This is a genomic window from Sphingomonas sanxanigenens DSM 19645 = NX02 (assembly GCF_000512205.2).
Lineage (GTDB): Bacteria > Pseudomonadota > Alphaproteobacteria > Sphingomonadales > Sphingomonadaceae > Sphingomonas_D > Sphingomonas_D sanxanigenens.
The window spans coordinates 3,223,137-3,335,346 of sequence record NZ_CP006644.1; the positions used below are offsets into that span (position 1 = coordinate 3,223,137).

General features: G+C 68.0%; 113 protein-coding genes (2 of these 113 only partly in view). 46 read left to right on the plus strand and 67 right to left on the minus strand.

The window, feature by feature from the left end:
* Both NX02_RS14810 and NX02_RS14815 read left to right on the plus strand, forming a co-directional pair.
* Positions 1–808 carry the 3' end of a TonB-dependent receptor gene (locus NX02_RS14810; RefSeq protein ID WP_025292982.1) on the plus strand. It extends 1,868 nt beyond the left edge of the window, so 808 of the gene's 2,676 nt are visible here — the last part of the coding sequence; the start codon falls outside the window, past its left edge; the stop codon is at positions 806–808.
* A 21-nt stretch (positions 809–829) separates the two neighbouring features.
* Entirely contained in the window at positions 830–1,174 is a 345-nt protein-coding gene (locus tag NX02_RS14815; RefSeq protein ID WP_025292983.1) for a hypothetical protein, read from the plus strand.
* A gap of 1 nt (position 1,175) precedes the next feature.
* Here the strand turns inward: NX02_RS14815 and qhpE are convergent, their stop codons facing one another.
* From qhpE to NX02_RS14915, 20 genes are all read right to left on the minus strand, one after another.
* Entirely contained in the window at positions 1,176–1,907 is a 732-nt protein-coding gene (gene qhpE, locus NX02_RS14820) for a subtilisin-like serine protease QhpE (protein ID WP_245648597.1), read from the minus strand.
* Positions 1,904–3,535 (minus strand): ABC transporter ATP-binding protein, encoded by a 1,632-nt coding sequence (locus NX02_RS14825; protein ID WP_281178209.1) that lies wholly within the window; start codon positions 3,533–3,535, stop codon positions 1,904–1,906. The genes qhpE and NX02_RS14825 overlap by 4 nt, the downstream gene beginning before the upstream one ends.
* A gap of 53 nt (positions 3,536–3,588) precedes the next feature.
* Positions 3,589–4,575 carry a hypothetical protein gene (locus tag NX02_RS14830; protein ID WP_025292986.1) on the minus strand — a complete coding sequence of 329 codons (987 nt, stop codon included), beginning with the start codon at positions 4,573–4,575 and terminating at the stop codon, positions 3,589–3,591.
* A 48-nt stretch (positions 4,576–4,623) separates the two neighbouring features.
* Positions 4,624–5,721 (minus strand): YncE family protein, encoded by a 1,098-nt coding sequence (locus NX02_RS14835; RefSeq protein ID WP_025292987.1) that lies wholly within the window; start codon positions 5,719–5,721, stop codon positions 4,624–4,626.
* A gap of 32 nt (positions 5,722–5,753) precedes the next feature.
* The gene (gene qhpC, locus NX02_RS14840; RefSeq protein ID WP_025292988.1) at positions 5,754–6,083 is read right to left on the minus strand and encodes a quinohemoprotein amine dehydrogenase subunit gamma; all 330 of its coding nucleotides are present in this window, start codon (positions 6,081–6,083) and stop codon (positions 5,754–5,756) included.
* Positions 6,080–7,531, minus strand: a complete 1,452-nt coding sequence (gene peaB / locus NX02_RS14845; protein ID WP_025292989.1) for a quinohemoprotein amine dehydrogenase maturation protein — start codon at positions 7,529–7,531, stop codon at positions 6,080–6,082. The genes qhpC and peaB overlap by 4 nt, the downstream gene beginning before the upstream one ends.
* The gene (gene peaA / locus NX02_RS14850; protein ID WP_039997591.1) at positions 7,528–9,279 is read right to left on the minus strand and encodes a quinohemoprotein amine dehydrogenase subunit alpha; all 1,752 of its coding nucleotides are present in this window, start codon (positions 9,277–9,279) and stop codon (positions 7,528–7,530) included. Before peaA ends, peaB begins: the two co-directional genes overlap by 4 nt.
* Positions 9,280–9,508: 229 nt before the next feature.
* Entirely contained in the window at positions 9,509–10,063 is a 555-nt protein-coding gene (locus NX02_RS14855) for a cytochrome C (protein WP_245648598.1), read from the minus strand.
* 4 nt (positions 10,064–10,067) lie between these two features.
* Positions 10,068–10,613: a methylamine dehydrogenase light chain gene (locus NX02_RS14860; protein ID WP_025292992.1), complete on the minus strand. Its 546-nt coding sequence runs from the start codon at positions 10,611–10,613 to the stop codon at positions 10,068–10,070.
* Between the two features lie 24 nt (positions 10,614–10,637).
* Complete coding sequence (locus tag NX02_RS14865; RefSeq protein WP_025292993.1) at positions 10,638–11,240, minus strand: thioredoxin domain-containing protein; 603 nt, start codon at positions 11,238–11,240, stop codon at positions 10,638–10,640.
* Complete coding sequence (locus NX02_RS14870; protein WP_025292994.1) at positions 11,237–11,806, minus strand: MauE/DoxX family redox-associated membrane protein; 570 nt, start codon at positions 11,804–11,806, stop codon at positions 11,237–11,239. Before NX02_RS14870 ends, NX02_RS14865 begins: the two co-directional genes overlap by 4 nt.
* 2 nt (positions 11,807–11,808) lie before the next feature.
* Complete coding sequence (locus NX02_RS14875) at positions 11,809–12,984, minus strand: amine dehydrogenase large subunit (protein WP_025292995.1); 1,176 nt, start codon at positions 12,982–12,984, stop codon at positions 11,809–11,811.
* A 172-nt stretch (positions 12,985–13,156) separates the two neighbouring features.
* Positions 13,157–13,807: a TetR/AcrR family transcriptional regulator gene (locus tag NX02_RS14880; protein ID WP_025292996.1), complete on the minus strand. Its 651-nt coding sequence runs from the start codon at positions 13,805–13,807 to the stop codon at positions 13,157–13,159.
* A gap of 585 nt (positions 13,808–14,392) precedes the next feature.
* Positions 14,393–14,668 (minus strand): hypothetical protein, encoded by a 276-nt coding sequence (locus NX02_RS14885; RefSeq protein ID WP_025292997.1) that lies wholly within the window; start codon positions 14,666–14,668, stop codon positions 14,393–14,395.
* Between the two features lie 223 nt (positions 14,669–14,891).
* Positions 14,892–15,785, minus strand: coding sequence for an IS3 family transposase (locus tag NX02_RS14890; RefSeq protein ID WP_025292998.1), 894 nt, complete (start codon positions 15,783–15,785; stop codon positions 14,892–14,894).
* Entirely contained in the window at positions 15,782–16,192 is a 411-nt protein-coding gene (locus NX02_RS14895) for a helix-turn-helix domain-containing protein (RefSeq protein WP_084717805.1), read from the minus strand. The genes NX02_RS14890 and NX02_RS14895 overlap by 4 nt, the downstream gene beginning before the upstream one ends.
* Positions 16,193–16,970: 778 nt before the next feature.
* A complete protein-coding gene (gene glnT, locus NX02_RS14900) occupies positions 16,971–18,266 on the minus strand; it encodes a type III glutamate--ammonia ligase (RefSeq protein WP_025293000.1) in 1,296 nt (431 codons plus the stop codon).
* A 62-nt stretch (positions 18,267–18,328) separates the two neighbouring features.
* Entirely contained in the window at positions 18,329–19,660 is a 1,332-nt protein-coding gene (locus tag NX02_RS14905) for an FMN-binding glutamate synthase family protein (protein ID WP_025293001.1), read from the minus strand.
* A gap of 12 nt (positions 19,661–19,672) precedes the next feature.
* Positions 19,673–20,362 (minus strand): GltB/FmdC/FwdC-like GXGXG domain-containing protein, encoded by a 690-nt coding sequence (locus NX02_RS14910; protein ID WP_025293002.1) that lies wholly within the window; start codon positions 20,360–20,362, stop codon positions 19,673–19,675.
* The gene (locus NX02_RS14915; protein ID WP_245648599.1) at positions 20,362–21,210 is read right to left on the minus strand and encodes a class II glutamine amidotransferase; all 849 of its coding nucleotides are present in this window, start codon (positions 21,208–21,210) and stop codon (positions 20,362–20,364) included. Before NX02_RS14915 ends, NX02_RS14910 begins: the two co-directional genes overlap by 1 nt.
* Before the next feature lie 285 nt (positions 21,211–21,495).
* Here NX02_RS14915 and NX02_RS14920 point away from each other — a divergent pair, with 285 nt between their 5' ends.
* From NX02_RS14920 to NX02_RS14930, 3 genes are all read left to right on the plus strand, one after another.
* Entirely contained in the window at positions 21,496–22,833 is a 1,338-nt protein-coding gene (locus NX02_RS14920) for an NAD(P)-binding domain-containing protein (RefSeq protein ID WP_245648600.1), read from the plus strand.
* Positions 22,830–25,085 carry a trimethylamine N-oxide demethylase gene (locus NX02_RS14925; RefSeq protein ID WP_245648601.1) on the plus strand — a complete coding sequence of 752 codons (2,256 nt, stop codon included), beginning with the start codon at positions 22,830–22,832 and terminating at the stop codon, positions 25,083–25,085. Before NX02_RS14920 ends, NX02_RS14925 begins: the two co-directional genes overlap by 4 nt.
* A 66-nt stretch (positions 25,086–25,151) precedes the next feature.
* On the plus strand, positions 25,152–26,492 hold the full coding sequence (locus NX02_RS14930; protein WP_047099797.1) for an ammonium transporter: 1,341 nt from the start codon (positions 25,152–25,154) through the stop codon (positions 26,490–26,492).
* A gap of 216 nt (positions 26,493–26,708) precedes the next feature.
* Here NX02_RS14930 and NX02_RS14935 read toward each other — a convergent pair whose 3' ends face one another.
* Positions 26,709–27,368: a helix-turn-helix domain-containing protein gene (locus tag NX02_RS14935; protein ID WP_039996609.1), complete on the minus strand. Its 660-nt coding sequence runs from the start codon at positions 27,366–27,368 to the stop codon at positions 26,709–26,711.
* Between the two features lie 81 nt (positions 27,369–27,449).
* Positions 27,450–28,466, minus strand: a complete 1,017-nt coding sequence (locus tag NX02_RS14940; protein WP_025293007.1) for a GlxA family transcriptional regulator — start codon at positions 28,464–28,466, stop codon at positions 27,450–27,452.
* 89 nt (positions 28,467–28,555) lie between these two features.
* On the opposite strand from NX02_RS14940, the gene NX02_RS14945 reads away from it, so the two are divergent.
* From NX02_RS14945 to NX02_RS14975, 7 genes are read left to right on the plus strand one after another with little or no spacing between them, the layout of a single operon-like run.
* Positions 28,556–29,809, plus strand: a complete 1,254-nt coding sequence (locus NX02_RS14945; protein WP_025293008.1) for a sarcosine oxidase subunit beta family protein — start codon at positions 28,556–28,558, stop codon at positions 29,807–29,809.
* Between the two features lie 11 nt (positions 29,810–29,820).
* Complete coding sequence (locus NX02_RS14950; RefSeq protein ID WP_025293009.1) at positions 29,821–30,072, plus strand: sarcosine oxidase subunit delta; 252 nt, start codon at positions 29,821–29,823, stop codon at positions 30,070–30,072.
* A gap of 2 nt (positions 30,073–30,074) precedes the next feature.
* Positions 30,075–33,047, plus strand: coding sequence for a sarcosine oxidase subunit alpha family protein (locus tag NX02_RS14955; RefSeq protein WP_025293010.1), 2,973 nt, complete (start codon positions 30,075–30,077; stop codon positions 33,045–33,047).
* On the plus strand, positions 33,040–33,543 hold the full coding sequence (locus NX02_RS14960) for a sarcosine oxidase subunit gamma (protein ID WP_025293011.1): 504 nt from the start codon (positions 33,040–33,042) through the stop codon (positions 33,541–33,543). Before NX02_RS14955 ends, NX02_RS14960 begins: the two co-directional genes overlap by 8 nt.
* Before the next feature lie 25 nt (positions 33,544–33,568).
* Complete coding sequence (purU, locus tag NX02_RS14965; protein WP_039997596.1) at positions 33,569–34,429, plus strand: formyltetrahydrofolate deformylase; 861 nt, start codon at positions 33,569–33,571, stop codon at positions 34,427–34,429.
* Between the two features lie 7 nt (positions 34,430–34,436).
* The gene (gene folD / locus NX02_RS14970; protein WP_039996610.1) at positions 34,437–35,297 is read left to right on the plus strand and encodes a bifunctional methylenetetrahydrofolate dehydrogenase/methenyltetrahydrofolate cyclohydrolase FolD; all 861 of its coding nucleotides are present in this window, start codon (positions 34,437–34,439) and stop codon (positions 35,295–35,297) included.
* Positions 35,298–35,302: 5 nt separating this feature from the next.
* The gene (locus tag NX02_RS14975; RefSeq protein WP_025293014.1) at positions 35,303–35,668 is read left to right on the plus strand and encodes a dihydroneopterin aldolase; all 366 of its coding nucleotides are present in this window, start codon (positions 35,303–35,305) and stop codon (positions 35,666–35,668) included.
* Between the two features lie 63 nt (positions 35,669–35,731).
* Here the strand turns inward: NX02_RS14975 and NX02_RS14980 are convergent, their stop codons facing one another.
* Positions 35,732–36,697, minus strand: coding sequence for an IS110 family RNA-guided transposase (locus tag NX02_RS14980; protein ID WP_025290252.1), 966 nt, complete (start codon positions 36,695–36,697; stop codon positions 35,732–35,734).
* 285 nt (positions 36,698–36,982) lie between these two features.
* Positions 36,983–38,116 (minus strand): aminomethyl transferase family protein, encoded by a 1,134-nt coding sequence (locus NX02_RS14985; RefSeq protein WP_025293015.1) that lies wholly within the window; start codon positions 38,114–38,116, stop codon positions 36,983–36,985.
* 183 nt (positions 38,117–38,299) lie between these two features.
* On the opposite strand from NX02_RS14985, the gene NX02_RS14990 reads away from it, so the two are divergent.
* Genes NX02_RS14990 through NX02_RS15000 form a run of 3 tightly spaced genes read left to right on the plus strand, consistent with a single transcriptional unit; the run spans position 38,300 to position 40,900 of the window.
* Entirely contained in the window at positions 38,300–38,881 is a 582-nt protein-coding gene (locus NX02_RS14990; protein ID WP_025293016.1) for a C1 domain-containing protein, read from the plus strand.
* The gene (locus NX02_RS14995; protein WP_084717807.1) at positions 38,878–39,825 is read left to right on the plus strand and encodes a PDR/VanB family oxidoreductase; all 948 of its coding nucleotides are present in this window, start codon (positions 38,878–38,880) and stop codon (positions 39,823–39,825) included. The genes NX02_RS14990 and NX02_RS14995 overlap by 4 nt, the downstream gene beginning before the upstream one ends.
* Positions 39,826–39,838: 13 nt before the next feature.
* Positions 39,839–40,900 carry a heme-dependent oxidative N-demethylase family protein gene (locus NX02_RS15000; protein ID WP_025293018.1) on the plus strand — a complete coding sequence of 354 codons (1,062 nt, stop codon included), beginning with the start codon at positions 39,839–39,841 and terminating at the stop codon, positions 40,898–40,900.
* Between the two features lie 216 nt (positions 40,901–41,116).
* Here NX02_RS15000 and NX02_RS15005 read toward each other — a convergent pair whose 3' ends face one another.
* From NX02_RS15005 to NX02_RS15040, 8 genes are all read right to left on the minus strand, one after another.
* Positions 41,117–41,491, minus strand: coding sequence for a cupin domain-containing protein (locus NX02_RS15005; RefSeq protein WP_025293019.1), 375 nt, complete (start codon positions 41,489–41,491; stop codon positions 41,117–41,119).
* 18 nt (positions 41,492–41,509) lie between these two features.
* Entirely contained in the window at positions 41,510–42,292 is a 783-nt protein-coding gene (locus tag NX02_RS15010; protein ID WP_039996611.1) for a phosphate/phosphite/phosphonate ABC transporter substrate-binding protein, read from the minus strand.
* A 1-nt stretch (position 42,293) separates the two neighbouring features.
* A complete protein-coding gene (locus NX02_RS15015; protein ID WP_025293021.1) occupies positions 42,294–43,295 on the minus strand; it encodes an ornithine cyclodeaminase family protein in 1,002 nt (333 codons plus the stop codon).
* 9 nt (positions 43,296–43,304) lie between these two features.
* Complete coding sequence (locus NX02_RS15020; RefSeq protein WP_025293022.1) at positions 43,305–45,203, minus strand: aromatic amino acid ammonia-lyase; 1,899 nt, start codon at positions 45,201–45,203, stop codon at positions 43,305–43,307.
* A 22-nt stretch (positions 45,204–45,225) separates the two neighbouring features.
* Positions 45,226–47,034, minus strand: a complete 1,809-nt coding sequence (locus NX02_RS15025; protein ID WP_025293023.1) for an aromatic amino acid ammonia-lyase — start codon at positions 47,032–47,034, stop codon at positions 45,226–45,228.
* A 75-nt stretch (positions 47,035–47,109) separates the two neighbouring features.
* Positions 47,110–49,485 (minus strand): TonB-dependent receptor, encoded by a 2,376-nt coding sequence (locus tag NX02_RS15030; RefSeq protein ID WP_039997605.1) that lies wholly within the window; start codon positions 49,483–49,485, stop codon positions 47,110–47,112.
* Positions 49,486–49,721: 236 nt separating this feature from the next.
* The gene (locus tag NX02_RS15035) at positions 49,722–51,587 is read right to left on the minus strand and encodes a LysR substrate-binding domain-containing protein (RefSeq protein WP_025293025.1); all 1,866 of its coding nucleotides are present in this window, start codon (positions 51,585–51,587) and stop codon (positions 49,722–49,724) included.
* 102 nt (positions 51,588–51,689) lie between these two features.
* Complete coding sequence (locus tag NX02_RS15040; RefSeq protein WP_084717809.1) at positions 51,690–52,550, minus strand: class I SAM-dependent methyltransferase; 861 nt, start codon at positions 52,548–52,550, stop codon at positions 51,690–51,692.
* 224 nt (positions 52,551–52,774) lie between these two features.
* Here NX02_RS15040 and NX02_RS15045 point away from each other — a divergent pair, with 224 nt between their 5' ends.
* Genes NX02_RS15045 through NX02_RS15065 form a run of 5 tightly spaced genes read left to right on the plus strand, consistent with a single transcriptional unit; the run spans position 52,775 to position 58,245 of the window.
* Positions 52,775–54,394, plus strand: coding sequence for an ABC transporter substrate-binding protein (locus NX02_RS15045; RefSeq protein ID WP_025293027.1), 1,620 nt, complete (start codon positions 52,775–52,777; stop codon positions 54,392–54,394).
* Positions 54,395–54,440: 46 nt separating this feature from the next.
* The gene (locus tag NX02_RS15050) at positions 54,441–55,382 is read left to right on the plus strand and encodes an ABC transporter permease (protein ID WP_025293028.1); all 942 of its coding nucleotides are present in this window, start codon (positions 54,441–54,443) and stop codon (positions 55,380–55,382) included.
* Positions 55,379–56,281 carry an ABC transporter permease gene (locus NX02_RS15055; RefSeq protein ID WP_025293029.1) on the plus strand — a complete coding sequence of 301 codons (903 nt, stop codon included), beginning with the start codon at positions 55,379–55,381 and terminating at the stop codon, positions 56,279–56,281. The genes NX02_RS15050 and NX02_RS15055 overlap by 4 nt, the downstream gene beginning before the upstream one ends.
* Positions 56,282–56,284: 3 nt before the next feature.
* Positions 56,285–57,265 (plus strand): ABC transporter ATP-binding protein, encoded by a 981-nt coding sequence (locus NX02_RS15060; RefSeq protein WP_025293030.1) that lies wholly within the window; start codon positions 56,285–56,287, stop codon positions 57,263–57,265.
* Positions 57,262–58,245, plus strand: coding sequence for an ABC transporter ATP-binding protein (locus tag NX02_RS15065; protein ID WP_025293031.1), 984 nt, complete (start codon positions 57,262–57,264; stop codon positions 58,243–58,245). The genes NX02_RS15060 and NX02_RS15065 overlap by 4 nt, the downstream gene beginning before the upstream one ends.
* 24 nt (positions 58,246–58,269) lie before the next feature.
* Here NX02_RS15065 and NX02_RS15070 read toward each other — a convergent pair whose 3' ends face one another.
* The 16 genes from NX02_RS15070 to NX02_RS15145 form a co-directional block, all read right to left on the minus strand.
* The gene (locus NX02_RS15070; RefSeq protein ID WP_025293032.1) at positions 58,270–58,698 is read right to left on the minus strand and encodes a hypothetical protein; all 429 of its coding nucleotides are present in this window, start codon (positions 58,696–58,698) and stop codon (positions 58,270–58,272) included.
* 8 nt (positions 58,699–58,706) lie between these two features.
* Entirely contained in the window at positions 58,707–59,015 is a 309-nt protein-coding gene (locus tag NX02_RS15075) for an immunity protein YezG family protein (RefSeq protein WP_025293033.1), read from the minus strand.
* The gene (locus NX02_RS30750; protein ID WP_025293034.1) at positions 59,016–59,789 is read right to left on the minus strand and encodes a DNA/RNA non-specific endonuclease; all 774 of its coding nucleotides are present in this window, start codon (positions 59,787–59,789) and stop codon (positions 59,016–59,018) included.
* A gap of 25 nt (positions 59,790–59,814) precedes the next feature.
* Positions 59,815–60,711: a DUF1521 domain-containing protein gene (locus NX02_RS30755; protein ID WP_025293035.1), complete on the minus strand. Its 897-nt coding sequence runs from the start codon at positions 60,709–60,711 to the stop codon at positions 59,815–59,817.
* Positions 60,712–60,755: 44 nt separating this feature from the next.
* On the minus strand, positions 60,756–61,199 hold the full coding sequence (locus tag NX02_RS15090; protein ID WP_025293036.1) for a hypothetical protein: 444 nt from the start codon (positions 61,197–61,199) through the stop codon (positions 60,756–60,758).
* A gap of 190 nt (positions 61,200–61,389) precedes the next feature.
* Positions 61,390–62,367 carry a DUF6683 family protein gene (locus NX02_RS15095; protein ID WP_025293037.1) on the minus strand — a complete coding sequence of 326 codons (978 nt, stop codon included), beginning with the start codon at positions 62,365–62,367 and terminating at the stop codon, positions 61,390–61,392.
* Between the two features lie 19 nt (positions 62,368–62,386).
* Positions 62,387–62,695 carry a hypothetical protein gene (locus NX02_RS15100; protein ID WP_025293038.1) on the minus strand — a complete coding sequence of 103 codons (309 nt, stop codon included), beginning with the start codon at positions 62,693–62,695 and terminating at the stop codon, positions 62,387–62,389.
* Between the two features lie 85 nt (positions 62,696–62,780).
* Positions 62,781–63,392, minus strand: a complete 612-nt coding sequence (locus NX02_RS15105) for a hypothetical protein (RefSeq protein ID WP_025293039.1) — start codon at positions 63,390–63,392, stop codon at positions 62,781–62,783.
* A 140-nt stretch (positions 63,393–63,532) separates the two neighbouring features.
* Positions 63,533–63,898: a helix-turn-helix domain-containing protein gene (locus NX02_RS15110; RefSeq protein WP_025293040.1), complete on the minus strand. Its 366-nt coding sequence runs from the start codon at positions 63,896–63,898 to the stop codon at positions 63,533–63,535.
* On the minus strand, positions 63,895–64,677 hold the full coding sequence (gene sctT / locus NX02_RS15115) for a type III secretion system export apparatus subunit SctT (RefSeq protein WP_245648602.1): 783 nt from the start codon (positions 64,675–64,677) through the stop codon (positions 63,895–63,897). The genes NX02_RS15110 and sctT overlap by 4 nt, the downstream gene beginning before the upstream one ends.
* A gap of 13 nt (positions 64,678–64,690) precedes the next feature.
* Positions 64,691–64,960: a type III secretion system export apparatus subunit SctS gene (gene sctS, locus NX02_RS15120; protein WP_025293042.1), complete on the minus strand. Its 270-nt coding sequence runs from the start codon at positions 64,958–64,960 to the stop codon at positions 64,691–64,693.
* Positions 64,961–65,002: 42 nt separating this feature from the next.
* A complete protein-coding gene (gene sctR / locus NX02_RS15125; RefSeq protein WP_025293043.1) occupies positions 65,003–65,653 on the minus strand; it encodes a type III secretion system export apparatus subunit SctR in 651 nt (216 codons plus the stop codon).
* 4 nt (positions 65,654–65,657) lie between these two features.
* Entirely contained in the window at positions 65,658–65,969 is a 312-nt protein-coding gene (locus tag NX02_RS15130) for a FliM/FliN family flagellar motor C-terminal domain-containing protein (RefSeq protein WP_025293044.1), read from the minus strand.
* Between the two features lie 13 nt (positions 65,970–65,982).
* On the minus strand, positions 65,983–66,735 hold the full coding sequence (locus NX02_RS15135; protein ID WP_025293045.1) for a hypothetical protein: 753 nt from the start codon (positions 66,733–66,735) through the stop codon (positions 65,983–65,985).
* Positions 66,732–67,040, minus strand: a complete 309-nt coding sequence (gene fliO / locus NX02_RS15140) for a flagellar biosynthetic protein FliO (RefSeq protein WP_025293046.1) — start codon at positions 67,038–67,040, stop codon at positions 66,732–66,734. Before fliO ends, NX02_RS15135 begins: the two co-directional genes overlap by 4 nt.
* A complete protein-coding gene (locus NX02_RS15145) occupies positions 67,037–68,164 on the minus strand; it encodes an EscU/YscU/HrcU family type III secretion system export apparatus switch protein (protein WP_025293047.1) in 1,128 nt (375 codons plus the stop codon). Before NX02_RS15145 ends, fliO begins: the two co-directional genes overlap by 4 nt.
* Positions 68,165–68,728: 564 nt before the next feature.
* On the opposite strand from NX02_RS15145, the gene NX02_RS15150 reads away from it, so the two are divergent.
* The 14 genes from NX02_RS15150 to NX02_RS32480 all read left to right on the plus strand — a co-directional run bounded on the left by NX02_RS15150 (position 68,729) and on the right by NX02_RS32480 (position 80,305).
* Positions 68,729–69,493, plus strand: a complete 765-nt coding sequence (locus tag NX02_RS15150) for a lytic transglycosylase domain-containing protein (RefSeq protein ID WP_025293048.1) — start codon at positions 68,729–68,731, stop codon at positions 69,491–69,493.
* Entirely contained in the window at positions 69,490–71,460 is a 1,971-nt protein-coding gene (locus tag NX02_RS15155; protein ID WP_025293049.1) for a flagellar biosynthesis protein FlhA, read from the plus strand. Before NX02_RS15150 ends, NX02_RS15155 begins: the two co-directional genes overlap by 4 nt.
* Positions 71,457–73,301, plus strand: a complete 1,845-nt coding sequence (sctC, locus tag NX02_RS15160) for a type III secretion system outer membrane ring subunit SctC (RefSeq protein WP_025293050.1) — start codon at positions 71,457–71,459, stop codon at positions 73,299–73,301. Before NX02_RS15155 ends, sctC begins: the two co-directional genes overlap by 4 nt.
* A complete protein-coding gene (locus NX02_RS15165) occupies positions 73,298–74,434 on the plus strand; it encodes a hypothetical protein (protein WP_025293051.1) in 1,137 nt (378 codons plus the stop codon). The genes sctC and NX02_RS15165 overlap by 4 nt, the downstream gene beginning before the upstream one ends.
* A 25-nt stretch (positions 74,435–74,459) precedes the next feature.
* Positions 74,460–74,777, plus strand: coding sequence for a hypothetical protein (locus NX02_RS15170; protein ID WP_245648603.1), 318 nt, complete (start codon positions 74,460–74,462; stop codon positions 74,775–74,777).
* A gap of 4 nt (positions 74,778–74,781) precedes the next feature.
* Positions 74,782–75,186, plus strand: coding sequence for a hypothetical protein (locus NX02_RS15175; protein WP_025293053.1), 405 nt, complete (start codon positions 74,782–74,784; stop codon positions 75,184–75,186).
* A gap of 19 nt (positions 75,187–75,205) precedes the next feature.
* The gene (sctJ, locus tag NX02_RS15180; protein ID WP_025293054.1) at positions 75,206–75,949 is read left to right on the plus strand and encodes a type III secretion system inner membrane ring lipoprotein SctJ; all 744 of its coding nucleotides are present in this window, start codon (positions 75,206–75,208) and stop codon (positions 75,947–75,949) included.
* Positions 75,946–76,440: a hypothetical protein gene (locus NX02_RS15185; protein ID WP_158014030.1), complete on the plus strand. Its 495-nt coding sequence runs from the start codon at positions 75,946–75,948 to the stop codon at positions 76,438–76,440. The genes sctJ and NX02_RS15185 overlap by 4 nt, the downstream gene beginning before the upstream one ends.
* On the plus strand, positions 76,437–77,039 hold the full coding sequence (locus NX02_RS15190) for a FliH/SctL family protein (RefSeq protein WP_025293056.1): 603 nt from the start codon (positions 76,437–76,439) through the stop codon (positions 77,037–77,039). The genes NX02_RS15185 and NX02_RS15190 overlap by 4 nt, the downstream gene beginning before the upstream one ends.
* A complete protein-coding gene (locus NX02_RS15195; RefSeq protein ID WP_025293057.1) occupies positions 77,029–78,342 on the plus strand; it encodes a FliI/YscN family ATPase in 1,314 nt (437 codons plus the stop codon). The genes NX02_RS15190 and NX02_RS15195 overlap by 11 nt, the downstream gene beginning before the upstream one ends.
* Entirely contained in the window at positions 78,339–78,806 is a 468-nt protein-coding gene (locus NX02_RS15200; protein ID WP_025293058.1) for a hypothetical protein, read from the plus strand. Before NX02_RS15195 ends, NX02_RS15200 begins: the two co-directional genes overlap by 4 nt.
* Positions 78,797–79,414 carry a hypothetical protein gene (locus NX02_RS15205; RefSeq protein ID WP_025293059.1) on the plus strand — a complete coding sequence of 206 codons (618 nt, stop codon included), beginning with the start codon at positions 78,797–78,799 and terminating at the stop codon, positions 79,412–79,414. Before NX02_RS15200 ends, NX02_RS15205 begins: the two co-directional genes overlap by 10 nt.
* 61 nt (positions 79,415–79,475) lie before the next feature.
* On the plus strand, positions 79,476–79,997 hold the full coding sequence (cobU, locus tag NX02_RS15210) for a bifunctional adenosylcobinamide kinase/adenosylcobinamide-phosphate guanylyltransferase (protein WP_025293060.1): 522 nt from the start codon (positions 79,476–79,478) through the stop codon (positions 79,995–79,997).
* Between the two features lie 155 nt (positions 79,998–80,152).
* Positions 80,153–80,305 carry a hypothetical protein gene (locus NX02_RS32480; RefSeq protein WP_158014031.1) on the plus strand — a complete coding sequence of 51 codons (153 nt, stop codon included), beginning with the start codon at positions 80,153–80,155 and terminating at the stop codon, positions 80,303–80,305.
* A 162-nt stretch (positions 80,306–80,467) separates the two neighbouring features.
* On the opposite strand, the gene NX02_RS15215 is transcribed toward NX02_RS32480, so the two are convergent.
* Both NX02_RS15215 and NX02_RS15220 read right to left on the minus strand, forming a co-directional pair.
* Positions 80,468–81,844: a sensor histidine kinase gene (locus NX02_RS15215; RefSeq protein ID WP_025293061.1), complete on the minus strand. Its 1,377-nt coding sequence runs from the start codon at positions 81,842–81,844 to the stop codon at positions 80,468–80,470.
* Between the two features lie 6 nt (positions 81,845–81,850).
* A complete protein-coding gene (locus tag NX02_RS15220; protein WP_025293062.1) occupies positions 81,851–82,543 on the minus strand; it encodes a winged helix-turn-helix domain-containing protein in 693 nt (230 codons plus the stop codon).
* A 492-nt stretch (positions 82,544–83,035) separates the two neighbouring features.
* On the opposite strand from NX02_RS15220, the gene NX02_RS15225 reads away from it, so the two are divergent.
* On the plus strand, positions 83,036–83,290 hold the full coding sequence (locus tag NX02_RS15225; protein WP_025293063.1) for a hypothetical protein: 255 nt from the start codon (positions 83,036–83,038) through the stop codon (positions 83,288–83,290).
* A gap of 176 nt (positions 83,291–83,466) precedes the next feature.
* Here NX02_RS15225 and NX02_RS32485 read toward each other — a convergent pair whose 3' ends face one another.
* Together NX02_RS32485 and NX02_RS15230 are read right to left on the minus strand one after the other, a co-directional pair.
* A complete protein-coding gene (locus NX02_RS32485) occupies positions 83,467–83,643 on the minus strand; it encodes a hypothetical protein (protein WP_211258217.1) in 177 nt (58 codons plus the stop codon).
* Positions 83,644–83,715: 72 nt separating this feature from the next.
* A complete protein-coding gene (locus tag NX02_RS15230) occupies positions 83,716–83,913 on the minus strand; it encodes a DUF6771 family protein (RefSeq protein WP_053000649.1) in 198 nt (65 codons plus the stop codon).
* Positions 83,914–83,953: 40 nt separating this feature from the next.
* Between NX02_RS15230 and NX02_RS15235 the strand changes: the two genes are divergently transcribed.
* Entirely contained in the window at positions 83,954–85,510 is a 1,557-nt protein-coding gene (locus NX02_RS15235) for a protein adenylyltransferase SelO (protein WP_211258218.1), read from the plus strand.
* A gap of 135 nt (positions 85,511–85,645) precedes the next feature.
* Here the strand turns inward: NX02_RS15235 and NX02_RS15240 are convergent, their stop codons facing one another.
* Complete coding sequence (locus NX02_RS15240; protein WP_025293065.1) at positions 85,646–85,903, minus strand: hypothetical protein; 258 nt, start codon at positions 85,901–85,903, stop codon at positions 85,646–85,648.
* A gap of 598 nt (positions 85,904–86,501) precedes the next feature.
* Here NX02_RS15240 and NX02_RS15245 point away from each other — a divergent pair.
* Both NX02_RS15245 and NX02_RS15250 read left to right on the plus strand, forming a co-directional pair.
* Positions 86,502–86,741, plus strand: a complete 240-nt coding sequence (locus NX02_RS15245; protein ID WP_025293066.1) for a DUF5818 domain-containing protein — start codon at positions 86,502–86,504, stop codon at positions 86,739–86,741.
* On the plus strand, positions 86,698–87,060 hold the full coding sequence (locus tag NX02_RS15250) for a gamma-glutamylcyclotransferase family protein (RefSeq protein WP_047099798.1): 363 nt from the start codon (positions 86,698–86,700) through the stop codon (positions 87,058–87,060). Before NX02_RS15245 ends, NX02_RS15250 begins: the two co-directional genes overlap by 44 nt.
* Positions 87,061–87,185: 125 nt before the next feature.
* On the opposite strand, the gene NX02_RS15255 is transcribed toward NX02_RS15250, so the two are convergent.
* The 7 genes from NX02_RS15255 to NX02_RS15285 form a co-directional block, all read right to left on the minus strand.
* The gene (locus NX02_RS15255; RefSeq protein WP_025293068.1) at positions 87,186–90,002 is read right to left on the minus strand and encodes a TonB-dependent receptor; all 2,817 of its coding nucleotides are present in this window, start codon (positions 90,000–90,002) and stop codon (positions 87,186–87,188) included.
* A gap of 185 nt (positions 90,003–90,187) precedes the next feature.
* Positions 90,188–91,597 carry a zinc-binding metallopeptidase family protein gene (locus NX02_RS15260; RefSeq protein WP_245648604.1) on the minus strand — a complete coding sequence of 470 codons (1,410 nt, stop codon included), beginning with the start codon at positions 91,595–91,597 and terminating at the stop codon, positions 90,188–90,190.
* A gap of 13 nt (positions 91,598–91,610) precedes the next feature.
* The gene (locus NX02_RS15265) at positions 91,611–92,831 is read right to left on the minus strand and encodes an MFS transporter (protein WP_025293070.1); all 1,221 of its coding nucleotides are present in this window, start codon (positions 92,829–92,831) and stop codon (positions 91,611–91,613) included.
* Positions 92,828–94,246 carry an amidohydrolase family protein gene (locus tag NX02_RS15270; RefSeq protein ID WP_025293071.1) on the minus strand — a complete coding sequence of 473 codons (1,419 nt, stop codon included), beginning with the start codon at positions 94,244–94,246 and terminating at the stop codon, positions 92,828–92,830. The genes NX02_RS15265 and NX02_RS15270 overlap by 4 nt, the downstream gene beginning before the upstream one ends.
* Positions 94,243–94,899, minus strand: a complete 657-nt coding sequence (locus NX02_RS15275) for a cysteine hydrolase family protein (RefSeq protein WP_025293072.1) — start codon at positions 94,897–94,899, stop codon at positions 94,243–94,245. The genes NX02_RS15270 and NX02_RS15275 overlap by 4 nt, the downstream gene beginning before the upstream one ends.
* Complete coding sequence (locus tag NX02_RS15280; RefSeq protein ID WP_025293073.1) at positions 94,892–96,016, minus strand: LLM class flavin-dependent oxidoreductase; 1,125 nt, start codon at positions 96,014–96,016, stop codon at positions 94,892–94,894. The genes NX02_RS15275 and NX02_RS15280 overlap by 8 nt, the downstream gene beginning before the upstream one ends.
* A 23-nt stretch (positions 96,017–96,039) precedes the next feature.
* On the minus strand, positions 96,040–96,981 hold the full coding sequence (locus NX02_RS15285) for a ribokinase (protein WP_162232682.1): 942 nt from the start codon (positions 96,979–96,981) through the stop codon (positions 96,040–96,042).
* Between the two features lie 191 nt (positions 96,982–97,172).
* On the opposite strand from NX02_RS15285, the gene NX02_RS15290 reads away from it, so the two are divergent.
* From NX02_RS15290 to NX02_RS15300, 3 genes are all read left to right on the plus strand, one after another.
* Complete coding sequence (locus tag NX02_RS15290) at positions 97,173–98,003, plus strand: oxidoreductase (RefSeq protein ID WP_025293075.1); 831 nt, start codon at positions 97,173–97,175, stop codon at positions 98,001–98,003.
* Entirely contained in the window at positions 98,003–98,668 is a 666-nt protein-coding gene (locus NX02_RS15295; protein WP_025293076.1) for a cysteine hydrolase family protein, read from the plus strand. Before NX02_RS15290 ends, NX02_RS15295 begins: the two co-directional genes overlap by 1 nt.
* Before the next feature lie 216 nt (positions 98,669–98,884).
* A complete protein-coding gene (locus tag NX02_RS15300; protein WP_025293077.1) occupies positions 98,885–99,142 on the plus strand; it encodes a hypothetical protein in 258 nt (85 codons plus the stop codon).
* A gap of 58 nt (positions 99,143–99,200) precedes the next feature.
* Here the strand turns inward: NX02_RS15300 and NX02_RS15305 are convergent, their stop codons facing one another.
* The gene (locus tag NX02_RS15305; protein ID WP_025293078.1) at positions 99,201–100,298 is read right to left on the minus strand and encodes a TauD/TfdA family dioxygenase; all 1,098 of its coding nucleotides are present in this window, start codon (positions 100,296–100,298) and stop codon (positions 99,201–99,203) included.
* 213 nt (positions 100,299–100,511) lie between these two features.
* On the opposite strand from NX02_RS15305, the gene NX02_RS15310 reads away from it, so the two are divergent.
* Positions 100,512–101,882, plus strand: coding sequence for a hypothetical protein (locus NX02_RS15310; RefSeq protein ID WP_025293079.1), 1,371 nt, complete (start codon positions 100,512–100,514; stop codon positions 101,880–101,882).
* Positions 101,883–102,132: 250 nt separating this feature from the next.
* On the opposite strand, the gene NX02_RS15315 is transcribed toward NX02_RS15310, so the two are convergent.
* Genes NX02_RS15315 through NX02_RS15325 form a run of 3 tightly spaced genes read right to left on the minus strand, consistent with a single transcriptional unit; the run spans position 102,133 to position 105,090 of the window.
* Entirely contained in the window at positions 102,133–102,867 is a 735-nt protein-coding gene (locus NX02_RS15315) for an SDR family NAD(P)-dependent oxidoreductase (RefSeq protein ID WP_025293080.1), read from the minus strand.
* Positions 102,857–104,113: an MFS transporter gene (locus NX02_RS15320; protein WP_025293081.1), complete on the minus strand. Its 1,257-nt coding sequence runs from the start codon at positions 104,111–104,113 to the stop codon at positions 102,857–102,859. The genes NX02_RS15315 and NX02_RS15320 overlap by 11 nt, the downstream gene beginning before the upstream one ends.
* The gene (locus NX02_RS15325) at positions 104,110–105,090 is read right to left on the minus strand and encodes a 2-dehydro-3-deoxygalactonokinase (RefSeq protein WP_053000650.1); all 981 of its coding nucleotides are present in this window, start codon (positions 105,088–105,090) and stop codon (positions 104,110–104,112) included. Before NX02_RS15325 ends, NX02_RS15320 begins: the two co-directional genes overlap by 4 nt.
* Before the next feature lie 194 nt (positions 105,091–105,284).
* Here NX02_RS15325 and NX02_RS15330 point away from each other — a divergent pair, with 194 nt between their 5' ends.
* From NX02_RS15330 to NX02_RS15340, 3 genes are all read left to right on the plus strand, one after another.
* Complete coding sequence (locus tag NX02_RS15330; RefSeq protein WP_025293083.1) at positions 105,285–106,007, plus strand: IclR family transcriptional regulator; 723 nt, start codon at positions 105,285–105,287, stop codon at positions 106,005–106,007.
* A gap of 116 nt (positions 106,008–106,123) precedes the next feature.
* Positions 106,124–107,050, plus strand: coding sequence for a dihydrodipicolinate synthase family protein (locus tag NX02_RS15335; protein WP_025293084.1), 927 nt, complete (start codon positions 106,124–106,126; stop codon positions 107,048–107,050).
* Between the two features lie 22 nt (positions 107,051–107,072).
* Positions 107,073–108,251 (plus strand): mandelate racemase/muconate lactonizing enzyme family protein, encoded by a 1,179-nt coding sequence (locus NX02_RS15340; protein WP_025293085.1) that lies wholly within the window; start codon positions 107,073–107,075, stop codon positions 108,249–108,251.
* A gap of 50 nt (positions 108,252–108,301) precedes the next feature.
* On the opposite strand, the gene NX02_RS15345 is transcribed toward NX02_RS15340, so the two are convergent.
* Entirely contained in the window at positions 108,302–109,327 is a 1,026-nt protein-coding gene (locus NX02_RS15345; RefSeq protein WP_039996615.1) for an oxidoreductase, read from the minus strand.
* A 141-nt stretch (positions 109,328–109,468) separates the two neighbouring features.
* Here NX02_RS15345 and NX02_RS15350 point away from each other — a divergent pair, with 141 nt between their 5' ends.
* Positions 109,469–110,584 (plus strand): glycoside hydrolase family protein, encoded by a 1,116-nt coding sequence (locus NX02_RS15350; RefSeq protein ID WP_158014033.1) that lies wholly within the window; start codon positions 109,469–109,471, stop codon positions 110,582–110,584.
* Positions 110,585–110,723: 139 nt separating this feature from the next.
* Here the strand turns inward: NX02_RS15350 and NX02_RS15355 are convergent, their stop codons facing one another.
* The gene (locus NX02_RS15355) at positions 110,724–111,749 is read right to left on the minus strand and encodes a LacI family DNA-binding transcriptional regulator (protein ID WP_039996616.1); all 1,026 of its coding nucleotides are present in this window, start codon (positions 111,747–111,749) and stop codon (positions 110,724–110,726) included.
* A gap of 99 nt (positions 111,750–111,848) precedes the next feature.
* Positions 111,849–112,210, minus strand: partial view of a hypothetical protein gene (locus tag NX02_RS15360; protein WP_158014034.1) — the 3' portion only. Its footprint extends 2,494 nt past the window's final position; the window shows 362 of its 2,856 coding nt (coding positions 2,495–2,856); the start codon falls outside the window, past its right edge — the gene reads right to left on this strand; the stop codon is at positions 111,849–111,851.

The window sequence follows — 112,210 nt, forward strand, 5'->3', positions numbered from 1 at the left end:
CCCCGGCGGCTTCAACCGGCCGCTGCGTATCCGCAGCCTCGGCCGCATCGTCACGGTGCAGCCGTTCAAGTCGGAAACGCTCGACAACTTCGAACTCGGCGTCAAGACGACCTGGAACAACATCTTCCGCTTCAACGCTGCGATCTATTACGAGAAGTGGGACAACATCCAGTATGGCGTGATCGTCTCTGGTGCGCAGGGCGCCGGCATGACCGGCAATGCCGGCAAGGCCGAGGTGAAGGGCATCGAATATGATGCCGACCTGAAGCTCGGCAAGGTCACGATCTCCACCGCCGGTGCCTATAACGACGCCAAGCTCAAAGGCAATTTCTGCAACTTCGCTGTCGATACCACGACATTGTCGATCTCGCAGTTGCCGAGCTGCGCGCTCGATCAGTTCGTACCGGGTACCGATCCGCCCACCCCGACCGTCGCCGCCGCCGACGGTACGCGCCTGCCGCGCCAGCCCAAGTTCAAGGGCACGACGTCCGTGCGCTACGATACGCTGATCGGCGGGTTCGAAGCCTATCTGCAAGGGGCCGCGCTCTACCAGACCGGCGCCACGCAGGATCTCAACGTCGCAAGCAACGCGTTGCTTGGCAACACCTCGGGCTTCGTCAGCTTCGACTTCTCCGGTGGTGTCAAGAAGGACAATTGGTCGCTCACCCTGTTCCTGCAGAACGCGTTCGACCGGCGCGGCCAACTCACCCGCAACACCTTCTGCTCGATCGATTTCTGCGCGGGATCGTCGCGCACCTTCACGATCCGGCCACGCTTCTTCGGGATAAGGTTCGGCCAGAAATTCTAGTTCGGTTTGGAGAGGGGAGGGATGGCCATGTTTCGCACGCTCGCCGCGCGGACCATGGCCATCCGCTTTTGGGGCCGCGCCGCTCTCGGGCTGACCGGTGCCATCGCCCTCCTGCTCGGCGCCGGCCTCGCCCAGCGCGCGCCGGCGCAGGAGGATCGTTCGGGACTGACGCCCGACGCCTTCCGGCGCAAATGCCTGATGTGCCATAGCCGCGCCGCGCCCGAGGGCGTGTCGCCCGGGATCCTTGCCGGCCTCCGCCCCGAACCCGGCCTGCGCCCCGCCGACGCGATGCCCGGCGTCCTCTGCTGGCGGCGCTGCACGACCTGTTGGGGCCCGGATCCCGCGCGCCCCAGCACGCCGAACTGACTCAGTCGGCCGCGCGAACGAGCGCTTCGCGAACATCCTGCGCGCCGGTCGCGTCGCCACGCGCGGAGCGCAAGGCCTCTAACGCCAGCGCGGCAAAGCCGCTCATCCGCGCGACGGCGAAGCTGACGCCGTAGAGGTTGAGCCGGGGTGGCACACCGTCGATCGATCGCGGAACCCCGGCCGCAGCGAAAACCGTCCTCCCCTCCCGCGCGATCGCGCGACAGGCGCCGATCGGGCATTCGGGATCGAGCGCGACGCCAAGCACCGAAGGCAATGCTCCTGGCCAGCAGGGCACGCCATCCACGGCATGGGCGGCGACCAGCACGATGCCGGCATCGTCGGCGCGCGCCGCCGCATGCGCAAAGGCATCGCGATGCGCGGCGTTGGTCGAGCCGAGGCTGAGGTTGATGATGTCCGCCTTCGCAGCGATCGCCCAGTCGATTGCCGCGATCAGCGCGACAGCGGAGGCGCGCAAGGCCTCGCGAAACACGCGAACCGTCAGAAGGTCTGCGCCGGGGGCGCCCTGCTGGATTGCGGCGCTGACGGCCGTGCCGTGGCCGAGCCGGTCGAGAATGGCCTCGAGGTCATCCTCCACCCTCCCCTCCCGCGTGATCGCGACCCCGCCGAGCAGCCGGGTGCCGTCGATATGCGGGTGCGCCGGATGGACGCCGCTATCGATCACCGCGATCCGCACCCCGCGCCCGGTGGTGCCGGGAAAGGACAGCGCCATCATGCCCTGCGATCCACAACCGTCGCCTGCCCGCCGTCGAGACGGACAACGATGTCGGCGCGGTCCGCCAGCGCCGGCTTGTGGGTGATGACGATCAGGGTGGCGTCGGGCAGCGCGCCACGCAGACGATCCGCGATCCGCGCTTCGGTCTCGGCGTCGAGCGCCGAGGTCGGTTCGTCGAGGATCAGCACGCTGGGGCGGCGGAGCAGCGCGCGGGCGAGCGCCAGCCGCTGCCGTTCGCCCGCCGACAATGCCAGCCCGCGCTCCCCGGTGCGCGTCTCCAGACCCTCAGGCAACCGCGCGACCAGCGCGTCGAGCCCGGCGGCGTGGACGGCGCGGACGATCGCACCATCCTCGACGGTGTCGAGCCCGAAGGCGATGTTGGCGCGGATGCTGTCGTTGAACAGATAGGGCGCCTGATCGACCAGCAGGATCTCGCGGCGAAGATCGTCGAGCCGCAGGCTGCGTACGTCCACCCCGTCGATCAGCACGCGGCCGGCATCGACATCCTGATAGCGGACGAGCAGGTCGGCGAGCGTCGATTTGCCCGCCCCGCTTTCCCCCAGGATCGCGCAGAAGCTGCCGGCCGGAACGGCGAAATCGATATCGACCAGCACCGCATCGCGATCATAGCGCTTGGCAACATGCTCGAAGCGCAACCCTTCGCCGATGCGCGCCAACGGCACGGCATCCGCCTGTTCGACCACCTCGGCAGGCGTGTCGAACAGCTCGAGGATGCGCCCCAGCGACACCCGCGCGGAGGCGAGCCCGGCGCCCAGCCCCATCAGGATCTGGATCGGCCCGAACAGCCGCGCCTGATAGGCCATGAACGCCACCAACGTGCCGATGCTCATCTCCCCGGCGATGATCCGCCAGCCGCCGTAGAGCACCACCGCGGAGGTCGAGGCGGTGAGCAGCGCGCCGGGAAGCGCGCCCGCCATGAAGGAGGTCAGTTGCATGCGCAGCATCGCCGAGATGAACGCGTCGTTGCGCATGCCGAACCGGCGCACCTCATGCGCGCCCGCGTTGAGCGAGGTCACCACGCGCATGCCCATCACGCTGTCGACGAGGAAGCTGCCGAGATCGGCGCCACGTTCGCGCATTTCCTGCGTCAATGCGGTCAGCCGCCGCTGGAAATGGACGAAGGCGATCACGCAGACCGGCACCAGCACGGTGCCGAGCAGGAACAGCCGCCAGTCGAGCCACAGCATCAACGCGATGCTGCCCAGCAGGAACAGCATATTGCTCAGCACCGACAGCAAGGTGTCCGCCGCGGCGCGCTGGACGGTGCTGACGTCGCTGTTCATGCGGGACATCAGGTCACCCAGCCGGAAACCGCTGAAGAAGCGCGGCGACAGGCTCTGCAGGTGGCGCAGCAGCGCGGCACGGATGTCGTAGAGCATCGCCGCGGAGAGCGCGATGTAGCGATAGCTGGCGAGCGCGTTGAGCACGAAGCCGAGCACCGTCACCACCAGCAAAGCCGCAGCGATCATCCACAGCGCGTTCAGGTCACGGCGCAGCAGCGCCTGGTCGATCATCAGCTTGGAGAAATAGGGCTGCGCGAGGTTGAGCATCGTCGCGACGAGGCTGATCGCGAGCACGAAGCACAGCCGCGGCGCATAAGGCCGCACATAGATCCAGACGCGCCGATAGGCGTGCCAGCCGGCGGGGGGCTGCCCCGCGCTCAGGATACCAGCCTTCGTTCGGCCAGCCGATAGCCCTGCAGCATGTAGCGCGGCTCCGGCGCATGGGCGAGCCGGGTGGTGCACCAGTCATGCCCCTCCGCGAGCGCGTCATGCGCAGCCCGCCACCAGTCCCCCTGCCCGCCCGTGCGATAAAAGGGTGCGCACAGTTGCAGGTGGCGCCGCATCGTCGCGAGCAGCATCGCGTCATGATGCGCCCTCAGCGCCTGCGCGTCGCCGCCGTCGCCGATCGCAGCAAGGATCGCCGAGACGAGGATCGCCTCACGCACCGCCTGCGCGGTGCCGTCGCCGCAGATCGGATCGAAGGCGATCGCTGCGGTGCCGCAGCCGATCCAGTCCGCGCCCGACGGCGGACAGGCAATGCGCGGGCTGGGGTCGAAGGACTGGCGGGGGGCCTCGGCCAGCCTGACGCGGCGGGCGACATGCCGGCTCTGCCGCAGCGCCGCCTCCATGTCGGCGCCGACGCTGAGCAACCACGCCTGCCCGGTGCCGGCGGGGATCAGGAACAGCCAGCCGGACTCCACCGACTCGATCCAGCAATCGCTCGCATCGGCGGGGTCGCGCAGCGCCACCGGCGCGGCGGTCGCGCCGCGCGCGCCGAAGCGTCGCGTCTCGCCCCCGGGCAAGGGCGCGGCGGCATGGATGGTCAAGTCGGTCGTTGCCGCACCCCCGGTTTCGGTCACCGGCAGCAGCGCCGCCGCGCCGGCGACAATCGTCGCGGCATGCGGCATCGCCACCGGATCGCCGCCGCCCCAGGCGACGATGCGGCGGGTGATGCGCGGCAGGCCGGCGAACAGGTCGGGCGCAGCGAACACGTCGCGGATGAGCCCCAGCGCCATGTCGCTCAGCATCACCACCGGTGCGGGCGCAGGATCGGCCGGCGCCATGGTCACGGCGATGCGGTTCAACCCCAGCAGATGCGCGCAGCAGGCAGCGGCAACGCCGCCGCCGCGTATCATGACGTTCATACGGGCATCGTCCCCGGCGGGGCGGAACGCGTCAAGCCGCCAGCCGCGTTATCGCGAGACGATCAGCCCGGCCATCGTCGCGTCATTGCCGATGTCCCAGGTCTTTTCGAGCTGGAGCGTCTTGGCATCATAGACCTCGATGTCGAAGCTCGCGCCATAGATATAGAGCTTGGCACCATCGCCCGACATGCCGAACTGGAAGCGGGAACGGCACTGAAACTCCGCCTTGCCCAGTACCTTGTTGGTGGAGAGGTCGAAGCGCCAGAACTCGCAGCGCTTGTTGCCGAGCAGCCCGGTGGTGGCGACGGTATAGCCCTCCTTTCCGTCCGGCGTGATCTGCAGCCCCGCCATCGATGCCGGCGCCGGGCCGATCGGCACGAAGCTGAAATGGCGCGAGGCAAGGTCGAAGCGCGCGAGGCCGAACACCTTGTTGTGCACATAGGGGTCGGCCGCGTTGAACAGCGACACGAACTGGCCGGGATTGCGGATCGCCTCGACGCCGCCGCCGAAGCTGACATTCTCGAAGCCCGACACATCCGCCTTGGCGAGTTCGAAGCGCTCGACCGCCTTCAGATCGGAGGTCGCGACGACGATCACCTTGTCACGGAAGACATAGAGGAACTTGCCGTCCGGCGAGATCGCATAGGCCGAGCGATAGGCAGCGCCGGAGGTGTCGTCCTCCGCCGCGAGGTCGACCGCGCGGACGACCTTCTTCAGCTTGAGATCGACGACGGTGTATTGCGGCTTGCTGATCCTGTACCGGTCGATCTCCTTGTCGATCCGTTCCGCCACCGTGTAGAAATAGCGGCCCGAGGGATCGGCCACACCACTGTAGAAGCGGTAGCGCGTGGTCGGCGTATTCAGGCTGAAACTGTCGGTCACCCGGCCGCTGGCGATGTCGTAGGTCTCGATCCCCGAGGTGGTGATCGTCGTGACATAGATCTTCTTGCGATCGCTCGATTCGCGCAGGCCGGTGGGCAGGCCCGTCGCCAGCGTGATGCGCCGGGTGGGTTTGCCGGTCGCCTCGTCGAACAGGATCAGCACATTGGGATAGCCGCCCATATACAGGGTGCCGGCCTGCGCCGAGACCGGCAGCAGCGACAGGCAGGCGGCCAGCACGCCGCGCATCATCCTCTTCACCCGCATCCTCCCCCTCGGCCTGTCAGCCTCTGCAGCGATCATGGGAACACCAGATCGAGATTGCGCCAGTCCTTGGTGGCGACGGCACAGTTGCTGGCCCAGTCGGGCGAGTAATTGACATGATCGGGCACCTGCACCGGCCAGAAGCAAGTGACGTAACAGTCATAGATGTCGCGCTCGACCGGCTGGCACAGCCCCGCGGTGCCGCCGCCGGCATCGACTTCCCAGCCCGGCGAGAAAGCGAGCGAGCAGCCCATCGGCACGTGCGGCCGCGGCTGCTGCTGCAGCGCGACGACATCCTCTTCCAGCATCGCCGCCGCTTCGTCGATCTGCGCCGCCTTTTTGTTGAGCGGCTTGAGATGCTTCATGACAACGCCTTTCGTTCCGCAAAGCGTTCGAGGAATTCGGGGTTCTTCACTGCCAGCTCACCGTAGATGTTGAGGCAGCGGTCGGTCCAATCGCGGATCCAGTCGCAATAATGCAGGTTGGCATGGCCGGTATCGCCATAGCGCACGAACGCCTCATGATGGCATCCGCCCGCGCACAGCGGCCGCACCCAGCAGCTCTTGCATTCATATTTCGCGTCGACATGCCCGCGCGCGAGGAAATCGCCCTGCTTCTCGCGATCGATGCCCGAGGAGATATGTCCCATCGTGTGGGTGTCGGCATCGGTGAAGCGGTGGCACGGCGAGAGATCGCCCGACGGGCTGACCCCGAGCAGGCCGATCCCGGCGCCGCAGGGATGCGACTTGTGGACGCCCTGGATCAGCTCGCTGATCGTCTCGCTGACGTTGGAGAAGCCATGGCTGCGGCCCTGCAGCGCGTGCGCCAGCCACTCGTCGGCCAGCGCATGGAATTGCGCGAGCACCCCATCCATGCCCTCCGCGCCGAGCGTATAGGCGCGATCGTCCGCGCTCGTGACGGGCGCGAACCCGACCTCGTGGAAGCCGAGATCGTCCTTCAGGTGGCGATAGATGCGGATCACGTCGGTCACGCCATCGGTCAGCGTGACGCGCGCGGTGATCGCCCGCGTCCTGTGGTTGGCGATCAGCGCGCGCAGCCGCGGCTCGATCACGGCATAGCTGCCGCGGCCGCTCTTGTAGACGCGGCGCTTGTCCTGCAGGTCGGGCGGGCCATCCATGCTGACGGTGACGCCGATCGCATTGTCCGAAAGGAAGGCGATGATCTCGGGCGTCAGCAGGGTCGCGTTGGTGGTGAGGCTGAAACCGATCGTCTTGCCCGCGGCCGTCGCCCGTTCGGTCGCATAGGCGACGACCTGCTTCAGCAGCGGGAAGTTCATCAGCGTCTCGCCGCCGAAGAAGGTGATGTGCACGCCCTTGCGGCCGGCGGACTGATCGAGAAGGAAGTCGACCGAGGCCATCGCGGTCTCGAGCGACATATATTTCTTCTTGCCCTGCGGCGTCGCGATCTTGTCCGCGCCGAACTCATAGCAATAGGTGCAGGCGAGGTTGCACTGGTTGGTGATGTTGAGCACCAGCGCCTGCAGCGGGAAATCCTTGGGCGGGCTCGACGGCCGCGGCGCGTGGCGCTGGTCGTCGGTCACGATCACCCCGGCGAAGCGCAACTCGCGGATCAGTTCGTCGGCGTCCTCCTCGGGCATGCCGTATGAAACGAGATGGTCCGTCAGCGCAGCATGGCCCGCCGCGCCTTTCGCCAGCCGATCGAGCAGGCAGCGCGAGGCATCGTCGAGCTGGAAGATCGCGCCGGCGGAGACCAGGTAGATGAAATCCGCATCGCCGACCGCGAAGGGGTGATATTCCGCCGGCCGATAGCCGATCGCAGTCATGACCGTCATTGCGACACCTCCGGCTGATCCCAGCGCTGATAGGCAGGCACGGTGACGACGAGATAGGCGCGGCCGGTCAGCGGCTGGCCGAACTTGTCCTTCTCGGTCTTCGCGGTCGCGACCACCCACACCTCGCCATAATTGTTGCGGCCGAAGCGCCGGTTCGGGTTCGGCCCTTCCGACGCGGGCGTGAAGAGCGCATTCGCGCTCAGCGCACCGACGAAATCCTTGTCGTCATCATTATAGACCGCCATGAATTCATCGATGCTCCACGTCACGTCGACGGGGCCGATCTTCACGTCGTCGGGCGTACCGGGCTTGCCGTCCGCGCCATTACCATAGCCCAGCGCCTCGAACTGACCGTAACCTTTGGGATGCTTGACCCCGCCGAGGCGCGCGAGGCCGGTTTCTGGCACCACCTTCAGATAGTCGATCGCCGCATAGACCGGCAGCGCCTGCGCGAGGGTGGCGCCGCGGATGCCGATATCGTGCCGGCCGGGCACCGCATTCGCCGCCACGTCCGCGGTGACGACCGCCTCGCCGGCGGACGCGGAGACGATCCGCGTCACGGTCACGCCTTCGCCCAGGCTGATCTCGGCGGGCTTCAGGTCGGACGGCAGGTTGGCCCCGACGATGCGGACCTGCGCACCTTTGGCGCCCGCCTTGAGCAACACCGGGCCGACGCCGAGGATCGCCGGTTCGGTGCCCGCGCGGGTCAACGCCACGTCGAAGCCGAACTCATTATATTCGCCCCAGAACCAACGCCCCTCGCCGCTCTTCTGGTCGGGCGCGAACCACATCGTCTCGCGCGTCTCGCGGTTGGGATCGTCGGGTGCCGCCCCCGGGGTCGCCCCCTTCGAACGGCCGCGCCACGAATAGCCGCCATAGACCAGGCCGGTGCCGGCGCGCGTCAAGGTCTCGCCGGTCGACAGCGAGCGCAGGGTCGCTCCGGTTACGAACTCGTCGGCGGATTTTCCGGGCGCAACCGTCAATTCGCCGACATAATCGCCGCGCCCAGGCAGATGCGCCGAAACGAGCCATTTGCCGGCGAGATAGGGCGTGCGGATGCGCGGCCGCCAATTGCCCCATTCCACGGTGTGAAGCGGCGCCGCCTTCTGCATGAACTCAAGGGCAAGCTGGCCGTTGGTGACGGGCGGCGTGCCCGGCGCCGACGGCGCGGCCCCCGGCTGGGGATCGGCGGGACGGCGATATTGCGCCTCCGCCTGCGAATAGAGCGCGACATGCAGATCCTGCAGCAGCTTCCATTCGGTCTTCGAGCGGCGCCACGACATCGGCTGCGCAAAGGCATGGCAGGCCGCGCAGGCCTGACGGACGGAGTCATTGGGGATCAGCGCCTCATCGACGATACGCTTCTCGGGCAGGTACATCACCGGCCTGGCTTCCTCGGGCGCCAGCCCGTGCCAGGTCGAGAGATATTTGACGACGGCGCGCGATTCATCGGGCGTGATCTCGAGCCCGTTCAGCCGCACCATCCGCTTGATCGCCTGCGACCAGCCTTCGGGCGTGGTGCGCGCCCAGGAGATCCGCGACATGTTGCCCTTCTCGTCCTGCTGGTGGCAGGCGCCGCATTTTTCGATCGTCAGGCGATCCGTCACCGGAATGCCATCCTCGGACTCGACCGCGGCCTTGTCCCCATCCGCCGTCGTCGCGACCGGCTTGTTGGCCTGCGCCATCACCACCGATGCGGAGAACAGGCCCAGCACGGCAAAACGCCACGCCGATCGCCCGGATGGCATCAGCAGCGCCCGAAGGCGCGTGCCTGCCCGGCTTGGCCGCGAACGGGCTCGCGGCAGCATTTCGCGTTTGCAATCACTGTTGGCTGGCGTGTTCATGCCCGGGATATTCCCCCCATCTCGCCGGCGCGCTGTGGCTCGTCCTGGTGATGCTGCAAAACGAAGGTTGGACAAACGTCAAAGATCGGTCAAGCAGAATTGTGCGTTGCGAAAGAAGAGTTTTTGCATTGCGTCATAACCCCCGATCGCGGGGTTCCGGATACAGCGCACGAAGCGCCGCGGGCGCGTGGCAGGTGCGGATCGCCGCCTCGACATGGCGCGCGCGCTCGGCCTTGAGCGAGACCGAGGACAGCGCGAAACGCCGCTCATGCGCCACCTCTTCGGCGGTGAAGGGCCGCGCGTCCGCGGGCGTGCTCGCCCCGCCCAGCCCGAACACCACGTAGTTGACGAGGTCGGCAAGCTGCTGGTTGTCGGTGATGCGGCTGTGCGCAATGTTGGGCAGCCGCAGCAGATAGGCGCGTGTCGCCGGCGTGCACATGAAATAGCCGACGCGGTCGCGCAGCTGGGGCAGTTGCGCCGGCGCGGAAACGCCCTGCACGCCATGGCAGCCGCCGCACTGCTCGACATAGTCCGAACGGGCGAGCACCGGATCGGTGATCGCAGCGGGCAAGGGCCGCGCGTCCGGCAGCCCCGCCGCGGCCCCCGCCGCCACGGTCAGCCCGCCCATCGCCAGCAACGCGAGCCGCCATCGCCGCCTCAACGCCATGCCGCCGCCACCACGCTGCACCTGCTCAGCCCGCCGCGCCCACCAGCACGGCGGTGGAACAATGATATTCCATGCTCGACGTACCGAAGCACCAGATGACGTCGTTGTTGAGCTGCGGGTTGTAGAGTTGCGTCTCGCGATCGGTGTTGTCGCACGGGCACTGGCCGCAGGCCGGCTTGCCGCAACAATCGCGGTAGGCGATCAGATAGGCCTTGCCGTCCGCCGGGTTGATGCAGGTGCCGACCCAGGAGACGGGCGACGGCTCCGCGCCCGCGGGGCAGCTATGGATGCCGCCGCCGCAGCAGGTGCACAGCGCGCCATCGATCGCGCAATAGCGCCAATAATCGCATTTGGTGTCGTCGGTGATCTGCGCGTTGCGCGCGAAGGCGGTCTTCGCCTCGGGGGAGCGATCGGGCTTGGCGGCCTGCGCCCGGCTGACCGGCAGCAGCGGAAAGGCGGGCGCCGCCACCAGCGCCGCGCCGAGGCGGGAGAGGATGCCGCGCCGCGAGGTGCGCCCCGCGAACTTGCGCAGGAATTTTTCGCCGATGGCATCCGCGTCGAAATGCTTCATGTGACTGCCCCCTCTCGATCCGGCTCAGGCCGCTTCGGCCTTCAGCGTCGCAAGATAATCCTGCACCGACTTCATCCCCATCTCATGCGCGACGACGAGGCTCTCCAAATGCTCCCGGCTGTTGACGAGCCCCTTGGAGAGGATCGTGCCGTCCGCATCGAGCAGCACCGCGAAGGGCAGCTTGGCAACGCCGAATGCCTGCCCGGCCTCGGGCCCGTTGACGAACGGATAGGCTTCCAGCCCCTGCTGCGCGACCAGCGCCTTCTGCGCGGCGACATCGTCGTCGCCGACGAAGGTCAGCGCGACACGCTCATCCCGCGCGAACGACTTGGCCATCGGGATCATCGCCTTGCACAGCGGGCAGGCTGCCGACACGAACATCAGCAGCCGCAGCCCCGCCCCTGCAGACGGGCCGCCGACCAGCACGTGCGATCCGTCGAGCATATGCGCGGCGATCGGCTTGGACTGATCCCCCACGGCCAGCCCGCCGCCGGTGGTCAGCGCGCCCGCGGGGGCCACGCGCATGTGCAGCACGCCCACCTGCCGCGCCAGCGCCAGCAGCGCCACCGCCATCGCCAGGATGATGATCCAGGAGATGATCTGGGACACGATCAGTGCAGTCATCATCGCGCTTGTCTCCGAAAGGCGGCGGTCGCGGGCGATCGGGTGAGCGCGCCGATCGCGCCGAAAAGCAGGTGGCACAGGAAGAAGGCGATCCCGCCGGCCGCGGCGACCGCCAGTTGGGCGGCGGACAGTTGGGCGGCGAACGGTGTCGGCGCCGGCACCACCAGCACCGGCACCAGCAGCGCCGCGAACGCCAGGTTGCGCGCGACCAGCGGCCAGCCGAGCATCTGGTGCAGGCCGGACAGCCCGCAGCCGCAATCGATATGCGATCGCCCGCGCCGGATGTTGACCGCCATCGCCGCCGCGAAGCCCGCCAGCAGCAGGATGGCGGCGAGCGCCGGAATGCGGCCGAGCCCTGCGATCAGCGCCACTCCGACCGCCAGTTCGACATAGGGCAGCAGCGACGCCACGATGGGCACCAGCGGCGGCGGCAGCACGCGATAATTGGCGACCACCGCCGCGAGCAGCGGGCGATGGCGCAGCTTCGTCCAGCCGGCGACGAGAAAGATCAGGCCGATGCCGATCGCAGCGGCGAGGGCTAAAATCGCAAGACCGGCCGCGCCGTCCATGGTCAATTGGCGCTGGCGACGGTGATGACACCGGCGCCGGCATTTTCGATCCTGTGCTTTTCTTCCCAGGTGGTGGCGTCGATGACGATGCCGTTCTTCTTCTCGTCATTGGCGACGATCATCGGCTTGTCTGTCTGCGTCACCTGGATGTTGGTGATCGCTTCCTCCAGCGGCAGCCGCTTGACCACCTTCTGCGTCGTCAGGTCGACTTCCCAGATCTCGGTGCCCGGCGCCTTGTGCGACCAATATTCGCCCATGTGCATCAGCACGAACAACCGGCCGGTGGCGCGGTGCAGCGCCATCACCTGGCGGCCGCCGGGCAGCCAGTTGATCTCCAGCGGCTTGGTCTCGCCCGCGCGGATGCCCGCCGCCGCCTGGATCGAGAAGGGCTTCGCTACCGCCGGCGTCGCGCCGATCGTCGCGGTATAGATCAGGCCGGTATAGCTCAGCATCACCGCGCGCTTCTTCGTCGCATCATAGATGTAATTGTCGAAGATCGGATCGTCGGTGGCCGAGAAGAAAGGCTCGGTGCGCGTGATCTGCGGCGTCGCGCCGGCGACCTTCACCGTCGCCAGCGAACCGTCCGAGCAGAGCGCGGAGAAGCCGACACCCGGGTTCGGGATCATGCTGGCGCAGCCGGGAAGCTCGATATTCTTGTAGAATTTGCGCTTCGCGAGGTCGACGACGTTGACCGACGAGGCCGGATCGAGATTGTAGACGAAGCCCCATTTGCCGTCGTCGCTGACGATGAAGTTGTTCTTGCGCATGCCGATGAGGATGCGGCCGGGGATCGCGATCTCCGTCACCAGCTTCATGTCGCGGCTGTCATAGACCGAGACCATATCCTGCCGGGTGCCGCGATTGGCCTTCGACCAGATCGTCTCGGCAACATAATAATATTTGCCGGCAGGATCGAGCGCGAGGTCGGTGAGCCGGCGCGTCACCACCATGCCCTTCATCTTGCCGCTTTCGGTGTCGAAGATGCTGGTGCCGTCCATGTCCCAGCCGCCGTCGACATAGAACCAGGCGGGGCTGGGCGCGGCCAGCGGCATCACGTCCGACGTCTCGGACTCGCCCACGGGATTGGGATCGGTCGCGGGCGCGGCATGCGCCATGCCGGCGGCCAGCAATGCACCGACGCTCGCGGACAACATCCTGGCAAGGAAGGCGTTCTTCATCCGCTGATCCCCCTCTAGACGATGGGCGCCGAACGATGGCCCGGCCGCCTGCGGCCCGAACGATGGTTTCGTCCGCATCCCGCCCGGGGGAAAGATTTGACACGTGTCCAGAATTGGTCAAGGGGCTATCTGCCCCATTGCGCAACTATTTTTGTGCGCTGCAGCGCGGGCGTCAGCCGGCGCGCTTGGGCAGTTGCGCGATGTCGCGCGACGTGACGGTCATCGCGAGATCGACCAGCGACTTCACCGCCAGCCGGGTGAAGGCGCCCATCTTGTGCGCCCATGGCTTGGCATGGCCGAGGAAGGGCGTCGATCCCTCCATCGACGCGCTGATGTAGAGCGCGACCGTGTGGACCTCGTCCGCGCTCAGCGCCGGGTTGAGGATCGCGACATATTCGCCGATCACGTCGTGCACGCGCTGGTAGAAGGTCCGCACGCGATCTGCGACGAACTCGTCATGGTTGGCGAGCGCCCAGAGTTCTGTGAACAGGTGGGTCGTCCGCTTGGACTGGATATCGTCGAGGCACATGACGATGATGCGGCGCAGCCGTTCCTCGGCGTCCAGCCCGGGCTTGCGCACCGTCTCGTCCATCACCCGCGCATAGCCCTCGACCAGCTCGTCGAGCAGGACCTGGATGAGCATTTCTTTGCGCGGGAAATGATAGCTGACATTGCCGACCTTCATGTCGCAGCGCGCGGCGATCCGGCGGATGGTGAACGCCGTCGCGCCCTCGTCGACGAGAACCGAAAGCGCCGCCTTGAGGATCGCATCGACGGTTTCGGTGCCGCGCACATAGACGCCCGGCCGCGGGACAGCACTCATCTCGTTCATGGATCCAACCTCATCCTGCCCTCCCCGCCCGCTTGCCCTAGCCGCCAGCACCGACGGGCTCAACCCTTTGCGGCCGACGCGGCAATTACGGAGCGAGGATCGGAAACCTAGGAAAACTCAGATCGGAGACAGGATCGAACTGATCGGCGCAGAAAAGCACGGATTACGGAGGTTTGCGGCAATTTCACCGCCCACATAATCACTGCATCGTATCGACAATGCCAAGAAATGCTTTCAGGCCGCGAAACATATCGATCGAAATGCATCGTCATGAATCGGAAACAATCCAGATCGCTACGCAATGAACGTCCACGATCCGCAACCAGTTTCAGGAAGATACCAAAATGTCCTCCCCGAGCTTGTCTCGGGGAGGGGGACCGCGCGCGAAGCGCGTGGTGGAGGGGCCGGCGCCCAAGCCGACCGCTCGAAAAATCGCCGCCTAGTTTCGGGGACACAATACGAACCATTTCGGGGACACAATACAAAATAGCAGCCGGATGAGCGCCGAGGCCGCCAGCGATCACTAGTTTCGTATTATGTCCCTGAAACTCCAGAAACCCTGTCAGTATCCGGCGGTCAACGACAGTTCCGCACGCGCAGATACGCTTCTTGCTCGGCAGCTTCCTCGGCGGAATAGAAATGATTCTCCACACCTTCGGCGGGCTGGTAATCGCCATAGTCCAACCGTTCATTGTACAGCTGCATCGCTTGATGCCATGATGCTGCGCGGAGGCTGAAGATCAGGCGCGCTCCAGGGATCAGGGTCTGCCGCAATTGGTCGCCTCGTTCGCGAACCGGACCAAACTCGCCGCCGTCATCATTGGCCCAATATTCATGAAGCAGATCGACCATTCCGACTGGATAAATGATCTTTCCGACTTAAGCCATCTCCGTCGGCGACGATTAACCCTTCCATTCAAGCGAGCGGTCGAGGGAGAGGGCTTGCCGGATCGACCGTACAGCCGCAGGACAGCCCCTCCCTTGGCCCCTCCCGCACGCGGAGTTTCGGTGACACAATACTAAATAGCAATCGGTCGAGCATCGTGGACTGCACCCCATCGATGAGACACGACAATTAGGGACAGCGGTTTTCCGTCACGTCCAAGGGCTGCTGCGCAGCAGCCCTTGGCGCGATATGTTCATACTCATCGGGTGATCTGTACGCCAAGGCGGAGTGGAGCCGCTGGCGATTGTAGATCTGCTCGAGGAATGAGCCGATGCGTTGCGTGGCATCGGCGAGGTCGCGATAGCCGGCGCCGTTCACTTCCTCCTGCTTGAGCGTCTTCATGAAGCTCTCGGCCATCGCATTGTCATAGGGGCATCCGACCCGGCTCATGCTCGGCAGGATGCCGGCTGCCTCCAGTCGGGCGATGTAATCGCCACAGGCGTATTGGATGCCGCGATCCGAGTGGTGGACCAATCCGCCCGGCACGACGGGGCGTCGCTCCAATGCCATCGTCAGCGCGTCGAGCGCCAGTTCGGCACGCAGATGATCCGCCATCGCCCAACCGACCACCTTGCGGCTGAACGCATCGAGGATGACCGCCAGATAGACGAATGCCTCGGCCAGGCGGACATAGGTGATGTCGGCAACCCAAAGCTGGTTGACCTCGCTCGGATCGAGGTGGCGCGCCAGATTGGGCCATATCCGCCAACTGTGGCGCGAGTCCGTCGTCGCCGGCCGGAAGACGGGCTTCCTCACGCACAGGAGATTATCCTCCCGCATCAGCTGCTGCACCCGCTTGTGGTTGATGTGCCAGCCGTCGCGCTTCATCAGTGCCGTGATCCGCCGATAGCCATAATGCCGGTTCGCCAGACACAACTGCTGAAGCTTGTCGCGCAGCGCCGTCTCTTCCTGCTTCGGAGCATAATCCTGCCATCGTCGATAGAAGGCTGCGCGGGGCACTTCGGCCAAACGGCACAGCTGCTCCACCGACAATTTCGATCCCGAGCCCTGCAGACCGGTCATCGCCTGGATCTGGGCGATGACCCCGTCACGCCACCGCCGTCGCTCGGCGGGGGTGACGCCTCGATGCGCTGCAAGGCACCCTTGAAAAAATCCAGCGCCACCTGCTGCTCGCCGACCTTGCGCTCCAACTCCGCAATCTGGCGACGCGCCTCCGTAAGATCGCGGGCACGCGCCGCCGGACCACGCGCCAGCGCCATCGCCGCTTTCTCCACACGGTTCGGCCGGCCGGGACCATCCCGAAGCGCTTCCTCACCGCCATCGCGAAACGCATCCCGCCACCGGTATAATATCGTGCGCTTGACGCCCAACTCCAGCGACAATGCCGTCCCGCTCTCGCCGGCGATCATCCGCCGAACGACATCAAGCTTGAACTCCCGTCCAAATCTTCGTCGAGCCACCTTGGACATGCTGCCCTCCTCATAAAGGGCCGTCCCTTATTTCACTGTCTCAATCTAGGGGTGCACTCCAATCGTTCACGAGTTTAGTATTATGTCCCCGAAACTAATGTCCCCGAAACTACTGCCGGACAGCGCTGATCGCGATCGGCATCGATTGGGGCGAAGCCGGTCAGGTATCGATCCGCATCCGGCCGTCTTTCCCGCTCAGGATCGACCGAACTACCGCTGAAATTGTCGAACGATGCAAGTTAGGGGGGTGTTGAGGGGGCGTTGGGGGTGCGTAAAGGGAGTGTTAGCCGCCCTTACGATCCCTGCTGGCCTGTCATCGCACTCCCCGACTTCACCCGGACTGTCGCCGCGACGGGGAAGATGTGGCCGCTCCCCGCGCCCCGGGTCGAACCGACGATTCACGATCGGCGGGGGATCCGCCATGCGACGGCGCCGGGCACCATCGGCGATGTCAGGCCACGCGCCCGGTCGGCGACAGGGAGATTGCGATGATGACGACCATGACCGTTCCGCTTGCCGGGATCGCCGGAATGATCGGCCGCAAGAGGCGGGCACACGCACGGCCCTCCGCAACGCCGGGCACCGGGGAAGACAGGGTGGCCGCGGTCGCTGGCTACCACCTGTCTCTCACCCCTTCGCGCGCAGGATCGGGCAAGTTTCACTGTAACCTTTGTCACCTTCTCGCGCCGCAATCGCGGGAGAGGGGCTTGCCGGATCAGCCCTGCGGCCGCCGGACAGGCCCTCCCCCGGCCCCTCCCGCACGCGGGAGGGGGACTGGTCAGCAGTCCAGCGTCGTCTCGCGTTCCCAGCTCGTCAGGTGGCGGACATAGTCGTTCCACTCGCCGAACTTGAGCTTGAGGTAGCTGGGCACGAGCGGGCCGAGCGCATTCTTCAGCTCCGAGGCTTCCAGCGCGCGCAGCGCGTCGAGCAGGTTGAGCGGCAACGTCTTTACGCCGGTGATGGTGTGCCCCTCGGTGTACATGTTGATGTCGAGCCGCGGGCCGGGATCGCGCTGCTGCGCGATGCCGTCGAGCCCGGCGGCGAGCACGGTGGCGCCCATCAGATAGGGGTTGGCGGCACCGTCGGCGAGGCGCAGCTCGAAGCGGTCACCCTCGGGCACGCGCACCATGTGGGTGCGGTTGTTGCCCGTCCACGTCACCGATTGCGGCGCCCAGGTCGCACCCGAGGTGGTGCGCGGCGCGTTGATCCGCTTGTAGCTGTTGACGGTGGGGTTGAGGAACGCCGCCAGCGCATCCGCCGCGTGAATGACGCCGCCGATGAAGTTGAGGCCCAGCGGCGACAGCCCGGTCTCGTCGGCCGGATCGACGAAAACATTCTCGCCGTCGCGCCACATCGACACATGCATGTGGCAGCCATTGCCGGTGAGGTTGGCGAACGGCTTGGGCATGAAGGTGGCGCGCAGCCCATGCTTCTCGGCGATCGCCTTGACCATATATTTGAAGAAGGCCTGGCGATCGGCGGTGACGAGAACGTCGTCATAATGCCAGTTCATCTCGAACTGGCCGTTCGCATCCTCATGGTCGTTCTGATAGGGTTGCCAGCCCAAGCTGATCATCGCGTCGCAGATCTCGGTGATCACGTCGTAGCGGCGCATCAGCGCCTGCTGGTCGTAGCACGGCTTGGACTGGGTATCGCCGCGATCGGCGATCGCGCTGCCGTCCGGCGAGACCAGGAAGAATTCGCATTCCACGCCGGTCTTCATCTGCAGGCCCAACGCGGCGGCGCGGGCGACCTGCGCTTTCAGCACGTTGCGCGGCCCCTGCTCCACCGGCTTGCCGCCCATCCACAGGTCGGCGGCGAGCCAGCCCACTTCGGGCTTCCACGGCAGCTGGATCAGCGAGTCCGGATCGGGCCTGGCGAACAGGTCCGGATCGGCTGGTGTCATGTCCAGCCAGGTGGCGAAGCCGGCGAACCCCGCGCCCGCCTTCTGCATGCCGCCGATCGCCTGCGCGGGCACCAGCTTCGCGCGCTGGTTGCCGAACAGGTCGGTAAAAGAAATCAGGAAATATTTGATCCCCAGCTTACGCGCTGCCGCTGCAAGGTCCTGCGCCATCGAATGTCCTCCCGATCAGCGCGCCGGCCCGCGGCGCGCTCCCCAATTACAAGCCCGCCGCTTCAGAATTGACGCTGGCCGGGTATCCAGTCCGTTCCCGCCAGCGGCACCCGCGCCATCGCCGCGGCCTCGATCGTCAGCGCGACGAGATCCTCCGGTTCCAGATTGTGGAGATGGCTCTTGCCGCAGGCGCGCGCGATGGTTTGCGCCTCGAGCGTTAGCACCGACAGATAGTTCGCGAGCCGGCGCCCCGCCGCGACCGGATCGAGCCGCGCGGCGAGTTCCGGATCCTGCGTGGTGATGCCCGCGGGATCGCGGCCATCCTGCCAGTCGTCATAGGCGCCCGCGGTGGTGCCGAGCGCGCGATATTCCTCTTCCAGCGCCGGATCATTGTCCCCCAGCGCGACCAGCGCGGCGGTGCCGATCGCAACCGCGTCCGCCCCCAGCGCCAGCGCCTTGGCGACGTCGGCGCCATTGCGGATGCCGCCCGACACGATCAGTTGCACCTTGCGATGCATCCCCAGATCCTGCAGCGCCTGCACCGCCGGGCGGATCGCCGCCAATGTCGGGATGCCGACATGCTCGATGAACACGTCCTGCGTCGCGGCCGTGCCGCCCTGCATGCCGTCGAGCACGATCACGTCCGCGCCGGACTTCACCGCGAGCGCGATGTCGTAATAGGGCCGCGTCGCGCCGACCTTCACATAGATCGGCTTCTCATGATTGGTAATCTCGCGCAGTTCCTCGATCTTGATCTCGAGGTCGTCGGGCCCGGTCCAGTCCGGGTGGCGGCAGGCGGAGCGCTGGTCGATGCCCTTGGGCAGGCTGCGCATCTGCGCGACGCGGTCCGAGATCTTCTGGCCCAGCAGCATGCCGCCGCCGCCGGGCTTGGCGCCCTGCCCGATCACCACCTCGATCGCATCCGCCTTGCGCAGATCGTCGGGGTTCATGCCGTAGCGCGAGGGCAGATATTGATAGACCAGCGTCTGCGACTGGCCGCGCTCCTCCGGCGTCATGCCGCCGTCGCCGGTGGTGGTCGAGGTGCCCGCCGCCGACGCGCCGCGGCCCAGCGCTTCCTTGGCCTGCGCGGAGAGCGAACCGAAGCTCATGCCCGCGATCGTGATCGGAATCTTGAGATGGATCGGCTTCTTGGCGAAGCGCGTGCCCAGCCACACGTCGGTCGCGCATTTCTCGCGATAGCCTTCGAGCGGATAGCGCGAGATCGAGGCGCCGAGGAACAGCAGGTCGTCGAAATGCGGCAGGCTGCGCTTCGCGCCGGCGCCACGGATATCGTAGATTCCCGTCGCCGCCGCACGTCGGATTTCGGACAATGTATGCGGGTCGAAGGTCGCCGACTGGCGCGGCAGCGTCCGCGGGATGTTGGTCAGATCCATGAAAGGCGATCCTCAGTAAACGGACGCGTTGTCGACGTGGAAATTATAGAGTTGGCGGCCCGAGCCGTAGCGGCGGAACTCGTCGACGGTGACGTCGCCGTCGATGCCGGCGGCGTCGAGCAGCCCGCGCAATTCGGTGCGGTGCTCGTCGCGCATCTCCTTCTCGATGCAGTCGGCCCCCAGGCTCTTCACCGAGCCGCGCACATAGAGGCGCGCCTCGTAGATCGAGTCCCCGAGCGCATCGCCGGCATCGCCGAGCACGACCAGCGCGCCCGACTGCGCCATGAACGCGCTCATCGGCCCGATCGAGCCTTTCACGACGATCGACACGCCCTTCATCGAGATGCCGCAGCGCGCCGAGGCGTTGCCGTCGATCACCAGCAATCCGCCATGCGCGGTGGCGCCGGCCGCCTGGCTGGCGTCGCCGCGGACATGGACCTTTCCCGACATCATGTTCTCGCCGACGCCGACGCCGGCATTGCCGCAGACGAGCACCGTCGCCAGCTTGTTCATGCCTGCGCAGTAATAACCGGCATGGCCATCGATCTCGACGGTGATCGGCGCGTCCAGTCCCACCGCCAGCGCGTGCTGGCCATTGGGGTTGAGCACATGCCAATAGGTCTCGTTGGTGTTCGCCGCGAGCGCGTGCAGGCGCTCATTGAGTTCGGTGCGGCTGGTCTCGGCCAGGTCGACCGTCTGCATCAGTTGCGCTCCCAGGCATAGACGCGGGCGGGTTCGGGCTCGAACACTCTGGCGGTCTCGATGCCGGGCAGGCCGGCGAGCGCGCGATATTCGGAGGCGAAGGCGACATAAGAGTCGGTCTCGGCCATCACCGCGGGCTTGCACGAGATCGGATCGCGCATCACCGCGAAGCCGTTGCTGGTGCCGACGACGAAGGTGAAGAAACCGTCGAGATCCTCCAGCCCGGCCTCCAGCGCCTCGGCGAGCGACGCACCCTCGCGCATCTTCCAGGTGAGGTAGCCGGCGGCCACCTCGCTGTCATTCTCGGTCTCGAAGCTGATGCCTTCGCGGATCAGGGTGCGGCGCAGGCTGGCATGGTTGGAGAGCGAGCCGTTGTGCACCAGGCACTGGTCCGACCCGGTCGAGAAGGGATGCGCGCCCGCAGTGGTCACCGCCGACTCCGTCGCCATGCGGGTGTGGCCGATGCCGTGGCTGCCGTGCATCCCGGCGAGCCCGAAACGGCTGGCGACCTGCGCGGGCAGGCCGACTTCCTTGTAGAGTTCGATGCGACGCCCGGCGCCGGTCACCGCGATCCCGTCGTGCCCGGCCTGCAGCCAGGCGCGCGCCTCGGCCTCCTGCTCGGCCGGCAAGGTCAGCACGCTGTGCGTGTCGTGACGGGCAACCGAAACCGAAACGCCGAGCGCATCGCCCAGCGCCCTGGCGATCGCCTCGCCATCGCCGCCGCGCAGCGTGAGCTTCGCCTGCCCTTCCGGCGCGTCACGATAGATCGCGAAGCCGGCGCTGTCCGGACCACGGTCCGTCATCACGTCCAGCATGCCGGCAAGGAGCCCGCCAAGCTGCGGCTCCATCGCCTTGTCCTTCAAGAAAAGCCCAACAATGCCGCACATCGGCCCGGTTACCTCCCGTTCGTCCTGCCGCCGAAATAAGCGGAGGCCCGCTGGCTGTCAATCAACAGGAATTTTATTTTCTTATGAGGAAATTCGCTCGACCCGGATTCGATATGGCGTTATTTTCCTGTCAGTCACATCCGTTTCCTGTAGGAATAAGCGTGCCGGTGCGCATGGCAAGCGAAACCGGCCAGTCGGATGGCGAGGAAGACCGGCTAGGGAGCAGTACGAGAAATGACGCAAAGAGTGGCAATCATCGGCGCGGGGCCGAGCGGGCTGGCACAGCTTCGTGCCTTCCAGAGCGCCAGGGCCAAAGGCGCCGCGGTGCCTGAGCTGGTCTGCTTCGAGCGCCAGTCCGAATGGGGCGGCCAATGGAACTATACATGGCGCACCGGCCTCGACGAGTTCGGAGAGCCCGTGCACAGCAGCATGTACCGCTACCTCTGGTCCAACGGCCCGAAGGAAGCGCTGGAATTCGCCGACTATTCGTTCGAAGAACATTTCGGCCGGCCGATCCCCTCCTATCCGCCGCGTGCCGTGCTACACGACTATATCATGGGCCGCGTCGCCAGGAGCGACGTGCGCCAGCACATCCGTTTCAACACCCCTGTGCGCTGGGTGGAAAAGCGCGAGGACGGCCGCTTCGACGTGCGCTCGCACAATCTGAAGACCGATGAGCAGGTCGACGAGATATTCGACTATGTCGTTGTCGCCAGCGGCCATTTCTCGACGCCGAACGTGCCCGAGTTCGAGGGTGTCGCCGAGTTCACCGGCCGGGTGATGCACGCGCACGACTTCCGCTCGGCGGACGAGTTCGCCGGCAAGCATGTGCTGATGGTGGGCGGTTCCTATTCCGCCGAGGATATCGGCACGCAATGCTTCAAATATGGCGCCGCCTCGGTCACCTTCAGCTATCGCTCGCGCCCGCTCGGCTATGGCTGGCCCGAAGGCTTCGAGGAAAGGCCGCTGCTGGTCCGCCTCGTCGGCAACACCGCCTATTTCGTCGACGGCACCTCCAGGCAGATCGACGCGGTGGTGCTGTGCACCGGCTATCAGCACAGCTTCCCGTTCCTGCCCGATTCGCTGCGGCTGAAGACCAACAACCGGCTCTGGCCGCTCAATCTCTACAAGGGCGTGTTCTGGATCGAGGATCCCCGGCTGATCTACCTCGGCATGCAGGACCAGTACTACACCTTCAACATGTTCGACGCGCAGGCCTGGTATGCGCGCGACTATATCCTCGGCCGCATCGCGCTGCCGTCGGTCGAGGAACAGACCGCCGAGACGCTCGACTGGCGCGCGCGCGAAGAGAAGCTGGAAAATCCCTATCAGGAGATCGACTTCCAGACCGACTATGTCCGCGACCTGATCGGCCCGACCGACTATCCCGAATTCGACCTCGATGCCGTCGCCGACCTCTTCAAGGAATGGAAGCACGACAAGGTCGATTCGATCCTCGGCTATCGCGACAAGAGCTATCGTTCGGTGCTGACCGGCAACATGGCGCCCGTGCACCACACGCCGTGGATGCAGGCGATGGACGATTCGCTCGAAGCCTTCCTCGCGGTCGACCAGGCGGCGTGACGGGCACGGTGATGGCGGCAGACGCGGTGGTGGAACGGCTCGTCGTCAGCGGCGGGGATGGCGGCGTGCCGTTGATCCTCGGCGCTGGAGACAGTGTGCGGATCGTCGATCCCGAAGGGTTGCAGCCGGGCCTGCTGCAGGTGAAGGCCGCGGGCCCCATCGCCGAGGCGCTGCCCGCGCTCGCCGATCGGGCCGTGCCGCTTGCCGCCCTGCCCGCGGCGCTGGCCGAACGCGCCGCCGGAATCGATGGCGAGGCGGCCACGATCGGGCTGTTCGGCGCCGGCGCGCCGCCCGGCAGTGCGATCGCCTTCACCGTCGAGGCGCCCCTCGCCTGCCTCGTCGCGGCGCCCGGCGCACCGATGGCGCCCGACGAACAGAACCCGCCGACCGACCTGCAATTGTTCGTCACCCGCGCGCCGCGCGCGACGGTGGCCGCACCGCCGCCGCTCGCCGAACCCAAGCTCGACCTGCGCATCGATGCGGCGACGGCACGCTCCTATGTCGTCAAGGCGGGCGACTACATCCAGATCATCGACGTCGAGGGCAAGCAATGCTCCGACTTCCTCGCCTTCGACGCGGCCGCGCTCGAACAGGGCAAGGAATATGGGCTCGATCCCACCGTCACCCGCACCCTGATGGGCAATGCTTTCGCCAAGCCCGGCCTGCATTCGCGCTATTTCGACGCGACAATGCGCCCGCTGGTGGAGATCGTGCGCGATACCGTGGGTCGGCACGACACCTTCCTGCTCGCCTGCAGCGCGAAATATTACGAGGATCTCGGCTATCCCGGTCACGCCAACTGCACGGAGAATTTCAACCGCGCGCTCGAGCCGTACGGCGTCGAAGCCCGCAAGGGCTGGCCGGCGATCAACTTCTTCTACAACACCGTCGTCGGCCATGACGAGCAGATCGGCTTCGACGAGCCCTGGTCGCGCCCCGGCGACTATGTGCTGCTGCGCGCGCTGACCGATCTCGTCTGCGCCTCATCCTCCTGCGCCGACGATGTCGATGCCGCCAATGGCTGGAACCCCACCGACATCCATGTGCGCGTCTATGACGGCGCCGCCGCCATCACACCAGGAATCACCCATCGCATGACTCCAGACGCTCCGCCGCGCCTGACGCGGGAGACCAGCTTTCATTCCCGCACCGCGGCGCTGACGCGCAACTTCGTCGAATATCGCGGCTTCTGGCTGCCCACCTGCTTCACCGGCGAGGGCGCAGTCGCCGAATATTGGGCGTGCCGCGAGCGCGCGGTGGTGATGGACCTGTCCGCGCTGCGCAAGTTCGAGGTCATCGGTCCCGATGCCGAGGCGCTGATGCAACTGGCGGTAACGCGCGACGTGACCAAGCTCGCCGTCGGCCAGATCGTCTACACCGCGATGTGCTACGAGACCGGCGGGATGATCGACGACGGCACCGTCTTCCGGATGGGGCCGCACGCATTCCGCTGGGTGTGCGGAGACGATTATTGCGGCGTCTGGCTGCGCGAACTCGCTGCCCGCCATGGCCTCCACGTCTTCGTGAAGTCCTCGACCGACCAGCTTCACAATGTCGCGCTGCAGGGGCCGCTCGCGCGCGAGATCCTGGCGCCGCTGGTGACGACGCCGCGCCATCTGGCGACGGTCGACGAACTGAAATGGTTCCGCTTCACCACCGGCCGTATCGCCGATGTGCCGGTGATGGTGTCGCGCACCGGCTATACCGGCGAACTGGGCTATGAGATCTGGTGCCATCCGAGCCAGGCCGGCGCGGTGTGGGATGCGCTGTTCGCGGCAGGCGGCCCCAAAGGCATGCTGCCGTTCGGGCTCGACGCGCTCGACATGGTGCGGATCGAAGCCGGGCTGGTGTTCGTCGGCTATGAATTCTGCGACCAGACCGATCCGTTCGAGGCCGGCATCGGCTTCGCGGTGCCCAAGGCCAAGGAGGCGCCCTATGTCGGTGCCGAGGCATTGCGCCGCCGCCGCGAGGCGCCGCAGCGCACGCTCGTCGGGCTCGATGTCGCCGGCGCGGAGCCGGTCGGTCATGGCGATCCGGTTTTTTCGGGCCGGATGCAGGTCGGGGTGGTGACGAGCGCGACGCGATCGCCCATCCTCGGCAAGACGATCGCGCTGGCGCGCGTGGACACCAGCATGTCCCCGCTCGGCACCGCGCTCGAGATCGGCAAGCTGGACGGCCACCAGAAGCGCATCGGCGCCACGGTCGTCCGCTTCCCGCATTACGACCCTGACAAGACGCGCGTGCGGGCCTGATCGCCGACACGCGCCACCGGGTCGAAGGAGAGGATGTCGCAACGACAAGAATCGGGGGTGCGACACATGACGAGCGGGTTGAGTGGAGTTGCTTTTGAGCGCGGCCGCCGGATGGGGCTGGCGGCAGCCATTGGTTCGATCGCGCTGCTGCCGGGTACGGCGATGGCGCAGGCGCCTGAGCCGGTGCTGAGCGGCGGCGATACCGCCTTCGTCGCGGCCTGTTCGCTGTTCGTGATGCTGATGATGCTGCCCGGCCTCGCATTGTTCTACGCGGGCATGGGCCGCGCCAAGAATGTGCTGTCGATCCTGACGCAGGTCTTCGCCAGCGCTGCGCTGATCTGCGTGCTTTGGACGATGGTGGGCTATTCGCTCGCCTTCGCCGAAAACCCTGTCTACGGCTCGGTGATCGGCGGGCTCGGCAAGGCGTTCCTCAACGGCGTGACGCAGGACAGCCTCGTCGGCACCCTGCCCGAATATCTCTATTTCCTGTTCATGATGCTGTTCGCGGCAATCACCCCGCCGATCATCGTCGGCGCCTTCGCGGAGCGCATCCGCTTCTCGGCGGTGATGATCTTCATGACGGTGTGGTTCCTGGTCAACTATGTGCCGATGGCGCATATGGCGTGGGGCGGCGGCTGGGTGTTCGACATCGGCGCGCAGGATTTCGCCGGCGGCAACGTCGTCCACCTCAACGCCGGCATCGCCGCGCTCGTCGCCGCCTATATGGTCGGCCCGCGCCACGGCCTCGGCACGCCGGCAATGGCGCCGCACAACATGACGATGACCTTCACCGGCGGATCGATGCTGTGGGTGGGCTGGCTCGCCTTCTGCGGCGGCTGCGCGCTCGTCGCCAACGGCTTCGCGATGCTGATCATGGTCAACACCCTGCTCGGCGGCGCCGCGGGCGCGCTGTCATGGATGCTCACCGAATGGGTGCATCGCCGCCGCCCGAGCACGCTCGGCGTGGTCTCCGGCGCGATCGCCGGGCTGGTCGCGATCACCCCGGCCTGCGGCTTCGTCAGCCCGATGGGCGCGATCGGGATCGGCCTGCTGGTGTCGCCGGTCTGCGTGTGGGCGGTCGAAAGCCTCAAGCATCGCTTCGGCTATGACGATTCGTTCGACGTGTTCGGCGTCCACGGCGTCGGCGCGTTCGTCGGCGGGCTGCTGACGACGGTGTTCGCAACGCCCGCGCTCGGCGGCGTCGGCTATCTTCAGGATCGCAGTTTCGTCGAGCAGATGGGCGTGCAGATCGGCATCATGGCGTTCAGCATCGCCGTCTCCGCTGCCACCACCTACATCGCCCTCAAGATCGCCGACATGATCGTTGGGCTGAGGGTGAGCGAGGACGAGGAACAGATGGGCCTCGACGTCGCCGCGCATGGCGAGACGGGGTATCGGATGAGCTGAGCCATTCTGAGCCCCTCCCCTTCAGGGAGGGGAAGGGGGTGGGGAGCGACGACGGGGGCTCAATGCCCCCGTTGACGCTGTTTTCCGGCGTTGCCGGAAGCGCGCTGCGCTCGCCTCCACCCCAACCCGACATCGGGTGGGACTGCCCCCGGCAGTCCAAGTCCAGTCCGGGGGACTGGACGACCCGATGCCCTGAAGAGGAGGGGCTTGAACAGCTCAACCCGCCCCGCGCGGATAGATGATGATCGACAGATACCGCATCGGATGCGTGATCAATTCCTCCGGGCCATGCTGCGCGCCGGAATCGAACATCAGCGTATCGCCCGGGCGCAGATGATAGGTCTCGCCGCCATGGCGATAGCTGAGTTCGCCCTCCAGCATGTAGATCAGCTCGGTGCCCTGGTGCGCGAAGCTGGTGTGGGGCTGGGCGCCTTCGTGCAAGGTGATCAGATAGGGCTCGACGATCACCTCGCCGCGCAGCAGATGGCCGAGCAGCTGGTAATTATGGCCTGACTTGGTGCCGCGCCGCTCGATGCTGACGCCCTGCCCTGCCGGCACATAGGAGCAATCCTGCCGCTCCTCGACCGAGGTAAACAGACTGGAGATCGGGACTGACAGCGCCCGCGCGATCGACTGGATCGTCGTCAGCGAGGCCGAGATGCCGCCATTCTCGATCTTGGACATCATGCCGAGCGAGATGCCCGCCGCATTGGCCAGATCGGACACCGACAGATCCTGCTTGCGCCGCATCAGGCGGATCTGCGCGCCCAATTCCTTTTCCAACTGGCGTTGATCGACCGACGGCGCGTTCGAGCCGGTCTTGTATTCCTCCGCCTCCGACGGCTCCTCGGCTTTTGCCCGCAAAGATCTCGCCAAATCGACTGCTCCTCGTTTCCATCCTGCTTCTGTTGATCCGGGCTGGTAGAGTCTGTGCTCCCCTCGGCCCGAAACGCTTCCCTATATCATCGCTGCGCCGTGGCCGTCGAAAGTCTTTATGTTGCTTGGCGCGCGGCGCACCTGTTGCGGGGCCATGCCGAACTGCGTCTTGAACGCGCGCGAGAAATGGCTGCTGCTGGCAAAACCGCAGATCGCGCCGACCTCCGTCACCGACAGCGCGGTCGCGCGCAGCAGTTGCTGCGCGCGTTCGAGGCGGATGCGGCGATAGACCTCCTGCACGGTCGCGCCCAATGTCTGGACGAACAGCCGCTCGAGATGGCGCAGCGAAACCCCGGCGACCCCGGCCAGCACCTCGCGACCGACGGGCTCCTCTAGCGCCGCCTCCATCGTCGCCAGCGCGCGCAGCACGCGCGCATCCTTGACGCCGAAGCGGTCGGCGAGGCTCGATCGCTGCGGCCGTTCTGGCCCGCGCGTCTCGGTGCGGATGAACCATTCACCCACCCGCATCGCCAGCGCCGCGCCATGGTCGCGCTCGATGAGGTCGAGCGCGAGGTCGAGCCCGGCGGTGCCGCCCGCGCAGGTCATCCGCTTGCGATCGACGACATAGAGGCCGGTATCGAGCGCGACGTCGGGAAAGGCATCGCGAAACGCGGCGGCATGCTCCCAGTGGATCGTCGCGCGATAGCCGTCGAGCAGCCCGGCCCGCGCCAGCAGATAGGGGCCGCCCGATACCCCCGCGATCGCAACGCCGCGCGACGCGAGCCGGCGCAGCCAGCCGAAGGTCGCCGCGTCGCGGAACAGGCTGGGATCGCCGCCCGCGAACACCAGCAGCATGTCGCACGCGGTCGCCGCCCCCACCTTCGCATCGGCGACCACCATCGCGCCGTTGGAGGCGGAGACCGGCCGTCCGTCGACCGAGATGTGCGCCCAGCGATAGAGGTCGGCGCGCGCGAGTTCGTTGGCAGCGCGGAAGGGCTCGATCACGGAGGCGTAGGAGAGCAGCGCGAACCCGTCGACCAGCAGCAGCCCGAGCATCCTCGGGGCGGGATCGGCAGCCGTCTTGTCGCTTGCGGTCATGTATTCGTCCTGTAGGGACAAGCAGCCCACTTCGGAAGCCGCTAATTTTCCTTCAGGGCAAATAATTTTCCTAGGTTCAAGAAGCCGCCATGCGTTACTCCGTCTTCAGTCTGCTGGCAAATGCCCTTGGCGGGCATCGCGGTTGGCGCCCGACCTGGCGCGACGCGGCGCCGCGCGACGGCTATGACATCGTCATCGTCGGCGGCGGCGGCCATGGCCTCGCGACCGCGCATTATCTCGCCAAGGTTCATGGCATCACCCGCGTTGCGGTGGTCGAGAAGGGCTGGATCGGCGGCGGCAATGCCGGGCGCAACACCACCATCATCCGTTCCAACTATCTGCTGCCCGGCAACGAGCCCTTCTACGAATGGTCGATGAAGCTGTGGGAAGGGCTGGAACAGGATCTGAACTATAACGCGATGGTCAGCCAGCGCGGCGTGCTCAACCTCTATCATTCGGATGCGCAGCGCGATGCCTATGCGCGGCGCGGCAATTCGATGCGGCTGCACGGGGCCGATTCCGAGCTGCTCGATCGCGATGCGGTGCGACGGATGGCGCCCTTCCTCGATTTCGACCAGGGCCGCTTCCCGATCATGGGCGGGCTGCTGCAGCGCCGCGGCGGCACCGCCCGGCACGACGCGGTCAACTGGGGCTATGCGCGCAGCGCCTCCGATCGCGGCGTCGACATCATCCAGAACTGCGCGGTCACCGGCTTCCTGCGCGATGCGTCAGGCGCGGTGACGGGCGTGGAAACCACGCGCGGCAGCATCCGCGCCGGCAAGGTCGGCATGGCGGTGGCGGGGCACAGCTCGACGGTTGCGGCGATGGCGGGGCTGCAGCTTCCGCTCGAAAGCCATGTGCTGCAGGCGTTCGTGTCCGAAGGGCTCAAGCCCGTCATCCCCGGCGTCATCACCTTCGGCGCCGGCCATTTCTACATCAGCCAGTCCGACAAGGGCGGGCTCGTGTTCGGCGGCGATATCGACGGCTACAACAGCTACGCCCAGCGCGGAAACCTGCCGGTGATTGAGGACGTCTGCGAAGGCGGCATGGCGGTGATGCCGATGATCGGCCGTGCCCGCCTGCTGAGAAGCTGGGGCGGCATCATGGACATGTCGATGGACGGATCGCCGATCATCGACAGCACCCCCGTCGCTGGCCTCTATCTCAACGCCGGCTGGTGCTATGGCGGCTTCAAGGCGACGCCCGCCTCCGGCTGGTGCTTCGCGCACCTGCTGGCCACCGATACGCCGCACGAGACCGCCACCGCCTACCGGTACGACCGGTTCCGGACCGGTCACATGATCGACGAAAAGGGCCAGGGCGCCCAACCCAATCTTCACTGAGGCGACGGCAGATGCGGATCCCCTGCCCCTATTGCGGCGAGCGTGACTCGATCGAGTTCGTCTATCGCGGCGACGCTGCCCCCAGCCGGCCCGCCGGTGAGGACGGCTTCTACGACTATGTCTACACCCGCCGGAACCCGGCCGGGCAGATGCGCGAACTCTGGTATCACGCGCAGGGCTGCCGCACCTGGATCGAGGTGGAGCGCGACACCCGCACCCATGCGATCGCCGGCAGCCGCTTCGCCGCCGGGCGCGGCGCATGACCATGACCGGCAACGTTCACCGCCTCGAAACCGGCGGCCTCGTCGATCGCTCGGCGCCCCTCTCCTTCCGCTTCGACGGCAAGGCGATGACCGGCTTCGAGGGCGATACGCTCGCCTCCGCGCTGGTCGCCAACGGCGTCCGCCTTGTCGGCCGTTCGTTCAAATATCACCGGCCACGCGGCATCCTGACGGCGGGCAGCGAGGAACCCAACGCGCTCGTCACATTGCGCGGGGGCGCCCATGCCGAACCCAACAGCCGCGCGACCACGATCAGCCTGTTCGACGGGCTGGAGGCGACCAGCCAGAACCGCTGGCCGAACCTGTCGTTCGACCTGCTGGCGGTGAACCAGCTGGCGGCGCCGCTGTTCGTCGCCGGCTTCTACTACAAGACCTTCATGTGGCCGGCGGCATTCTGGGAAAAGCTCTACGAGCCGCTGATCCGCCGCGCGGCGGGGCTCGGCGCGCTTTCCGGCCTGCCCGATCCCGACCATTATGATCGCGGCCATGGCTTCTGCGACCTGCTCGTCATCGGCGGCGGACCCGCTGGCCTCGCCGCGGCGCTGACCGCCGGGCGTGCCGGGCTGCGCGTAATCGTGGCGGACGAGGATGCGCGGACCGGCGGCAGGCTGCTTGCCGAGCGCCACGAGGTGGATGGCCTGCCCGGCGCGCTTTGGGCTGAACAGGCGACTGCCGAACTCGCCGCGCTGCCCAACGTTCGCATCCTGCTGCGCACCACCGTGTTCGGCGTGTTCGACGGCGGTGAATATGGCGCTGTCGAGCGCGTGTCCGACCATCTTGCGGCGCCGCTGCCCGGCCAGCCCCGCCAGCGGCTGTGGAAGATCGTCGCCAGGCGCGCGATCCTCGCCAGCGGCGCGATCGAACGGCCGATCATCTTCGGCGGCAACGACCGCCCCGGCGTGATGATGGCCTCGGCCGCCGCGACCTATGTCAACCGCTTCGCCGCCGCGCCCGGCAGGCGCGGCATCATCTTCACCACCAGCGACAGCGGCTGGACCGCCGCCGCCGACCTGATCGCCGCGGGCGTCGAGCTTGCCGCGATCGTCGATGCGCGCCCCGGCCCGATCGCGATGCCCGATGCGGTGCGCAGGGCTGGCGTGCCCGTCTTCGCCGGCGCGGTCGTCGAGGATGTCACTGGCCGGACGATGCGCGGCGCTGCGATCCGCGACGCCGAGGGTCGGCAGCATCGCATCAAGGCCGACTTCCTCGGCATGGCGGGCGGCTGGAACCCATCGATCGGCATCGGCACCAACATGGGCGCCAGGCCCGTCTGGGCGCCCGAGATCGACAGCTTCCTGCTCGACAAGGCGCCGCCGGGGATGCGCGCCGCGGGCGCGGCTGCGGGCCATTTCGGCCTGCCCGAAGCATTGCGCGACGGCGCCGAGACGGCCGCTGCGATCGTCGAGGATAGCGGGCGCTCGCGTCCCGCGCTGCCGCCGCTCACCACCAGCGCCGATCCGGCGGGCGCGCGGCCCTGCTGGCACGTCGCGACGCGCCGCACCAAGGCGTTCGTCGACTTCCAGCACGACGTCACCGACAGCGACATCGGGCTGGCGGCGCGCGAGGGCTTCGTCTCGATCGAGCATCTCAAGCGCTACACCACGCTCGGCATGGCGACCGACCAGGGCAAGACCAGCCAGTTGAACGGCCACGCGCTGCTCGCCGCCGCCACCGGCAAGTCGATCGCCGAGGCCGGCACCATCGCCTCGCGCCCGCCCTATCTGCCGGTCGCGATCGGCGTGCTCGCCGGCCATCACCGCGGCACCGACTTCCGCCCCGAACGCCGTACGCCCTCGCACGACTGGGCGGCCGGCCAGGGCGCGACCTTCGTCGACGTCGGCCTGTGGAAGCGCGCGCAATGGTATGCACGCGCCGGCGAGACCGACTGGCTGCAGAGCGTCGACCGCGAGGTCAGCGCGACGCGGGGCGGCGTCGGCATCTGCGACGTCTCGACATTGGGCAAGATCGACGTGATGGGCCCGGATGCGGCGGTGCTGCTCGACCGGCTCTACATCAACATGATGTCGACATTGAAGGTGGGGCGCGCCCGCTATGGCGTGATGCTGCGCGACGACGGCATCGTCTTCGACGACGGCACCGCGACCCGCTTCGCCCCCGACCATTTCTTCGTCACCACCACCACCGTCAATGCGGCGCGTGTGATGCAGCATATCGACCATGCCCGGCAGGTGCTGTGGCCGGAGCTTGACGTGCAGGCGACTTCGGTCACCGAAAATTGGGGCACCTATTCGGTCGCTGGCCCGCGCGCGCGCGCGCTGCTGCAGGCCGCCTTCCCCGATCTGCCGCTTGACGATGCGGCGCTGCCCTATATGGGCGCCGCGAAGTTCCGCTGGAACGGCGTACCGGCACGGATCTACCGCCTCTCCTTCTCGGGCGAGCTCGCCTATGAGGTCAGCGTGCCCGCGCGCCACGCCGATGCGCTGCTGCGCCATCTGTTCGCGGTCGGTGCAGCGTTCGACCTCACCCCCTATGGCACCGAGGCGCTGGGCGTGATGCGCATCGAGAAGGGCCATGTCGCGGGCAACGAGCTCAACGGCCAGACCACCGCCGGCGACCTCGGCCTCGGCCGGATGATGTCGACCAAGAAGGATTATATCGGCCGCATCATGGCGCAACGGCCCGGGCTGGTCGCACCCGACCGGCCGACATTGGTCGGGCTCAAGCCCGTAGACCGCGCGAAGCGGCTGCGCGCCGGCGCGCATCTGCTGCCGACCACTGCCACCGGCCGCACCGCCGCAGACGATCAGGGCTTCGTCACCTCGGTCTGCCATTCGCCGACGCTCGGCCACTGGATCGGCCTCGCCCTGCTCGTGCACGGCCCCGAGCGCCATGGCGAGCGCATCATCATCCACGATCCGGTGCGCGACGGCGATCTCGAGGCCGAGATCTGCCCGCCGGTCTTCGTCGATCCGGAAGGAGCACGGCTGCATGGCTGACTGGTTGGACATCAGCGAGCGCGATGCCGTGTCGCTCGCCAGCGTGATGGCCCGCAAGGGTGTCGACGCGGTGCGGATCGGGGGAGCCTTGGGGGTCGATGCTCCCACACGCCCGGCCTTCGTTTCGGGCGCCGCCATCGGGCTGATCGGCAGCGGCCGCGGCACCTGGCTGGCGATCGGCGAGACCGACGCGCCGGACTGGGCGGAGGACGTCGCCGAGACGCTTGCCGGACTCGCCTCGGTCAGCGACCAGTCGAGCGGCTATGTCGTCGTCCGGCTGGCGGGCGTCGATGCGCGCCGCCTGCTCCAGCGCGGCATGCCGATCGACCTCCATCCCGATGCCTTCGGCGCCGGATCCGCCGTCACCACGGTGATCGCCCATATCGGCGTGATCGTCTGGCAGGTGGACGACCGGCCGACCTACGACCTTGCCGTTTTCCGCAGCTTCCGGAACAGCCTGATCCGATGGATCGAAACCACCGCGGCCGCACTCTAACCCGAACCAACAGGGCATGACCTCGATGAACCCAATTTCCTGCCTGCTCGCGCTTTCCTGCCCGAACCAGCCCGGCATCGTCGCCAAGGTCTCGACCGAGCTGTTCAACCATGGCGGCAACATCACCGAGGCGCATCAGTTCGACGACCCCGAAACCGGCCGCTTCTTCACCCGCATCGTCTTCACCTTGCCCGATGCAGCGGCGGTGGAAACGGTGAGGGCCGCCTTCACCCCGATCGCCGAGCATTATGGCATGGACTGGGTGCTCCGCCCGGCCGACCAGAACCTCAAGGTGCTGATCCTCGCCTCCAAGTTCGACCATTGCCTGGTCGACCTGCTGTATCGCCACCGTATCGGCGAACTGGCGATGGACGTGGTCGGCATCGTCTCCAACCATCCGCGCTCCACCTATGCCAGCAGTGATTTCGGCGATGTGCCCTTCCATCACCTGCCGATCACCAAGGATAGCAAGCCGCAGCAGGAGGCCCAGATCAAGGCGATGGTCGATGAGACCGGCGCCGATCTCATCATCCTCGCGCGCTACATGCAGATCCTGTCGGACGATCTGGCGGGCTTCCTCTCGGGCCGCTGCATCAACATCCATCACAGCTTCCTGCCCGGCTTCAAGGGCGCCAAGCCCTACCATCAGGCGCATGGCCGCGGCGTGAAGCTGATCGGCGCGACCGCGCACTATGTGACCGCCGACCTCGACGAGGGCCCGATCATCGAGCAGGACGTGGAGCGCATCAGCCACCACGAAACGCCCGAGGATCTCGTCCGCAAGGGTCGCGACATCGAACGGCGCGTGCTCGCCCGCGCCGTATCCTTCCACCTCAGCGGTCGCGCCTTCATGAACGGCCACAAGACCGTCGTCTTCCCGGATTGAGCCGATCATGACCACGATCATCGATGGCAAGGCGGCCGCCGCGGCGCTGCGGCTGCGGGTGGCGGACGAGACCGCCGCGCTGAAGCAGGCCGGCATCACCCCCGGCCTCGCGGTGGTGCTGGTCGGCGAGGATCCGGCCAGCCAGGTCTATGTCCGCTCCAAGGCGCGGATGACGGTCGAGGTCGGCATGGCCTCGTTCGAACACAAGCTGCCGGTGGACACCAGCGAAGCGGAGCTGCTCGCGCTGGTCGCCATGCTCAACGCCGATGATGCGGTCGACGGCATCCTCGTCCAGTTGCCGCTGCCCGCGCAGATCGACAGCGACAAGGTGCTGCGCGCGATCGATCCCGCCAAGGACGTCGACGGCTTCCACCCGATCAATGTCGGGCTGGTCGCCACGGGCAGCGGCGGCATCGCCCCCTGCACGCCCTATGGCGCGATGCTGCTGATCCAGTCGGTCCAGCCCAGGCTGGACGGGCTGCACGCGGTGATCGTCGGCCGGTCCAACATCGTCGGCAAGCCGATGGCGCAATTGCTGCTGCAGCAGAACTGCACTGTGACGATCGCCCATTCGCGCACCCGCGACCTGCCCGATGTCGTGCGCGGCGCGGACATCGTCGTGGCGGCGGTCGGCCGCCCCGAGATGATCCGCGGCGACTGGATCAAGCCCGGCGCGATCGTGATCGACGTCGGCATCAACCGCATCGCCACCGACGACGGCAAGTCCCGCCTCGTCGGCGACGTCGCCTATGCCGAGGCCGCGGCGCAGGCCGAGGCGATCACCCCGGTGCCCGGCGGCGTCGGCCCGATGACGATCGCCTGCCTGCTGCGCAACACGGTGGAAGCGGCGCGCCAGCGCCGCGCCTGACCGCCATGATGGCGGCGGCGCCCGGCCGGATGCTGCTGTTCGTCCGCGGGCTGGAGGTGGCCGCCTCCGTCGGCATCTATCCGGACGAGCGCCGCGCGCGGCAGACCCTGCTGGTCGACGCCGAGCTGGAGGTCGATCCGCCCCGCGCCGATACGATCGGCGAGACGGTGGATTACGACCTCGTGCCGCGCACGGTGGAGCGGCTGCTGGCGGCGCAGCATTACGACCTGGTCGAGATCATCGCGATGACGCTGGCGGATGCGCTTCTGGAGGACCGGCGCGTGCATCGCGTGCGGGTGTGCCTGACCAAGCCGGGGGCGATGCCGGGAGACGCGGTGGCGGGTGCGGTGTGGCGTGCGGGGCGGGAGTGATTGCCGCCTTGGTTTCCACCTTCACCGTTCGTCCCGAGCGCAGTCGAGCATCTGTCTTCCAGGTCAAGCGGGTTTGGGCGCCCACACGCGATTTTTGGTGATGAGGGTGTTGGCAAGCGCGACGAGTTTTCGTGCGACGGCGATGAGGGCGAGCTTTGGAGCTTTTCCGCGCGCGAGAAGGCCATCGTAGAAGCGCTTCAAGTCGGGGTTGCGGCGGCTGGCGACGAGCGCGGCCATGTAGAGGGTGGATCTGAGCTCGGCGCGTCCGCCGCGTATGGATCGCTTGCCGCGCATGCCGCCGCTGTCGCGGGCGAAGGGCGCGAGGCCGACGAGGGCTGCGGCCTGCTTGTTGGTAATGCGGCCGAGTTCGTGGAGGTATGAGAGGAAGGCCTGGGTGCTGATGGGGCCGATGGCGGGGATGGATCGCAGGATTTTGGCTTTGCGCGTCATCTCGGCATCAGCCTTGATCAGTTCCTCGATCTTCACCTCGATGCGATCGATATGCGTGGCGATCGAGCTCAGCCTTCTTTTATGTTCGCTCTTGAGGAAGCTGCCCTGCGTGACGCTGAGCCTGTTGCGCAGCGCGGTCTGTTCGGCGAGCGCCGCGGTGCGGGCGCTGACGAGTTCCTGAAGCTCCTCCTGCCGCCGGCTCACCGGCTCGGATGCCGAGAGGCCGAAGCGATCGGCCATCAATGCCAGCATGGCGGCATCGATCGCATCGGTCTTGGCGAGTTTGCCGGCAGCCTCGGCGAACAGCCTGGCCCTCAGCGGATTGACGAGCGCCACCGGCAGTCCGGCATCATGCAGATGGCGTTGGACGTCCCGATGATAGCGCGACGTCGGCTCCATCAGCACCAGCTTCACCGCGAACCGGCCGAGCACCTCGACCAGGCGGTCATGCCCGGCACTGTCGTTGCTCACCCGCAGCTGCTCGCCCACCGGGTGAATGTGGATGTCCAAATTGGCCTTGCTCACATCGACGCCGACATGGACCTCCGGCAGCGACTTGTCCTCGACCTTTCCTTGCATACGGGACTTGCTCCCCTTCATCTGTTCAGGCCAGACTTGAAGGGACGGACGGACCGATCTCGACTACGGCTCGAACCAAGGGACACTCGGTCCCGTCCGTCCGACCGCCGGGGGTGGCCACCCCCGGCGGTCGCCCTTCTGGACTACCAGATCGGGCTGACCGCAAGATGCAAGGGACATTGGGTTCGCGCTGAAAATCTGGTGTGTGTGACTCGTCCCTCGACGTCGCTCGGGACGAACGGAGGTTAGAGGCGGTCCCCTTGCGAGACCGCCCCAGACCGCCACTCACCCCTTCGCCGTGCGCTTCAGCTTCTTCGGATCATCGAACGGCAGTTCCGCCGCCACCGCCTTCGCGGTCAGTTCCGCGCCGCGCAGGTCCAGCACCGTGCCCGGCACCGCCTTGTCGACATCCAGCCGCGCGATGCCAAGCGAGCGGCCGGTGAGGGTGGAGACCATGCCCTGCGTCACCACGCCGACCTGCCTGTCGCCGTCGAACAGCGGATCGCCATTGCCCGCCGGCTTGTCCGATTCCAGCTCGATGCCGAAGATCTTGAAGCGCTCCCTGCCCTTGGCGCGGTAATGCGCCTCGGCACCGCGGAAGCCGGTCTTGCCGGGGCTCACCGTGAAGTCGAGGCCCAGTTCCCACAGGGTGTCGCCCTGCGGCCCCTGCGGGAAGGGATAGACCTGCGAATTGTCGAACGGGAAGAACAGCAAATAGCTTTCCACCCGCAGCGCATCGAGCGCGCAGAAGGCGGCGGGAACGATGCCCATCTCCTTGCCCTCCGCAACGATCTGATCCCAAATCGCGACGACGTCGCGCCCGCGGGAAAAAATCTCATAGCCGCGCTCGCCGGTATAGCCGGTGCGCGAGATCATCACCGGCTTGCCGAACAAGGTCGTCGAGACATGGCCGAAATAGGCGAGGTCGCGGATGCCAGGCACATGCCGGGCGAGATAGTCGACCGCGAGCGGGCCCTGCAGCGAGATGTCGTGGAGGTCGTCGTCGAACAGCAGCGCGGCGTTGCGGCCGACCACCGCGGGGGCAAGCACATCATGCGCGCTGCCGCCGCCATGGACGACGAACCAGTCGTTCGGCCCCTTGCGATAGAGGATGCCGTCGTCGATGAAGGTGCCTTCCTCGCTCAGGAAGCAGCAATAGGCGGACCGCCCCGGCATGATCTTCTCGGCATTGCGCGTCGTCGCATGATCGAGGATCGCCGTGGCGTGCGGGCCGGTCAGGTGGAGCTTGCGCAGGCCCGAAACGTCCATCAACCCCGCGCGCGTGCGGATCGCGACATGGTCTTCGGACGGATCATGATCATAGAACCAGGCGGTCGGCATCCCGATCCAGTCTTCGAGGTTCGAACCGAGCGCGCGGTGCCGCTCTGCAAGGGCGGTGGTTCGCCAGGAATTCGTCATCGTCGGCCTTCTTGCTGGAGTTTCGACCATGATCCACACCGCGGACAAGCAGGGCGCAAGCTCGTTCGGGCGGATTCGGTCATCGCGAACATCGTGCATCAATCGATCACTCATTGACAAACTTTTTTCTTGATAGGAAAGTAATCAAGGATCCGGGTTGGGGAACGGCGTTGGCGCAAGCCCATGATTGATCAGGGAATCAAGAGCAGGCCGCGCTATGCGCCGCTCGGAATCGACGCCGTTGCGCGTTACACTCTGTTGCTATCGGACGCGGAGCCGCTTCCGCACGCGGCCTTTGCCGAGGGGATCACTGCATCATCCTTCGACGAGCGCTGGACGATCGCCGGCAACAGCCAGGCGATCCCGGTGGCCGGCAAGGATGCGCGCGACCAGCGCTTCCGCGCGCAGCAGCACATGCTGACCGCGCTGCGCCATCGGCTGGGCCGCGAAACGATGGGGTTGCGCCTCCGCGCGATCGGGCGCGAACCCTTCCTGTGGGCGGTCCACGCCGTTGCCGAGGAAGCGGGCATGGGCCCGGAAGAAGTGCGCTTGTTCGCGCATGGCAGCAGCGCGCGGCGCGTCTATTGCACCCATTGCCGCACGATCATCGACGGCGTCACGACCAACATCGTCGCCTGCTCGGGCTGCGGCGCGCGCCTGTTCGTGCGCGATCATTTCTCGCGCCGCCTGAATGCTTTCGCCGGGGTGCAGGTCGATGCCGAAGTGCCCGGCGACATTCCCGAGATCGAGACCATCTACCCGTGATCCTCATCGACCCGATCGCCCTGCGCGTGCGCGCCGTCGAGCCGCTCGCCAGGACGCTGAAGCGCATCGTCCTCGAAGCCGCCGACGGCGGCCTCCTCCCCTCGCCGCTGCCCGGCGCGCACCTGCCGATCATGCTGCCGGCGAGCGCGGCGTCGCTGCGCAATTCCTATTCGCTGACCGGATCGATCGAGGATCGATCGCGCTACGAGATCGTCGTGCGCCGCACCGAACTGTCGCGGGGCGGATCGGCCTTCATCCACGAGATGCTGAAGGAAGGCGACGTTCTCGACGCCGTCCGCCCCAACAGCCTGTTCCCGCTGCAGGCACGCGCGCGCAAGCATCTGCTGATCGCCGGCGGGGTTGGGGTGACGCCCTTCCTCTCCTTCCTGCCGGTGCTCGAGCAGCGGCGCGAGCGCTTCGAATTCCACCTGTTAGTGCGCGCCGACGAGATTGCCGTGTTCGAGGCGCTGCTGGCGCCGCATGCCAGCCACAACGTCCACATCCATCCGGCGCGCGATGCGCTGTCGATCCCCGACCTGCTGGCGCGCCAGCCGCTGGGCACGCATGTCTACACCTGCGGCCCGTCCAGCCTGATGGACGGCGTGCGCGAAACCGCGCTGGCGCTGGGCTGGCCCAAGGGCCGCATCCACCTCGAAAGCTTCGGTGCCACCGGCGGGGCGCCGTTCAGGGTGCAGCTTGCCCGCACCGGCATCGAGGTGGCGGTGGGCGAGGCGGAATCGATGCTGGAGGCACTCGAAGCCGCCGGCGCGCCGGTTCGGTCGCTGTGCCGCGGCGGTGCCTGCGGCGAATGCCTGACGCGCGTGCTGGCGGGAACCCCCGAGCATCGCGACCATTTTCTGAGCGACGCGGAAAAGGCCGGGGGCGGGCTGGTGATGCCCTGCGTCTCGCGCGCGCTGACGCCGTCGCTCACCCTCGATCTCTAGACCGGACCCGCCGATGACGATCCGCTTCAAGCCCGACGAAACCTTCCGCGAGGATTTCCGCTACGCAAACAGCGAAGCAGCTATCCTGCGCTTCCCGTTCCCGTTCGCCGAAGACAAATACATGTATTCGGTGAACATCGAGCCGCATGTCCGCGGCGGGCCCACCGAGGCGTTCCAGGCGGCGTTCGACATCGACGAGCATTATGTCGCCGAGTGCCGCGAGCGCGCGCTCGTGCTGGAGCAGGATCCCAATCGCTGCATCGTGCTGCCGCACATGATGCCCGCGCAGTGGGACACGCTCGAACTGATCATGGAAAGCCTTGCGCACGACTATCCCGAGCATTTCCAGCTCGCGCGCGATCGCCAGCGCTGGACGTGGACCAATCGGCCGCTGGGGATCGAGGACAGCTTCATCTTCGGCGATCCGACGACTTTGCCGTACGAACCGTTCGAATATATCACCCGTCAGGCGCAGGGCGATTACACGCTGCAGGACCAGCGCGACAACAATCTCTACGTCGACGGCGGCATGGTGACGACGCAGGCGGACTGGTCGCTGGAATTCAACGCCGGCATGAGTTTCCACGAATGGCATGGGCCGGTGCCGCTGGCGCACGAGATGGGCGTGTTCGACCGCGCGCTGCAATTCCTGCTGCGCCTGCAATATGGCAAGCCGGTGCGGCGGCTGAACTGGACGATGACGGTCAACCCGCGGCTCGACACCTCGCCCGAGAACTACCCGATCTGGGGCCCGGACCGCACCACGATCACGCGACGGAATGTCGGCGGCAAGCTGCATCTGCGCGTCGAACTGCAGACCTTGTTCCGGCTGCCGCGCTCCAACGGCATCCTGTTCGGTATCCGCTGCTATCTCGCGAGCATCGACGAACTCGCCCGCGTGCCCAAATGGGGCCGCCGCCTGCACCGCGTGCTGCGCGACATCCATCCCGATCTTGAAGCCTATAAGGGGCTCAACCGCTATCGGCAGATCGCGCTGGACCATCTCGCAGCGTTCGATGATGGCGAGCCGACATCGCCGGGGATCGCGCCGGAGGTGGATCGGCTGGCCGGGTAGGGTTTTCGGGGGCTTCGTCCTTGACGATCCCTTCTCCGTTCGCCCCGAGCGAAGTCGAGGGGCGAGTCCCGCGAAAACAGCTTCCTGCACAATGAAGGCGACCAACCGGCAACATTCGTCGCGTGACTCGTCCCTCGACGTCGCTCGGGACGAACGGAGAAACTCAGCCTTCCCGTTTGCCCCGAGCGACGAAGAAAACGAAATCCGTGCCGGCCTTCAAGCCTTCGGAATCTCCGCCGCGAACCGCTTCAGCACCGCTTCGGGCATGTGCCAGGTGCCGCGGAAGCCCTTGCTGATCGCCAGCGCCTCGCCGGGGCCGAACCGCGTCGTCTCGCCGCTATCCGCGTCGGTGATCTCGATGCGGCCCTCGATCAGCACCGCCATCTCGTTGAACGGATAGTCGGTCAGCTTCATCGTACCCGGCGTGCAGGTCCAGACGCCGGCGAGGAAATTGCCCTGCTCGCTCGCCATGAACACATCCAGGACCTGAAGGCATTCGCCCTCGACGATCTCGCCCAGCGTGGCGGGGCCACGGATCTCGCGGCCATTGCCGCTGCCTGCCGGATCAAGTTTGAACAGCATTTGCGCCATGACGTCTCCCTTCCTTCCTCATCGTGAAAGTGGCTCGGCCGCGGCCTCGTGCCAGCGGCGGGCGATGACGTCGTAGGCGGCGACACCGACCGGCGCGAAACCCGTGAGGCATAGCGCGTCGGCGATCGCGGGATCGTCGAAACCGAGCAGCGCCGTGCGCATCAGCGCAACGGTCTTCGCATCGACACCTCCTGCCGCCGCGAGGAACGGCATCGGCGTGGGGTCGGTCGAGGCGATGACGCGGAAGCGCGCGGCGAGGTCGGGCTCGTGCCGGGCGATCAGCGCCCAGGCGAAGCTGTCGAGAGGGCCGACATCGATGCGGTCCTCAGCCAGCGCCTCGACGACGCGGCGTGGGGTGACGAGTGGCCCGACCGTCGCGCCGAACAAGGGCTGGCTGCCCCCGCGCAGACCCATCAGATGATGGCGCGGCGCGCCGAGGCCGCTCTGGGAATCGTCGGCGGTAAAGCCGATCCGGCCACCGGCCAGATCCTGCAGCCGCTGCGCGGGATGGTCACGCCGCACGACGAAATGCGTGGCATAGACCGGGCCGCCGGCGCCTGCCGGCACAGGTGCGGCGACCGGTTGCAGCCGGTCGTCGCGCAGCAGGAAGGGCAATCCGCAGACGAAGCCGCAGCCGAGATCCGGCCGCTCCCAAAGAGCAGACAGCCGCGCCGGATAGGCATGGTCGATAAGCTCCAGCGCGACGCCGCTTGCGCGCGACAGCCAGGCGAACAGCGCCTTCCACGCCGCCGCTGCCTCCGGATTGACCGCATACATCCGCGCGTTGGCGATCAGCGCCATCTCAGGCGAACCGCAGGCGCTGGCCGATCCCCAGGCGACGGCCCTTCTCGAGCATCGCATGGCCGAGCGCGATATCCGACAACGAAAGGCCGCGGTGCCAGAACAGGTTGGTTTCCGCCTCGCTCTCCCGTCCCGAGCGAAGTCCCGCGACGATCTGGCCGAGTTCGGCGTGGAGATTGGCGTCGCTCAGCCGGCCGGCTTCGACATGCGCGCGCAGCGCGCCGAACTGCCCGGTGCGGCACTGCCCCCAATCATCGACGACGATCTTGCTCATGACGTCGGTCAGCGAGAGTTCGACCGCGCTCATCGTGCCATAGGGAATGACGAGCGCACCCGGCTTGATCCATTCGGTACGCAGCAGCGGCGCCGGCGCGCTGAGCCGGGAAGCTTCGACGACGATGTTCGCATCGCGCACGCAGCTTTCCCAGTCGCCGGTGACGATGATCGGCCGCCCCAGATCCCGTTCAAGCCGCGCGGCGAAAGCATCGCGGCTTTCGGGCCGGCGCGAATGCACGCGGATCTCGTCGAAATCGAACAGGCGTGAAAGCAGGCGGACATTCCAATAGGCGGTGCCGCGCGCGCCGATGTGCGCGAGGATGCGCGAGCCCCGTCGGGCGAGATGCTTGGCGCCGATCGCAGTCACCGCACCGGTGCGCATGTCGGTGATGCCGCTGGCGTCGAGCATCGCGCGGGGCACGCCCGTCGCCGGATCGAACAGCATCAGGATCGCGAGTTCGGAGGGCAGCCCGAGCCGGTAATTGCCGACGAAATCGCCGACCACCTTGACGCCGGCGGCATCCACCTGCCCCGCCATTGCCCCCCGAAGCACATTGAAATGCCCCTCGGACACCCCCGGCTGCAGGTGGACGCGCGGCTCGATCACGGTTTCGCCGCGCCCCTGCGCCGCGAGGCTGGATTCGATCGCGGCGAGGATCTCGCCATCGTCGAGCGCGATCGCCTCGACATCGAGGCGATTGAGATAGTCGATGTAGATCGGATCCATGCGCGCCGTTCAGTTGTCGCTGCGGGCAGGGTCGGCGCGCGGGATGCGGGGTGCGCCGCCGGGCATCGCGACGGTGCGGTCGGCATAGAAGTCGGTGGGCGCATGCTCGCGCAGGAAGCGCGCGGCGAGGTTGCCGGGCGCGTCGGTCAGTTCGACGCCACCGACATCGGCGTTGGCGCTGCTTCCGGCAACGCCGAGCTGGCTTCCGGCCGCCGGCTGGCGGAACGGCACCTGCGTGCGGAAGGCGGCGAGCACGGCGGTCGCCGTGTCGCCGAACGTGCGGCGGGGATCCTCCAGCGCGCGGACGTCCATCCAGAAGGCGGCGTTGAGCAGATCCTGCCCCATGATGTCCTGCGATACATGCATCGCCTGGCGCAGCCGCATCAGCTTGAGCATCGGCACCGCGTCGAGATCGCCCACCCCGCGATCGGCGGTGACGCCGTCGGGCGCGATCGGGTTGGCGAGCGGCTTGAGTTCCTGCCATAGCGCATCGGCGATGCCGCCGCCCCCGCCGCCATTGCCGACGCCCTCGCTGCCGCCGTTGCGCGCGAGCACCGCCTTCGCGTCGGTCCCGGTGAAGAAGACATCCTCGAAGCGATGGATGCGCTCGACCACCGCGACCATCAAATTGGTCAGCGGGATCGACACCTGCTCGACATTGTCGACCAGCGGATAGGGATCCCAATCGGAATTCGAGAGGATGTAACCGCCCTGGCCGTTGCTCCAGCGACCGCCCTTCACATGATATTTCATCATCTGCGGCGTCGCCAGTTCCCAGCTGTCCCCGGGCGAAAAGCCGGGGCGGACGGTGGGGTTGTGGTCGGTCGAGTTGAGCTGGATCAGCACATTGTCGCGCAGCCGCGACCAGCTTTCCCACAGGCTGCCGACCCGCCACACCGTCGCGCGCAGGCTCTCGGGATCCTGGATGATGCGGGGCTCGCCGTTGAAGACATAGCTGCCCTTCAGCATGTCGAGCACGCGCTTCGCGGCGAAATTGGGCCAGGGGAAAGGCCGCGTCGACTGCACCGGCAGGGTCATCGGGCCGATGCTGCCGTTCATGCCGTTGAGGTTCATCGCCCACAGCACGTCGTGCCATTGCAGCATCTGCCGCAGGTCATGGACGAGCAGCGCCGAGAAGCCGGCGGTGAGCGCGCTGGTGGTGACGAGCGCGCCGTCTCCGCCCGAAAGCTGGACGGGCTTCAGCCCGGCCGCGCGCAGCGCGTCCGCCGCAACCATCTTCCGGCCGCGATAATAAGCGAAGCCATGGCCCTGCAGCACCTGGCCGGTCGGCACGAAATCGGCCTCGCCGATCGCGCCGCGCCAATAGACCGCGGGCGTCACGCCGGCGTTGAGCAGCGCCGCGATGCCGTCAACATAGGCGGGGCTGGCGGCGAGGTAGCGCATATTGTTGAGATCGACCGCGAGCATCGCCCGGCCGACGTCTTCCTCGGGGATATCGGGCCCGAAGCCGAAGGGCAGCCGGCTGGGCGGCCGCTGCGCATAGCGGCGCGCCATTTCGACGCGATAGCTCTCCGAATCCGGCGCGCCTTCCAGCGACACTTCCTCGCGCCGCGATCCCGGCCGGCGGTTGAACAGATAGACGGGCACGCCTTCCGCCTGAGCCTGCAGCAGCAGGCCATAGGCAGCGGCGGCACCGGCGCGCAGTTCGTCGCCGACCTTCACCTTCGCGCCATAGCGCGCGACTGCGACGAGATCGTCGATTGTCAGGTCATGGCCGGTGAGCACCACCGTCTCGCCGGCCTTGCTCGGCACGATCGCGCGGTAGGGCAGTTCGACCCGGCTTTCGACCGGGGCCGAGGTCTGCGCCGCGGCGGGTGCCGCGGCGAAACCGGTGGTGAGGGCGATGACGCCGAGCAGGCGCCGCAAACCCAGGCTGCTCGTCATCATCGTTCCCCCCACGTCAGGATGCTCAGTGCTTCTGGGCGACCGGCAGCGGCATCGTGGCGGGCATCGGCGCACCGCCCGAGAGGAAGCGCGTCGCCGGGGTCGCCTGGATATAGTCGACCACCGCGCGGCTGACCGAATAGCCGCGCCCGTTGGCGTTGCCGAGCGGCATCGCCGTGCGGAGCCCCGCCAGCGCCGCGGTCGGCACGGTGCCGAACTGGCGGGCGGGATCCTGCGCCTTGCGGACTTCCATCCAGTTGGTGGAGGTGATGATGTCCTGCGCCAGCAGATGGGTGGTCAGGTCCACCGCCTGCCGCGCGCGAGCGACCTTGAGACGCGTTTCGGCCTGCAGATCCTCCACCGTCATCACGATCGGCTGGCCCTGCGGCACGACCGGATTGATGAGGCCGGTGATCTCGATCCAGATGTCCGCCGGCAGATAGCCGCCGGCGAAGGGCAGCGCAGAGACTTGCTCGGGCGTCATCACGTCCGCCGGACGGATCACGGTGAAGAAGGGGTTGGTGAAGCGTTCGATCCGCTGGGTCAGCACCAGCCCCATATTGGCGATCGCGATCGTCAGCCCCTCGACCTGGTTCGAGAGCGGATAGGGATCCCAATTGGCGTTGGAGAAGATGTAGCCGCCCTGCCCTCCGCTCAGCTTGCCGCCCTTGACGTAGAATTTCATCATCTGCGGCGTCGCCAGTTCCCAGCTGTCCGTCGGCTTGAGGCCGGGGCGGACGGCGGGGTTGTGATCGGACGAGTTCATCGCGATCAGCACGCTGTCGCGCACGTCCGCCCAGCTCTGCCAGGCGGAGCCGGTGCGCTGGGTGGTGGCGCGCAGCGATTCCGGATCCTGGATGATGCGCTTGGGATCGGCATCGAGCAGATAGCTGCCCTTCACCATATCGAGCACGCGGCGCGCATCCCAGTTGAGCCACGGGAAGGGCCGGTTGCTCTGTACCGGCATCGACAGCGGCGAGACGCTGGAATTCATCCCCAGCAGGGCCATCGCGGTATCGATGTCCATCCAGTTGAGCAGATTTTCGGTATCCGCCACCAGCAGCGCGGTCTGCGCGGTGAAATAGGCGTTGGTGCTGACCAGCGCCGCGTCGTCCGCGCCGAAGGGTTCGAGCGGCTTGAGCCCGGCGGCGCCCAGCGCCTCGGCCGCGGCCATGCGCTTGCCCTTGTAATAGACATAGCCCTTGCCGACCATCGCGCGGCCGATGTCGGCGAGCTGGGCGAGGTCTCCCTCGCCCAGCGTTCCCGCGCTGCCGACCACCGGCGTGATCCCGGCGTTGATCATGTCCACGAGCATCTGGGTGAGTTGCGGGCTGGCAGCCTCATAGCTCATCGCATTGGCGCGGATCGCCATCATCGCGCGAACGATGTCCTCGCGCGCAACCTCGGGGCCGTAGGAACTGCCCTCGCCGCGCGCGAACGAGGCGAGCTGGCGGGCCTTGAGCAGGGCGGTGTTCTCCGGCGTCGTCGGATCGCCCGAGAAGATCACCGTCTCGCGCTGCGCGCCGGCGCCGCGGTTGAACCAATAGACGCTGACGCCTTCGGCCGCGGCCTGCAGCAGCAGGCCATAGGCATCGGCCGAGCGCTTGCGCGCCTCGGCGGTCAGCGAGACCTTCGCGCCATGCCGCGCAATGCGGACGAGCTGCTCGATGGTCATGTCACGACCGGTCAGCGCGATCGTCTCGCTCGTCGCGTCATAGCTGATCGGCGCGTAGGCGAGCGGCGCCTGCGGATCATTGGCACCCGCCATCGCCGGCGTCGCCGCGACAAGGCACAGCGACGCCAACGCGCCGGCGAAGATCGTCTTCAAAGCCATGGGATTAGATCTCTCCGTAAACCCGATAATCGGGTGCCCGCGGCGCGACCGCCGCGGGCACCCGCCCCGGAAAGGTCAGAAGCGGACCGACAATTCGGCGCCGAATTCGAGCGGCCGGCCCGGGGTATAGCGGTCCACGCCCATGCCGCCGGTGTAGCCGGTACGGGCAAGCTGGGTGACCTTGTCGAACAGGTTGGTACCCCACAGCGCGATGGTCCAGGGGCTGTCCGGCGACGGCGAATAGTCGAGCCGCGCGCCGACCAGCGCATAGGCCGGCAGGTTGCAGGTCGCCGCCTGCGGCACGGTGGGCGTGCCCGTCGTATAGCAGGCCGGCTTCTTGCCGATGCCGCGGACATCGACGGTCGGCGTCAGCCGGCCATCGCTGCCGACCGCGAAGTCGTAGCTGACCGCGGCGCTGAACTGATATTTCGGCGCCGAGTTGACCGGCGTGTCGAGCCCGATGAGCGCGCCCGGCACGATCTTGGTGTATTTCTGGTGCAGGTAGGAGCCATTGCCGCGGATCGTGAGTTCCGGAACCGGGCGCGCGGTGAACTCGACCTCGAAACCGGTCTCGCGCGCCGAGGCCGCGGTAGCGAACTGGCGGGTGGTGATGCCGCCGATCGTCACCAGCACAGTCGACTGGATGTCGCTGTAATCCTGATAGAAGCCCGAGACGTTGAGCTGCAATCTGCGGTCGAACAGGTCGGTCTTCACGCCGCCTTCGTAGGACCACAGCTTTTCGGGGTTGTAGGTCGAGGCATAGACACCGCCCGGCGGCGTCGCACCGATCTGCTGGTTGAAGCCGCCCGAATTGTAGCCATGCGCCGCCGTCGCGTAAACGAACAGGGTCGGCGTCACCTCATAGGAAAGCTGGAACTTCGGATCGAAGCCGTCCCAGCTATCCTTGCCCTGCGCGGTGAACGGGTCGCCGCCGCAATTGGTGATGCCGCCGATGAAGTCTCCGATGAAGTAACCGCACTGCAGGACCTGGCCGTCGCGGACATAGGTGCGTCCGTTGCCGGCGTAGAAGACGTAGCTGGAACCCTTCTTGTCATCCCACGTATAGCGGGCGCCCGCGGTGAATTCGAGCTGCGGGGTGATCTTGAACGATGCCTGCACGAAGGCGGCATAGCTCTGATACTTCAGGCGACCGTCATAGACATAGCCCAGCGGATCGATCCAGTCCGGCCCGGTGTCCTGCAGGAAGCGCGTATTCTGGTAGAAGTAGAAGCCGCCGGCCAGGAACTGCAACCGCTCGTCGAACGCGCTGCCGCCGAGGGTGACTTCCTGGGTGAACTGGGTCGTCTTGGTATAGTCGTTCTCGGCATAGATGTCGTTCGGCGCGTGCAGCGTCGGCGTGTAGAACGAGGCTGTGTTGCGGCGGAACGCCGAGATCGAGCGCAGCGTGAGCGTGTCGGTCAGGTCATAGGCGCCGCGGACGTTGAGCGTGTAGACGTCGGTATCGTTGTACGGGCCCTTGCCTGCCTGACGGGTCAGATCGCTGTTGGCATCGCCGCCCACGGCCCTGTCGGTGATGACGGAGCTGGTCGGGATCGTCAGCGTCGCCCCGCCATAGACGGTATAGTCCTTGCCGATGACCGGATAGGCATCGCAGAACGGCACGCTGTGCAGCGAGTCATAGTTGCGCACATAGGATGCGGTGGAAAGACAGCCGACCGGAATGGTCGCGCCGCCATCGGTCGATTGGGTGTTGTATTCGCCGAGGATGTCGATCTTGAGCGGACCATCTTCGCCGCGCAACTGCAGACGCGCGGACTTGTTGTTGACGTTGCCGCTCTCGCCATCGTCGAGAAGATGGTCGATATAGCCCTTCACATTCTGCGTGCGGAAGCTGAAGCGGGCCGCGATGCCCTCCGCCACCGGCAGGTTGATCGCGCCTTCGGTCTCGAAGCGGGCGAAGCGGCCGCCGCGGACGTTGAGATAGCCCTCGAATTCGTCGGTCGGGCGCTTGGTGGTCAGCAGCACCGCGCCGGCGGTGGTGTTCTTGCCGAACAACGTGCCTTGCGGGCCCTTGAGCACCTGGACGCTGTCGATGTCGTAGAAATAGAGATCATTGCCCTCCTGGCGGGAGACATACATCTCGTCGACGTAGAAACCGGCCTTGGAGTCGGAATTGACCTGCGCCGAGGTCTGGCCGACGCCGCGGATGGTGAAGCTGGTGCCGCCGGACAGCATCGGCGTGATTTCCAGGTTGGAAACGCGACCGCGCAGATCGGCGAAGTTGCGCACATTCTGTTCGATCAGATTGTCGCCGCTCAGCACGGTGATCGAAACCGGCGTAGTCTGCAGGCTTTCGTCACGGCGACGCGCCGTCACGATCACCGTCGGCACGCCGTCGTCTTCCGCGGCCGCCGCAGCTGGATCTGCCGGAGCCTGAGCGAAAGCCGCGTCGCACCCCATCAACGCCACCACACTCGTCGAAAGCGCCATGATACCGCGCAATCCGCGCATGAACCCCGGCGCCTGAAACCTCCCTTGTCGATTCTCGAACATTCGGAATCCCCCCACTCTAAAAAGCGGATCGGCCGAACCCTGCGTCCGACCGTTACCCTCTCCTCCGAAATATTTTTTCTTGTGGGGAAAGTGACGGGCGTGGGTTCCCGGTGCAAGCCGAATGTTTTCGGCGATCGGCCATAAGTTTTATCGCACGCCGTACATGGGCGGGGTCAGCCGTGCAGCTTGAGGGGGGTTGCAGGCAGCGGACCGATGCGTGCCAGCGATTCCCGCAACAGCCGCACAAGTTCGCGCTCGGCGGGCGCGAGGCTGCGGTCGGCCGAATAGATCACGAACAGCCGGCGCTGGATGACCGGTTCGACGATCGGATGCGCGCGCAATTCGCCGGTGATGATCTGCTGGCGCACCGCCGATGCGGGCAGCACCGTCGCCACCTCCTCCCGCGCGAGCATCGCGATCAGCATCGTCAGCGCGTCGATCTCATGCCGCGGGCGCAGGTCCACGCCCTGCGCCCGGGCGGCATTATCGAGCAGCTGGCGCAGGCCGAACAGGGATGTCGGCAAAGCGAGCGGCAACCGTGCGAGGTCGGCCAGCCGCACTGGCCCCTCGGGCAGCATCGCGTGGCGCGGATCGACGATCAGCGCCAGTTCCTCGCTGGCATCGAGCGGCAGCCGCGGCATTTGCGACATCGCGGTCTCGACGATCGCCAGCCCGACCTGCCCGCGCAGCACCCAGCTCTTGAGCGTGCCGTTGGGCGCCTCGCGCACGGTGACGTTCATGCCCGGATAGTCGCGGCGCAACGCCACCACCGCATCGCTGATCCGGTTGACGAGATGGCCCTGATGGCTGACCGAGGGCAGGATGCCGAGGCTGAGCCGGCCGCCCTCGCCCAGCGAGGCGGCCATGCCGCCGATTTCCATTTCGCGCAGCCGCAGTTCGAGCAACCGCGTCGCCACCGCGAACGCCGCGCTGTGCTGCGTGCGGACGAGGCCGAACGACTTGCGATCGAACAGCGAAACGCCCAGCGACGATTCGAGCTTGTGCAACTGCTGGCTGAGCGCCGGCTGCGCGACGCTGGCGGCACGCGCCGCCGCAGAAACGCGACCCACCTCATAAGCAAGATTGAAGTAGCGCAGCCGCCGCTCGGTCAGCACCGGCGACAGCACCGGGGCCGGGCTACCATCGTGAAGCGCAGCCCTCAGCCGTTCGGCGAAGCGTTCCGCCACGCCGCTGCCGTCGCGGCGCGCGACGAGGGTCGCGGCCACCGGCGGGTCGAGCGGCACCGCCTCCGCGCGCGACGATCCGGGGCGGACGCCCACCGAACTGGCGGGCAGCAGCAGCACATTGCCCGGATTGTCGTCCAGCATCTGCGGCCATTCGCCGGGGGTCGTATCGACCGCCTGCAGGCTGAGATCGTGCATGCGGGCATGGGCGACGATCTGTTCGAGCACGGCCGGGCCGAAGGCCGGCACCATCGCCGGCGGCATCGTCCGCGAGCGATAGGGATCGTCGAGATCCACAGGCGTGAAGCGCCGGCGCACCAGCATCCACGGATCGGCGCACAGCACCGTCTCGCCTTCGTCGGTGCGCGGCGTGCGGGTGATCGCGTCGATCGCGATCCGGCCTTGTTCGGCGAAACCGAGAACGTCGTCGGCGCCGGCATCGATCGCGCCTTCCTCCAGCGACCAGACGGGGTGGACGAGCGTCAACGGTTCTTCGAGCGCGGTGTCGGCGATCGCGCGCGCCACCGCCGCGCACACCCGGCCGAGCGCGAAGCGCAGCCCGATATCGACCTCCAGCCGGGCGATCGGCGCGCCGGCGCCGGCAACGATGCGGCGGCGCGCGAATGCCTCCAGCAACAGCACGGGCATCGCCGTGCGATAGAGCCAATGCGCCACGGGGCGGGGCGCAAGACCCGCACCCTGCTTGCGGAACAGCGAGATGCCGAGACTGGTCTCGAGCGATTTCAGGCTCGCGCTGAGCGTGGACGCCGCGATATCCAGCTCGCGGGCCGCCGCGCCGAGGCTTTCATGCTCGCACGCGACGAGAAAATAGTTCAGCGACTTGAAATCGATCATCGTATTTTCCCGCTGGCTGGCCTGGGAAAGTACGAGGCTGGTCCCGCATGCTGCGTCGTGTCAACGCCATGCGCTGCAGCGCAACATTATGGGGGCCTGCGATCAAGCGCTTGCCGACACGAGGTGTACGGAGCCAGGCATCGCGATCCCGTCCGCGGTGATGAAAGGCGCCAGCCGCGTCGCCAGGCTGGACAGGAACGCCGCCTGCACCTCTTCGCCGGCCTCTGCCAGCAGGTCCGACGTCGAGCCGGTGCGCGCGAGCAACTCGGCCGCTGCCGCCGCATCGATACCGGGCCAGCCCGCCTTCAGCAGCCCGGTCCATTTGGCGAAGCGGATGTCGACGAACCCGGCGCCGCTCAGCAGCCCTTCGAGATAGCCGGCGTCGCTGAACGCCAGCGGCCCCGGCGCGCGCGGATCGGCCGGGGCGAGGCCCAGATGCTCGCGACCCGTGAGCGCCATCATCATGAACTGGGGGTTCTCGTCCGCCGGTGCCCATACCGCGAAATCGAGCCGGCCGCCGGGCACGATCATGGCGTGCAGATTGGCCATCGCGGCTGCCGGATCCTGAAAGAACATCACCCCGAAGCGGGAAACCAGCCGGTCGAAAGGCCCGGTCTCGGGCTGCACGACCTGTGCATCGCCGGCCGCGAACGCGATGTTCCCGATGCCTTCGGCGGTGGCGCGCTCGGCCGCGAGTGCGACGAGTTCATCCGAAATGTCGAGGCCCAGCGCGTACCCGCCCGGGCCGACGAGATGCGCGATCTCCCGCGTCAGCGCGCCGCCGCCACAGCCGATCTCGACCACGCGCTCGCCCGGCACGAACGCCGCCGCCGCGATCAGCGCCTTGCCCGGACCATCCAGCATGGCTTCGAAATGATCGACATTGTCCTTCCAGCGTGTGCCGCCGGCGCCGGCCCAATCGATCGGCTGCATCGTCCGGGGGGCGGGTTGGGTGGTTGCCATGACGTCACCTTCCTGTCGCGAATATGGGGCGAGGCTAGGATGGCGCCGCCGCGCGCCACAAACCCTGCATCGATGCAGGGTGGGATAAGCGAATCCGAATAAGCCGAAACCCCGAAATCGGGGCTGGACTTATCTGCCAATTCAGCATTGCTTATTCGTCACGGGAAAATTGTTTTCGTAGCCATGTTGCAGCGCAAGAACGAACGCGATAGCCAAGGGGGCGTATGCGACGCAGGGATTTCCTCGGTGGTTCCATCATCGGCGGCGCGGCACTGGCCACCGGCCCGTCGCTGCTTCTTTCGGCCTGCGGATCCGGCGGTGACGGGGCACCGACGGGCGGGCGAGACGCAACGCTGCGGGTCATCAACGCGCAGAGCCTGTCCAGCCTCGATCCGATCTGGACGACGGCGCCGGGCACGCGCGAATATGGCTTCCTGACCTTCGACCAGTTGGTTGCGGTCGACGCCAAATATGTGCCGCAGCCGCAGATGGCGGAAGGCTGGACCGTTTCGGACGACGGCCGCGTCTATGAGTTCACCTTGCGCGAGGGGCTGACGTTCCACGACGGCGCGCCGGTGCGCTCGGCGGACTGCATCGCCTCGATCACCCGGTGGGGCAAGCGCGACGGCTTCGGGCAGATGCTGCTGCCGCATGTCGAGGGTTTCGACGCGGTCGACGACCGCCGTTTCCGGATCCGGCTCGACATGCCCTTTCCCCTCCTCCCCGCGGCGCTGGGCAAATCCTCGGCGGCGGCGTGCCTGATCATGCCCGAACGCATGGCGAAGACCGATCCCGGCACGCAGATCACCGAGGCCGTGGGCAGCGGCCCGTTCCGCTTCGTGCGCGAGGAATGGGTGCCCGGATCGAAGGCGGTGTGGGAGCGGTTCGACGGCTATATCCCGCGCAAGGAGCCGCCGAGCGGGCTCGCAGGCGGGCGCGTCGCCGGGGTCAAGCGCGTCGAGTGGGCGCAGATCACCGATTCCTCGACGGCGCTGTCGGCGCTGCAGGCGGGTGAGCAGGATTATTGGCTGATCCCCCCGGCAGACCTGCTGCCGCTGATGACCGGATCGCCCGACATCACCATCGGCCGCCGGCTGAGCACCGACACCTGCTACATGCTGCAGCCCAACCATCTGCAGCCGCCGTTCAACAACCCGGAGATCCGCCACGCGCTGGCGCTGGCGATCGACCAGGGCGCGCTGATGCGCAGCATCACCGGCGATCGCCCGCGGGATGCGCATGCGGTGCGCAGCTTCTACGACCGCACCTCCCCTTATTATACCGAGGCGGGATCGGAGGCGATCGCATCGCCCGGCATCGAACGCGCCAAGGCGGCGCTCGCCGCGGCCGGCTACAAGGGCGAGAAGGTGATCCTGCTGAGCGGCGCCGAAGCGCCGGCATCCAATCTTGGCCAAGCGATCGAGGATGTGCTGCGCCGGCTTGGCATGAATGTGACGCTCACCACGCTCGATTTCGCGTCGCTGATCCAGCGCCGCACCAATCGCGGCACGGTGGATGCGGGCGGATGGAGCCTGTTCGTCACCGGCTGGATGGGCAGCGATCTGATCGATCCGGCGGTGCATCCGATGCTGCGCGGTGCCGGCACCGAAGGCTATGCCGGCTGGTGCACGGCGCCCGAGATCGAAACGCTGCGCAACCGGTGGGTGCTCGCGCCCGAGGCGCAGCAGAAGCCGATCGCCGAGCAGATCCAGATCGAGGCATTCAAGGTGCTGCCCTATATCCCGCTGGGGGGCGCGGTATCCAATGCGGCATGGCGCAAGGATGTCGGCGGCGTGCTGCAGGCGCCCTACGGCGTCTACTGGTCGATCGGAAAGCAGGGATGATCGCCGCGGCCGCGCATCGCCGGACCCATGGGCGGCGCGGCCGGCGATGACCGCCTATGCGATCCGCCGGATCCTGCTCGCGCTGCCGGTGATGGCGGTCGTCACGATCCTCGTCTTCGCCTTGCTCTATTTCGCCCCCGGCGATCCGGCGCTGGTCATCGCCGGCGACAATGCCACCGCCGCCGACATCGCCCGCATCCGCCACACGCTGCAGCTCGATCAGCCGCCGGTCACGCGCTTCCTCGCCTGGGCGGGGCGGCTGCTGCAGGGCGATTTCGGTACCTCGATCTACACCGGCGAGCCGGTCGCGCGGATGATCGCGCAGCGCGCCGGCGCGACCCTGAGCCTGATGGCGCTGGCGACGACCTTCGCGGTCGTCATCGGCCTCGCGCTCGGCATCCTCGCCGCGCAGCGCCGCGGCGGCGGGTGGGATCGCTTCCTCGCCGGCTATGCGACGCTCGGCTTCTCGCTGCCGCCGTTCGTGATGGCCTATATCCTCGCCTTCATCTTCGCGGCGACACTGCACTGGCTGCCGGTGCAGGGTTTCAAGCCGATCTCGTCGGGGCTGGGCGGCTTCCTGACGACCGCGATATTGCCCGCGCTGTCGCTGGGCATCGTCTTTTCCGCGCTGGTCGCCAACGTCACCCGCGGATCGATGCTGGAAACGCTGGAGCAGGATTATATCCGCACCGCGGTCGCCAAGGGCGTCGGCCGGCCGGCGATCCTGTTCCGCCACGCGCTGCGCAACGCCGCGATCCCGATCGTCACGGTGATCGGCAGCGGCGTGCCGGTGCTGATCGGCGGCACGGTGGTGGTGGAGGGAATCTTCGTCGTCCCCGGCATCGGCGGCCTCACCGTCGATGCGATCCTGCACCGCGACTATCCGGTGATCCAGGCGGTCGTGCTGATGTCCAGCCTCGTCTATGTGCTGGTCAACCTCCTGGTCGACCTCAGCTACACCCTCCTCGATCCGAGGATCCGCTATTGAACGCGACAGCCGCCATCCTGCCCGGCGACCATGTCGCGTCGGCCGATCCGATCGCCGAGCCGCCGGCCATCGCCACGCCGCGCCGCCGCCGCCTGCCCCGCCTCAACGGCGCGCTGGTGATGGGCAGCGCGATCCTGCTCGCCATTGTGCTGCTCGCGATCACCGCCCCGCTGCTGACCGGCTTCGATCCCCGCGCGGTCGACCTCGGCGAGCGGCTGCGCCCGTGGGACGGCACACACCTGCTGGGCACCGACATGCTGGGCCGCGACATCCTGTCGCGCATGCTGTTCGGCACGCGCACCTCGCTCGCGATCGGCTTTTCCTGCGCGGCGATGTCGCTGGCGATCGGGACGCTGATCGGCGTGCTCTCCGCCGCGACCCGGCTGGGCGACGCCATCATCATGCGCGTGCTGGACGGGGTGATGTCCGTGCCCGCGGTGCTGCTCGCCATCGCGCTGATGGCGATCGCCGGCGGCTCCGCCGTCAACGTCATCATCGCGGTGACGATCGTCGAGACGCCGCGCTGCGCCCGGCTTGCGCGCGGGCTGATGCTGTCGCTGCGCGAGCGGCCCTATGTGGAGGCGGCAATCGCGTCCGGCACGCCGCCGGCGCTGCTGCTCACCCGCCATCTGCTGCCCAGCCTGATGGCGCCGCTGATGGTGCAGGGCGCGTTCGTGTGGGCCGCGGCGATGCTGATCGAGGCCGCGCTCTCCTTCATCGGCGCGGGCGTGCCGCCGAGCACGCCGACCTGGGGCAATATGATCGCCGAATCCAAGTCGCTCTGGCAGCTCCGCCCCAGCCTGATCTTCCTGCCGGCGGCGGCGCTGACGCTCACGGTGCTCGGCGTCAACCTGCTCGGCGAGGGGCTGCGCCGCCTGTTCGACATCCGGAGGCGCTGACCGATGAGCCTGCTGCAGGTCGAGGCGCTCGACGTTAGCTTCCCCTCCCCCGCCGGTCCGCTGCTCGCGGTTGACGGCATCAGCTTCACCGTCGAGGCCGGTGAGACCGTGGCGATCGTCGGCGAGAGCGGATCGGGCAAGTCGGTCACCGCGATGGCGATCATGCGGCTGCTGGGCGAGGATGTGCGGCTGAGCGGCAGCGTGCGGCTGGAGGGCAAGGATCTCGTCGCCGCTTCGCCCGCCGAGATGCGCCGGGTGCGCGGCAACCGCATCGGCATGATCTTCCAGGAACCGATGAGCGCGCTCAACCCGCTGCAGCCGGTGGGCCGCCAGATCGCCGAGGGGCTGCGCCTGCATCGCGGGCTCGGCCGGCGCGCAGCCGACGCGCGTGCGTTGGAGCTGCTCGGGCGGCTCGGCATTCCCGCGCCGGAACGGCGCGCGCGCGAATATCCGCACCAGCTTTCGGGCGGCATGCGCCAGCGCGTCGTGATCGCGATGGCGCTGGCCTGCGATCCGGCGCTGCTGATCGCCGACGAGCCGACCACCGCGCTCGACGTGACCGTGCAGGCGCAGATCCTCGACCTGATCCGCGAGCAGAGCCGCCAGCTCGGCGCCGGCGTCATCCTCATCACCCATGACCTGGGCGTCGTCGCCGAACTCGCCGACCGCGTGGTGGTGATCTACGCCGGCCGCAAGGTGGAGGAAGGCCCCGTCGCCGAGGTGCTCGGCCAGCCGATCCACCCCTATACCCGCGGCTTGCTGGCGGCGACGCCGCGCCTGTCGGGCGGACGCGGCTGTCGCGACGGGCGGATGGTGGAGATCGCCGGCAACGTCCCGCCGCTGTCGCGCGCGCGGCCGGCGGGCTGCGCCTTCACCCCGCGCTGCGCCTATGCGGCGGATCGCTGCGCGGTGGTGGCGCCGCAACTGACGCCGGTCGGCACCGGGCGGCAGGCCGCCTGCCTCAAGCTGGAGGACGCGGCATGAGCCAGACGATCCTCGACGTCCACGAACTGCGCAAATATTATCCGGTCGGCCAGGGCTGGCTGCCGGGATCGGGGCGGCGCAGCGTCAAGGCGCTCGACGACGTCACCTTCACGCTCGACAAGGGCGAGACGCTGGCGGTGGTCGGCGAGAGCGGCTGCGGCAAATCGACGCTGGGGCGCACCATCCTGCGCTTCGTCGAGCCCAGCGGCGGCAATGTCTGGCTCGACGGCCATCGCATCACCGAGATGGCCGGGCGCGAGATGCGGCGGCTGCGGCGGCAGATGCAGGTGGTGTTCCAGGATCCTGCCGCCAGCCTTTCGCCGCGGATGCGGGTGCGGGACATCGTCGCCGAGCCGTTGCGGAACTATGGGCTCGTCAGCGGCCGCGCCGCGATCGCCGAGCGCGTCGGCGACCTGCTGGAGCAGGTCGGCCTGCCGCGCGACGCAGGCGAGCGCTACCCCCATGAATTCTCCGGCGGCCAGCGCCAGCGTATCGCCATCGCCCGCGCGCTCGCGCCCGGGCCGGACCTGCTGATCTGCGACGAGGCGGTCTCCGCGCTGGACGTGTCCAGCAAGGCACAGATCGTCAACCTGCTCGCCGACCTGCAGCGGCGGCTGGGGCTGGCGATCCTGTTCATCAGCCACGACCTCGCGGTGGTGGAGCATATCGCCGATCGCATCGCGGTGATGTATCTCGGCCGCATCGTCGAGCTCGCCGACCGCACGACCCTGTTCGCGGCGCCGGCGCATCCCTATACGCAGGCCCTGCTCTCCGCAGTGCTCGATCCGAACCCGGTGCGCAAACGCCAGCGCATCGCGCTGAAGGGCGAGGTGCCGAGCCCGATCGACCCGCCCGCCGGCTGCCATTTCCACACCCGCTGCCCCTATGCGTTCGAACGCTGCCGCAGCGAGCCGCCGGTGCTGGCGCAACGCGCGCCGGGGCAGGTGGCGGCGTGCCATCTGGAGGCATTGCCGGGTTAACGCCCCGCCCGCCTGCGGCGGGAGCTAGCGCGGCATCGCCTGTTCGTTGCGCATGACGATCGCCGGCATCAGATCGCCCTGCCCCGGCTCGACGACGAGCAGCGCATACACCGCGTCGCCTGACGAGAAGGCGAGGATCCGGCTGTGCCGCAGCAGCGCGTCGACCTTCAGCGGCTGCCACCCTGGGGGCACGCCTTTGCGCAGCGCGGCGACGACGGCCGCCCGCTGGTCGCGGCGGATCGTGTGGAGTTCGTTGGAGACCCGGCCATAGTCCGGTTCGAGCGCATCGGCGACGGCGATGCTGTCATGGATCAGGCGATGGTTCACTGCGTCGCCGAACGGATTCTCCGCCGGCGTCGCCAGCATCGCCGGCGGCTCGGGGAGCGCCTTCGGCCGGTCGTCACAGGCGCTCGCGGCAAGCAGCAGTGCGACCGCGAACCCGATCCGGATCATGCGGGCCGTCAGGCCGCCTTGTCGTCATAGTCGACGTCGAAGCGGAAGCGCCCCGCCGGATCGACCGAGAAGGTGCAGCGCTGCCAGGGCGCCTGGCCCGTCTTCACCATCGCATCGCGGATCTCGTTGAGCGCCTTGGCGATCTGGAACGAGGCAAGCGAAGGCAGCTTGGGCTGCGCGGTCTTGCCATCCTTCTCATACCAGTAGCGGGTCGTGGCGTGGCCATCGTCCAGCTCCGCCTCCAGCCACGCGCGCTGCACGCCCGGCGGGCAGGCTTCGAGCAGCGCGGTCGCGATCGTCCGGTAGCTTTCTTCCACTTAGACGCCTCCGGGACGGTTGAAGAAGGTGTCGGTCTGCGCGACGCCGTCGATCTCCGAATTGATCACGAAGCCCTCGGGACGCGTGCTGTCGCTGCTGTAGATCACGTCGATCTTCACGTCGACATCCTTGCCGGCCTCCAGCGCGTTCTCGAACCCGCGTTCCATGTCGCGCCACGCACCCATGTTGAAATTGCCGTTCATCGGCACGAGGTTCACGCGGTCGCCGGGGCCGTTGAAGATCGAGGCGATCAGATGGCCGCCCTGGTCGTCGGGCAGCCGGTCCTCGCGGCCCGAGACGCCCTGCTGATAGGAGTTGCGATCGGCGGTCTTGAGGTCGAGCTGCCCTTCGGCGCTGGTCACCCGGCCCTGACCGTCGGTCTGGTAGGTATAGCCGTTGACGACATAATCGGTATTCGGCTGGAGATCGCGCGCGTTGAGCTCGGGCGGCCAATCGCCCTTGCTGCCGCCGTCCATGACGATGCGGTCGCGGTCGCCGCCGCCGGCAGCGGACGCGTCGAGCGCGGCGGCGAACTCCCCGCTTTCGACGGGCGAAAGCTGCGCACCGACCGCCGCCTCGAGCGCGGCGCGCGCATCGTCGTCGCCGCCGGCCCGGCGGGCGACGCCGGCGGCCAGCGCCGGCGCGTCGAGCGCGCCATTCGCCCCGCGATGACCCGCGATCAGCGAGGCGGCCACGCTGGCGGTGCTGCCAACCGCCGCGGGGATGTGCGTGCCGGACTGGCCTGGAAGGCCAGATATGCTGTCGTTGGTCATCGCGGGGCTCCCCGGGGAAGGGTTATCAGGCGAACAGGTCTTCGCGGATCGCGGTGCGCGCGGCGGCGGCGAAGCTCTCACCGATGCCGACCGCGATGCCGAACATCAGGAAGGTGCCCAGCGCCTCGCGGATCTCGCCGAAGCTCGGCGCGGTGCTGCCGGGGCCATAGAGCTCGCCCGGCTTGGTGATCTCCAGATCGGCGTGCCTCGCGACCTCGCCGGTCAGTTCGGAGCGCCAGCCGAGGCCGGTCGCATTCTCGTGGAGGACGAAGCCGTCGCGCGTCGCCGCATCGATCAGCGCGCCATTGTCAGACATCGAGATTTCGAGATCGCCGATCTCGTTCTGGCTGATGCCGTCGACGACGATCGCGCGATCGCCGTTGGTCACCGTCACCTTGCTGGCGACATAGGCGTCGGGATTGCCGCCCCACTGCTCGGTATCGATCGTCACCTTGGTGCCGTTTTCGAGCGTGAAGGTGGTGGTGCCCCAGAAATCGAACGCGCGCTCACCGTTGACGTCGACGTGCGGATCGCCCCAGATGCGCGTCCATTCGTTGGTCTTCTCGTTGTGGATCATGATCTCCGAGCTGCGCTCGTCGAGACGCATCGTATAGCCATCGCCCAGATCGATGTTGCCGGTATGCTCGCTGGTCAGCGAGGCGCTCCACTGCGCGCCGGGCTGCGGGGCGAAGATCGGCGAGGCGCCGGGGCGGAGCGGCGGCTGCATCGTGCCGCCCAGCAGCGCGAACTGCGAGGGCAGCTGCGCGAACGCGAAGGGGCCGGCGAACAGCGGCTTGATGAAGGTGCCAAGGATGCCGGCGGCAAGCTGGATCGCCTGCCCCTCGATCGCGTTGTTCGGGCTCGAGCCCGGTTGGAGGTAGGCGTTCGCCGTCAGGCTGGTGTTGTAGATGATGTCGCTCATCGTCGTTCCCCTCAATCCCGAGCGTCATCGACGCCGGTGGTGGATCAGGTCGCGGCGAGGATCTCCCGCGCCGCGCGTTCGAGAAAGGCTGCCACGGTGGCTACGCCATCATCGGCGGAGCCGGTCGGTTCATAGGTTTCCAGCGCCCGGTCGACCCGATCGAGCGTTCCGCCGTCCGCGCGCGCTGCCATGTCGGCAGAGATGGCGGCGGCGATCTCCTCGATCGCGCGCTGCAGCTCGCCCGCCGAAGCGGCCGGGCTGGTCGGAAAATGCCCGACGACCGCGGCACCGATCTGCTGCAGCCGGTAGGGGTCGGAACCGATCGGCGTGTCGTTGCGCGCGATGCCGAGCTCCCCGGCAATCCGCGCCACCACCGCCATCGCCACCGCCCGCGCGCTCGCCTCACCGAGGATGAGCGGCGTCACCGCACCGCCGCCGGAGCGGTCGATGGGGCCAAGCGGGCCGGAGGAGATTCGGTCGATCGTCATGGCGTTGTTTCCTGAGCAGAGAAAAGCATGGCGCGTGATGCGATGCGCTCCGCGATACGCTTAGCTGGGGTAGTCGGATCGATTAGCGGGGACGCGGCAGGCCTGCGATCCGGATCCGAAACAGGTTCGCCCCAGGCAGCGGCTGCCCGGGGCGAACGGAAAACAGTCTGTCACGTCGAGGCGGACGGGTTCAGCCCCGCTCCTGCCGGCCGCGTGCCTTCCACGCGATCATCCCGCCGACACCGGCGGCCACCAGCGCCGCCACGACGGGGGTGACGATGCTGGCGTCGCCGCCTTCCTGTTCGGCCGGCGCCTTCCCGGCATCGCCGGCGAGCGCCAGCGCCTGCTTGTCTGCGCCCTTCGCATCGTCGCGCGCGCCGGTCCGGCCGAGCGAAAGGCCATTCTCGTCCAGCCCCATCGTGCGCACGTCGAAGCCGAAGGTCGATTGCGCGCCCTTGGCGATCGCGTCGGACACGCGCTCGAGCATCTCGGGGTCGTTCTTGACCTGCTCGATCGCGGCACCGGCGTAGATCGTGTGGATCATCATCGCCTCGGCCAGTTCCTGCTTCATGTCCTCGGTCGCCTCGGCGAATTCGGGCGAGGCGGCCATGGCGGAGGCGATCTGGTTGCTGACCGCGCGGAGTTGGGCCTTCGAGGGATCGTCGCCGCGGCCGCGCGAGGTGTACCAAGCGGTGACGAGATAGCCCGCGACGGTATCGGCGACGTCATTGCCGTCGAGCCCGAACTGCGCGAAGGCGGCGCGCGCATCGTTCAGCAGCTTGCCGCCCCGCAGCGAGCGTTCGAGGTCGGCACCGGTCTTTTCGTCCGCCTCGCGCGTGCGCTGGACGAACTGACGCAGATTCTTCTGCGTGCGCGCCGGATCGGGGGTGTAGCTGGTGTCGATCTCGGCGCGCCCGCCGGGCGCGCCGCGCGCGCTCTGCGCGGTGAAGGAGGAGACATCGAGCGAGCGCAGCGGCGCGCGCGGCCGCGCCACGGGGCGCGCGGACGAACGGCGCTCGTTGGAATAGCGCACCGCCTCACCGCCGGCATAGCCGACCATCAGCCCCGGATCGAGCGCCGGGCCGATGTCCTGCGCGAAGGCGGGAGGAGCGGCGACGAATGTGAGGCAGGCAGCCGCGGTGAGCGCGGCACGGGCCGATGCAAGCATGGACATCCTCTCCTTTCGCTTAGTTCGGCAGCCCCTGGCAGCGGCGGTAACGCATATAGTCGTCGCGCGAGAGCGACCCGACACGTTGGCGCAACGCGGCCACGTCCGAACACTCTTCCTGGCGGCGCACAGTGGGGCGGGCGTTGGAGCGTCGCGCGAGCTTGGCGCGGCGCTGATTGTCGTAGCGGACAGCCTCGCCGCCGGCATAGCCGACCATCGCGCCCGGATCGAGCGCGGGGCCGACATCCTGGGCAGGCGCCGACATGGGCAAGATCAGACCGACGCCGAGCGTGGCGACAAGCAGACAGGTCGAACGGACGGGAGCCATTACGCGTCTCCTCAACCAAAAAAGGACTACCCCCCGACCATAGCCGAGGGGTAGCACTTGGTTCGCCTTTTTTGCGGCAGGCCGATTACTGCTTGCGGGCAGTGGACGACATACCTTCGCCGATCGCCTTGATCGCGGTGCTGGCAGCGTTGAACAGGATGCTGAACTGCTGCGACAGCGCGCTGAACTTGGTGGTCAGGTCCGGCGTGTCCTTGGTGATGTCTTCCGCCATCGCGCTCATATCTTCCGCCATCTCGTTCAGCGTGCCGCCCAGCGCCTCGGCGATCGCCTGCAGCCAGCCTTCGCCGCCCCTGCCGCCGCCGCGGGTGCTCTTCTCCGCCTGGCGCGCGCCCTCGAGCGCGGTCTGGGTGAGCTGGTCGTTGAGGTCGCGCTGGAACTCGCCCTGCTGCGCCGGCGAGAAGCCCATGCCCTCGCTGAACGCCTGGACGGCTTCCTCGAGGTTGCGCTGCACGCCCGCGGTGTCGCCCATCGCGCCGGAGAAAGCGCCCTGCGCCACGTCGATCATCGACTGCGGCAGGCCGAGCTGCTGGCCGAGCTGCTGGATCAGCTGCTCGCCGATCGCCGAAACCAGCGTCTTGACCGCGAGCGAGGCCCAGCCCGCCGGGGTCGCCATCATCACCAGCGAGGCCGGGTTGATCACCGAAGAGAAAAGTCCGCCGAGTCCACCGATGCTCATCGTCTTGCTCCCAAGCTAGGGGCGGCCACGCCGTTCCCCGTCTGAATGTCGCGCCCGGCCGATTGCCGAGACACCAGCCTTGTCCCCGATCGCGGCCGCCGCCACACTCACCGATCCGACTAGCGGCCTAGTCGGATCGCTTAGGTGAGCGGATGGAAGAACAATCCGGCCAGCGCGTTGAGTTCGCGCACGCCATCGAGTTCGAGCTTGCGGCACATATTGTTGAGGTGAACGCGCACCGTATTCTCGCTGATCACCAGCAATGTCGCGATGTCGGCATTGGCGCGGCCCCAGCCGAGGAAGCGCAGCACCGCCGCCTCCGTCTTGGTCAGGGTGCGGATGCCCTCGATATGGCGTTCGGGAATGCGCGAGCGCGGGATGCGGAACTCGCCGATGAGTTCCTCTTCGGCGCCCGCCGCCGCGTCCGCCTTGCGCAGCAGCCGCATCAGTTCGCGCAGCCGCGCCTCTTCGTCGGCATCCACCGCGAGGGGATCGTCACCGGTCATCGCGCCAGCGCCCCGATGACGGCGCGGACGACATTGCCGCGCTCCGCCAGATCGCCGATCACCACCTGCGCAAAGGCCGGCAGCAGCAACAGCAGCAGGAAGGTCGCCGCCCAGCTCTTGATCGACAACGACAGCGAAAAGACGTTCAGCTGCTGGGCGAAGCGGTTGAGCAACCCCAGCCCCGCATCGATCACATAGAGGAACATGATGACGGGTGCGGCGATCAGCAGCGCCAGCATCATCAGCCGGCCGAACTCGGCCTCGAACACGCGCAGGCTCGACATCTCGAGGCTCGGCCAGTCCGCCGCGATCGGCCAGATCGCATAGCTTTCGATGACGGTGCCGACGAGCAGCAGGATTCCGCCCGAAGCCGCGAAGATCACATTGGCGAGGCGACCGAGCAGCGCGCCGTTGAGCGAGGTCATGTTGCCGCCCATCGGTTCGAGGATCTGCCCGATCGTCGCGCCGACCTTGGCATCGATGATCTCGCCCGCCGCCTCCATCGCCCACAGGATCGTGCCGAAGAAGAAGCCGATGACGAGCCCCGCCGCGGCTTCCTTCAACAGCATCCGCGCCCATTGCAGCGCGCCGAGCGCGCTCGGATCGACCTGCGGCTGCATGACGAAGGCGACGCCGCCCAGCGTGAGGATGATCGAGTTGCGCACCGTCGACGGAATCGTCTCCCGCGCGAAGATCGGCACGAAGATGAACGCGAAGGCGAAGCGCGACGCAGCGAGCGCCACCAGCAGCAGCTGGTTCGCCCAGGCCTGATCCGCCATCACCATCCGCGCATCACCGCCGCACCATCCCGGCAAAGCCCGAGAAGATCGTGTCGCTGAAGGTGTAGAGGCTGCCCGCGAGCAACGATGCGGTGACGAACAATGTGATGACCACCGCGAAGAATTTGAGCGTGTATTGCAGCGTCTGTTCCTGAAGCTGCGTCGCCGCCTGCACGACCGCGACGAGCAGGCCGACCGCCGAGGCGGCGATGATCGGCGGCGCCGAGAGCAGCAGGACGAGCCAGAGCGCCTGGACGGTGATGGAGACGATGTCCTGGGTCATCTTTCCCCCTCCCCTTCAGGGGAGGGGCTATGGAACACCCTCCTAAACATAGCTCAGCACCAACCCGTGACTGATCTTCACCCAGCCATCGACCAGCACGAACAACAGCAGTTTGAATGGCAATGATATCGTCACCGGCGACAGCATCATCATGCCGAGCGCCAGCAATATGTTCGATATCACCAGGTCGATCACCAGAAACGGTAGGAAGATCAGGAAGCCGATCTGGAAGGCGACGGTCAATTCCTTGACGATGAACGCCGGGATCACGACGATGAAGTCGGTCGCCTTTGCCGCCTCGGTGCTGGTCTTCTTGGCGACGCGCTGCTGCGTGCGCAGGAAGAATTCGCGTTCGCCAGGATCGCTATGTTCGATGAGGAAGGTGCGCAGCGGTTCCTTGGCCCGGTCCGCGGTGTCGAACAACTGCTCGGTCTGCTGCGGCACGCCATCGACCTGCGCGGCCGCCTGCATCGACTGGATCGTCGGATACATCACGTAGAGCGACAGGATCAGCGCGAGGCCGTTGAGCACCAGGTTGGGCGGCACCTGCTGCAGGCCCAGCGCGTTGCGGATCAGGCTGAGCACGACGACGATCTTGGTGAAGGATGTCACCATCACCGCGAAGAAGGGCGCCAGCGCGATCAGCACCACCGTGACGAGCGCGGTGCCGGGCGAGAATGCCGAGAGATCCATACCGCTACTCCGCCTCGATCAGCACGCCATAGCTGTCGCCCACCGACACGAGGCTGCCGCGGGCGAACGGCTTGCCGCTCGCAAGGATACGCACCGGGATCACGCCGGCCTCGCCGTCGATCGGCACGATGCTGCCTTCGCGCATCGCCTGCAGGCTGGCGAGCGGCACGCTGGCGGCGTCGAGTTCGATCGTGATCGGCACGGCGAAGCGTGCGTCGAGCGCCGCCGTGCCGCCGGCTTCGGGCTCGGGCCGGGGTGGCAAGTGGTCGGTGCCGGGCGCATCCGGGTGCAGATCGTTGGGGCTGAGATCGTCCATCGCATGGCCTCCATCAATTTTCAGGGGTCGGGCGGCAGTGGAAGCGGCGCTCGACCGGATCGAGCAGGCCCGCGATGTCGATCGCGCCGCCCGCCACCAATGTCGCAGCGATCGGCGCAGCGCCGATCAGGATGCAGTCGCCCACCGCCAGCGCCGCCGCGTCGTGCGGCGCAAGGCGGGGGCCTTCGATCCGCAGGCGCGTGCGGATCGCGACGCCGCCGATCAGTTCGGGCGCGAATTCGGGCTGCGCCGGCAGGAGCGTGAGCGCCGGCGGCAGCGCGATCCGCAGCATCGTCGCTGCCGCTGCCGAGCCGACCATGATCGTGACGACGAGCATCTCGGCGGGCACGATGTCGGCAGGCGCCGCCGGTTCATCCTCCGCATCCGCCGCCACGACCTCGGCCGGTGCCGGCTCGATCGTCGCTGGTTCGGGCAGCAGCGCCACCACGTCGACGGGTTCGAGATCGATGCCGAGCGCGATCTCGATCGTCCGGAGCAGCGGTTCGATCCGCTCGACCAGCGCGACCGCGGCGACGCCGTCCTCCGGCTCGAAGCGGGCGTCGGCGCCGCCGATCCGGTCGACCGCGAGCGCCGCGCCATTGTCGAAGCGAAGCCAGCCGCCCCGGCGATCGGGGATGGCCGTCACATGCGCGGCGATCACGCCATCGGCGTGGCGCCGGCCGGTGAGCGCGCCGATGACGGCGCGGCGAAGCTCGGCGGCGCGCGGGTCTATCTTCGGCAGCCCGCGCAGGATGCGCTCGCTCATGATTGCGCCTCCAGTTCCTGGGCCAGGCCGGTGCCGCCGGGCCAGGTCTTGAGCAGGCTGATGCCGCCCGACGTGACGCCGACGAGCATCACCTCCCCGCGCACCTCGATCATCACGATGCGCTCGCCCTGCCCCAGCGGCATCGCCCGCAGGAAGCGGATCGGACGCTCGCCATCCTCGGACGGGCCCTGGAACCGGTCCTGCCAGCGGCGCAGCATCCGCAGCACGACATAGGCGAGCCCCAGGACGAGGCCGAGCGCGATGACGACCGACAACAGGCTCGAAAGAACGGTCCAGACACTCATTGGGAATCCTCGCGCTCCAACGGGGCGTCGCCGGCGCGGGCGCGCTTCGCCCACAGGATGATCTCGGCGATCGCATCGAAATGATCTTCGGGAATGATGTCGCCGGGCACCGAGGTCGCGAAGATCGTGCGCGCCAGGGGCACGTTTCGCACGATCGGCACGCCCTGCCGCTCCGCCTCGGCGCGCATCGCCGCGGCCAGCGGCCCCTCCCCCTTCGCCGCGATCACCGGCACCGGGCAGTCTTCGGGATCGTAATCGAGCGCGAGCGCGAGATGCGTCGGGTTGGTCAGCAGCACATTGGCCTGCCCGGCCGAGGCGATGGCATTCTGGTTCGCCCATTCCTCATGCATCTGGCGCCGCTGCTGCTTGAGCATCGGATCGCCCTCATTGTCCTTATGCTCCTGCCGGATGTCGCGCCGGCTCATCCGCAGCCGCTTGATGTAGCGGTGGTGCACCCACACCCGGTCCGCCGCGGCGACGAACAGGAAGACCCCGACCGTCCAGCCGATCAGCTGCATCGTCAGCGACTGGGTAAGGCTGAGGATGGCGGACGCGATCCGGGGGCCGGCCGAGGCATCCAGCCCCCAGCCGGCGGCGTTGATGAGCCCGGCGAACTGGTCGATCGACCCGGACAGTACGAAGCCGGTGATCGCCAGCACCAGGACCGCCTTGATCAGCGTCTTGAGCAGTTCGAACAGATTGTCCGGACTGAACATCCGCTTCAGACCCTCGACGGGGTTCATCTTGGAGAGCTGCGGCTTGAGCTTTTCGGTGGTCACGAGCGCGCCGGTCTGAAGGAATTCCGCCGCAAGCCCGGCGACCGCCGCCGGCACCAGCACCAGCGCGGCAACGAGCAGCACCAGCCCGAACGCGCTGGCGCCCAATGTCGCGAGCGTCGCCTCGAACGGCTCGCCCGTCGCATGCGCCAGGCTGAGCTCGGTGAAATCGGCGATGCGGCCGCCGACAAAACCCGCGCCGACCAGGAACATGAGCAGCCACGCGATCATGCCGATCGCGGCGCTCAGATCCTTCGACTTCGCAATATCGCCCTTGTTGCGCGCATCGCGCAGGCGCTTGCGGGTCGGCTTCTCGGTCTTGTCGCCGCCGTCGTTCTTGTCGGCCATCCATCACTCCGGATCGCCCGCCGTGCAGCATGGCGGGCTCGTGGTGTCTTGGTGCCCCGGCAGCAGGGCAATAATGAACAACACTTATTCGGGGGATTTGCCGTCACACGAATCTGACAACACAAGTAACGCCAAATAAAAGACCGCCGGAATGCGACAGGGTCAAGACGATTCCCGCATTTGACGGCGAGCCGTTGGCGTCGGCGGACATTCCGACCGCGAAATGATTCGGGGTGTGATTTGTGTCACAGTTGCAACAGTCAAGCCGCTTGCGATGAATGACGGGGATCGGCTCAATTCGTCCGAATTTTCGCGTCAGTTCAACGCGGAACGCTTTTCCTGACGCGCCGAAATCCACATTGCAGCAACATTCGGTCGCTAGACGGCCGACAGGGGATTGGGTGGTCCTGCCGTTCCGGGGCCACTTCGTTACATGATTCGAACCGATGCAACCGTGGACATGCTCTGCACGCGGAGGGATGAATCGTGATGAGTGCAAACGGGATCCGGGCGTTAACGATAGGTTTTACTATCGTTTCACTCCCATCGCTGTCGAACGTTGCTTTGGCGAAGGAAAAGGATGCAAAATCCTATTTCATCGATTGTCCGGTCGACACCAACATTCGCGTCGCCAATGCCAAGGCGTCGGAGCGCTATGCCGCGCTGAGAGGCTGCACGGCCAACATCGTTCATGTCGCCCCCACGCCGCTGCCGCCCGATCCGAGCGTCGCGCGCATCCAGGGCGTCAGCGACGATGACGACAAGCCCGGCAAGGGCCAGCGCAAGCGCAGGCGCGGCGATACGACCAGCGCCGTGGACGGCGCGATCGATAATGGCGCGGGCGGCCGCCGGAAGGTGGCAAGCTTCGCCGCCGCGCCGCAGCGCATCACCATGCCGCCTGCCGCGCTGCGCGTGCCCGCGACACCCTATGATGCCGAGATCTTCCGGACGGCGGCGACATACCGGGTCGATCCGCTGTTCCTCCACGCGATCATCGCGACGGAGTCCGCGCACAACCCCAATGCGCAGTCGCATGTCGGCGCCCGCGGCCTGATGCAGATCATGCCGGCGACCGGCCAGACGCTGGGCGTGCAGACGACCGCACTGTTCGATCCGGCGATCAATGTCGATGCCGGCGCGCGCCTGCTCAAGCGGCTGCAGCGGCGTTACGGGCGCAATTTCGACCTGATCCTCAGCGCCTACAATGCCGGAGAAGGCGCGGTCGCCCGCTATGGCAACCGCATCCCGCCCTATCCGGAAACGCAGGCCTATGTGAAAAAGGTCATGGCGCGCTACCACGGCTATCGCCGGGCGGGCACGGCCAAGTGAGCGCGCTCTCGCTGCTGGCGCGGATGCCGCGCACGAAGCTGCGTCCGTCCGACTTCATGTTGGTCGTCGGCGTCATCGCGATCGTCGGCTTGCTGATCCTGCCGCTGCCGGCTCTCGCGATCGACTTCCTCGTCGCCACCAACATCACCATCGGCGTGATGCTGTTGCTGAGCACGCTCTATATTTCCCGCCCGCTCGACTTCTCGACATTTCCGGCGGTGCTGCTGCTGACGACGCTGTTTCGACTGTCGCTGTCGATCGCGACGACCCGGATGATCCTGACCGAGGCGCATGCCGGCCACATCGTCCAGCAATTCGGCGAGATGGTCGCGGGCGGCGAACTGGTCGTCGGCCTCGTCGTCTTCCTGATCATCACCATCGTGCAGTTCATCGTGATCTCGAAGGGCGCCGAGCGCGTCGCCGAGGTGGCGGCGCGCTTCAGCCTCGATGCGATGCCCGGCAAGCAGCTCTCGATCGACAGCGACCTGCGGTCCGGCCTGATCAGCAAGGATGAGGCCCGCGCGCGCCGCCGCACGCTGGAGAACGAGAGCAAGCTGCATGGCAGCCTCGATGGCGCGATGAAGTTCGTGAAGGGCGATGCGATCGCCTCGATCATCATCGTGCTGGTCAATCTGATCGGCGGCCTCGCGATCGGCGTGTTCTCGAAGGGCATGCCCGCCGAAGAGGCGATCCACACCTATTCGATCCTGACGATCGGCGACGGCCTCGTCGCGCAGCTTCCCGCGCTGTTCAGCGCGATGGCCGCGGGCCTGCTCGTCACCCGCACGACCGACGACGAGAGCGAACGCGATCTCGGCCCGGCGATCGCGCACCAGGTGTCCAGCAAGCCGCGCGTGCTGTTCATCGCCGCCGGCATCTGCGTGCTGATGGGTCTGATCCCGGGCTTCCCGACGCTGGTCTTCCTCGCCATCGCCACCGGTCTCGCCGGCGGCGGCGCGATGCAGCACCCGGTCTCCCGGCGCTGGATCGACGCCAAGTGGAAGCGCGTCGACAACCGGCCGGCGCCGCTGCCCGACAGCATCGAGGCGCGCCCTGCCCCGCTCAAGGCGGTGCGCCCGCTGCTGATCGAGGTCGCCGCGCCCGCGCTGAATGCCGATCGGGTTGCCGCGCTCTCCGCCGCGGTTACCGCGATGCTCGAGCGGATGCAGGAACGCTCCGGCCTGCCGCTGCCCGCGGCCGAGATCGATCCGATCCTGCTGCCGGACGGCGGCGCGGGGAAATGGGCGCTCTACATCCACGACGCCCCGGTCGCCGCCGGCCCGATCGACCAGCCCGACGATCCGGCGCTGATCGTGCCCGCGGTGGAGGCGGCATTGCGCCGCGACGTCAGCCGCTTCCTGGGGCTGCAGGAGGTCACGTCCCTGCTCAACCGCATCGGCATGGACTATCCCGATGTCGTCAAGGAGGTCGTGCGCGCCACGCCCACCGCACGCATCGCCGAGGTGCTGCGCCTGCTCGCCGAGGAGGAGGTGCCGCTGCGCAACATGCGCGACGTGCTCGAAGCCATCGCCGAAGCCGGCCAGTCCGAGCGCAACGCGATCCCCATCGCCGACCTCACCCGCAGCGCGCTGCGTCGCTATCTGTCGCCGCCGCATTGCGTCAACGGGCGCTTCCCGGTGCTCGTCGTCGGCGCCCGGCTGGAGCGGTTCCTGCGCGACAATACCCGTACCGTCGACGGCGTGGCGCGCCTCGCGATGGAGCCGGACCATGCCCGCACGATGATCGCGATGCTCAGGCGCGAGATGACAGCGAGCGGCGCGCGCGCGATCCTGACTGCGTTCGAGCTGCGCCGGCCGCTGCGCCGGCTGATCGGGCCCGACCTGTTCGAGACGCCCGTGCTCGCCTTCAACGAATTGTCGCCGACCGTGCCGCTCGACGTCGTCGGGCAGCTCGATCGCACGCCGATGTCCATCGAAGAGGAGAACAGAATGGGAGCCGCCGAGTGAAGCTGACGACGATGCTTGCCCCCGCGGGATCCGCGCTTGCGGTCGCCGCGCTGTTGCTCGCCACGCCGCCGGCGATCGCCGCGGACCCGCCTTTTCCGACGCGCCCGGTGAGCCTCACCCCGCGCAATCAGGATATCGCCGCGTTCGTGCGCGAATTCTACGGCGCCGCCGGACTCAATGTCGTCGTCGATGCGCGCGTCAGCGGCAAGATCAACGGCCGCTTCGCCGGCCCGCCGGCGCAGGTGTGGGCGACGGTCTCGCGCTCGTTCAACCTGATCGCCTATTATGACGGCTCGGTCGTGACCGTCTATTCGGGCGACCAGATCGAAAGCCGCACCATGTCCGTGCCGCCCGGCCGCGCGACCGAACTGGCCGCGGCCATCGCCGAGGCCGGGCTGGCCGACGCCACCAACCGCGTCCGGCCGACCGGCACCGCCACCCTGCTCGCGAGCGGCGTGCCCAAATTTCTCGACCAGGTACAGCAGCTCGCCGCCGCCGCGCCGCCGCGCCCGGGCCAGCGCGGCGACCCGCAGACCGCGCAGATCGTGCCGGGCGCACCCGCCGCGCCGGGGCCGGCCTATATCGAGCCCTATGAGTTGCGCGTCTTCTACCTGCGCTATGCGCGGGCGGACGATACCAAGCTGGTCGCGGGCGGCCGCGAGCTGACGGTGCCCGGCGTCGGCACCTCGCTCAGCCGGATCATGGGCGACGGCAGCCCCGTCGCCGGCACGATCGCCGCCAGCTATGGCGGGCGGACGATCCGCCAGAGCGCGCAGCGGCTGGGTGGCCGCGGGCTCAACGCGGCGCCGCCGGATCAGGCGCAGACGCCGCAGCTCGCCCCCTATGACGACGAATATCTGGGGCTGCCGCCGGAAGGCGCGGCGCCGGTGCCCTATGCGTCGGCGCGCCAACCGGCCCCGCAGGGCGGCCCGCGCATCGCCATCGATCCCTCGCTCAACGCGATCATCGTCCGCGACCGGCCGGAAAACATGCCCGCCTATGAGGGGCTGGTCCGCGCGCTCGACGTGGCGCCGCAGATCGTCGAGCTCGAGGCGACGATCATCGATCTCAACATCGACAAGCTGCGCGAGATCGGCATCAACTGGCGGATCCGCTCCGAGGGGTTCAATGCGCTGTTCGGCGGCGACATATTGCGCCGCTCGGGCAATCCGATCACCGACACCAGCCGCTTCGGCGCGCCGAACGAAGGCCTCTCGCTGGGCGGTGTGATCGGCGCCAACCGCGAGTTCATCGGCCGGCTTTCGGCGCTGGAGCGGCGCGGTGCGGCCAAGATCGTCTCGCGGCCGCAGATCGTGACATTGTCCAACATCGAGGCGGTGTTCGATCGCACCCGCACCTTCTACGTCCGCGTCGCCGGCGACCGGCAGGTGGACCTGTTCAACGTCACCGCCGGCACCGTGCTGCGCGTCAATCCGCATGTGCTGATCGACAATGGCGTGCCGCGCATCCGCATGGTGGTGGGCGTGGAAGACGGCACCATCCTCGACAGCGAGGTGGATGACGTGCCGGTGGTGGAGCGCGCCAGCGTAAACACGCAGGCGATGATCAACGAGGGCGAGGGGCTGCTGCTGGGCGGCCTGACCGTGAACGCCTCGTTCGACGGCGAGTCGAAGATCCCGCTGCTCGGCGACATCCCGATCCTGGGTGAACTGTTCAAGTCGCGCAACAAGACGCGGCAGCAGACCGAGCGGCTGTTCCTGATCACGCCGCGCATCATCCGGCTCGACGAACTTCAACCCGCGGGCGCGAGCGCATTGCCGGGGGCGGCGGCCGTGCTGCCCCCGCCCGCAGCCGGACAGGCGAGAGGACCAAGCCGATGACCGAACATCGCGACACGCCGATCGACGTCGCCGCCATCCTGCGCATCGTGGGCGGGCGGCTGGCAGGGAAGGATTATCCGCTGGCGCGCGACCGGCGCGTGTGCATCGGCCACGGCCTCGGTAACGACGTGGTGCTGCGCGGCGCCGGCACCCGCGACGGCGCGATCGAGCTCAGGCTGGGCGAGGACGCGGCGGTGCTGCGCGTGCTGTCGGGCTCGGTCGAACTGCTCGGCCGCACCTTCGAGACGGGGGAGGAGGCGGTGTTGCCGGCCTATCTGCCCTTCCGCTTCGGCGAGCATCTGCTGGCGCATGGCGAGCGCGCCTCGGCGCGCTGGGGCGATGCCGCCACGGTCGCGACCAGCGCCTGCGTCGCCCCCGTCGCGCCGCTGCCCGCACCGCGCCTGCAGGATCGCGTGCAGACGATCGGCCGCGCCTGGTTCGAAAAGGCCGCGCGCCGGATCAGCCCGAAGCACCTTGCCGCCGGCGGTGCGGTGGTGGTGCTGTTCGCCTCCGCCGCCGGGCCAGCGACCTCGCTGATCCAGCAGCAGTTCAACGATGCCGACCGGCTGGAGCGCGCCTATCACCAGGCGGGCTATGCCGCGCTCGACGTCAGCGACAACCCCGCCGGCGGGCTGATCGTGGGCGGCGCGGTCGAGAATGAAGCCGATATCGTGCGGGTGCGTGGCATCGCCGCCAGGGCATCCGAACCGGTGATGATCGACGTCACCTCGTCCGCCTCGCTCGCCAATGCCGCGACCGACATCCTCGCAGCGCAGGGCATCGACGCGCGCGCGGTGCCCGCCGGTCTCGGCGGCATCGCGGTCGAGGCGCCCTATCTGCCAGCCGACCGCCAGACCGAGCTGCGCAAGCTGCTGTCGAACGACCTCCCCGCGCTCAAGCGGGTGAGCTTCCGCGTCGACGACAGCCTGGGCGACAATCCGCTGCAGGCGCTGTTCGCGGACAGCGGCGCGGGGCTGGCCACGGTGGTCGAAGATCCCGGCCACATCGTCACCGCGGATGGATCGCGCTGGTTCCCCGGCGCGATCCTGCCCACCGGCCATCGCCTCGTTTCGGTGGAGGCCGGCATCGTCCGTTTCGAGAAGGACGGGCGCATCGAGGAAATGAAACTCTGACCCCAACCGACCAAGGAGACCTGACATGCCCGAGATCACGACCAGCCTGAACACCGACCTTTCGACGCTCGCGTCGAGCCCGCTGCAGGGCCAACGGATGGGCCGCAACCAGCCCGGCAACTGGTTCGAGGCGTTCGCCGCCGCATGGGGCAATGCGCTCGACCGCCAGGCCTCGGCGATCGAACAGCGTTCGGACCTGATTTCGAACGAGGGCGGCGACACCCCGTCGCAGATCACCCAGCTCACGGCGGAATCGATGAAGATGAGCTTCATCTCGCAAAGCTCGCACACATCGCTCGACAGCGTCTCCAAGGCGCTCGAGACGATGGCGCGCAAGAGCTGATCCGATGTCGATCGAAGCAATCGCGGCGCAGGCCGCAGGAGCCCCCGCCGCGGGCAGCGTCCGCATCTTCGAGCTTGCGCCGGCGATGCCGCAGCAGGTCGGCCCCGAGGCGACGGCGCGTTTCGAAAACGCGCTCCACGCGCAGGAGGCGCAGCGCGTGGGCGCCACCAGCGACGTGCCGCCCGCGGTGAAGGGGCTGCTCGACACGCTGGACAAGGTGAATGTGGAGGCCCGCGGCGTCACCGATTATGCGCGCACCGCCGAAAGCTCGGGATCCGAGCTGACGCCGGGCGAAATCATCGAGCTGACGATGCGCTGCCAGGAATTCATGTTCCACTGCCAGCTCACGTCGAACATCGCCAACCGCAGCTCGGATGGCGTGCAGCAACTGTTCCGCCAGCAGGGCTGACAATCCGAAAGGACGTTCCATGCGGAGCCTCAAGCGCGCGCTGCTCGCCGCCGGCCTGATGCTCGGTGCCCTGACAGTGTCGGGGTGCGGCAATCAGGAAATCTACGGCAAGCTCAAGGAAAGCCAGGCAAACGAGATGATCGCGGCGTTGCGCAACGCCGACATCGCCGCATCCAAGGAAGCGTCCGGGGAAGGCGAATGGAGCGTGTCGGTCAGCCCGGACCAGTTCAGCCGCGCGGTCGATGTGCTCAAGGCCAATGGCCTGCCGCGCAACGAGTATCAGTCGCTGGGCGACGTGTTCGCCAAGAAGGGCTTCGTTTCCTCGCCGGTCGAGGAGCGGGCCCGGCTGATCTTCGGCCTGTCGCAGGAACTGAGCCGCACCGTGAGCGCGATCGACGGCGTCGTCGAGGCGCGCGTCCATCTCGCCATCCCCGAAGCCGATCCGCTGTCGGACACCACCAAGCCGTCGTCGGCGGCGGTGTTCGTCAAATATCAGCCGGGGTTCGATGTGCGCAGCCAGACCGGGGCGATCAAGAGCCTCGTCACCAACGCGATCGAGGGCCTGCAATATGACAAGGTCTCGGTGGTGATGGTGCCGAGCCAGTCGGCGCCGGTCGCCGCCGAAAGCAGCGATGCGCTGGCATCGCCCTATATCCGCATCGGCATCGCGATCCTCGCGCTGGCCGCCCTGATCTGGCTGGTCCTCAGCCGGCGCAAGCGCCCCGCCGGCGGCCTGCCCTCCACCACCGAGCCGCAGGGATGAGCGGACGCGCGGCACGGTTGCGGCTGGGCGAAGCGGCGCGCGCGGCGGTGGCCGGCGGGCTCTCTGCCAGCCGCTCCGGACGATTGGCGCGGCGGCTTGCCGGCCAGCCGGCGGCCCGCGTCGGCCTGGGCGAACTCGTCGTCTGGCCGACCTGGCCCGGCCGCGACGAAGCCGAACGCGACCGGATCTGGCGGATCGCCGCGCTGGTCGCATCGCGCGATGCACTCGCCGATATCATCTACGGCGCCACGCTCAGGAGCTATGCGACCAGCGTCGGCAACCGCGTCGTCGAGGCCGTGCTCGACCTGCCGACCGGCGGCACCGCGCCGCTGGTCGGGGCGGACGATCTTTCGACCGAAGGGCTGGCCATCGCCGAGCGCGGCCTGCCGCCCCTGCTCGCCGTCGCGATGGACCGCCCCGCGATCCACGACGAGACCGCGCGGCGCCACATGCTCGCCGCCGAGCGCATTGCCCGGGAAACCCGCCCATGAGCTACCACGTCCTCCACAACGACGGTCACGCCCTGCTCGTAACCGACCGGCCGATCGTGAAGGCGCACGAGCGCCAGCCGATCGCCGACGCGATCCTGCTGCTCGACCGGCTGAAGACCGAGGGGCAGCGCCGCGACGCCGGCGTCGCCGCCGCCGAGGCCGAGGCGCGCGAGCGCGGCTATCGCGAGGGCTATGAAACCGGCCGTCGTGATTTCGTCGACGCCGTGAGCAACCTTGCGGCCCAGCACGAAGCCGATCGGCGGCAAAGGGAACAGGAGATTGCGAGCCTTGCGCTCGCGGCGCTGCGCCAGATTGCTGGCGAGATCGGCGATGCCGAGACCATGCTGGGCGTCGCCCTGCGCGCCGCCCGTGCCGTCGTGCCCCAGGGCCCGGTCACGATCGAGGTCTCGCCCGCGATCGCAACGGAGGTCGAAGCGGGCCTCGCCCGCGTGGAGGGCGAAATCGTCGTTCACGCCGATCCGGATCTCGGCGAGCGCCAGTGCCGCGTGTCCGGGCCCGACAGCCGCATCATCGCCGACCTCGATCGCCAGCTCGACGAATTGGCCGAGCGCTGGGGAACCACCGCCCATGTCGATTGAGGAACGCGTCAGCGACCTCGTCCGCCAGCTCGGCGAGGCGCCGGCGTTCGAGCAGCGCGGGCGGGTGCGCGGTGCGGTCGGCACCTCGATCCGCGTCGCCGGCATCACCGCGCGCATCGGCCAGACCTGCGCGCTGCTCGACGTGACCGGCGAGACGACGTTGATGGCCGAGGTCGTCGGCCTTTCCGACGGCGAGGCGCTGCTGACGCCGCTCGGCGAATTGCGCGGGCTGTCCAACGAGACCGAGGTGGTCGTGCGCGTCGGCGAGGATCGCGTGCCGGTGGGCGACAGCCTGCTCGGCCGCGTCGTCGACGCGCGGCTGCGCCCGCTCGACGGCGGGCCGGCGATCAGCGCCGATCGCTTCCGGCCCCTTTATGGCGAGGCGCCCAACCCGATGCAGCGCGCGCGCATCGACCGCACGGTGGAGACGGGCGTGCGCGCGATCGACGGGGTGCTGCCGCTCGGTCGCGGCCAGCGCATCGGCGTGTTCGCGGCGGCGGGCGGCGGCAAGTCGACCTTGCTCGCGACTCTCGCCCGGCAGGCCGAGGCGGACGCGATCGTCATCGCGCTGATCGGCGAACGCGGCCGCGAGGTGCGCGAATTCGTCGAGGACAATCTCGGCACCGAAGGGCTTGCCCGCTCGGTGACGGTGGTCGCCACCTCCGATCGCCCCGCGCTGGAGCGCGCCCGCGCCGCGCACGCCGCGACCGCGATCGCCGAGGGGCTGCGCGCCGAGGGGCGCCACGTCCTGCTGCTGATGGATTCGGTCACCCGTTTCTCGCGCGCGCTGCGCGAGATCGGCCTCGCCACCGGCGAGCCGCCGGTGCGGCGCGGCTTCCCGCCCTCCGTCTTCGCCGAGCTCCCGCGGCTGTTCGAGCGCAGCGGCACCGACGATGCCGGCGCGATCACCGGCATCTATACGGTGCTGCTGGAGGATGAGGAGGATGACCCGATCGGCGAGGAGGTGCGCTCGCTGCTCGACGGCCACATCTATCTCTCGCGCAAGCTGGCGGCGCGCGGCCATTATCCGGCGATCGACATTCTCGCCAGCCAGAGCCGCCTGATGGGGCAGCTCACCGGGCCCGAGCAACGCGCCGCCGCCAATGCGCTGCGCACCCACCTCGCCAAGCTCGACGAGATCGAGATCCTGCTGCAGGTCGGTGACTACAAGCCCGGCCAGGATCTGGCCGCCGACCGCGCGCTGGCGCAGCGCGAGGCGCTCGACGCCTTCCTGCGGCAGCCGCTCGACGATCGCGTCGCGCTGCCGACCACCCTGGCCTTGTTGAGAGGATTCGACGGATGACCGCTTCCAGTTGCCGGATCGAGAAACTGCAGGCGCTGCGCGTGCGCGACCTCGATCGCGCCGCCCGCGCCGCCGCCGAGGCGGTCGCCGCTGCCGAACGCGCGAGCGCGGCCCGGGCGAAGGCGGAGTGCGCGCGGGTGGAGGCGCGCAGCGCGCTCGACGGCGCGATCGAGGATCGCGCGCGCCGGCCCGCCGACGAACTGGTGCGGATGTTCGTCACCACCTGCGAACAGCGGCTGGGCGACACGCAGCGCCTGCTCGCCACCGCCAACCAGGCGTTGGGCGAGGCGCTGGAACGAGTCGCTGCGACCCGCAGGCTGTGGATGCGCGCGCAGGCACGGCTCGACGCGCTGGACACGCTCGTGCGCAAGATCCGCAGCGGCGAACGCCGCGCGCGGGACCGTCGCGCGTCCGACGAGGCCAACGAACGCCGCGCCTCGGCGGGGGGGCTCGCATGGGCATGATCCCGATCGACCAGCCGCCCGCCCGGCCCGCCGCCCTGCCGCAGCAGGCGCGGTCGGAACGGCAGCCCGAACCCGAACTGCGCGACCGCTTCGAAGATGCGATGGCGAAGCGCCGCAAGGCCGGCACCGGCGAGCCCGAGCGCTTCAGCGGCGCAACGCCCGCATCCGCACCCGGCCATGCGCACCCACCGGTGACCGGACAGCAGGCGTTCGAGGGCTATGGCGACCAGCCCCGCAAGGGCAAGGCGATGGCGGCGGACGCGAAGTCAAGCGACGCCCCCACCGCGACGCCCCAGCAGAACGCCCCCCTTGCCGCCGCCGAGCCCGCGCCGGTCAGCGCGCCGCAATCGGCGAACCTCTCCGCGAGCTTTGCCGAGATCGTCGCCCGCATCGACATGCCGGCCAGCGCCACCGGCGGCGAAACGCTGCTGACGATGAGCGACACGCGCTGGCTCGCCACGCAGGCGGTGATCGCCCGTGACGATGCCGGCGGCCTGATGCTCGACATCGACGCGCGCGGCGACGATGCCGAACAGCAGCGCGAGGCGCTGAAGGCGCGGCTGGAAGCGCGCGGCCATCGCGTCGGCAAGATCCGCATCAACGGCTGAACCGTCGCCGGTTGTGCCGCCGCCGGTTGTGCCGCCCGGGGTCCGGACCTAGGGCGGCATCATGCATCCGCCCATCCTGTTCGTCCTCGGCGGCGCCCGGTCGGGCAAGAGCCGCTATGCCCAGCGGCGCGCCGAGGCGCTGCCCGGCGACCTCGTCTATGTCGCGACCGCGCAGGCCTTCGATGATGAGATGGCGGCGCGCATCGCCAGCCACCGCACCGATCGCGGCGCTCGCTGGCGCACGGTGGAAGCGCCGCTGGCGCTGGCCGGGACGATCGCAGCCGAGGCGCAGCCCGATCGCGTGCTGCTGGTCGACTGCCTGACGCTGTGGGCATCCAACCTGCTGCTTGCCGATCGCGCCGACGGCGAGGGCGCCGACGCCGCCGCGGGGCTGGTCGCAGCGCTGGCGGCGGCCAGCGGGCCGGTGATCCTCGTCGCCAACGAAGTCGGGCTCGGCATCGTGCCGGATAATGCGCTCGCGCGCCGGTTTCGCGACATTGCCGGGCGGATCAACCAGGCGGTCGCGGCCGCCGCGCACGAGGTCCAGTTCATCGACGCCGGGCTGCCGCTGCGGCTGAAATGACCAAGATTTCATGCCCCGGCCATGCTTCGGTCGGGTGGGCGGGTCTATTCAGGTCTTGCCGCCGGACGGAGCGGGCCGCGTCAGCCCCCGACCACCCCGCCCGCCCGAGCGGCACCCCGTACCGGCGCGGTGCCGGCAGCAAGAGGAGTGTGTTGATGACGTCATTCGCGAAGACGATCGGCCTCGGCGTCGCCGTGCTGGGTCTGGTCGCTGCGCCGGCGATGGCCGCCAAGACCAAGGCGCCCAAGACCGAGACCAGCAAGACCCACGTGCACAAGCACAAGACGAACGCCGCGAAGAAGAACTGACCCCGGTCCGGCCGGCGGTAGGCCCGCATCCCACCCGCCCGGACCCGCTCTTCACCCCACAGGCCCGCCCGGTTCATGCCCCCGGGCGGGCCTGACTGCGTTTGGGGGTGACGAAAAGGAATGGCCCCTCCGTTCGCCCCTAACGGGGAAACGGGTCCCTCTTCAATTTACCGCGATAGGCAGGATCAGCCGCACGATCAGTCCGGGGCGGTTGTCGTCCAGTTCCAGCCGGCCGCGGTGGAGGTGCGCCAGGGTCGCGACCAGCGAGAGGCCGAGGCCCGCGCCGCTCGCCTGGCGGGCGGCATCGAGCCGGCCGAAGCGGCGCAGCGCCTCGCCGCGGCGGTCTTCCGGGATGCCGGGGCCATTGTCGGCGACGGTGATGATCACATCCTCGCTGCGCCGCTTGATCGCAAGGTCGAGCAGGGTCGCCCCCTCGGCATGGTTCAGCGCGTTGTCGATCAGATTGGCGATCGCCTGCCCCAGCAGTTCGCGGTGCGCGGTGACGCGGACGGGCGGATCGGCATGGACGCGCACGTCGATGCCGCGATCCTCCGCCAGCGGGCCATAGACCTCGGCCAGATCGGCGATCATCTCGGAAGCGAGGAAAGTGCGGAACTGGTTGCGGCCGATGCCGGCCTCGGCGCGGCTGATCTGCAGCGCGGTGGCGAGCATCGCCTGGAGACGGTCCGCCTCCTCCACCCCGGCGCCGAGCGCCAGTTGCGCGCGCGGATCGGAAACGTCGCGCACCGCGCCCTCCAGCCGCGACTTGAGCCGCGCGACGGGAGAACGCAGGTCGTGCGCCAGCGAGTCGGTGACGAGGCGCAGTTCGGCGACCAGAGATTCGATGCGCGCGAGCATCGCATTGATCGCCAGCGCAAGCCGGTCGAACGCATCGTCGCTGCCGCTGATTGCGACGCGCTGCGCGAGATCGCCGCCGCCCACCTCCGCCGCGACCGCGGCAACATGATCCACCCGCCGGCCGATCAGCCGCGCGAGCAACAGGCTGCCGGCAGCCGCGAGCAGCGCGCCCAGCAGCAGCGCGATCGCGAAGGCGCGGCGGCTGCGGTCGCCCAGCCGCCGCTGTTCCTCCAGCGTCTGGCCTGCGACCAGCCGTTCGCCGCCGGGCAGGCGGGTGACGATCACCAGCATCGGTTCGGCCATCGGCGCCTCGCGCCGCCGCAACGTCACGCGGTGGATGCCGCCGGAAACCACCTCGCTGCGCGGCCAGTCGATCAGGTTGCCGGCGACCAGCCGATCGCCGTCGACGAGCGCGATCACCGCGTCGCGCCGCCCCACCGTCTGGATGCGGCGGTCGATCGCCGCGGTCAGCCAGCCGCGGCCGCCCCGCTCATAGGCGTCGTCGAGATCCTGGTTGAGCTCGACGACGAACGAGCGTGCACCCTCGTCGAGCGCGCGTTCGGTGACGACCTGCATCGAGAACAGCGCGGCCCCCGTCGTCAGCACCTGCACGCCGACCGAGGCGAGCGCGATGCGCCCGATCGTCGATTTCGGGATCAGGCGCGGGACGAAGCGCGGCACCGGCGCTCAGGCGTCGACCGGGCCGAGCATATAGCCGGCACCGCGGATGGTGCGCAGCAGCGGCACCGCGAACCCGTCGTCGATCTTGCGGCGCAGGCGGCTGACATGCACGTCGATCACATTGCTGCCCGGATCGAAGTGATATTCCCACACGCCTTCGAGCAGCATCGTGCGCGTGACGACCTGGTCCTTGTGGCGCAGCAGGAATTCGAGCAGCCGGAATTCGCGTGGCTGCAGATCGATCGCGCGCCCATCGCGCCGCACCTTGCGCGACAGCAGGTCCATCTCCAGCCCGGCGCAATCGAGCCGGGTGACCTGTCGCCCCGCCGCCGGCGCCTGCGCGCGGATCAGCAGCCGCAGCCGCGCGAGCAGTTCGGCGAAGGCGAAGGGTTTGACGAGATAGTCGTTGGCGCCGGATGTCAGGCCCTCCACGCGCGCGTCGACCGCGCCCAGCGCGGACAGGATCAGCACCGGCGTGCTGATCTCCGCCGCGCGGATCGCGGCCAATACCGCCATGCCGTCCATGCCGGGCAGCATGCGATCGAGGATGATCGCGTCATAGCCGCCATCGGTCGCGTGAAACAGGCCGGTGCGGCCATCCTCGGCCCGATCGACGGTATAGCCTGCCTCGTCGAGGCCCTTGGCAATGAATTCGGCGGTGGCGGCATCGTCTTCGACGAGCAGGATCTTGCCGGTCATCGCGGGGCCGGCTGCCATGCCGGAACTGATTGCGCATCCATGGTCGCTGCATAGCCCATCGCGTGGAGTTCTACCCGTTACAAACGCGTCATGTCATCAGGCCGCGATCTGCGGCGGCGGCGGCGATATCGACACCAGCGGCACGCCAAGGTGAACGAATTGTAATGTCGTCGTCACCCGGGGGTGTGCCACCCTTGGTTACGACCGTTGCGGAGCCTTGGACACGCCCTTCGGAGTCGCATCATATGGGCCGACGCCTACCCTTCCCTGCTGATCAGGTCCCCGCGCCAACAGGCGGATCAGACGTCCTCCCGATCGTTCGACCGCTGCCCGTCGCGGACTCGTCGACGAAAGAGATCATGTTCGAACTCATACGATCCGCATTCGCCGACGACACGCCGATCGACGGTCGGCGCATGCGGCCGATCGGGCGGGAGGACGGCAAGGGTCCAGCCGCAAGTATTGGGTTCCCGACCGGCCGGAGCCCATGCCGTGGCCGTGACTGAACCCCGGACTGCCCCCCGCGGGTCGCCGATCAACCTGCTGTGCCGGATCGTCGGCCATGGCGCCAACCGCCAGCGCGCGCGGCACGACATGGAGGATTATTGGGCCCCGTGCCGGCGCTGCGGCACCATGCTGGTGCGCGCTACCACCGGCTGGCGCGCCCCCACGATGGTCGAGGTCGAGAAGCACGCGGCAAATCTCGCGCAGATCGCGCGAGGGCCGGAAGGCATGCGGATGGAGTAGGTTTTTCGTGCCCGCGACTGGCTCGAAAGCGAGCACGGAACAAGCCGGTTTCGGACGGGCAGGTTCGGCGTCGACACCCCGACTGCGCGGCAGTTCGACGTCTCGAACCCCGCGCCGCCGCCGTGCCAGCCGCTCCCTGTTCCCCTCCCCGATACTGCACCGGGGAGGAGATGGCTTCAGAGCCTTTCCAGTTCCTGTCGGTAGAGCTTTGCGAAGGTCATGTGGACTCGCGCGGTACCCCGATTATTGGCCCGCTCTGCAATCGCAAGACACTCGCGCTCGCGCCGCTCGAGATAGGCGCGCTCGGTTTCCGACAGGGTCATGCTGGGTCTCTTGTCAAACGCGGTAGCCATCTCACGCCTCTTATCGAAACATGTTCCGCTAAACCGCGCGACACAGCAAATCGTTCCAAAGACTGATTTTTATCAAAGCAGGGGGAGTTGATCGCGATCTTCACCCCCCGCCCCGCCGCTCTCGGCCAGCCGCCGCACGATGGTGGCGGCGAGCGCATCCGCCGCCCGTTCACGTAGTCCCGGATCCGGCAATGTCAGCCCGAGCCGAGCCCAGGCGGGCGCGTCACGCAGGATCGAGGAAAGGCGGCGGGTATCGAGTCGCTGGTCCATGCACCATGTGAACAAATAGCGAACATCATGGCAAGCCCCCATGCGGCGGACGGATAGCCGCGATCGGCAGGGTTGCGCCGCGGGCACGCAGTCGCCACCTCGCCGCAAAGCCGAGGTGCCCGTGACCCTGACATTGCCGTTCGACAACAGCTATGCCCGCCTGCCCGATCGCTTCTACGCGCATGTCGCGCCGATGAAGCCGCCGGCACCGCGGCTCATCCGGCTCAACCGCCCGCTGGCGGAGCAACTGGGTCTCGATCCTGACGCCTTGGCGAGCGAAGCCGGGCTGCAGATCCTGTCGGGGCGCGAGGTCGCCATCGGCTCGCAGCCGATCGCGCTTGCCTATGCCGGTCACCAGTTCGGCCATTTCGTGCCGCAACTGGGTGACGGGCGCGCGATCCTGCTGGGCGAGGTCGTCGATCGCGACGGCCGCCGGCGCGACCTGCAGTTGAAGGGCGCCGGACGCACGCCCTTTTCGCGCGGCGGCGACGGTCGCGCGGCGCTGGGGCCGGTGCTGCGCGAATATGTCGTCAGCGAGGCGATGGCGGCGCTCGGCGTGCCGACCACGCGCGCGCTGGCGGCGGTGACCACGGGCGACAGCGTGATGCGCGAACTGGTGCTGCCCGGCGCGGTGCTCACCCGCGTCGCCGCGAGCCATATCCGCGTCGGCACCTTCCAGTTCTTCGCCGCCCGCGGCGACCAGGACGCGCTGCGGCTGCTGGCCGACCATGTCATCGCGCGCCACTATCCCGAAGCCGCCGAGGATCCCCATCCCTATCGCGCGCTGCTCGATGGCGTGATCGCGCGGCAGGCCTCGCTGATCGCGCGCTGGCTGCAGGTCGGCTTCATCCACGGGGTGATGAATACGGACAATATGTCGATCGCCGGCGAGACGATCGACTATGGCCCCTGCGCCTTCCTCGACGCCTATGATCCGGAAAAGGTATTCAGTTCGATCGACCAGAACGGCCGCTATGCTTTCGGCAACCAGCCGCGCATCGCGCTGTGGAACCTCGTGCGCCTTGCCGAGACGCTGCTGGAGCTGCTCGATCCCGACGGCGAGACGGCGGTGAAGATCGCCGAGGCGGCGCTGGAGGCGTTCGGGCCGCAGTTCGAGGCGGCCTATCAGGCCGGCCTGCGCCGCAAGCTGGGATTGTCGGTCGAACGCGCCGGCGATGCCGAGCTTGCCGGCGACCTGCTGACCGCGATGAGCGCCAACCAGGTCGATTTCACCCTGTTCTTCCGCCGCCTCGCTGCCGCGCAGGCGCCCGACGCCGGCGAGCCGGTGTGCGCATTGTTCGTCGACCCGACCGTGGCGGACGCGTGGCTGGGCCGCTGGCGGCAACGGCTGGCCGACGATCCACAGGATCCAGCGGCGCGTGCCGCGGCGATGAACCGGGCCAACCCCGCCTATATCCCGCGCAACCATCGCGTCGAAGAGGTTATCCGCGCGGCGGTGGATCGCGACGATTTCGCGCCGTTCGAACGGCTGCTCGCGGTGCTGGCCGCGCCGTTCGAGGCGCGCGAGGCGGATGCTGCATTCGAGACGCCGCCAACGCCGGACGAGCGGGTGATGGCGACGTTCTGCGGCACCTGAGGGCTGGCGGGATATCGGCGCCGTCCAGCCGATACGTGTATACTGTGGGTCATCCCGGCGTTGAGCCGGGATAACTTAGGCTATGCCATCACGGTGATGCGGCGACTGAAGCATCGTCGCCGCACGTGTTCCCGCTCACCGGTCGTCGCGATCCCGCCGCCGCTTGCGGCGGTCCCGGTCGCGATCATCGTCGCGGTCGCCGATGATCGCGCCGGCGGTGCCGCCCACGACTGCCCCTTCGGTGGTGCCGAGCCCGGTGACCTTGCCGACCACTGCGCCGCCGGCACCGCCGATCAGGCCGCCGCGCGTGGCGCCCGACGAACAGCCGCCGATCATGATCGCAGCACCGGCGAGGCCGCAGGCGATCAACGGCCGGATGAGGTAGTGGGTCATGCTCTGTCCTCCTGTCCCATGGCCGTTCAAGCGCGTGGCAGCACAGGACGTTCCCCTTGCCATGTTATGTAACATATCGGTGGGGCATGGCGGCCGGCGCCGCCAAATATCTGGTAACGCATGATTCGTTGCCGCCGACAGGCCATGCTGTGGCGCAGGGGGGCAATCGGCGGCGGCGGCGCGCCGACGCAGCAGCGGCATCGGCATTTTCCGGTACGATTCCACCACCATTGCCTCGGCGCGCGGGCTTTGGGTGCAGCGCAATGCGCAGTTGCGTGGCAGCACAGCGGATACCGGTAGCATTTGCGCGGCCGATCACCGCCGCATGTCAACGGATCGTCGCAAAATCGTCATGGAAGCACAGTTTTTCGTTGCAATGGCGAATGTTGCGATGCACAAATAACCTGCCTTTCAGGCATCCTCTCCTAGAACTTAAAAGGCCGCCTCCGGGCGGCCATTTTTTTGCTTGCAAGCCTGGCTGTGACACATGCGCAACGGTCGGCCGACGATCTGCGACGCCCCCTTGCCAAGCACCGCGTTACAGATACTCTCCATTGTCAGGAGAGGATGACACTGAGGTTTCCTTGGAGGTTGTCCGATGGAAAACAGTATCGCAGAGCCTTTGCTGACAGCGGGCGTGAAAGCGAGCGCGCGTTGCCGGCAAACCGGTGAACTGATCTACAAGCAGTGGTGCTATGCGCTGCGTCGGCACGACGGCAGCGAGATCTGGCTTGAGATGGACCGCATTCCGCTCCACCTCGTCGAACAGCAGGTCCTGGTGGAGGGCGTCGTCTATGGCGGCGAAGTCATCTCGGTCGAACGGATCGGACCTCACTGATCCACCCCTCCGGCTGTTCGCCTATGGCACGTTGCGCGACCCGTTGGTGCAGCAGCGGCTGTTCGGGCGCGATCTGGCCGGCAAGCCCGATGCGCTGACCGGCTATGTCCTCGCATCGATCCTGATCGGCGGCGCGATCTATCCGATCCTCCACCCCGGCGGCAGCGGTGACCGCGTGGCCGGCACCGCGCTGGCGGTGACCGGAAACGATCTCGCCGCGGCCGACGCCTATGAGGGTGATGATTATGCGCGGATCGCGGTTACGCTCGAATCCGGTCGGGGGGCGTTCGTCTATGTCGCGGCCGGTGGGCGCGAATAGGCGCCGCGTTCGATGTCTCTCCCGCCCCCGAAAGCCGCCGGAACGACATCGTCCATCACCGCCCGCTGGATATGTCCTCCCCGGGCAAAGCGCGGCGGGGAAAATCCCTGTATCGCGCCATTCCCTCAGAACAGCTTCCGGAAGTTGATGCTGATCGTCCGCCCCAGCGGGTCGAGATAGGCCGGCTGGTAGCGCACCGGGGTTGCACCGCTTTCGTCCACCACCGACTGGCGCTGGTTGAACAGGTTCGCGATCGACAGCGAGACGCGCGCGCCGCGCAGGAACGGGTGCTTCTGCACGAGGGTCGGCATCTGGCCGAGGTTGGCGAACAGGCGCAGGTCCACGGTCGCGAGATCGCCGAAGCGCAGCGTGGTGCCGTTGCCGCCCAGCGCGCCATTCACGCGCGTGGCATTCTGCCATTCGACGCTCATCCGCGCGCCGAGGCCGTTGTTCGAATAGCCGAGCTGGCCCTGAAGTTCGTGCCGCGGCTGGCCGCCGTTCGAGCTTGTCGCATCGCCATCGAGCAGGTCGAGCGCCGGCAGCGAGGGATCGATCTCGATCCGCTCGATGAAGTGCCACGTGTGGAACAGCGCGAACTGCAGCCGGCCGCCCGCGCCCGGGCCGCGCCCCCGCCCGCCGAACCCGCGGCCGGACCGGAGGCCGCCACCGCCCGGACCGCCGGGACCGCCCGGACCGGCGCGCTCGCCGCCCTGTGCGGCGCGTTCGCGGTCGGCCTGGTTGGGCGGCACCTGCCCTTCGGGTCCGCGTTCACGCTGGCGATTGCCCATCATCGCGCGCAGTTCCGCCGGCATCTCGTCGCGATTGCCGCCGGCCGCGCGCCATGCCTCGATCTTCTTCTGGATCGAGGATTTGAGCGGCAGCGACAGGTTGAACCCCCAGCGCAGCTGAGAACTGCGCGCGCTGGCGAAGTTGATCGGCCGCCCATCGACCTGGATCAGGGCGCCGCCGGCATCGCGCAGGAACCGATCGGGGAAGGCCGCCTCGATCTGCGGGGTCGGCGTGGGAAAGGCCGCGATCGGATTGTCGGTGCGGCGATCGGTATAGGTCGCGGTCAGCGTCAGATCCGGCTTGTCGAACGGCTTGACCGTCAGCCCGACGCGCGTGACCGTGCGCTCGCTTTCGGTCAGCAGCGGGTTGCCGCCGCCGATCTGCGACACGAACACGGTCTCGCCGCGGGCATAGTCGAAGATCGGCACGTTGGGCGTCACGATCTGCGGTGCGTTGACCTGCTGGCCGGTCGGCGCATTCTGATCGTGCGTGCGCGAGGCGATCAGGCGGATCTGGGTGATCGGCGTCCAGCGCAGGCCATAGCCATAGGTGTTGAGCGTGCCCGCGTCCGACAGATGCTCGACCGCCGCATTGGCGTTGAGCGCGAAATCGCCGACCGCGCCGAGCACGCCGTTGCGGCGGCTGGTGATCGGCAGATCGATATTGACCTGGCCGTTGACGATATCGCGCGAGAAATCGGCGTTGCGCTCGACGCCCGACCGCACCGACCGGCTCTCGACATCATTGCTCGATGCGCCGACGCGCACGCTGGTGGTCGCCTTGCCCGCGGGCAATGTAAACAGCGCGCCGGTCACCAGCAGATCGCCGACCAGCCCCGAGGTGGTCGAGCGCGCGCGATCGGTCGTGGTGTCGCCGAGCAGGGTGGACGGGATCGCGGCATAGGGATTGAGCAGGGGGTCGCCGGCCAGGATCGCCGCCTGCAGCGCGCCGGTATCGATGCCGCGATCGGTGCGCGTCTTCGATTCCGAGATGTCATAGGCGCCGGTGAACGACCATTGCCAGCTGGAGATCTGGCCGTTGAGCGCGACGCCGAGATGGCCGGTGCGCCCGCGAGAGCTCTGGCCCAGCGGGCCGGCGGTATCGATATAGCGATAGAGCTGCGTCGTCTCCGCGAACGGCGAGAAGGGGCTGCCGCCGGGCAGTTGCAGCGAGGCGCCGGGCAGGCCCTGCAGGGAATCGCTGTCGATGATCTCGAAGCGCGCATTGACCGAGGCCGAGATGCCGCTCCCCAGCGGCCGCGCATAGACCGCATTGACCGCGAGGTTCTGCGTCGCGGGGCTGAGCGTGCGGAAACGGCCGACATCGCTGACCGTGGGCTGGTTGGCGCCCGGCACGAACGCCGCGAGCGACGGCGCGCCGCGCGATGCCGATCCCGGCACCGCCACCACCGTGACGGGCGTGCCGGCAAGCCCCGAAAGCGCCGGATCGATCTCGCTTTCGCCATCGGCCGCGGTGATGTTACCGATGAGCGAGAAGGGCCGCGACGGCGCAGCGGCGGTGATGCCGCGCTCATTCTCCAGCAGCCGCGCGGCACGCGAATATTCGAGGTCGAGGTTGAAGCGGTTGTCGTTGCGGATGCGCAGCAGCCCTGCCTCGACCTTGCCGTTTTCGCGCCCGCCATCGGTGGTGGTGCCCGCGCGCAGTTCGGCGGTCTCGGCGCGGAAGCGCCGGCGCAGCACGATGTTCACCACCTTCTGATTGGCGGCGTAGCCATAGGAAAGCGCGACCTCCTCCGGCAGGATGTCGACGCGCTCGATCGCCTCGGGGGGCATATCCTGGATCTCGGCGAAGGCGGAGATGCGCTTGCCGTTGAGCAGGATCACCGGCGCGCCGCCCGCGGCATTGGTCTGCGGCGCCAGTTCGGTGATGAGTTCGGCGATCGAACTCACCGCGTAGGAGCGGATGTCGGCGCTGCCGAGCTGCTGTTCCGGCTTCACATTGCCGACCACCGAGCCGCGTTCGCGCGCACCGGTGACGACGATGTCCTCGCCGGCATCATCTTCCGCCGCTTCGGGATCGGTCGCATCGGCCGTTGGCTCGGGCGGCGGCATCTCCGCGCTGATCTGGGCCATCGCCACCGGCGACACGCCGGCCGCGATTGCTGCAATCAAGACCTGACCGAAAAGCCGCATACGCCATCCCATCTTTTACCGATGGGAGAGCGTTACCGGCCAGGTGTCGCGCGATTGTGGCGGTCCGTGCGGAAAATGTCGCAAAATGTCGCCATCGGTCGAAATGGCAACGGAGCGTCACATATTGGCCACGGCGACCGGATACTGGGCAGAGCAGCGCGGCTGGCCAGGCCGCGCGTCCAACCTCAGAACGGCGTCTCGTCTCCGTAGACGCTGGTCGTCCCGCTGCCGATCCCGGTCTTCTCCGCCCGCCCGCAGACCGCGAGCATCGTCAGCGCATAGACCAGCGCGCTCGAGGTCATGTCCTCCGGCGTCGGGCGCCAGCGCGGCATGCCGGTGGTGATCGCCGGCACGCGGTGCATGTTGAAGACATTATGGTCGCGCCACATGCTGGCATAGACCGGATGGGCAAGATCCACCGGCGTGCCGCGCGCGAGACGCGTGGCAGCATCGACCGCGCCGACGAGGGGCGCCACCGCGCCGGGATCCGCCTCGAAGCCGTGCCGGACGACCATCGCCTCGACGTCGAACTCCTCCACATCCACGCCACGCATGGCCTCGACGATGCCGTGATAGGCGTCGGCTGCCTTCTGGCGCGGGTTGAGGGTGACGTCGAGGTAGAGCGCGCAGACCTCGGTGCCGGCGCCGAAGTCGATCGGCATGCCGCCGCGCACCGAGGCGAGCTGGACCTTGGGCACCGATCGGCCGCCCACCGTCTCGAGGATGGACTCGCGCTCGAAGGCGAGGCTCCAGGCATGGAGCGCGTCGATCACTGGCCCCAACCGGTAGATCGGGTTGGGATGCTGGCGCGCGTCGACCGGCGCGTCGAGGATCGGGGTGAACATGCCGCGCCCGAACACGCGGATGCGGAACAGCGCATAGCCGCAGCCCTGCGAGGTCAGGCCGAAATCGGTGCCCTCGGCGGCGATCGCATAGTCGGGCGCGACGCCGCCATGGTGGAACAGGTAATGCGCGCCGATATCCTTGCCGTTGAAGCCGATGCCGGAGAATTCCTCGATCGGCTCGGGCCCGATCTCGCCCGGGCAGGCGGTCAGCCAGGTCTTGCCGGCGAGGCCGATGCCGGCCTTCTTCAGCGCCTTGGCGGCGATCAGGAAGCAGGACATCGGCCCGCGGTCGTTGGAGATCGGGTAGCCGCGCAGCCGCCCATCCTCCAGCCAGCATTGCGTCCATTCGGGATCGGCAAGCGTCGACTCGCGGTAGCGAAAGGCGTTCTGCTCCGGCATGTTCGACGGGCTCTCGGTATCGAGATGCGCGGTGAACAGCAGGTTGGCCCCGCGCCCCTGCCCGCCATATTCGCCGATCACATTGGGCCGTTCGGGCGTCGCGCCCACCTTGCGCGGACGGAACCCCTCGCGCCCCATCCAGCCATGGACGAACTCGGCCGCCGCCGCTTCCTCGCGCGAGCGGCTGGGGATGTTGCCCAATGTCAGCGCGAGTTCGACGAGCTCGTCGGTGTCGATCGCGGCGGCGATCGCGTCGCGCTCTTCGGCCGTTACCTGATAGGGCGCCCGCGCCGGATCGCAGAAGGCGGGATCGATCATGCGCTGGGGTGCCGGGTCGTGGCCGTCGGCCATCTCTTGTCTCCTGTCAGGCGCCGTGGAAGGCGAGTTGGTCGGCCGGTGCCGCGCGCGTGCCGAAGCGCGGCAGCAACAGCAACAAAAGCGCGCCGACGATCAGGCAGGCGCCCGCCGCGACCAGCGCGCGGGCATAGGTCTGCTGTGCGTCGAACGCGGCGTCGAGCAGCACCGGGGTGAAGCCCTGCGCGGCGATCACCGCCGAATACATCGCGCCGATGATCGTGCCGAAGGATCGCAGCCCGAAATAGCGCGCGATGAAATAGGGCAAGGCGCCGAACTGGCTGCCGAGACCGATGCCGAGCAGCACGCCGCCGGCGATCAGAACCGGCACGCCCTGCCCGAACTGCAGCAGGGCGAGGCCGGCGACCGCCATCAGATACATCGGCACGACGATCCGCGGCGTCGGCCATTTGTCGAGGATCCGGCCGGTGGCGATCTGCCAGCCCGAGGTGACGAGCGCGAAGACGCTGACCACAGCGGTGCCGGTCGCGACGTCGAAGCCGCGATCGCCGAGGATCGGCACGACATGGCTGAAGATCGCGGTCGTGCAGCCGGCGCCGGAGGCGATGGCGACGAGGGTGAGCCAGAAGGCTGGCAGCCGCGTCGCTTCCCCGAGGGTCAGCCCCTCATGCACTGCACCCGCCCCGCCATCCCCCGCCCCGTCGCGGTCGCGCAGCAGCAGCACCAGCAGCGGCACCGCGACCAGCAGCATCAGCGCGGCGATGCCGAGATAGGCGCTGCGCCAGCCATAGGCGGCCATCAGGGTGGCAGCGAGCACCGGCAGGATCACCGATCCCACACCATTGCCGACACCCGCGCTGATGCCGAGCGCGGTGCCGCGGCCCCGATCGAACCAGTCGGCGACGACCTTCTGGAAGATCGGCGTGCCGCCGATCGCCCCGAAGACCGAGATCGCAGCGAAGGTCGCGTAGAACCGGATCAGGCTGCCGTCGGTCAGCGCGAGCGCGGCGATCGACAGCGCGAGGCCGACAATCCCGATGATCAGCGCGCGCCGCGCGCCATGGCCGTCGACATAGCGGCCGACCAACGGATAGATCAGCGCCCCGCCCGCCGCGAGAATGCCGAGCACCACGGAGATGCTCGCGCGCGGCCAGCCGAACGCGTCGGACAGGGGCACGAGGAACAGCCCGAACACCGCATGGACCGCCGGCGTGACGCTGACCGCATTGCCGACCGTGCAGGCAAGAAGAACACGCCCCCGCCCCGTCACAGCACCGGCCAGACGCAGGGCACGCTCATCCCGGCACGCGCCAGCACCGCGCTGCCCGCCGCCTCGACCTCGGCATAGAGTTTTTCCTCGTCGATCAATGTCGAGCGGTAAGCATCGACGACGCGCACGCCATCGACCCAGACGCTGTGCACACCACGCCCGTCCGCCGAATAGACGAGCTGGTTGACCACGTTGAGCAGCGGTCGCCATTCTGGCCGGTTGCGATCGTGCAGCACGAAGTCGGCCTTCTTGCCGACCTCCAGCGAGCCGATCAGGCGGCCGAGCCGGGCACCGCGCGCGCCGTTGAGCGTCGCCATTTCGAGCACTTTGGAGGCAGGAAACAGGCTGGCGTCGCGCCGCGCATCCTTGAACAGGCCGGCGGTGGCGAACATCGCGCGCATCATGTCCGCGGCGTTGCCGTTGTTGTTGCCGTCGGTGCCCAGTTGCAGGGTGACGCCGGTCGCCGCCATTTCGGGAAACAGGCCGACCGCGGTCGCGCCATAGGCGCCCTTCATCGCCGTCATCGGGCAATGGGTGATGCCGGTACCGCTCTCCGCAAGAAGCGCGACCTCCGCCGCATCGAGGTGGATGCCGTGGGTCAGCGACAGATGCGGGCCCAGCGCGCCGAGTGCGGCGAGGTGCGCGATCGGACGGCGCCCGGTTTCGGACAGATAGAAATCGGGATCGGCGGGATCGGCGCTCATGTGCGCGGTCACGCCGGCGCCGCTGTCCTGCGCCAGCGCCGTCGCCTCGCGCCACAGCGCGTCGGTGGCGGTGTTGTGACCGACGAGGCCGACCCAGCCGGCGAGCAGCGGATCGCCCACCACCGGATAGCGCGCAAGCTGCGCTTCCAGCCCGCTGACGGCGCGCGCGGTCAGTGCCGCCTGATCGTCCCCCGGCGCGAAGGCGCGATCCTGCGTCCATTGCCCCAGCCGGCCGCGAATCCCGGTTGCGGCGAGCGCGTCCATCACCGCGCCGAGATCGAGGATCGTCCCCGCCTCGACGAAGCAGGTCGTGCCGGTGCGCAGCATCTCCAGCGCCGCGAAGGTGGCGGAGATCGCCTCCTCTTCCGGCGTCTGGGCGAGATAGGTGGGGATCAGCCAGTCGAACACATTGGTCCGCCAATCCGTATCGTCGGGCACGCTGCCGCGGGTGATCGGCTCACCGGTGATATGGATATGGCCGTTGACGAAGCCGGGGGTGACGACGAAGCGGTCGCGCCCGTCGATCGTCTCGCGCGCGGCGACGCCGCGTTCGACCTCCGCCGATGGCCCGACCGCGACGATCCGGTCCCCGGCGATCGCGATCGCGCCGTCCCGGTAGATCCGTCGCTGGTCGTCCATGGTGACGACCCAGGCGTTGCGCACCAGCAGATCGACCGGCGCCGCCCCCTGCGGGCCGGCGTGGCCGGTCATCGGGTCCACGCCGCCACGACCGCGTCGGTGGTGGTGAGGAGCACGCAGTTCTTCTCCATCGCGCTCAACGCGCTTTCATGGAGCCCCGGTTCATAGGCGGCGCACGCGTCGGAGACGAGGAACACGTCATAGTCGCGGTGGAACGCCTCGCGCGCGGTGGAATCGACGCAGCAATCGGTGCTGAGCCCGCAGATCACCAACGTGTCGATGCCGCGCGCCTGCAACTGGGCGTCGAAATCGGTGCCGTGGAAGCTGTTGTAGAGCAGCTTCTGGATCTCGATATCGCCCGGCTCGGGAAAGATGCGGTAATAATCGGCACCCGCCTCGTCCGCGCGGCAGATCGCCTGCTCCCCCGGACGGCCGCGTCGGGCGAACAAGGTCTTGAGCGCGCGGCTGTCGGTTTCGGGGCGGGTCACCACGCGCATCAGCGCGACCGTGGCGCCGGCGCCGCGCGCGGCGGCGACCAGCGCCTCGCACCTGTCGATCGCCGCCTCGGCGGGCGACAGGTCGACGCCGACGCGACCGAGCAGCCCTTCGGGCGCGGCGAAGTCGATCTGGATGTCGATCACCACCAGCGCGGTCTTCGCCGGATCGATCATCGGCGGCAGCAGCGCCGCGTCGATATGCGGCAGGTCGATCACGGCCTCAGCCATGCGCCAATTCCTTCACCTTGCCGGGAAAACGCTCGCGCAGCACCGGTAGCACCTCATTGCCGAAGATCGGGATCGCCTTCAGATAATCGGGGAAGATCAGCATCAGCCCGTCGGTCTGCGCGGTTTCGAACAATTCCGTAAGCTGTTCGATCACGGTGGCCGGCGTGCCCAGCACCGCCGCGGTCATGAAGCCGGAGCGGCTTTTCTTGACGAAGGCATTCTCCTTGCCGATCTCCGCATCGAGGAAGCCATAGGCGCGCATCATGCCCTTCAGCGCATCCTCGTCGAGCCCCTCGCGGAAATGCTCGGCGGTCGCTTTCGCTTCGGCGTCGGTGTCGCCGAACACCACGGTCAGCATCGAATAGGTGCGCACCGAGCGGCCGAGCTCGGCGGCATCCGCCTTCGCCTGCGCGCTGGCGCGTGCCAGTTCCTCCGAATCCCCCCCGGACAGGAAGATCGCGTCCAGTTCATCCGAGGTGAAGCGCATCCCCTTCTTGGAGGAACCCGCGCAGACCAGGAAGGGCCGGGTATCGGGCTTGGGCCAGCTCTCGCACTGGTCGAGCTGGAAATATTTGCCGTCCATCGTGACCGAATCCTCGGTCCACAGCGCCTTGATCGCACGGATCCATTCATAGGCGAGGTCGTAGCGCGCGTCATGATCGACGCCCTCGGGCCACATGCCCATCTGCGCGAACTCGCCCTTGTAGGAGCCGGTGACGATGTTGAGGCCGGCGCGGCCATTGCTGACCTGCTGCAACGTCGCGAGCATCTTGGCGGCGACCGCCGGGTTCTGGACGATGGTGTGGATCGTCGTCCACACCTTCACCCGGCTCGTCACCTCGGCCAGCGCCGCCATCAGCACGATCGGATCGAGCGAGCTGTTCCAATGCTCGGTATCGCCGCCATAGCCGCGGAACTTGGACATCGACATGATGAAGTCGAGCCCGGCCTCTTCCGCGGCGATCGCCACCTGGCGGTTATAGGCATAGGATCCGTCGAGCACGGGCTTGTTGCGCGACAGGATCCAGCCGCCATTCGCGATCGGCAGGAAGATGCCGAGATCCTTGCCGCCGGTGTCGGACGGCAGACCGAAGGCGGTAGGCGTAAACATCGTCAAAGCGACCTCCCCAGAGAATGGGTTCAGCTTAGGCAGGCAAGGTCCGGGTTCTTGATCGGATGCGCATGTTCTGTTGCCGCCTGCGCAACGAACGCGTCGACCGCTGCACGCGTCGGCATGGCGGGCGCGGCGCCGCGCACCTGCGTGCACAAGGCGGCGGCGGCGTTGGCGACGGGCAATGCCGCCTCGAGCGCGATGCCGGCATCGAGCTGTGCGGCCAGCGCACCGCAGAAACAGTCGCCGGCGCCGATCGTGTCGATCGGCACCACCGGCATCGCCGGCACATGCAGGTGGCGATCCGCCCACACGGCAAGCGCCCCGCCCGCCCCGAGCGTCACGACCACGACCTGGTCCGGGCGGCCGATCAGCCCGCGCGCGACCAGCGCCTCCTCGACGGTGCGCGGCGTGGCCGGCAGGTCGAGGAAGATCGCCAGTTCGTGCTGGTTGACGATCAGCACGTCGACATCGCCGAACAGCCGGCGCGCCTCGGCCACCGGCGGCGCAGCGTTGAGCATGCGCAGCCGGCCGGCCTCGGCGAAGGCGGGTGCGAGCGCGTCGATCGGCACTTCGAGCTGCGCCAGCAGCACGCCGCCGGCCGCAACCACGGGTACCGACACCTGCGCGTTCGCGCCCGCCGCGACGATGATCTGATTCTCGCCCGCGTCGTCCACCGCGATATAGGCGGTGCCGGTCTGCGCGCCCGCCAGCGTCCCGAGCCCGGCGACATCGACCCCTGCTTCGGCGAGTTGCGCGCGCATCCAGCCCCCGGCCTCATCGTCGCCGACGGCGCCGATCATCGCGGTTTCGGCGCCCATCCGCGCCGCCGCGACGGCCTGGTTCGCGCCCTTGCCGCCGGCCAGCCGCTCGACCGAGCGGGCAAGTACCGTCTCGCCGGGCGCGGGAATCCGCTCCACCTGCGCGACGATATCGACATTGACCGAACCAACCACCCGAACCGCCATCATCCACTCCCGAAACAGGCGCGAAGCGGAACACCCGCAGCGCCCGCGGTTCAAGCGCGAATCACCGGACATGCGCCCGGCTGCAAGAAATGCGACAGCGTCGGCCAAGAGCAGGACCCTGCGCAGCGGCTAAGCCGCGGGCGGCATCCAATGCGTGGAATGGCAATGCGTGGAATGACAATGAGGGGAATGGCATGACGACGTGGCTCATCACCGGCATCGGCAGCGGCTTCGGCCGGACGCTCGGCGGGGCGGCGCTGGCCCGCGGGGACACCGTGGTCGGCACCACCCGCAACGCCGAGGGCCGCGCCGCGTTCGAGGCGCTGGCGCCGGGCCGGGCGCACGCGCTGGTGCTCGACCTGCGCGACGAGGCGGCGGTGCACGCCGCGGTCGCCGAGGCCGAACGGCTGACCGGCGGCATCGACCGGCTGGTCAACAATGCCGGCTATGGGCTGGTCGGCGCGATCGAGGAGGTCAGCCTCGCCGAGGCGCGGGCGCTGTTCGACATCAATGTGTTCGCGCCGATCACGATGATCCAGGCGGTGCTGCCCGGCATGCGCGGGCGCGGGCGCGGCCATATCGTCAACATCACCTCGGTCAGCGGCTTCGCGCCGTGGGGCGGCACCGGCCTCTACGGCGCCAGCAAATATGCGTTCGAGTGCATTGGCCAGACCCTGGCGCAGGAAGTCGCGCCGTTCGGCATCCGCGTGACCAACGTCGCCCCGGGCGGCTTCCGCACCGGCTTCGCCGGCCAGGCGCTCAACGTCGCCGCGCGCGAGATCGCCGCCTATGCGGATGGCGCGCACGCCGCGCGGCGCAGCCTGCAATCCAACGCCGGCAAGGAAAAGGGCGATCCCGCGCTGGCCGCCGCCGCGATCCTCACCGCGCTCGATGCGCCCGAGCCGCCGCTCCACCTGCTGCTCGGTGCCGACGCGCTCCATTATGCGCGCGACCAGTTCGCCTTCGTCGAATCGCAGATCGCGACCTGGGAAACGCTGTCGCTCGCGACCGCCCATAGCGACTGATGCACCCGCCCCTCGCCCTGCCCGGCTGGGCGATCGAGCGCGGTCGCGGGCTCAACGCCTTCGATCGCATCATCCCCGGCCGGACGGCGCTGGTGGTGATCGACATGCAGCGCGCGTTCGTCGCCGAGGGCGAGGTGTTCGGCAACGCCAATGCCCGCGCGATCGTGGCGCCGGTCAACCGGCTGGCGGCGGCCGCGCGCGCCGCCGGTCTGCCGGTGATCTGGACGCGCCAGACGGTGAGCGACCAGCCGCCGCTGGCGATGCCCGACTGGCAATATGACCGGAGCAATCCCCACGTCGCCCGCGCGATCGCGGCGCTGCGCGGCGGCGCGGTGCCGCACGCGCTCCACGCGGATATGAAGACCGCCACCAGCGACATGATCCTCGACAAATATCGCTACGGCGCCTTCATCTGCCCCGCCGGCCAGCTCGCGCGGGCGCTCGAGGCGCGCGGGATCGAGATGATCCTGCTGATCGGCACATTGACCAATGTCTGCGTGGAATCGACCGCGCGCGACGGCAACATGCTGGGCTACCGGGTGGTGGTCGCTTCCGACGCAACCGCCGCGGTGTCCGATATCGAACATGAGGCGGCTTTGCTCAACCTGCGCCTGAACTTCGCCGATGTGAAGACGGTGGCGGAGGTCGAGGCGATGCTCGCCTGACTCCCCTCCCGCTCGCGGGAGGGGGACTTTTACCAACCTCCGGCATTTATCACCAACTACTGGCTGCTTATTCCGCAAGAAGGATCACCCGCCCACGCGCGCAATTCCCGGAACCCACGCAAATCAGCCCTTTTCCAAAACTGGCACGCCCCTTGCTGAACATAGGACAGGTCCGATCGGGACCGAGACCAAGGTTCAAGACGAGGAGTTAGACCCATGACCAACACGATCATCGCCCGCCTGTCGATCGCCATCAGCGCCGTTGCGCTGAGCACTGCGCCGGCCTTCGCCAAGCCGGTCGAAACCCCCGCCGCCGTCGAAGCCGCGACCGCCCCCGGTGCGCCGTCGATGGATCAGAAGATCTGCGTCAAGTCGCGCCTCACCGGCTCGCGCATCGAGAAGACCGTGTGCCGCACCCGCGGCGAGTTCATCGCGCTCAACGGCTTCGATCCCAGCGTCTCGGTCAAGAAGTAAGGCCGGTGCGCGTGGCCGCCAGCGGCGCCGGTGGCGCCGCTGGCCAGTCACCCGGACGTCAGGAAATCAGCCTTGGCACCGCGCTGGTGCGGATGTCGAAGCGGGCTTCGGGATGTTCCGCGCGACCGTCGCGGGGCGCAGCCCGCACCTGGACGACGCCGTTCTTGCCGAAACCCGGCACCACCGGACGGCCTGAATCCCGGCTCAGCCACAGCCGCAGCAGGTGGCGGCGGCGCTGCGGCTCGGGGAAATCATGGAAGATCGTCCGCGCATGCAGCGCGGCATAGTTCGACAGCCACTGGATGTCGCCGGGGCGGAAATCCATCTCGATCGCCATGCCCGGCTCATAGGTGATCTCGTCGAACAGCCGCAGCACCTCGATCTGATCGGCGGTAAGCTGGGGAACGGCCGGATATTCCTGCGCGGTCAGGATATAGAGCGATCCGGCATACATGCTGAACACGCCATCGACCATGCTGACGATCGGCGAGGTATAGGTATCCGACGGCGCCTCGGGGTCCTGGCGGCGCCAATCCCAGTGGAACGGTTCGAGCAGCAGCGGCGCAAGGTCGGGCCGGCGGCGGAGGATCTCGTTGTAGATCTCGGCGCCGGAGACGAGGCAGGAAAGCCCGCCCTCCTTGGCCGGACGCAGGCACATCAGCGCCACGATGTCCGAACTGTCCGAATGATAGACAAGCTGGTCGCGCACCTTCGACGAACGCGCGGTGGGATCGTCCATCATCTTGTCCGACGTGGCATAGACATGGTCGATCACGTCGCCCATCTCGTTCTGCCGGATCGGATCGCCCATGTGCAGGCCGAGGATGTAGTAGATCGCCGCCGACAGCGGATCCGAATAGAGATGCGTGCGCAGCCCGCGCACCAGCACGAAGCCGCGGCCATAATCGACGTCGCGGCCCCATTCCGCGACCGCTTCGGCACAGGCCACCAGCGGATAGTCCGACGCTTGCACAATGCGCAGGTCCGGATCCGATTCCACGAAGCGCGTGCCCAGGGTTTCGAGCTCGGCGACCTGTTCGTCGCTCAGCCGATAGATCCATTCGCCCGTCTCGGCCAGCCGATCCCCGCGCCACGCCGCTGACGTGGTGACCGGGGGCAGAGCCTCCGCCGCTTGCGGGAGCGTGAGAACCGTCATTGAGCCTTCCTTCTTCGAACCTGCCGTTGATAGGCGATGACGCTAGGCCAGGCGAGCCGCCGGCGACTTGTCTCCTGATGCCGAAAGACTTTCCGCGCCGCGAAACCGGCCCCTCGCCGCATCGCGAATCATGTTGCTTCTTTAGATACATTATGGTCGGATGCGCATGCGAGCAGGGCATCAGGCTCCGCCGCGAGGAGGAGGAGCCGAAGGATGAACCGCCGCGTCACCATGGCATTGCTCGGATCGGCCGCGATCGTCTCGGGACTCGCGTTCGCGCAGCTTGGATCTTCAGAAAAAGCCGCGCAGTCCCTGCATATCGTCAGCGAACGCAGCCAGCCCCGGGCGGCGCTCGCGCCAGCGCCCACGGCGGCCCCGACCAGCGGCACCGCCAGCATCACGCTCGCGCCGCCGGTGCTCGCCTTGGTCGATACGACGACGGTCGATCAGTTCCATGATAGCAACACCACTCTGTGCGGCACGCAGAAGGTCCATATCGACGGGCCGGTGCGCGCGTTCAATCATGCCGGCACCGTCCACCTGACCGTATCCGATCCCAACGCGATCGGCTGGCAATGGACGGGCACGCCGGCAGCGTTCAGGAGCACGCCCGACAGCGCGACGCTCGATTGCACGCCGGTGCTCGACGGCAACAATGTGATCCTGCCGGACAACGACCCCGACCTGCACGACCAGAAGACTTGGATCCAGGCCTATTTCTACCGGGCCGGCACCGCCTACGCCTATGGCCACCAGGATTATTTCGGCACGCGCAACGACATCGCGGGCTGCCACGAGGCGGGCGAGACCGATGGCCTGCCCTATTGCTGGATGGCCTCGATCCCGGTCTGGACCGCGCCGGCCGCCGCGACGCATCTGAGCTTCGCGCGCTCGGCGACGCCGCCCAGCCATGTCGCGATCTTCCCGCACGTCCGCTATCCGCAGACCGCGGCGGAGATCGAGGAGATGCCGCTTGCCGGCTGGATCGGCTATGGCACGCCCTCCAACATCGTCCGCGGGCGCAATGCCGACGGCAGCCTGCAGAATGTTTGGTACATGTTCGCCTATGCCAGCGCGGCGTATAAGGGCCAAGCGAAGGGCGTATGCCTGTTCCGCAGCGCGGATCCCGCCGATCGCAACAGCTGGTATGCGTGGAACGGCAATGCGACGACGCCGGGCTTCACCCAGCAGATGCAGGATCCGACCAGCCACACCAACAGCCCTTGCGCGGTGGTGAAGCCGGCGATGTTCAACACCTATGTCCGCTCGGTGGTGTGGCACGCCCCCTCGCGCCACTATATCGCGATCTTCCGCACCAGCGGCGCGGTGCGCTATGCCACCTCCACCGACATGGTGAACTGGAGCGCGGGGGCGGACCTGCTGGGTTCCACTGTCTCCCAGGTCAATTATCCGGTGGTGATCGACTTCGACAGCGGCGGCACCGACGAGGAGACCTTCGACCGCCTGTACGGCAATGGCAACGCGTTCCTGATGTATCGGGAGTCGGTGGTGAGCGGGCACACGCGGATCAACCGGCGCAAGCTGGTGGTGACCAATTACGATCCGGACGTGCCGGGATCTTGAGACACAGAAACCCCTCTCTCCCAAGGGCTTGGCATCCACACATTTGGGCCGGAGTCGCGCAAATGGCCGCCTCCCGCGCTTCGCGGGAGACGGCTATCGTTCAACCCCAAAGCTCAACCCCAAAGCACACCCAATGCACCCAAGTGCGCTACCGCATGCCGGTGCAGTTCCGCAGCCTCCATCCCCGGCGGAGACAGGCAACTCAACAGCCCGTCCCGCCCCGGCAACAGCACGCCGGAATGCAGCGAGATCAGCGCCGAGTGATCCCCGCGCCGCCGTCGATCGGCAGCACACTGCCGGTGATCCACGACGCCGCATCCGAACAGAGGAACAGCAACAGTTCGGCGACATCCTCTGCGGTGCCGAGCCGGCCGAGCGGATGGCGCAGCACATTGGCGGTGCGCGCGGCCTCGGGATCGGCCGCGCGCGCGAAAGAGGCGCGCAGCATCGGCGTATCGACCGAGGCGGGACCGACGCCGTTGACGCGCACGCCGTCCGCCGCGAGTTCGAGCGCGAGCGTCTTGAGGAAGGTTTCGAGGCCGCCCTTGGACGCCGCATAGGCGGCCAGCCCCGGCGCGCCCATCCGCGCGTTGATCGAGGAGACGAAGGCGAAGCACCCCGCGCGCCGCCGCTGCATCGCCGGCGCGAACGCCTGCGCCAGCCGCAGCGCACCGCCGACATTGACGTCATAGACGCGCAGGAAGGCGGCGGGCGACGACTCCAGCGTCGCGGCGAATTCGGTCGTCGCCGCGGCATGGACGACGATCGTCGGATCGCCGAGTTCGGCGCGCACCGTTGCCGCCGCCGCCGCGACGTCCGCATCGCCGGCAAGGTCGCAGCCGAGCGCGAGATCGCCGATCCCCGCCGGCGGCGCGAGATCGAGCGCGGCGACGCGCGCGCCCGCCTCGGCGAAGCGCCAGCAGGCGGCGGCGCCGATGCCGCCCGCCGCCCCCGTGACCAGCGCGATCGCGCCATCAAGCCGCATGCCCCATGCCCTCCTTCATCACCGTGCCGCGCCCCCCGGTGGCGAAGCGCGCGAGCGCCCAGCCTAGCGGATGCAGCACCGCCATCGCCACGAACAGCGGCGCATAATCCCTGCCCTCCGCCAGCTGGCCGACGATCCCGGTGGAGAGGATCCCGCCGAGGCCGCTGCCCGCGGCGATCAGCCCGAAGATCGTGCCGATCCGGTGCTGCGGGAAGATGTCGACCGCCAATGTCGTGAGGTTCACGAGGAAGGCCATGTGGGCGAAGGCGACGATCGCAACCAGCGCATAGGTCAGCGGCATCGCCGGCTGCAGCGCGATCAGCGCGCCCACCGGCGCCAGCGCCGCCGCCGCCGCCATCAGCCGCAGCCGCGCCACCGGCGGTGCCAGCCCGCGCCGGACCAGCCGGCCCGAGGCGACGCCGCCGAGGATGCTGCCGCCGTCCGCCGCGAGATAGACGATCCATGCCGTCGCAGCCACGGTAAGCAGGGTCAGTCCGCGCGCATCGATCAGATATTTGGGGAACCAGAAAAGATAGAAATACCAGACCGGGTCGGTCAGCGTCCGCGCCAGCGCCAGCCCCCACACCGCACGATGCGCGAGCACGCGGCGCAACGGCCAAGCCTCACCCGTTTCCCCCGCGTCCACGTCGGGCGCGGGCGCCTTGCCGCGATAGACCAGCAGCCACAGGATCAGCCAGGCGAAGCCCAGCCCGCCGGTCGCGAGGAAGGCGGCGCGCCAGCCATGGCTAAGCGCCAGCCAGCCGATCAGGGGCGGCGCCACCGTCGCCCCCACCATCGCGCCGGCGGTGTAGACACCCACCGCCAAGCCGCGCTCTTGCCGGGGGAAGCGCTCCGCCACCGTCTTGGGCGCGGCGACATAATTACCCGCCTCCCCCAGGCCGAGGAGGAAGCGCGCGGCGCCGAGCTGCGTCGCCGAATGGACGAGGCCGGTCAGCATGTTGGCGGCGGACCACCAGGCGACGAACAAGGCCAGCGCCAGCTTCGGCCCAAGCCGGTCGGTGACCCAGCCGACGCCGAGATAGGCGAGCGTATAGGCGATCAGGAAAAGCTGGACGATGCCGGCATAGCCGGTGTCGCTGATATGGAGGTCGGCCTGCACGGTCGTCGCGAGGATCGAAAGCGTCTGGCGATCGACATAGTTGAGCACGGTCGACAGGAAGAGCAGCGCCAGGATCGCCCAGCGGATCCGGCCATAGCCGCCCCCCGCCCCCGCCGCCGCGCTCATCGCGCCGCGGCCCGATCGTGCGCGCCGACCAGCGCAGACAGGCCGGCGATGCTCGCGCTGTGCGCAGGCACCATGCGGACGGCGACGCCGAGCCGTTCGAGCGCCAGCGCATAGAGCGGCATCAGCCCCTCGGCCCCGACCAGAGTGACCGCATCCACATCGATGCCGCGCGCGCCGAACGCACCGAGCGCGTCGAACGCCTCGGCGCCGATCAGCAGCCCCGAGAGGAAGGCCGGCGCATCCGCCGCGGCGAGATCGCCGGTGACGAAGCGGCTGCGCGCCGCGAACACGGCATGTTCGGTGGCAAGCGAGGGATCGTCGATCATCACCCTCACACCCTTCACGAATTCGTCGTCGTCCGCCAGGATCGGCCGCCGCTGCGCGCCCTGCGGCAGGCCGCGCCCGACAAGGCTGTGCGCCAGCAATATCTCGAACATCTCGCCCTGCATGCTGGTGAAGAAGCTCTGCACCGCGCCATCCTCGATCACCACCCATTTGGCGTGGGTGCCGGGCAGGCAGACGATCTGCCGCCCGCGCGGCCATCCGGGATGCGCAAGCAGGCCGAAGATCTGCACCTCTTCGCCGCGCATCACATCGGGCAGGCCGAAGATGTTGGTGCAGCGCAGCCCCGGCACGATGCCGATCTCGATGCCGCGCGCGGTGAAGCGGCGGACATGCCGGGCGAGCGCGGAGGCGTCCGCCGGGCAGGCCGCATAAGGGCAGTCGACCCAGCCGAGGTTGGAGCCGATCATGCCGGCGAGGATCACCGGCAGCGCGCCATCGCGCTCGAACCAGGCGCCGGCCGCGTCGAAGAAGGCGGCTTCGAAATCATCGCAGAACTTCACGCCGCTGCCCGCCGCACGATCGATCGGCACCACCTCGTCCCCGCGCCGTTCGCACAGGTGCAGCCGCATCGCGGTCGAACCCCAGTCGCCCGCGACAAATCGGTCAATGGTGGCGATCGCGTTGCCCGTCATTCCGCATCCTCCCGTTCTGACATGCGTTGAATGTTGCGAATTTAGCGACAAGTCAATCTTCGACAGCAGCCAGATGCACGTGAAGCCCCCGCTCGCCGCAACATTTTCGCACGCGACCGAACTTGACCCGCGGGCGCCATGCGGCATGACCGGGGATCACGCCCCCAAGCCCCCTTGCCGAAGATGGAAGAGCGATGCGCCAGAAACCCAATGCGCAACCCAATCAGAGCCTGATCGACGGCATCGCCACCTTGCAGGCGCTTGCGGTCTCCCCCGATCCGGTGGGCAATCGCGAGCTGGCGCGCCAGCTCGGCTTCAACCCCACGCGCGTCAACCGGCTGCTCAAGACGCTCGCCTATCTGGGCATCGCGCGCCAGACCGCGAACCGCAAATATACCGCGGGCCCGGGCATGCACGTGCTGGCCGCGCAGAGCCTGTTCGCCTCCAAGATCGTCCAGACCGCGTTGCCGGCGCTGGAGAAATTGCGCCGCTTCCACCTCACCATCGCGCTCGGCGTGCTGTGGAACGACAACGTCTCCTACCTCTTCCACGCCGCGCCGGGGATGGAAACGAGCCAGGGCCTCGGCCGCATCGGCCTGCTGCCCGCCAGCACCAGCGGCATCGGCATGGCGCTGCTCGCCGAACAGGATGACGAGCATCTCGCAGACCTGTTCGACGATCGCGAGATTCCGGGGTTTCCCGACGGTCTCGACGCGCTCATGGCGGCGATCGCCGAAGTCCGCGCGCAGGGCTATGCCCGCGTCAGCGTGAGCGAGGCGGACGAGCGCCACACCGTCGCCCTCCCCGTTTCGCGCCCCGCCTTCGCCGCGATCGGCCTGTCGGGCTGGATTCCCAAGGAGAACAACGAGGCGATCCTCGACGCATTGAAGGGCGCCGCCGCGGAGATCCGCGACTGACCGATGGCCTGATCCACTATCAGCAACATAATTATTGCTAATTCAGCACCATTGTGTTTGATGCTTCCCGACGACGCCTCGCGCCGTCCCATCATCCTGTCCGGAGGGGAGCCTTCATGTCCGACATCGCCGGCGCATTTCCCGTGCTGCCGACCATCTTCGATTCCAGCGGTGCCATCGACGAGGCGGGGTTCCGCGCGGTGGCGCAATGGGTGATCGACTGCGGCGCCGATGGCGTCGTCTTTCCCGGCCTCGCCAGCGAATATGATCATCTGACGCTCGACGAACGGCTGCACCTGATCGCGCTTGTCGGCGAACTGACGCGCGGCCGCGTCGCCTTCGTCGCCGGCTGCGGCGGCCACAACGACGAGGAAAGCGCAACCCTGATCGCCGGGGCCGGCGAGGCCGGCGCCGCCGCCGCGATGGTGGTGACGCCGCGGCGCGCGGGCCGCGATCCCGATGCGCTCGCCGGGTTCTACCGGATGCTGGGGGAGGCCGCGCCGGTGCCGATCATGCTGCAGAACGCGCCCAGCCCGATGGGGCTCGGCCTGCTGCCCGACGAGGTCGCGACGATCGTCGCCGCGGCGCCCCCGATCCGCTACGTCAAGGAAGAGAATGCGCCCGGCGGCCAGCGCATCTCGGCGCTGCGCGCGGCGGCGGGCGACCGGCTGGCCGGCATCTTCGGTGGCGCCGGCGGCCGCTTCATCACCGACGAGCTTGCGCGCGGTGCCGACGGCACGATGCCCGCCGCCGAAATCTCGGACCTGCACGTGCTCCTCGTCACAGCCCACCGCGCAGGCGATTGGGCGCGGGTGCGGCTGCTGTTCGAGCGCAGCCTGCCGCTGCTGAACATGCAGGCGGTGTTCCGCTGGCGGCTGACCAAGGAAGTGCTGCGCCGGCGCGGGCTGATCGCCTCCACCTTCGTCCGCGCGCCGGGGCCGGCGCTCGATGCGTTCGACCTCAAGGAACTGGGCGAACTGCTCGACGGGCTCGACGACCTGATCGCCGCCGCCCCCTCCAAGCGCGCCGCGAAGGCGCTATAGGTTTGGCGAGGGGATGGCTGCGATGACGACCGACGCGATCGACCATATCGAAACCCATATCGTCACCATCAAGCGCGACACGCCCTATCTGGGGCCGCTCGGCCCCGGCGAGGCGGTGAACGAACGCGGCTATTTCGTGCGCGCCACCAACCGCACGATCTATCCCACCGAGGATCGATCGGTGCTGGTGAAGGTGGTGACGCGCGATGGCGCGGTGGGTTGGGGCGAAACCTATGGTCTCACCGCGCCCGAGGTGATCGGCGCCCTGATCGACGATCTGATCCTGCCGCTGCTGCGCGGCCGCGATCCGTTCGACGCGGGCGCGATCTGGGAGGATCTCTACGATATATTGCGCGTGCGCGGCTATGGCGGCGGCTTCTATCTCGATGCCGTCGCCGCGGTGGACATCGCGCTGTGGGACATTTGCGGCAAGCTCGCGGGGCGGCCGGTGCGCAAGCTGCTGGGCGGCGAGCGGCGCAGCGAAATCCCCGCCTATGTCTCCGGCCTGCCGCGCGCGACGCTGGCCGAGCGCGTCGACCTTGCCGCCGCGTTCGTCGCCAGGGGGTTCGAGGCGATCAAGTTCGCCGCAGCGGTCAGCCACCAGGGCATCGAGATGGAACTCGCCGCGCTGCGCGACGCGCTGGGCCCCGATGTGAAGCTGATGATCGACTTCCACTGGATGTTCGGCCGCGGCGAGGCGGCGGCGCTGATCCGCCGGCTGGAACCCTATGGCCTCCACTTCGCCGAGGCACCGGTCAAGCCGGAAGACATCGAGGGGCTGGCGCACGTCGCCCGCGCCGTCTCGGTGCCGGTGGCCGGGGGCGAGGAATGGCGCAGCGTCTATGACGCGCAGCCGCGCCTCGCCACCGGCGCGCTCTCGATCGTCCAGCCCGAGATGGGCCATACCGGCATCACCCAGTTCATGCGCATCGCGCAGCTTGCCGGCGCCCAGCACGTGGCGACCATCCCGCACGCGACGATCGGCGTCGGCATCTTCCAGGCCGCAAGCCTGCAGGCCTCCGCGGCGATCCTCGACCTGCCGATGCACGAATATCAGCACTCGATCATGGACCGGAACGCCGCGCTGCTCGACGGCACCCTGCGCTGCGAGGCGGGCGCCTATGCGCTGCCGCAGGGGCCGGGGCTGGGGGTGGAACCGGCGGCGGCGCTGTGGCGCCATGCCCGCAAGATCCAGGGATAGATGAAGATTTCCTCCCCGACGCGCAGCGCCAGAGAGGGAAAATTGTCCCCCTACTCCGCCACCAACACGTCCCGCCCGGCATCCGCGCTGCGCAGCGCCGCATCCAGCACCCGCATCACGGCGATCGCCTCGGATGGCGGCACCGGGTTCGGCCCCTCCCCGCGCAACGCCGCGGCAAGTGCGTTCCAGAACCGGCGATAGTCGCCGGGCACGCCCGCCACCTCCGCCCGCACGCCATCCGCGCCGGTGAACCGCCCCGGCGACGGATCGATTCCCCAACCCGTGCTGCCCGGCACCTGCCCCTGCAGCGCCGCGGCTTCCTGCGGATCGAAGCCATGCTTGATCCAGCTTCCGCGCGTGCCGTGGACAGCGAACCGCAGGCCGTGATCGGCGACCAGCTTGCTCGAATGCAGGATCGCACGGCGGTCGGGATATTTGAGCGTCACGTGAAAATAATCGGCGGAGGGCGCGCCTTCCCGCAGCGTCGCGATGTCCGCCGAAACCGCGATGGGCAGCCCGAAGAGTTGCAGCGCCTGATCGACGAGGTGCGGCCCGAGGTCGAGCCAGGCGCCGCCGGTCCGCGCCTCCTTCCACACCGCGGCGGGCTGCGGCCGCCAGCGGTCGAAATGGCTCTCGAACTGCACGACGTCGCCCAGCCGGCCATCCGCGACCAGCCGGCGCAAGGTCAGGAAATCGGCATCCCAGCGGCGGTTCTGGAAGATCGCGACCAGCCGCCCCGCCGCCGCGCCGGCGGCAGCGATGCGCCGCGCATCGGCAAGGCTGGTGGCGAAGGGCTTGTCGACCAGCACATGCTTGCCCGCCGCCAGCGCGCCAAGCGCATGTTCGGCGTGGAGGTCATCCGGGCTGGCGACGATCACCAGCCCGATATCGTCGCGCGCCAGCAGCGCCGGCACGTCGGGGCAGACCGTCATATCGGGGAGGCCGGCATGCACCTTCGCCGAATCGCGCGACACCACGGCCCGCAGTTCGAGGCCGGGCGTGACCTTCACGAAGGGCGCGTGAAACGCGCGCCCGGCCAGCCCATAGCCGATCAAACCAACACCGATCTCCGTCATGCCGCGCTCCCTTGCGATCGCTTCTACCTATCCTTGACGCCGAACGGTGCCAACGCAGGCAAAAACATCATACAAATGATGTACGATGCCGCTATGGGTGTGGCGGATCGGCTCAAGATCGGCAAATATAGGGAGAAGATTGTGGCAAAAGCCTTTCGACTGATCGTTGCAGCAGCGCTTGGAATGAGCGCGCTGCCCGGCCCCGCCGCCGCGCAGAACTACAAGCTCGACCCCCGCGACGCCAATTTCAGCGAGCGGCTGACCGTGGTCGACGAATCGACCGCGCCGGTGATCGGGCCCGACCATGCCGGGCTCGCGGGCAACCGGTCGGGGTTCGAAACCGGCGTCACCGTCAAGGTCGACGGCGTCTATCATCTGTTCGTCGGCGAGATGTTCGGCCGCCCGCATCTCGACCTGCGCATCGCGCACTGGACGAGCAAGGACGCGATCGACTGGACGCGCGACACCACCATCGTCTCCAGCGACCCTGCCCGCTCGGCGACCAACTTCAACGCCGAGAACTGGGTCCAGGCGATCATTTTCGACGAGAAATCAAAGCGCTGGAACCTGTTCTACGTCTCCTACCGGGGCGGCAGTCCGGAACATGGCGAAGCGCTCAACATGGATTATGAGGGCGCCATCCATCGCGCGGTGGCGGATAGGCCGGGCAAGGCCGGGATCAACGGCCGCTTCACCGACGCTGGCGTAGTGATGAAGCCGGACATCCATTCGACGCGCTGGGAAGGCCAGCAGGGCGTCGATTCCTTCTTCCCCTATCCGGTCGGCGACAAGTGGGTGGCGCTGCACGGCAGCCACAACCATATCCCGCCCTCGCCCTGGCTGGTGGGCGTGGCGACCGCCGACAGCCTGGATTCGACCGACTGGAAGCGCGTGCCCAGCGAACAGCCCTCTCCGATCGAGGATCTGTTCATCGAAAACCCGATCGTCTCGAAGCTGCCCAACGGCAATTACATGGCGGTCTACGACGTCAACAACTACCCCAACCAGGCCGATGTCGCGCCCAAGCCGGCGAACAGCATCGGTTATAGCGTGTCGCGCGATGGCATCCGCTGGCACCAGGGCCGCGCGCTGGTCGTCCAGACCCGCCCCGACAGCAGCTGGAGCGCGGATGTGCGCACGCCGATGGGCCTCGTCCCCGAGGACGACGGCAGCTACACCTTGCTCTATGCCGCGAAGATGGTCGACAAGCCGTTCTGGGCGGTGGGGCGCGTCCGCGTCCGGCTGACCGAGAAATGAGCGCCTGATCGGAACAGGGGCGCGCCGGTTTTAGGCCGTCCCGCTCGGTCTACGACCGATCGGGAGAAGGCTTCGCTAAGACGCCGCGCGGGGCTTGGCCAAAGAGCGATGCGTAAGGCTCATCGCGCTTTGGCACCCCTCACTCAGGCGGCGGCGCGGTCGATTCCGCCGGCGTCAGTTCGAGATTGACCTTGTAGTCGAACGGGCGCGGCTTGTGCTCGATGATGTCGAGCAGCGCCGCGGTCGCATGTTCGGCCATCTCGTCATAGGGGCGATGGATGGAGGTCAGCGCGGGGGTGAGCATGCGCGCCAGCACGCCGCCGTCGAACCCGACCACCGACAATGCGCCGGGCACCGCTATGCCGAGCCCCGATGCCACCTTCAGCACGCCTGCGGCCATCACGTCGTTGGCGGCGAAGATCGCGGTCGGCGCCGGGTCGCGGGTCAGCAGCCGCCGCCCCGCCTCGACGCCGGAATCGAAGCCATAATCGCCCTCCGCCTCGCCGATCAGGCCGCAGCCGGCCTCCGCCAGCGCGGTGACGAACCCCGATCGCCGCTCGCGCGCGGAATGGACGCTGCTCGGCCCCGAGATGAAGGCGATCCGGCGGTGGCCGAGGCCAAGCAGATAGCGCGCGACGTCCGCCGCCGCCTCGCGCTCGGGGCTGACCAGCACCTCGGTGAAGCCGGCGACGGCGACCGAGGAGATCGCGAACGCCGGCACCCCCGCGTTGCGCAGCGCGGCGCCGAGCCCGGGCGTGTCCGACACCGGCGGCAGCACGATCAGCCCGTCCACCGAGGAGCGGCGCAGGAAATAGAGGACATTCTCGATCGAACCGTCACCGCCGGTCGGCGTCGGGTGGACGACGAGCTCATAGCCGCGCGTGCCGGTTTCGCGCGCGATGCCGCGCTGGATCGCATCGAGCACCAGCGCATTGCTCTCATTGTGGACGACACCGATCAGATAGGATTTGCCGGTCGAAAGCCCGCGTGCCCGCGCGCTGGGGCTGAACGACAGCGCATCGATCGCCCGCTCCACCACCTCGCGCGTCGCGGGCTTGACCTTGGTCGACTGGTTCAGGACACGCGAGACGGTCCGGATCGAAACCCCCGCCAGTTCCGCCACGTCCGCAATGGTGACACTTCCGCTCGTAATACCAGCCGCCATATCGTTCCCGTGGATGCTTGCCGCCCGAGGCCCAGCCTAGAACGGGCAAGCGCCCGAGGGAAACCGGTTTCATCGCCGCCAAGCACCCCGCAAGCAGCGTCATCTCCCCAACACCGTCTCCACGCCGGCGTCCCGGCTGCCGTCCGTCTTCACCCCGGACAGGCGGAAAGCGAATGGGGCGCCGGCGGGCAGCGGCACGCTGAATTCGAAGGGGAAGCTGGTGTCGGTCAGTTCCTGGCGCGTGCCGCTGGCGTCGCGATAGCGCAGGGTCGCGCTGCCGATGCTGCGGTCATCGTCGCGCAGATAGACGAAGCCGCGGCGGCCGAGCGCGCCGAAATCGAGCAGATAGGCCCGCGCATCGCCGAACCCCAGCCCGGCCTCGTCATGCGCGACCGGGGTCTTGCCCCCGGCCCGCATCGCACGCTGGAAGCGCGCATCGGCGCGCAGCCCGTCGATGCGCA

Excerpts from the sequence above, each read along its gene's own strand:
- folD (WP_039996610.1), top strand. The coding sequence starts at position 34,437 with ATGACCACGATCATCGATGGCAAGGCGGCCGCCGCGGCGCTGCGGCTG.
- NX02_RS15315 (WP_025293080.1), bottom strand. The coding sequence starts at position 102,867 with ATGCGGCTTGATGGCGCGATCGCGCTGGTCACGGGGGCGGCGGGCGGC.
- NX02_RS15050 (WP_025293028.1), top strand. The coding sequence starts at position 54,441 with ATGACCGCCTATGCGATCCGCCGGATCCTGCTCGCGCTGCCGGTGATG.
- NX02_RS15105 (WP_025293039.1), bottom strand. The coding sequence starts at position 63,392 with ATGAGCATCGGTGGACTCGGCGGACTTTTCTCTTCGGTGATCAACCCG.
- purU (WP_039997596.1), top strand. The coding sequence starts at position 33,569 with ATGAACCCAATTTCCTGCCTGCTCGCGCTTTCCTGCCCGAACCAGCCC.
- NX02_RS32485 (WP_211258217.1), bottom strand. The coding sequence starts at position 83,643 with ATGGCTACCGCGTTTGACAAGAGACCCAGCATGACCCTGTCGGAAACC.
- qhpC (WP_025292988.1), bottom strand. The coding sequence starts at position 6,083 with ATGAAGCATCTCAAGCCGCTCAACAAAAAGGCGGCGCAGATCGACGAA.
- NX02_RS14955 (WP_025293010.1), top strand. The coding sequence starts at position 30,075 with ATGACCGGCAACGTTCACCGCCTCGAAACCGGCGGCCTCGTCGATCGC.
- NX02_RS15110 (WP_025293040.1), bottom strand. The coding sequence starts at position 63,898 with ATGACCGGTGACGATCCCCTCGCGGTGGATGCCGACGAAGAGGCGCGG.
- NX02_RS15020 (WP_025293022.1), bottom strand. The coding sequence starts at position 45,203 with ATGATGACGAGCAGCCTGGGTTTGCGGCGCCTGCTCGGCGTCATCGCC.
- NX02_RS14880 (WP_025292996.1), bottom strand. The coding sequence starts at position 13,807 with ATGAGTGCTGTCCCGCGGCCGGGCGTCTATGTGCGCGGCACCGAAACC.
- NX02_RS14975 (WP_025293014.1), top strand. The coding sequence starts at position 35,303 with ATGATGGCGGCGGCGCCCGGCCGGATGCTGCTGTTCGTCCGCGGGCTG.
- NX02_RS14905 (WP_025293001.1), bottom strand. The coding sequence starts at position 19,660 with ATGGATCTGACCAACATCCCGCGGACGCTGCCGCGCCAGTCGGCGACC.
- NX02_RS14890 (WP_025292998.1), bottom strand. The coding sequence starts at position 15,785 with ATGACCGGTCTGCAGGGCTCGGGATCGAAATTGTCGGTGGAGCAGCTG.
- NX02_RS15240 (WP_025293065.1), bottom strand. The coding sequence starts at position 85,903 with ATGACCCACTACCTCATCCGGCCGTTGATCGCCTGCGGCCTCGCCGGT.
- NX02_RS15230 (WP_053000649.1), bottom strand. The coding sequence starts at position 83,913 with ATGGACCAGCGACTCGATACCCGCCGCCTTTCCTCGATCCTGCGTGAC.
- NX02_RS15065 (WP_025293031.1), top strand. The coding sequence starts at position 57,262 with ATGAGCCAGACGATCCTCGACGTCCACGAACTGCGCAAATATTATCCG.
- NX02_RS14865 (WP_025292993.1), bottom strand. The coding sequence starts at position 11,240 with ATGATGACTGCACTGATCGTGTCCCAGATCATCTCCTGGATCATCATC.
- sctS (WP_025293042.1), bottom strand. The coding sequence starts at position 64,960 with ATGACCCAGGACATCGTCTCCATCACCGTCCAGGCGCTCTGGCTCGTC.
- NX02_RS14930 (WP_047099797.1), top strand. The coding sequence starts at position 25,152 with ATGACGAGCGGGTTGAGTGGAGTTGCTTTTGAGCGCGGCCGCCGGATG.
- NX02_RS15015 (WP_025293021.1), bottom strand. The coding sequence starts at position 43,295 with ATGGATCCGATCTACATCGACTATCTCAATCGCCTCGATGTCGAGGCG.
- NX02_RS15010 (WP_039996611.1), bottom strand. The coding sequence starts at position 42,292 with ATGGCGCTGATCGCCAACGCGCGGATGTATGCGGTCAATCCGGAGGCA.
- NX02_RS15095 (WP_025293037.1), bottom strand. The coding sequence starts at position 62,367 with ATGCTTGCATCGGCCCGTGCCGCGCTCACCGCGGCTGCCTGCCTCACA.
- NX02_RS15275 (WP_025293072.1), bottom strand. The coding sequence starts at position 94,899 with ATGGCTGAGGCCGTGATCGACCTGCCGCATATCGACGCGGCGCTGCTG.
- NX02_RS14940 (WP_025293007.1), bottom strand. The coding sequence starts at position 28,466 with ATGACCGCAAGCGACAAGACGGCTGCCGATCCCGCCCCGAGGATGCTC.
- NX02_RS15305 (WP_025293078.1), bottom strand. The coding sequence starts at position 100,298 with ATGACGGTTCTCACGCTCCCGCAAGCGGCGGAGGCTCTGCCCCCGGTC.
- NX02_RS15170 (WP_245648603.1), top strand. The coding sequence starts at position 74,460 with ATGCCCGAGATCACGACCAGCCTGAACACCGACCTTTCGACGCTCGCG.
- NX02_RS15100 (WP_025293038.1), bottom strand. The coding sequence starts at position 62,695 with ATGGCTCCCGTCCGTTCGACCTGTCTGCTTGTCGCCACGCTCGGCGTC.
- NX02_RS15045 (WP_025293027.1), top strand. The coding sequence starts at position 52,775 with ATGCGACGCAGGGATTTCCTCGGTGGTTCCATCATCGGCGGCGCGGCA.
- NX02_RS30755 (WP_025293035.1), bottom strand. The coding sequence starts at position 60,711 with ATGAGCGACATCATCTACAACACCAGCCTGACGGCGAACGCCTACCTC.
- qhpE (WP_245648597.1), bottom strand. The coding sequence starts at position 1,907 with ATGATGGCGCTGTCCTTTCCCGGCACCACCGGGCGCGGGGTGCGGATC.
- NX02_RS15190 (WP_025293056.1), top strand. The coding sequence starts at position 76,437 with ATGAGCTACCACGTCCTCCACAACGACGGTCACGCCCTGCTCGTAACC.
- NX02_RS15270 (WP_025293071.1), bottom strand. The coding sequence starts at position 94,246 with ATGACCGGCCACGCCGGCCCGCAGGGGGCGGCGCCGGTCGATCTGCTG.
- NX02_RS15260 (WP_245648604.1), bottom strand. The coding sequence starts at position 91,597 with ATGGCCGACGGCCACGACCCGGCACCCCAGCGCATGATCGATCCCGCC.
- sctT (WP_245648602.1), bottom strand. The coding sequence starts at position 64,677 with ATGGCGGATCAGGCCTGGGCGAACCAGCTGCTGCTGGTGGCGCTCGCT.
- NX02_RS15000 (WP_025293018.1), top strand. The coding sequence starts at position 39,839 with ATGACGATCCGCTTCAAGCCCGACGAAACCTTCCGCGAGGATTTCCGC.
- NX02_RS15090 (WP_025293036.1), bottom strand. The coding sequence starts at position 61,199 with ATGACGATCGACCGAATCTCCTCCGGCCCGCTTGGCCCCATCGACCGC.
- glnT (WP_025293000.1), bottom strand. The coding sequence starts at position 18,266 with ATGGCGCAGGACCTTGCAGCGGCAGCGCGTAAGCTGGGGATCAAATAT.
- NX02_RS15340 (WP_025293085.1), top strand. The coding sequence starts at position 107,073 with ATGACGACCGACGCGATCGACCATATCGAAACCCATATCGTCACCATC.
- NX02_RS14875 (WP_025292995.1), bottom strand. The coding sequence starts at position 12,984 with ATGAAGAACGCCTTCCTTGCCAGGATGTTGTCCGCGAGCGTCGGTGCA.
- NX02_RS14895 (WP_084717805.1), bottom strand. The coding sequence starts at position 16,192 with ATGTCCAAGGTGGCTCGACGAAGATTTGGACGGGAGTTCAAGCTTGAT.
- NX02_RS14915 (WP_245648599.1), bottom strand. The coding sequence starts at position 21,210 with ATGGAGCCGCAGCTTGGCGGGCTCCTTGCCGGCATGCTGGACGTGATG.
- NX02_RS15005 (WP_025293019.1), bottom strand. The coding sequence starts at position 41,491 with ATGGCGCAAATGCTGTTCAAACTTGATCCGGCAGGCAGCGGCAATGGC.
- peaA (WP_039997591.1), bottom strand. The coding sequence starts at position 9,279 with ATGCCATCCGGGCGATCGGCGTGGCGTTTTGCCGTGCTGGGCCTGTTC.
- NX02_RS15060 (WP_025293030.1), top strand. The coding sequence starts at position 56,285 with ATGAGCCTGCTGCAGGTCGAGGCGCTCGACGTTAGCTTCCCCTCCCCC.
- NX02_RS15025 (WP_025293023.1), bottom strand. The coding sequence starts at position 47,034 with ATGGCTTTGAAGACGATCTTCGCCGGCGCGTTGGCGTCGCTGTGCCTT.
- NX02_RS15035 (WP_025293025.1), bottom strand. The coding sequence starts at position 51,587 with ATGATCGATTTCAAGTCGCTGAACTATTTTCTCGTCGCGTGCGAGCAT.
- NX02_RS14815 (WP_025292983.1), top strand. The coding sequence starts at position 830 with ATGGCCATGTTTCGCACGCTCGCCGCGCGGACCATGGCCATCCGCTTT.
- NX02_RS14960 (WP_025293011.1), top strand. The coding sequence starts at position 33,040 with ATGGCTGACTGGTTGGACATCAGCGAGCGCGATGCCGTGTCGCTCGCC.
- NX02_RS15070 (WP_025293032.1), bottom strand. The coding sequence starts at position 58,698 with ATGATCCGGATCGGGTTCGCGGTCGCACTGCTGCTTGCCGCGAGCGCC.
- NX02_RS15310 (WP_025293079.1), top strand. The coding sequence starts at position 100,512 with ATGAACCGCCGCGTCACCATGGCATTGCTCGGATCGGCCGCGATCGTC.
- NX02_RS15335 (WP_025293084.1), top strand. The coding sequence starts at position 106,124 with ATGTCCGACATCGCCGGCGCATTTCCCGTGCTGCCGACCATCTTCGAT.
- NX02_RS15345 (WP_039996615.1), bottom strand. The coding sequence starts at position 109,327 with ATGACGGAGATCGGTGTTGGTTTGATCGGCTATGGGCTGGCCGGGCGC.
- NX02_RS15165 (WP_025293051.1), top strand. The coding sequence starts at position 73,298 with ATGACCGAACATCGCGACACGCCGATCGACGTCGCCGCCATCCTGCGC.
- NX02_RS15030 (WP_039997605.1), bottom strand. The coding sequence starts at position 49,485 with ATGGCGCTTTCGACGAGTGTGGTGGCGTTGATGGGGTGCGACGCGGCT.
- cobU (WP_025293060.1), top strand. The coding sequence starts at position 79,476 with ATGCATCCGCCCATCCTGTTCGTCCTCGGCGGCGCCCGGTCGGGCAAG.
- NX02_RS14830 (WP_025292986.1), bottom strand. The coding sequence starts at position 4,575 with ATGAACGTCATGATACGCGGCGGCGGCGTTGCCGCTGCCTGCTGCGCG.
- NX02_RS15320 (WP_025293081.1), bottom strand. The coding sequence starts at position 104,113 with ATGAGCGCGGCGGCGGGGGCGGGGGGCGGCTATGGCCGGATCCGCTGG.
- NX02_RS14835 (WP_025292987.1), bottom strand. The coding sequence starts at position 5,721 with ATGCGGGTGAAGAGGATGATGCGCGGCGTGCTGGCCGCCTGCCTGTCG.
- NX02_RS15175 (WP_025293053.1), top strand. The coding sequence starts at position 74,782 with ATGTCGATCGAAGCAATCGCGGCGCAGGCCGCAGGAGCCCCCGCCGCG.
- NX02_RS15195 (WP_025293057.1), top strand. The coding sequence starts at position 77,029 with ATGTCGATTGAGGAACGCGTCAGCGACCTCGTCCGCCAGCTCGGCGAG.
- NX02_RS15040 (WP_084717809.1), bottom strand. The coding sequence starts at position 52,550 with ATGGCAACCACCCAACCCGCCCCCCGGACGATGCAGCCGATCGATTGG.
- NX02_RS14910 (WP_025293002.1), bottom strand. The coding sequence starts at position 20,362 with ATGCAGACGGTCGACCTGGCCGAGACCAGCCGCACCGAACTCAATGAG.
- NX02_RS15290 (WP_025293075.1), top strand. The coding sequence starts at position 97,173 with ATGACGACGTGGCTCATCACCGGCATCGGCAGCGGCTTCGGCCGGACG.
- NX02_RS15250 (WP_047099798.1), top strand. The coding sequence starts at position 86,698 with ATGGCGGCGAAGTCATCTCGGTCGAACGGATCGGACCTCACTGATCCA.
- NX02_RS14980 (WP_025290252.1), bottom strand. The coding sequence starts at position 36,697 with ATGCAAGGAAAGGTCGAGGACAAGTCGCTGCCGGAGGTCCATGTCGGC.
- NX02_RS14985 (WP_025293015.1), bottom strand. The coding sequence starts at position 38,116 with ATGACGAATTCCTGGCGAACCACCGCCCTTGCAGAGCGGCACCGCGCG.
- NX02_RS15295 (WP_025293076.1), top strand. The coding sequence starts at position 98,003 with ATGCACCCGCCCCTCGCCCTGCCCGGCTGGGCGATCGAGCGCGGTCGC.
- NX02_RS15235 (WP_211258218.1), top strand. The coding sequence starts at position 83,954 with ATGCGGCGGACGGATAGCCGCGATCGGCAGGGTTGCGCCGCGGGCACG.
- NX02_RS15300 (WP_025293077.1), top strand. The coding sequence starts at position 98,885 with ATGACCAACACGATCATCGCCCGCCTGTCGATCGCCATCAGCGCCGTT.
- NX02_RS15220 (WP_025293062.1), bottom strand. The coding sequence starts at position 82,543 with ATGACCGGCAAGATCCTGCTCGTCGAAGACGATGCCGCCACCGCCGAA.
- NX02_RS14945 (WP_025293008.1), top strand. The coding sequence starts at position 28,556 with ATGCGTTACTCCGTCTTCAGTCTGCTGGCAAATGCCCTTGGCGGGCAT.
- NX02_RS15325 (WP_053000650.1), bottom strand. The coding sequence starts at position 105,090 with ATGACGGGCAACGCGATCGCCACCATTGACCGATTTGTCGCGGGCGAC.
- NX02_RS15130 (WP_025293044.1), bottom strand. The coding sequence starts at position 65,969 with ATGGACGATCTCAGCCCCAACGATCTGCACCCGGATGCGCCCGGCACC.
- NX02_RS15255 (WP_025293068.1), bottom strand. The coding sequence starts at position 90,002 with ATGCGGCTTTTCGGTCAGGTCTTGATTGCAGCAATCGCGGCCGGCGTG.
- NX02_RS14870 (WP_025292994.1), bottom strand. The coding sequence starts at position 11,806 with ATGGACGGCGCGGCCGGTCTTGCGATTTTAGCCCTCGCCGCTGCGATC.
- NX02_RS15245 (WP_025293066.1), top strand. The coding sequence starts at position 86,502 with ATGGAAAACAGTATCGCAGAGCCTTTGCTGACAGCGGGCGTGAAAGCG.
- NX02_RS15145 (WP_025293047.1), bottom strand. The coding sequence starts at position 68,164 with ATGGCCGACAAGAACGACGGCGGCGACAAGACCGAGAAGCCGACCCGC.
- NX02_RS15205 (WP_025293059.1), top strand. The coding sequence starts at position 78,797 with ATGGGCATGATCCCGATCGACCAGCCGCCCGCCCGGCCCGCCGCCCTG.
- NX02_RS15200 (WP_025293058.1), top strand. The coding sequence starts at position 78,339 with ATGACCGCTTCCAGTTGCCGGATCGAGAAACTGCAGGCGCTGCGCGTG.
- NX02_RS14860 (WP_025292992.1), bottom strand. The coding sequence starts at position 10,613 with ATGAAGCATTTCGACGCGGATGCCATCGGCGAAAAATTCCTGCGCAAG.
- NX02_RS14990 (WP_025293016.1), top strand. The coding sequence starts at position 38,300 with ATGATTGATCAGGGAATCAAGAGCAGGCCGCGCTATGCGCCGCTCGGA.
- NX02_RS15285 (WP_162232682.1), bottom strand. The coding sequence starts at position 96,981 with ATGATGGCGGTTCGGGTGGTTGGTTCGGTCAATGTCGATATCGTCGCG.
- sctJ (WP_025293054.1), top strand. The coding sequence starts at position 75,206 with ATGCGGAGCCTCAAGCGCGCGCTGCTCGCCGCCGGCCTGATGCTCGGT.
- NX02_RS14885 (WP_025292997.1), bottom strand. The coding sequence starts at position 14,668 with ATGGTCGATCTGCTTCATGAATATTGGGCCAATGATGACGGCGGCGAG.
- NX02_RS30750 (WP_025293034.1), bottom strand. The coding sequence starts at position 59,789 with ATGACCAACGACAGCATATCTGGCCTTCCAGGCCAGTCCGGCACGCAC.
- NX02_RS14950 (WP_025293009.1), top strand. The coding sequence starts at position 29,821 with ATGCGGATCCCCTGCCCCTATTGCGGCGAGCGTGACTCGATCGAGTTC.
- NX02_RS15185 (WP_158014030.1), top strand. The coding sequence starts at position 75,946 with ATGAGCGGACGCGCGGCACGGTTGCGGCTGGGCGAAGCGGCGCGCGCG.
- NX02_RS15355 (WP_039996616.1), bottom strand. The coding sequence starts at position 111,749 with ATGGCGGCTGGTATTACGAGCGGAAGTGTCACCATTGCGGACGTGGCG.
- NX02_RS15330 (WP_025293083.1), top strand. The coding sequence starts at position 105,285 with ATGCGCCAGAAACCCAATGCGCAACCCAATCAGAGCCTGATCGACGGC.
- sctR (WP_025293043.1), bottom strand. The coding sequence starts at position 65,653 with ATGGATCTCTCGGCATTCTCGCCCGGCACCGCGCTCGTCACGGTGGTG.
- NX02_RS15135 (WP_025293045.1), bottom strand. The coding sequence starts at position 66,735 with ATGAGCGAGCGCATCCTGCGCGGGCTGCCGAAGATAGACCCGCGCGCC.
- NX02_RS32480 (WP_158014031.1), top strand. The coding sequence starts at position 80,153 with ATGACGTCATTCGCGAAGACGATCGGCCTCGGCGTCGCCGTGCTGGGT.
- peaB (WP_025292989.1), bottom strand. The coding sequence starts at position 7,531 with ATGACGGTCATGACTGCGATCGGCTATCGGCCGGCGGAATATCACCCC.
- fliO (WP_025293046.1), bottom strand. The coding sequence starts at position 67,040 with ATGAGTGTCTGGACCGTTCTTTCGAGCCTGTTGTCGGTCGTCATCGCG.